The 113,838-nt window shown below is 70.9% G+C and carries 103 protein-coding genes, 3 tRNA genes and 2 riboswitches (2 of these 108 cut by a window edge); of the genes, 74 read left to right on the top strand and 32 right to left on the bottom strand.

Features of this window, described 5'->3' with window-relative positions; genetic code table 11:
* The 5 genes from purQ to ACWA15_RS17210 all read left to right on the top strand — a co-directional run.
* Positions 1-448: the 3' portion of a phosphoribosylformylglycinamidine synthase subunit PurQ gene (purQ, locus tag ACWA15_RS17230; protein WP_464056797.1), read on the top strand. It extends 269 nt beyond the left edge of the window; 448 of the gene's 717 nt are visible here — the last part of the coding sequence; its start codon lies beyond the left edge, outside the window; its stop codon occupies positions 446-448.
* Between the two features lie 265 nt (positions 449-713).
* Positions 714-1,439 carry a GntR family transcriptional regulator gene (locus ACWA15_RS17225; RefSeq protein WP_464056796.1) on the top strand — a complete coding sequence of 242 codons (726 nt, stop codon included), beginning with the start codon at positions 714-716 and terminating at the stop codon, positions 1,437-1,439.
* Complete coding sequence (locus ACWA15_RS17220; RefSeq protein WP_464056794.1) at positions 1,436-2,467, top strand: ROK family protein; 1,032 nt, start codon at positions 1,436-1,438, stop codon at positions 2,465-2,467. The genes ACWA15_RS17225 and ACWA15_RS17220 overlap by 4 nt, the downstream gene beginning before the upstream one ends.
* Positions 2,464-3,996, top strand: coding sequence for a DUF4127 family protein (locus tag ACWA15_RS17215; RefSeq protein WP_464056792.1), 1,533 nt, complete (start codon positions 2,464-2,466; stop codon positions 3,994-3,996). Before ACWA15_RS17220 ends, ACWA15_RS17215 begins: the two co-directional genes overlap by 4 nt.
* Positions 3,993-4,673 (top strand): N-acetylmannosamine-6-phosphate 2-epimerase, encoded by a 681-nt coding sequence (locus ACWA15_RS17210; RefSeq protein WP_464056791.1) that lies wholly within the window; start codon positions 3,993-3,995, stop codon positions 4,671-4,673. The genes ACWA15_RS17215 and ACWA15_RS17210 overlap by 4 nt, the downstream gene beginning before the upstream one ends.
* Positions 4,674-4,694: 21 nt before the next feature.
* On the opposite strand, the gene ACWA15_RS17205 is transcribed toward ACWA15_RS17210, so the two are convergent.
* Together ACWA15_RS17205 and ACWA15_RS17200 are read right to left on the bottom strand one after the other, a co-directional pair.
* Positions 4,695-5,897 carry an O-succinylhomoserine sulfhydrylase gene (locus tag ACWA15_RS17205; RefSeq protein WP_464056790.1) on the bottom strand — a complete coding sequence of 401 codons (1,203 nt, stop codon included), beginning with the start codon at positions 5,895-5,897 and terminating at the stop codon, positions 4,695-4,697.
* 5 nt (positions 5,898-5,902) lie between these two features.
* A complete protein-coding gene (locus tag ACWA15_RS17200) occupies positions 5,903-6,331 on the bottom strand; it encodes a rhodanese-like domain-containing protein (RefSeq protein ID WP_464056788.1) in 429 nt (142 codons plus the stop codon).
* Between the two features lie 15 nt (positions 6,332-6,346).
* A riboswitch (SAM riboswitch) is annotated at positions 6,347-6,463 on the bottom strand.
* 111 nt (positions 6,464-6,574) lie between these two features.
* Positions 6,575-6,690, top strand: a riboswitch (SAM riboswitch).
* A 61-nt stretch (positions 6,691-6,751) separates the two neighbouring features.
* Between ACWA15_RS17200 and ACWA15_RS17195 the strand changes: the two genes are divergently transcribed.
* On the top strand, positions 6,752-8,155 hold the full coding sequence (locus tag ACWA15_RS17195) for an aminotransferase class V-fold PLP-dependent enzyme (RefSeq protein ID WP_464056787.1): 1,404 nt from the start codon (positions 6,752-6,754) through the stop codon (positions 8,153-8,155).
* A 46-nt stretch (positions 8,156-8,201) separates the two neighbouring features.
* Here ACWA15_RS17195 and ACWA15_RS17190 read toward each other — a convergent pair whose 3' ends face one another.
* Positions 8,202-8,822, bottom strand: coding sequence for a pentapeptide repeat-containing protein (locus ACWA15_RS17190; RefSeq protein ID WP_464056785.1), 621 nt, complete (start codon positions 8,820-8,822; stop codon positions 8,202-8,204).
* A gap of 116 nt (positions 8,823-8,938) precedes the next feature.
* Here ACWA15_RS17190 and ACWA15_RS17185 point away from each other — a divergent pair, with 116 nt between their 5' ends.
* From ACWA15_RS17185 to ACWA15_RS17175, 3 genes are all read left to right on the top strand, one after another.
* On the top strand, positions 8,939-9,556 hold the full coding sequence (locus tag ACWA15_RS17185) for a GNAT family N-acetyltransferase (protein WP_464056783.1): 618 nt from the start codon (positions 8,939-8,941) through the stop codon (positions 9,554-9,556).
* Between the two features lie 120 nt (positions 9,557-9,676).
* On the top strand, positions 9,677-10,255 hold the full coding sequence (locus ACWA15_RS17180) for a GNAT family N-acetyltransferase (RefSeq protein ID WP_464056781.1): 579 nt from the start codon (positions 9,677-9,679) through the stop codon (positions 10,253-10,255).
* Between the two features lie 337 nt (positions 10,256-10,592).
* The gene (locus ACWA15_RS17175; RefSeq protein WP_464056779.1) at positions 10,593-11,693 is read left to right on the top strand and encodes an FAD-dependent oxidoreductase; all 1,101 of its coding nucleotides are present in this window, start codon (positions 10,593-10,595) and stop codon (positions 11,691-11,693) included.
* A 122-nt stretch (positions 11,694-11,815) separates the two neighbouring features.
* On the opposite strand, the gene ACWA15_RS17170 is transcribed toward ACWA15_RS17175, so the two are convergent.
* From ACWA15_RS17170 to ACWA15_RS17160, 3 genes are read right to left on the bottom strand one after another with little or no spacing between them, the layout of a single operon-like run.
* Positions 11,816-12,835 (bottom strand): MaoC family dehydratase, encoded by a 1,020-nt coding sequence (locus ACWA15_RS17170; RefSeq protein WP_464056777.1) that lies wholly within the window; start codon positions 12,833-12,835, stop codon positions 11,816-11,818.
* A gap of 2 nt (positions 12,836-12,837) precedes the next feature.
* Complete coding sequence (locus ACWA15_RS17165) at positions 12,838-14,199, bottom strand: 3-oxoacyl-ACP reductase (protein ID WP_464056775.1); 1,362 nt, start codon at positions 14,197-14,199, stop codon at positions 12,838-12,840.
* Complete coding sequence (locus ACWA15_RS17160; RefSeq protein ID WP_464056773.1) at positions 14,196-15,575, bottom strand: acetyl-CoA C-acetyltransferase; 1,380 nt, start codon at positions 15,573-15,575, stop codon at positions 14,196-14,198. The genes ACWA15_RS17165 and ACWA15_RS17160 overlap by 4 nt, the downstream gene beginning before the upstream one ends.
* 281 nt (positions 15,576-15,856) lie before the next feature.
* Between ACWA15_RS17160 and ACWA15_RS17155 the strand changes: the two genes are divergently transcribed.
* The 9 genes from ACWA15_RS17155 to ACWA15_RS17115 all read left to right on the top strand — a co-directional run bounded on the left by ACWA15_RS17155 (position 15,857) and on the right by ACWA15_RS17115 (position 26,302).
* Positions 15,857-16,720, top strand: a complete 864-nt coding sequence (locus ACWA15_RS17155) for a copper homeostasis protein CutC (protein WP_464056772.1) — start codon at positions 15,857-15,859, stop codon at positions 16,718-16,720.
* Between the two features lie 142 nt (positions 16,721-16,862).
* Positions 16,863-18,518 (top strand): ABC transporter substrate-binding protein, encoded by a 1,656-nt coding sequence (locus tag ACWA15_RS17150; RefSeq protein ID WP_464056770.1) that lies wholly within the window; start codon positions 16,863-16,865, stop codon positions 18,516-18,518.
* Positions 18,519-18,563: 45 nt separating this feature from the next.
* On the top strand, positions 18,564-19,559 hold the full coding sequence (locus ACWA15_RS17145) for an ABC transporter permease (protein ID WP_464056768.1): 996 nt from the start codon (positions 18,564-18,566) through the stop codon (positions 19,557-19,559).
* Positions 19,552-20,598: an ABC transporter permease gene (locus tag ACWA15_RS17140; protein ID WP_464056767.1), complete on the top strand. Its 1,047-nt coding sequence runs from the start codon at positions 19,552-19,554 to the stop codon at positions 20,596-20,598. The genes ACWA15_RS17145 and ACWA15_RS17140 overlap by 8 nt, the downstream gene beginning before the upstream one ends.
* A complete protein-coding gene (locus ACWA15_RS17135; protein WP_464056765.1) occupies positions 20,595-21,500 on the top strand; it encodes an ABC transporter ATP-binding protein in 906 nt (301 codons plus the stop codon). Before ACWA15_RS17140 ends, ACWA15_RS17135 begins: the two co-directional genes overlap by 4 nt.
* Position 21,501: 1 nt before the next feature.
* On the top strand, positions 21,502-22,371 hold the full coding sequence (locus tag ACWA15_RS17130; protein ID WP_464056764.1) for an ABC transporter ATP-binding protein: 870 nt from the start codon (positions 21,502-21,504) through the stop codon (positions 22,369-22,371).
* A 153-nt stretch (positions 22,372-22,524) separates the two neighbouring features.
* Positions 22,525-23,232, top strand: a complete 708-nt coding sequence (locus ACWA15_RS17125) for a TetR/AcrR family transcriptional regulator (RefSeq protein ID WP_464056762.1) — start codon at positions 22,525-22,527, stop codon at positions 23,230-23,232.
* Positions 23,233-23,303: 71 nt separating this feature from the next.
* Entirely contained in the window at positions 23,304-25,397 is a 2,094-nt protein-coding gene (locus ACWA15_RS17120) for an acyl-CoA dehydrogenase family protein (protein WP_464056761.1), read from the top strand.
* A 41-nt stretch (positions 25,398-25,438) separates the two neighbouring features.
* The gene (locus tag ACWA15_RS17115; RefSeq protein WP_464056759.1) at positions 25,439-26,302 is read left to right on the top strand and encodes an EamA family transporter; all 864 of its coding nucleotides are present in this window, start codon (positions 25,439-25,441) and stop codon (positions 26,300-26,302) included.
* Between the two features lie 162 nt (positions 26,303-26,464).
* Here ACWA15_RS17115 and ACWA15_RS17110 read toward each other — a convergent pair whose 3' ends face one another.
* Positions 26,465-27,430: a DUF2599 domain-containing protein gene (locus tag ACWA15_RS17110; protein WP_464056758.1), complete on the bottom strand. Its 966-nt coding sequence runs from the start codon at positions 27,428-27,430 to the stop codon at positions 26,465-26,467.
* A gap of 11 nt (positions 27,431-27,441) precedes the next feature.
* The gene (locus tag ACWA15_RS17105) at positions 27,442-28,197 is read right to left on the bottom strand and encodes a GNAT family N-acetyltransferase (RefSeq protein ID WP_464056757.1); all 756 of its coding nucleotides are present in this window, start codon (positions 28,195-28,197) and stop codon (positions 27,442-27,444) included.
* A gap of 150 nt (positions 28,198-28,347) precedes the next feature.
* On the opposite strand from ACWA15_RS17105, the gene purL reads away from it, so the two are divergent.
* The 9 genes from purL (at position 28,348) to ACWA15_RS17060 (ending at position 39,277) form a co-directional block, all read left to right on the top strand.
* Positions 28,348-30,672, top strand: a complete 2,325-nt coding sequence (gene purL / locus ACWA15_RS17100; protein WP_464056756.1) for a phosphoribosylformylglycinamidine synthase subunit PurL — start codon at positions 28,348-28,350, stop codon at positions 30,670-30,672.
* 594 nt (positions 30,673-31,266) lie between these two features.
* The gene (locus ACWA15_RS17095) at positions 31,267-34,404 is read left to right on the top strand and encodes an Ig-like domain-containing protein (RefSeq protein WP_464056755.1); all 3,138 of its coding nucleotides are present in this window, start codon (positions 31,267-31,269) and stop codon (positions 34,402-34,404) included.
* 202 nt (positions 34,405-34,606) lie between these two features.
* The gene (locus ACWA15_RS17090) at positions 34,607-34,858 is read left to right on the top strand and encodes a type II toxin-antitoxin system Phd/YefM family antitoxin (protein ID WP_464056753.1); all 252 of its coding nucleotides are present in this window, start codon (positions 34,607-34,609) and stop codon (positions 34,856-34,858) included.
* Positions 34,855-35,130 (top strand): Txe/YoeB family addiction module toxin, encoded by a 276-nt coding sequence (locus ACWA15_RS17085; RefSeq protein ID WP_464056751.1) that lies wholly within the window; start codon positions 34,855-34,857, stop codon positions 35,128-35,130. The genes ACWA15_RS17090 and ACWA15_RS17085 overlap by 4 nt, the downstream gene beginning before the upstream one ends.
* 45 nt (positions 35,131-35,175) lie before the next feature.
* Entirely contained in the window at positions 35,176-36,072 is an 897-nt protein-coding gene (locus ACWA15_RS17080; protein WP_464056750.1) for a D-hexose-6-phosphate mutarotase, read from the top strand.
* A gap of 1 nt (position 36,073) precedes the next feature.
* Complete coding sequence (locus ACWA15_RS17075; protein ID WP_464056748.1) at positions 36,074-37,120, top strand: hypothetical protein; 1,047 nt, start codon at positions 36,074-36,076, stop codon at positions 37,118-37,120.
* 38 nt (positions 37,121-37,158) lie between these two features.
* Complete coding sequence (locus ACWA15_RS17070) at positions 37,159-37,941, top strand: hypothetical protein (protein ID WP_464056746.1); 783 nt, start codon at positions 37,159-37,161, stop codon at positions 37,939-37,941.
* Complete coding sequence (locus ACWA15_RS17065) at positions 37,938-38,624, top strand: DUF4166 domain-containing protein (RefSeq protein WP_464056745.1); 687 nt, start codon at positions 37,938-37,940, stop codon at positions 38,622-38,624. The genes ACWA15_RS17070 and ACWA15_RS17065 overlap by 4 nt, the downstream gene beginning before the upstream one ends.
* 53 nt (positions 38,625-38,677) lie before the next feature.
* Positions 38,678-39,277 carry a YdcF family protein gene (locus ACWA15_RS17060; RefSeq protein ID WP_464056743.1) on the top strand — a complete coding sequence of 200 codons (600 nt, stop codon included), beginning with the start codon at positions 38,678-38,680 and terminating at the stop codon, positions 39,275-39,277.
* An 8-nt stretch (positions 39,278-39,285) separates the two neighbouring features.
* Here ACWA15_RS17060 and ACWA15_RS17055 read toward each other — a convergent pair whose 3' ends face one another.
* On the bottom strand, positions 39,286-39,849 hold the full coding sequence (locus tag ACWA15_RS17055; protein ID WP_464056742.1) for a helix-turn-helix domain-containing protein: 564 nt from the start codon (positions 39,847-39,849) through the stop codon (positions 39,286-39,288).
* 77 nt (positions 39,850-39,926) lie between these two features.
* On the opposite strand from ACWA15_RS17055, the gene ACWA15_RS17050 reads away from it, so the two are divergent.
* From ACWA15_RS17050 to ACWA15_RS17040, 3 genes are all read left to right on the top strand, one after another.
* On the top strand, positions 39,927-40,793 hold the full coding sequence (locus tag ACWA15_RS17050; RefSeq protein ID WP_464056740.1) for a class I SAM-dependent methyltransferase: 867 nt from the start codon (positions 39,927-39,929) through the stop codon (positions 40,791-40,793).
* 90 nt (positions 40,794-40,883) lie between these two features.
* Positions 40,884-41,870: an endonuclease/exonuclease/phosphatase family protein gene (locus ACWA15_RS17045; protein WP_464056738.1), complete on the top strand. Its 987-nt coding sequence runs from the start codon at positions 40,884-40,886 to the stop codon at positions 41,868-41,870.
* A gap of 43 nt (positions 41,871-41,913) precedes the next feature.
* Entirely contained in the window at positions 41,914-42,795 is an 882-nt protein-coding gene (locus tag ACWA15_RS17040; protein ID WP_464056736.1) for a protein-ADP-ribose hydrolase, read from the top strand.
* A gap of 13 nt (positions 42,796-42,808) precedes the next feature.
* Here the strand turns inward: ACWA15_RS17040 and ACWA15_RS17035 are convergent, their stop codons facing one another.
* On the bottom strand, positions 42,809-43,402 hold the full coding sequence (locus tag ACWA15_RS17035; protein WP_464056729.1) for a helix-turn-helix domain-containing protein: 594 nt from the start codon (positions 43,400-43,402) through the stop codon (positions 42,809-42,811).
* Positions 43,403-43,597: 195 nt separating this feature from the next.
* Here ACWA15_RS17035 and ACWA15_RS17030 point away from each other — a divergent pair, with 195 nt between their 5' ends.
* The 3 genes from ACWA15_RS17030 (at position 43,598) to ACWA15_RS17020 (ending at position 46,608) form a co-directional block, all read left to right on the top strand.
* The gene (locus tag ACWA15_RS17030) at positions 43,598-43,792 is read left to right on the top strand and encodes a zinc finger domain-containing protein (protein ID WP_464056734.1); all 195 of its coding nucleotides are present in this window, start codon (positions 43,598-43,600) and stop codon (positions 43,790-43,792) included.
* A gap of 408 nt (positions 43,793-44,200) precedes the next feature.
* The gene (locus tag ACWA15_RS17025; RefSeq protein WP_464056732.1) at positions 44,201-45,592 is read left to right on the top strand and encodes a hemolysin family protein; all 1,392 of its coding nucleotides are present in this window, start codon (positions 44,201-44,203) and stop codon (positions 45,590-45,592) included.
* Positions 45,589-46,608, top strand: a complete 1,020-nt coding sequence (locus tag ACWA15_RS17020; RefSeq protein ID WP_464056730.1) for a hemolysin family protein — start codon at positions 45,589-45,591, stop codon at positions 46,606-46,608. The genes ACWA15_RS17025 and ACWA15_RS17020 overlap by 4 nt, the downstream gene beginning before the upstream one ends.
* Positions 46,609-46,648: 40 nt before the next feature.
* Here ACWA15_RS17020 and ACWA15_RS17015 read toward each other — a convergent pair whose 3' ends face one another.
* The 6 genes from ACWA15_RS17015 to ACWA15_RS16990 all read right to left on the bottom strand — a co-directional run bounded on the left by ACWA15_RS17015 (position 46,649) and on the right by ACWA15_RS16990 (position 50,779).
* Positions 46,649-47,242 carry a helix-turn-helix domain-containing protein gene (locus tag ACWA15_RS17015; protein WP_464056729.1) on the bottom strand — a complete coding sequence of 198 codons (594 nt, stop codon included), beginning with the start codon at positions 47,240-47,242 and terminating at the stop codon, positions 46,649-46,651.
* 109 nt (positions 47,243-47,351) lie between these two features.
* Positions 47,352-47,828: a hypothetical protein gene (locus ACWA15_RS17010; RefSeq protein ID WP_464056728.1), complete on the bottom strand. Its 477-nt coding sequence runs from the start codon at positions 47,826-47,828 to the stop codon at positions 47,352-47,354.
* A gap of 104 nt (positions 47,829-47,932) precedes the next feature.
* Complete coding sequence (locus ACWA15_RS17005) at positions 47,933-48,463, bottom strand: GNAT family N-acetyltransferase (RefSeq protein WP_464056726.1); 531 nt, start codon at positions 48,461-48,463, stop codon at positions 47,933-47,935.
* A 78-nt stretch (positions 48,464-48,541) separates the two neighbouring features.
* Positions 48,542-49,102 (bottom strand): N-acetyltransferase family protein, encoded by a 561-nt coding sequence (locus tag ACWA15_RS17000; protein ID WP_464056724.1) that lies wholly within the window; start codon positions 49,100-49,102, stop codon positions 48,542-48,544.
* Positions 49,103-49,227: 125 nt separating this feature from the next.
* Complete coding sequence (locus tag ACWA15_RS16995) at positions 49,228-50,046, bottom strand: alpha/beta hydrolase (protein ID WP_464056722.1); 819 nt, start codon at positions 50,044-50,046, stop codon at positions 49,228-49,230.
* Between the two features lie 100 nt (positions 50,047-50,146).
* On the bottom strand, positions 50,147-50,779 hold the full coding sequence (locus ACWA15_RS16990; RefSeq protein WP_464056720.1) for a uracil-DNA glycosylase family protein: 633 nt from the start codon (positions 50,777-50,779) through the stop codon (positions 50,147-50,149).
* Positions 50,780-51,011: 232 nt separating this feature from the next.
* Between ACWA15_RS16990 and urtA the strand changes: the two genes are divergently transcribed.
* The 14 genes from urtA to ACWA15_RS16920 all read left to right on the top strand — a co-directional run bounded on the left by urtA (position 51,012) and on the right by ACWA15_RS16920 (position 64,410).
* Positions 51,012-52,265 carry an urea ABC transporter substrate-binding protein gene (gene urtA / locus ACWA15_RS16985; protein ID WP_464056719.1) on the top strand — a complete coding sequence of 418 codons (1,254 nt, stop codon included), beginning with the start codon at positions 51,012-51,014 and terminating at the stop codon, positions 52,263-52,265.
* Between the two features lie 123 nt (positions 52,266-52,388).
* Positions 52,389-53,273, top strand: coding sequence for an urea ABC transporter permease subunit UrtB (gene urtB, locus ACWA15_RS16980; protein ID WP_464056717.1), 885 nt, complete (start codon positions 52,389-52,391; stop codon positions 53,271-53,273).
* The gene (urtC, locus tag ACWA15_RS16975; RefSeq protein ID WP_464056716.1) at positions 53,270-54,442 is read left to right on the top strand and encodes an urea ABC transporter permease subunit UrtC; all 1,173 of its coding nucleotides are present in this window, start codon (positions 53,270-53,272) and stop codon (positions 54,440-54,442) included. The genes urtB and urtC overlap by 4 nt, the downstream gene beginning before the upstream one ends.
* A complete protein-coding gene (gene urtD / locus ACWA15_RS16970) occupies positions 54,435-55,367 on the top strand; it encodes an urea ABC transporter ATP-binding protein UrtD (protein ID WP_464056714.1) in 933 nt (310 codons plus the stop codon). The genes urtC and urtD overlap by 8 nt, the downstream gene beginning before the upstream one ends.
* A gap of 1 nt (position 55,368) precedes the next feature.
* On the top strand, positions 55,369-56,061 hold the full coding sequence (gene urtE, locus ACWA15_RS16965; protein WP_464056713.1) for an urea ABC transporter ATP-binding subunit UrtE: 693 nt from the start codon (positions 55,369-55,371) through the stop codon (positions 56,059-56,061).
* Complete coding sequence (locus ACWA15_RS16960) at positions 56,061-56,363, top strand: urease subunit gamma (protein WP_464056711.1); 303 nt, start codon at positions 56,061-56,063, stop codon at positions 56,361-56,363. Before urtE ends, ACWA15_RS16960 begins: the two co-directional genes overlap by 1 nt.
* Before the next feature lie 10 nt (positions 56,364-56,373).
* A complete protein-coding gene (locus ACWA15_RS16955; RefSeq protein WP_464056710.1) occupies positions 56,374-56,763 on the top strand; it encodes an urease subunit beta in 390 nt (129 codons plus the stop codon).
* Complete coding sequence (locus tag ACWA15_RS16950; RefSeq protein ID WP_464056708.1) at positions 56,756-58,471, top strand: urease subunit alpha; 1,716 nt, start codon at positions 56,756-56,758, stop codon at positions 58,469-58,471. The genes ACWA15_RS16955 and ACWA15_RS16950 overlap by 8 nt, the downstream gene beginning before the upstream one ends.
* Complete coding sequence (locus ACWA15_RS16945) at positions 58,471-59,244, top strand: urease accessory protein UreF (protein ID WP_464056707.1); 774 nt, start codon at positions 58,471-58,473, stop codon at positions 59,242-59,244. Before ACWA15_RS16950 ends, ACWA15_RS16945 begins: the two co-directional genes overlap by 1 nt.
* Entirely contained in the window at positions 59,237-60,010 is a 774-nt protein-coding gene (gene ureG / locus ACWA15_RS16940) for an urease accessory protein UreG (RefSeq protein ID WP_464056705.1), read from the top strand. The genes ACWA15_RS16945 and ureG overlap by 8 nt, the downstream gene beginning before the upstream one ends.
* A gap of 34 nt (positions 60,011-60,044) precedes the next feature.
* Entirely contained in the window at positions 60,045-60,824 is a 780-nt protein-coding gene (locus ACWA15_RS16935; RefSeq protein ID WP_464056703.1) for an urease accessory protein UreD, read from the top strand.
* Between the two features lie 25 nt (positions 60,825-60,849).
* Positions 60,850-61,845 carry an energy-coupling factor ABC transporter permease gene (locus tag ACWA15_RS16930; protein WP_464056701.1) on the top strand — a complete coding sequence of 332 codons (996 nt, stop codon included), beginning with the start codon at positions 60,850-60,852 and terminating at the stop codon, positions 61,843-61,845.
* 87 nt (positions 61,846-61,932) lie between these two features.
* Positions 61,933-63,609, top strand: a complete 1,677-nt coding sequence (locus tag ACWA15_RS16925) for an AMP-binding protein (protein ID WP_464056700.1) — start codon at positions 61,933-61,935, stop codon at positions 63,607-63,609.
* Positions 63,610-63,612: 3 nt separating this feature from the next.
* A complete protein-coding gene (locus ACWA15_RS16920) occupies positions 63,613-64,410 on the top strand; it encodes an SDR family oxidoreductase (protein ID WP_464056699.1) in 798 nt (265 codons plus the stop codon).
* Positions 64,411-64,438: 28 nt separating this feature from the next.
* On the opposite strand, the gene ACWA15_RS16915 is transcribed toward ACWA15_RS16920, so the two are convergent.
* Positions 64,439-64,906 carry a GNAT family N-acetyltransferase gene (locus ACWA15_RS16915; RefSeq protein WP_464056698.1) on the bottom strand — a complete coding sequence of 156 codons (468 nt, stop codon included), beginning with the start codon at positions 64,904-64,906 and terminating at the stop codon, positions 64,439-64,441.
* Positions 64,907-65,061: 155 nt separating this feature from the next.
* Positions 65,062-65,799 (bottom strand): YqjF family protein, encoded by a 738-nt coding sequence (locus tag ACWA15_RS16910; protein WP_464056697.1) that lies wholly within the window; start codon positions 65,797-65,799, stop codon positions 65,062-65,064.
* 299 nt (positions 65,800-66,098) lie between these two features.
* Here ACWA15_RS16910 and gdhA point away from each other — a divergent pair, with 299 nt between their 5' ends.
* The 8 genes from gdhA (at position 66,099) to purM (ending at position 79,464) form a co-directional block, all read left to right on the top strand.
* Positions 66,099-67,436 carry an NADP-specific glutamate dehydrogenase gene (gene gdhA, locus ACWA15_RS16905; protein WP_464056695.1) on the top strand — a complete coding sequence of 446 codons (1,338 nt, stop codon included), beginning with the start codon at positions 66,099-66,101 and terminating at the stop codon, positions 67,434-67,436.
* Positions 67,437-67,722: 286 nt separating this feature from the next.
* Positions 67,723-69,276 (top strand): RNB domain-containing ribonuclease, encoded by a 1,554-nt coding sequence (locus ACWA15_RS16900; RefSeq protein WP_464056694.1) that lies wholly within the window; start codon positions 67,723-67,725, stop codon positions 69,274-69,276.
* Positions 69,277-69,280: 4 nt separating this feature from the next.
* Positions 69,281-69,655, top strand: coding sequence for a sterol carrier family protein (locus ACWA15_RS16895; RefSeq protein WP_464056692.1), 375 nt, complete (start codon positions 69,281-69,283; stop codon positions 69,653-69,655).
* A 459-nt stretch (positions 69,656-70,114) separates the two neighbouring features.
* Positions 70,115-74,785 carry an ExeM/NucH family extracellular endonuclease gene (locus tag ACWA15_RS16890; protein ID WP_464056691.1) on the top strand — a complete coding sequence of 1,557 codons (4,671 nt, stop codon included), beginning with the start codon at positions 70,115-70,117 and terminating at the stop codon, positions 74,783-74,785.
* 135 nt (positions 74,786-74,920) lie between these two features.
* Positions 74,921-76,183 (top strand): vWA domain-containing protein, encoded by a 1,263-nt coding sequence (locus tag ACWA15_RS16885; RefSeq protein WP_464056689.1) that lies wholly within the window; start codon positions 74,921-74,923, stop codon positions 76,181-76,183.
* Positions 76,184-76,270: 87 nt separating this feature from the next.
* On the top strand, positions 76,271-76,627 hold the full coding sequence (locus tag ACWA15_RS16880) for a hypothetical protein (protein ID WP_464056688.1): 357 nt from the start codon (positions 76,271-76,273) through the stop codon (positions 76,625-76,627).
* 104 nt (positions 76,628-76,731) lie between these two features.
* A complete protein-coding gene (gene purF / locus ACWA15_RS16875; RefSeq protein ID WP_464056686.1) occupies positions 76,732-78,279 on the top strand; it encodes an amidophosphoribosyltransferase in 1,548 nt (515 codons plus the stop codon).
* A gap of 81 nt (positions 78,280-78,360) precedes the next feature.
* The gene (gene purM, locus ACWA15_RS16870) at positions 78,361-79,464 is read left to right on the top strand and encodes a phosphoribosylformylglycinamidine cyclo-ligase (protein ID WP_464056685.1); all 1,104 of its coding nucleotides are present in this window, start codon (positions 78,361-78,363) and stop codon (positions 79,462-79,464) included.
* Between the two features lie 168 nt (positions 79,465-79,632).
* Here the strand turns inward: purM and ACWA15_RS16865 are convergent, their stop codons facing one another.
* A complete protein-coding gene (locus tag ACWA15_RS16865; protein ID WP_464059550.1) occupies positions 79,633-79,839 on the bottom strand; it encodes a DUF3073 domain-containing protein in 207 nt (68 codons plus the stop codon).
* A gap of 327 nt (positions 79,840-80,166) precedes the next feature.
* On the opposite strand from ACWA15_RS16865, the gene ACWA15_RS16860 reads away from it, so the two are divergent.
* Positions 80,167-80,376 carry a BldC family transcriptional regulator gene (locus tag ACWA15_RS16860; RefSeq protein WP_093181249.1) on the top strand — a complete coding sequence of 70 codons (210 nt, stop codon included), beginning with the start codon at positions 80,167-80,169 and terminating at the stop codon, positions 80,374-80,376.
* Positions 80,377-80,474: 98 nt separating this feature from the next.
* Here the strand turns inward: ACWA15_RS16860 and ACWA15_RS16855 are convergent, their stop codons facing one another.
* The 5 genes from ACWA15_RS16855 to ACWA15_RS16835 form a co-directional block, all read right to left on the bottom strand.
* A complete protein-coding gene (locus tag ACWA15_RS16855; RefSeq protein ID WP_464056684.1) occupies positions 80,475-80,756 on the bottom strand; it encodes a DUF3618 domain-containing protein in 282 nt (93 codons plus the stop codon).
* Positions 80,753-81,175: a phage holin family protein gene (locus ACWA15_RS16850; RefSeq protein WP_464056682.1), complete on the bottom strand. Its 423-nt coding sequence runs from the start codon at positions 81,173-81,175 to the stop codon at positions 80,753-80,755. The genes ACWA15_RS16855 and ACWA15_RS16850 overlap by 4 nt, the downstream gene beginning before the upstream one ends.
* A gap of 179 nt (positions 81,176-81,354) precedes the next feature.
* Positions 81,355-81,427 (bottom strand) — tRNA-Phe (locus tag ACWA15_RS16845).
* A gap of 51 nt (positions 81,428-81,478) precedes the next feature.
* Positions 81,479-81,552, bottom strand: a tRNA-Asp gene (locus ACWA15_RS16840).
* Between the two features lie 114 nt (positions 81,553-81,666).
* Positions 81,667-81,739 (bottom strand) — tRNA-Glu (locus ACWA15_RS16835).
* A 102-nt stretch (positions 81,740-81,841) separates the two neighbouring features.
* On the opposite strand from ACWA15_RS16835, the gene ACWA15_RS16830 reads away from it, so the two are divergent.
* From ACWA15_RS16830 to ACWA15_RS16820, 3 genes are read left to right on the top strand one after another with little or no spacing between them, the layout of a single operon-like run.
* Entirely contained in the window at positions 81,842-82,195 is a 354-nt protein-coding gene (locus ACWA15_RS16830) for a metallopeptidase family protein (protein WP_464056681.1), read from the top strand.
* 47 nt (positions 82,196-82,242) lie between these two features.
* Entirely contained in the window at positions 82,243-83,226 is a 984-nt protein-coding gene (gene galE, locus ACWA15_RS16825; protein ID WP_464056679.1) for a UDP-glucose 4-epimerase GalE, read from the top strand.
* Positions 83,226-84,482, top strand: coding sequence for a hypothetical protein (locus ACWA15_RS16820; RefSeq protein WP_464056678.1), 1,257 nt, complete (start codon positions 83,226-83,228; stop codon positions 84,480-84,482). Before galE ends, ACWA15_RS16820 begins: the two co-directional genes overlap by 1 nt.
* A 6-nt stretch (positions 84,483-84,488) precedes the next feature.
* Here the strand turns inward: ACWA15_RS16820 and ACWA15_RS16815 are convergent, their stop codons facing one another.
* Together ACWA15_RS16815 and ACWA15_RS16810 are read right to left on the bottom strand one after the other, a co-directional pair.
* The gene (locus ACWA15_RS16815) at positions 84,489-84,668 is read right to left on the bottom strand and encodes a hypothetical protein (RefSeq protein ID WP_464056676.1); all 180 of its coding nucleotides are present in this window, start codon (positions 84,666-84,668) and stop codon (positions 84,489-84,491) included.
* A gap of 47 nt (positions 84,669-84,715) precedes the next feature.
* Positions 84,716-85,420, bottom strand: a complete 705-nt coding sequence (locus ACWA15_RS16810; RefSeq protein ID WP_464056674.1) for a hypothetical protein — start codon at positions 85,418-85,420, stop codon at positions 84,716-84,718.
* A 356-nt stretch (positions 85,421-85,776) separates the two neighbouring features.
* On the opposite strand from ACWA15_RS16810, the gene ACWA15_RS16805 reads away from it, so the two are divergent.
* From ACWA15_RS16805 to ACWA15_RS16790, 4 genes are all read left to right on the top strand, one after another.
* The gene (locus tag ACWA15_RS16805) at positions 85,777-86,352 is read left to right on the top strand and encodes a TerD family protein (RefSeq protein WP_464056673.1); all 576 of its coding nucleotides are present in this window, start codon (positions 85,777-85,779) and stop codon (positions 86,350-86,352) included.
* 94 nt (positions 86,353-86,446) lie between these two features.
* Positions 86,447-87,568 carry a DUF475 domain-containing protein gene (locus ACWA15_RS16800; RefSeq protein ID WP_464056671.1) on the top strand — a complete coding sequence of 374 codons (1,122 nt, stop codon included), beginning with the start codon at positions 86,447-86,449 and terminating at the stop codon, positions 87,566-87,568.
* A gap of 84 nt (positions 87,569-87,652) precedes the next feature.
* Positions 87,653-88,357 (top strand): TerD family protein, encoded by a 705-nt coding sequence (locus ACWA15_RS16795; protein WP_464056670.1) that lies wholly within the window; start codon positions 87,653-87,655, stop codon positions 88,355-88,357.
* Between the two features lie 58 nt (positions 88,358-88,415).
* Entirely contained in the window at positions 88,416-88,991 is a 576-nt protein-coding gene (locus tag ACWA15_RS16790; protein WP_464056669.1) for a TerD family protein, read from the top strand.
* Between the two features lie 166 nt (positions 88,992-89,157).
* On the opposite strand, the gene ACWA15_RS16785 is transcribed toward ACWA15_RS16790, so the two are convergent.
* A complete protein-coding gene (locus tag ACWA15_RS16785) occupies positions 89,158-90,639 on the bottom strand; it encodes a TerD family protein (RefSeq protein WP_464056668.1) in 1,482 nt (493 codons plus the stop codon).
* A 190-nt stretch (positions 90,640-90,829) separates the two neighbouring features.
* Between ACWA15_RS16785 and ACWA15_RS16780 the strand changes: the two genes are divergently transcribed.
* Genes ACWA15_RS16780 through ACWA15_RS16760 form a run of 5 tightly spaced genes read left to right on the top strand, consistent with a single transcriptional unit; the run spans position 90,830 to position 97,190 of the window.
* Positions 90,830-91,969, top strand: coding sequence for an HpcH/HpaI aldolase/citrate lyase family protein (locus tag ACWA15_RS16780; protein ID WP_464056667.1), 1,140 nt, complete (start codon positions 90,830-90,832; stop codon positions 91,967-91,969).
* Entirely contained in the window at positions 91,966-93,441 is a 1,476-nt protein-coding gene (locus tag ACWA15_RS16775) for a phosphoribosyltransferase family protein (RefSeq protein ID WP_464056665.1), read from the top strand. Before ACWA15_RS16780 ends, ACWA15_RS16775 begins: the two co-directional genes overlap by 4 nt.
* Before the next feature lie 12 nt (positions 93,442-93,453).
* Positions 93,454-94,692, top strand: coding sequence for a cysteine protease StiP family protein (locus ACWA15_RS16770; protein ID WP_464056663.1), 1,239 nt, complete (start codon positions 93,454-93,456; stop codon positions 94,690-94,692).
* Positions 94,689-95,606 (top strand): HAD family hydrolase, encoded by a 918-nt coding sequence (locus ACWA15_RS16765; protein WP_464056662.1) that lies wholly within the window; start codon positions 94,689-94,691, stop codon positions 95,604-95,606. Before ACWA15_RS16770 ends, ACWA15_RS16765 begins: the two co-directional genes overlap by 4 nt.
* Positions 95,607-95,615: 9 nt before the next feature.
* On the top strand, positions 95,616-97,190 hold the full coding sequence (locus ACWA15_RS16760) for a mechanosensitive ion channel family protein (protein WP_464056661.1): 1,575 nt from the start codon (positions 95,616-95,618) through the stop codon (positions 97,188-97,190).
* A 3-nt stretch (positions 97,191-97,193) separates the two neighbouring features.
* On the opposite strand, the gene ACWA15_RS16755 is transcribed toward ACWA15_RS16760, so the two are convergent.
* On the bottom strand, positions 97,194-97,613 hold the full coding sequence (locus ACWA15_RS16755; protein WP_464056660.1) for a VOC family protein: 420 nt from the start codon (positions 97,611-97,613) through the stop codon (positions 97,194-97,196).
* A 77-nt stretch (positions 97,614-97,690) separates the two neighbouring features.
* Positions 97,691-102,208, bottom strand: coding sequence for a lamin tail domain-containing metallophosphoesterase family protein (locus tag ACWA15_RS16750; RefSeq protein ID WP_464059549.1), 4,518 nt, complete (start codon positions 102,206-102,208; stop codon positions 97,691-97,693).
* 312 nt (positions 102,209-102,520) lie between these two features.
* On the opposite strand from ACWA15_RS16750, the gene ACWA15_RS16745 reads away from it, so the two are divergent.
* On the top strand, positions 102,521-103,708 hold the full coding sequence (locus ACWA15_RS16745; protein WP_464056659.1) for a methyltransferase: 1,188 nt from the start codon (positions 102,521-102,523) through the stop codon (positions 103,706-103,708).
* A 77-nt stretch (positions 103,709-103,785) separates the two neighbouring features.
* Here ACWA15_RS16745 and ACWA15_RS16740 read toward each other — a convergent pair whose 3' ends face one another.
* Positions 103,786-104,721, bottom strand: a complete 936-nt coding sequence (locus ACWA15_RS16740; RefSeq protein WP_464056658.1) for an ice-binding family protein — start codon at positions 104,719-104,721, stop codon at positions 103,786-103,788.
* Positions 104,722-105,072: 351 nt separating this feature from the next.
* Between ACWA15_RS16740 and ACWA15_RS16735 the strand changes: the two genes are divergently transcribed.
* Positions 105,073-105,690: a GyrI-like domain-containing protein gene (locus tag ACWA15_RS16735; protein WP_464056657.1), complete on the top strand. Its 618-nt coding sequence runs from the start codon at positions 105,073-105,075 to the stop codon at positions 105,688-105,690.
* On the opposite strand, the gene ACWA15_RS16730 is transcribed toward ACWA15_RS16735, so the two are convergent.
* Positions 105,653-106,165 carry a P-loop nucleotide/nucleoside kinase family protein gene (locus ACWA15_RS16730; RefSeq protein WP_464056656.1) on the bottom strand — a complete coding sequence of 171 codons (513 nt, stop codon included), beginning with the start codon at positions 106,163-106,165 and terminating at the stop codon, positions 105,653-105,655. The genes ACWA15_RS16735 and ACWA15_RS16730 overlap by 38 nt on opposite strands.
* A gap of 735 nt (positions 106,166-106,900) precedes the next feature.
* Between ACWA15_RS16730 and ACWA15_RS16725 the strand changes: the two genes are divergently transcribed.
* From ACWA15_RS16725 to ACWA15_RS16710, 4 genes are all read left to right on the top strand, one after another.
* A complete protein-coding gene (locus ACWA15_RS16725; protein ID WP_464056655.1) occupies positions 106,901-108,547 on the top strand; it encodes a methyl-accepting chemotaxis protein in 1,647 nt (548 codons plus the stop codon).
* Between the two features lie 41 nt (positions 108,548-108,588).
* On the top strand, positions 108,589-110,385 hold the full coding sequence (locus ACWA15_RS16720) for a chemotaxis protein CheA (protein WP_464056653.1): 1,797 nt from the start codon (positions 108,589-108,591) through the stop codon (positions 110,383-110,385).
* Between the two features lie 2 nt (positions 110,386-110,387).
* Positions 110,388-110,807: a chemotaxis protein CheW gene (locus ACWA15_RS16715; RefSeq protein WP_464056651.1), complete on the top strand. Its 420-nt coding sequence runs from the start codon at positions 110,388-110,390 to the stop codon at positions 110,805-110,807.
* Positions 110,808-111,098: 291 nt separating this feature from the next.
* Complete coding sequence (locus ACWA15_RS16710; RefSeq protein ID WP_464056650.1) at positions 111,099-113,309, top strand: NADP-dependent isocitrate dehydrogenase; 2,211 nt, start codon at positions 111,099-111,101, stop codon at positions 113,307-113,309.
* 88 nt (positions 113,310-113,397) lie between these two features.
* Here ACWA15_RS16710 and ACWA15_RS16705 read toward each other — a convergent pair whose 3' ends face one another.
* A protein-coding gene (locus ACWA15_RS16705) for a DEAD/DEAH box helicase family protein (RefSeq protein ID WP_464056649.1) crosses the window boundary here: on the bottom strand, positions 113,398-113,838 show its 3' portion. 84 nt of this gene lie beyond the right edge of the window; only the last 441 of its 525 coding nucleotides appear in the window; the start codon falls outside the window, past its right edge — the gene reads right to left on this strand; it ends in the stop codon at positions 113,398-113,400.

Here is a 113,838-nt window from a genome sequence, read left to right as displayed (position 1 = left end):
GATCTGCAACGGCTTCCAGATCCTCACCGAGTCCCACCTGCTCCCCGGCTCGATGATCAAGAACGAGCACCTCGCGTTCCTGTGCCGCGAGCAGGAGCTCATCGTGGAGAACGCGACGACGGCGTGGACCCGTCACTTCAAGGCCGGCCAGCGGATCACCGTCCCGCTGAAGAACCAGGACGGGCAGTTCGTCGCCGACGAGCGCACCCTCGACGAGCTCGAGGGCGAGGGCCGCGTCGTGGTCCGCTACGCCGGGGAGAACCCCAACGGGTCGCGCCGCGGGATCGCGGGCATCTCGAACGCGGCCGGGAACGTCGTCGGGCTCATGCCCCACCCCGAGCACGCTGTCGAGGCCGGGTTCGGCACCGACGCGGCGGCCGGGCCGCGCGCCGGGACCGACGGTCTGGCGTTCTTCACCTCCGTCCTCGGGTCGCTCCTGACCGTGTGACTTTCTGTGTGACTCCCCGCGTGACTCACGCGTGATTCGCGGAGCAGAGCCCCGGCTGGCCAAGGTCAGCCGGGGCTCTGCTGCGTCTGCTGAGCCGGGTCGATGCTGGTCGGAGCGTGCTCGGAGCGCCTGACCGGTACGGACCGCAGTCGCCCCGGGCATTGTGCTGCCCGCCGGACGTGCGTACAGTGACGGGAAGTGGTACGGACCAGTTATCGGGTGTGTGCCTCCTCGATCCGTGAAGAGAGGCTCCGCCGTGGAGACCATGACCGATCCGAGACCGGACCTCAAGTACGAGTCCCTGCGCGCGCTGATCGCCGCCGACATCGCCGCCGGCCTCGCCCCGCACGACCCGCTGCCCTCCGAGCGAGCGCTCATGGCCACCTATGCGGTCTCCCGGATGACGGTGCGCCGCGCGCTGAGCCTGCTCGTCGAGGATGGTCTGGTGTACCGCCGGCGGGGCTCAGGGACCTACGTCGCCGACCCGGCGATGATCAGCAAGTCCCTCTCGCTGACGTCGTTCAGCGAGGACGTGCGGGCGCGCGGGATGACACCCGGAGCCAGCTCCCAGCAGGTCCGGCACCTGCCCGCTGAGGCGGACGTGGCGGCGGACCTCGGTCTCTCGCCCGGCGAGCCGGTCGTCCACCTCGAGCGCGTCCGGACCGCGGACGGGCTCCCGCTCTGCATCGAGCAGGTGTGGCTCTCGGCGCACATCGTGCCGACGGACTTCGCCACCGGACCGGTCACGTCCCTCTACGACACGTTGCGGAGCCTCGGTGTCGAGCCGGAGATGGCCTCCCAGACCATCCGGGCGACGGTGGTCACCCCCGACCAGGGCGCCCTGCTCGACGTCGCACCGCACTCCGCCGCGTTCAGCGTCTCCCGGGTGACCTACACCGCGGACGGCCGGCCGATCGAGCGTGCCCACAGCCTGTACCGGGCCGACCGGTATGACTTCACCTTCTCGGTCCACCGCGGGGCACGCTCATGAGCCCCGAGCGCCTCGTCGGACGGCGCGTCGCGCACCGCATCGGCCTGGACATCGGCGGCACCAAGATGCTCGCCGTCATCGCCGACTCGACAGGGGCGATCCTCGCCTCCTGCGAGACGCCGACGCCGGTCAGCGGCGGCCCAGAAGCGGTCCTGGCGGAAGGTGCCCGGATCGTCCGGGAGGTCGCCGGGCCCGGCCCGGTCCGTCACCTCGGCGTGGGGACGGCCGGAGTCGTCGACCACCGCACCGGGACGATCCTGTCCGCGACCGACGCGCTGCCCGGCTGGGCAGGGACGGAGCTTGCGCTCGAGCTCTCCGGGCGTCTGGACTGGGCGCAGGTCAGCGTGGTCAACGACGTCATCGCGTTCTCGATCGGCGAAGGCCGATTCGGTGCCGCGGCCGGGATCACGAGCTTCGTCGCCGTCACCGTGGGTACGGGGGTCGGCGGGTCGGTGGTCATCGACGGGACGCCGCTCGTGGGCGCGCACCACCTGGCCGGTCATGTGGGACACATGGCAGTGCCGCAAGCCACCGACCGACTGTGCCAGTGCGGGCGGCGCGGGCACGTGGAAGCCATCGCGTCAGGCCCCGGGATGGTCGAGACCTACCGGAGCGCCGGCGGCAGCGCCGCCAGCCTCATCGACGTGGCGGAAGCGCTGCGGGCCGGCGACGAGCGCGCCGCCGACGCAGTCCGGCTCGCCGGCCAAGGGCTCGGCACGGCGCTGGCCTCGCTGTCCAACGTCGTCGACCCGCGGCTGATCGTGGTGGGCGGCGGGGCGCTCCAGGTGGGGGAGCTGCTTCTCGCAGAGACCCGGATCGCCTTCGCCGAGACGGCCATGGCCCAGCTGCTCGACCTCGAGATCTGTCCGGGGGAGCTCCACGGGCACGCCGTGGCGCTCGGTGCCAGCCTGCTCGTCTCGGCCGCGGCGGAGCCACCCGCCCTCGCCCGCTCCGTGCTTCCCCGGCGCGCTGCCCGAACACCCCACCCACCAGTTGCCGAGCGACCCAAAGGACGAGGAGTCTCATGATCACGCTCACCCTGATCCCGCTCGACGATCGCCCCGCCACCCGGGCGATCCCGCAGGAGGTGGCTGCCATCGCCGGGGTGACGGTCGAGACCCCGCCCCTCGAGCTGCGCCCACGCTGCCGGACAGCCCCGGACCCGCAGACCGTCTCAGCCTGGTTCCGCGCCTCCCGGGCCCGCACCGACGCGGCCGTGGTCAGTCTCGACGCCCTCGGCTTCGGCGGTCTCATCGGGTCGCGGATCGGCCATGAGGACCTCGACGAGGTGCTCGCCCACTGGCGGCCGCTCAAGGAGACCGGCGGTCCGGTGCACGCCGCGATCGTCGTGCCCCGCACCCCGAACAGCCTGGACGCGATGGAGGAGCCGGACTACTGGACCACCGTCGGCCCGTCTCTGCACGCCCTGTCCGCGCAGCTCGCCTCGACCGAGGAGGACCTCGCCGCGGCCCGCCGCGCCGTCGCCCCCGACGTGCCCGACGACGTCGCGACCGACTGGACGGGCCGGCGCCTGCGCCAGCACACGCTGGCCCTCGCCGCGCTCGGTCTGGCCCAGCGCGGCACCCTCGCCTCGCTCGTCATCGGCGTCGACGACGCCGCGCACCGCTCGCTCTCCGCCCGCGCCCAGGGCGACCTGGCACGGTGGTCGCAGATCGTGGGGACGACCGACCGCGTGATCGTGCACCCTGGCGCGGACGAGACCGGTGCGGTGCTCGTCGCTCGAGCGATCGGTCAGCACATGGGCGTGGACGGCCCGACGGTCGCCCTGAGGTGCGCCGACGCCGACGGTCTTGACCGCCCCGCCCCGTACGAGACCGGACCGGTGCGCCTCACGGTCGTGCGCCAGCTCGAGGCCGCCGGCGCCCGGGTCGTCGACGACGTGGGTGACGCGGACGTCGTCCTCGTGGTCCACCCGCCGTTCTGCCCCGAGTGCGGCCCGCGCGCCGGCTGCGCCGTCGACCACGCGAGCTGGGCCGGAACCGACCCCCAGACGTGGGACTGGGACGGTGCGGCACGCACCGCGGCCGAGGTCGAGGCGCTGCTCGCGGCCGGGCACCGGGTGGCGCTGGCCGACGTCGCGCAGCCCAACGGCGCCGACCCGGCGCTCGTGGAGACCCTGCGTCCCGTCCTGGACTGGTCGCGCCTGGACGGCTACGGCGCCTGGAACACCGCCGGCAACACCCTGGGGACCGTCGCCGCCCAGCTCGTCGTGGCCTACCTCGGCCGGGTCGGCGGAACCTTCGACGCCTCGGCGCACCGGGTGGCGATCGCCCGGCGCGTGGTCGAGGACTACGGCTGGATGTCCCTCGTGCGGCACAAGGCCCGGGTCGAGCTCGGCTCCGACCCGGCCCGTCACGACGCGGTGAGCGGTGCGCACCCGGCGGCCCCCGCGTGGGAGCGGGAGCTCAGCGACGTCCTGGCTGGCAGCGCCGGCCTGGAAGGGCTCCGCCTCGTCCCCGGGAGCCTGAGCTTCCCGTGGGACCGAACCTTCGAGATCGACGTGGTGATCGTCGACCAGACGGGGTCGCCGCGATGAGCACAGGACCGGTCGACGCGCTCGCGACCCTGCGGGGCCGGCTGATCGTGTCCTGCCAGGCGGGCGAGGGCGAGCCGCTGCGCGGTCCCGCGCACATGTCCGCGATGGCGCTCACGGTGCTGACCGGCGGGGCGAGCGGGCTGCGCCTGGAAGGACCCGACGACGTCGCGGCGGTCCGCGCGCTGACCACCGTGCCGATCATCGGGCTGTGGAAGCTCGGCGGGGCTCCGGTCTACATCACCCCGACCCTGACGGCCGTCCGGGCGGTCGCCGAGGCGGGCGCGGACATCGTCGCGGTCGACGGGACCGGCCGAGACCGCCCGGACGGCAGCACCTTCGCCGAGGTGGTCGACGTCGTGCACCGGGAGCTCGGGCGGCTCGTCATGGCCGACGTCGCGACCCTCGAGGAGGGGGTGGCGGCGGCCGCCGCCGGCGCCGACGTCGTCAGCACGACCCTGTCCGGGTACACCGGGGGGCCGGTCCCCGCCGGCCCGGACCTCGATCTCGTCGAGCGTCTCGCCCAGGTGCTCGACGTCCCTGTCGTGGCCGAGGGACGGATCGGCTCGCCCGAGGAGGTCGCCGAGGCGCTGCGCCGCGGCGCCTGGGCCGTCGTCGTCGGCGGGGCGATCACCCGCCCGGCGCAGATCACCGCGCGGTTCGCGGCGGCCACCCGGTAGCCCGCCGTCGGGCATCCGGGGTCAGGCGCGCAGCGCGATCTCCACGTCCTCGATGAGGTCGAGCGGGTCCTCGAGGCCGATGCTCAGCCGCACGGTCGTCTCTGCGATGCCGACGGCGGCGCGCCCGACCGGGCCGAGCTTGCGGTGCGTCGTCGTCGCCGGGTGCGTGATGAGCGACTTGGCGTCACCGAGGTTGTTGGAGATGTCGATGACCTCGAGGGCGTCGAGGAAGGCGAAGGTGCGCTTCTTCGCGGTCTCGGGGTCGGTGCCCTCAGGGACGGCCAGGTCGAAGGTGACGACCGTCCCGCCGCCGCTCTGCTGCCTGCGGGCGAGCTCGTACTGGGGGTGGGAGGGCAGGAACGGGTAGCGCACCCGGGAGATCCCGGGCAGCGTCTCCAGGTGCTCGGCGACCCGGAGCGCGGCCGCGGTCTGGGCGTGCACCCGCAGCGGGAGCGTCTCCAGGCCCTTGAGCAGCACCCACGCGTTGAAGGGGCTGAGCGAGGGCCCGGTGTTGCGGATGAACTTCTGGACCGGCCCCTCGATGTACTCCTTCGACCCGAGGATCGCCCCACCGAGCACCCGGCCCTGGCCGTCGATGTGCTTGGTCGCGGAGTAGACGACGACGTCCGCGCCGAGGGAGAAGGGCTGCTGCAGGATCGGGGTGGCGAAGACGTTGTCGAGGACGACGACCGCCCCGGCCGCGTGCGCCAGGTCGGCGACCGCCCGGACGTCGACGATGTCCTGCATGGGGTTGGACGGCGTCTCGAAGAACACGACGTCGGCCGGGGTGGCCAGCGCGGCCTCCCACTGGTCGAGCTCGTGGCCGTCGACGTAGTCGACCGTGATGCCCCAGTCGGCGAAGATCTCCTCGAAGATCACCACCGTCGAGCCGAAGAGCGCCCGGGCGGAGACGATCCGGCTGCCCGACTTCACGAGCGCGGCGAGGGAGGTGAAGACCGCGGACATGCCGGTCGCGGTCGCGTAGCAGGCCTCCGCGCCGTCGAGCAGGCGCAGGCGCTCCTCGAACATGTGCACGGTCGGGTTGCCGTAGCGGGAGTAGATGAACCGGTCGACCTCACCCTTGAAGGCGGACTCCGCCTCGCCGGCGCTCGAGTAGACGTACCCCTGAGTGAGGTAGATCGGCTCGGAGGTCTCCTGGAAGTTCGAGCGGACCTGACCGCCGCGGACCGAGACGGTCGCGGGGCGCAGCGGGCGCGTGGTCACCGCCCTCACTCCCCGGCGGTGTAGGTCGTGGTGGGCAGGCCGCGCAGCAGCCAGCCGTTGACCGTGCGGCGTCCGGCGGCGTCGGTGTCTCCTTCGAAGCCTTCGAGGATGTTGTAGGCCGGGCCGAACCCGGCGCCGGTCGCGTCGATCGCGGCACCGATCGACCGGTTGCCGGCGCGGCACAGGAAGACGACGGGGCGCTCGTCACCGGGGGTGAGCCCGGCCGCGGCGAGCTCGGCGAGGAAGGTCGGGTTCGGGCCGAAGGGCGTGGCCCACTGGATGAACGCCTCGCGCCGGCCGGTGAGCGAGGAGGTGTCCGGGACGCCGACCTCGCGCCACTCGCCCTCGGTGCGCACGTCCACGAGGATCGCCTCGGGGTTCGTCTCGAGCAGGTCCCAGGCCTGCTGGGGGGTGAGGTCGCCTGCGTAGCTCATGTGTTGCCTCCGTGTCGTCCATCGGTTCCGGCGGTAGCACCCTCGCCCTGGTGCGGCGCAGCGTGCTGCGTGCGCTCAGGGGGGTTGCTGCGGCGTCGTCGTGCCAGATCACTCAGCCGCTCTGGATGGTGTGTCCCCCTGAGCATCACCCCGCGGACCGGTTCTGAGACAGCCGGTCCATCATGCGAGACGGACGGTGGTCGTGGATTGACACCCCCCGGATCCTCGCCAATGCTGGTCCCAGGTCATGAGTGCCAGCGCAAAGCCCCGGTTTGCTGGCCGGCAACCCTCCACCGCGGTGGGGTGCCCCGGGTGAAGACCTGGCCGGAGCCGCTCAGGGCGTCCGGCAAGCGCGGGGTCGACAGCCATCGATGAGCCATCGCTGGCACGACGATCCCCAGAACTGCTCGGAGGATCCTCATGTCTGTCCTGACCCCCCTCGAAGCCCGGTCCTGCCTGCCCGTCGTCGGCTCCGACACGCTCGTCCCGCTCGTCGACGGCCGCACCGTCCCCTACGCCAACCTCGACTGCGCTGCCAGCGCCCCGGCGCTCGTCGCCGTCGCCGAGCGAGTCAGCGCGACCCTGCCGCTCTACGCGAGCGTGCACCGCGGCGCCGGCTACCTCTCCCAGGTCTCGACCGCCCTCTACGAGGCCAGCCGGGCGACCATCGGCGCCTTCGTCGGAGCGCGCACCGACGACGTCACGGTCGTCACCCGCAACACCACCGACGCCCTCAACCTGCTCGCCGGGTGCGTCCCGGCCGGCGCCGACGGCGCGCCCGGGCGGGTCCTCGTGCTCGACGTCGAGCACCACGCCAACCTGCTGCCCTGGCAGCGCAGCGCGGGCGGGGCCACCGTCCTCGTCGGTGCGGACTCCGTCGCGCACACCCTCGACGCGCTGCGCGCCGAGCTCGCCCGCGCGCCCTATGCGCTGCTCGCGCTCACCGGGGCGTCCAACGTCACCGGCGAGTACCTCCCGGTGGCCGACGTCGTCGCGCTCGCCCACGCCGCCGGCGCGCGGGTCGTGCTCGACGGCGCCCAGCTGGTCCCGCACCGCCGCTTCTCCCTCGCCGCGACCGGCGTCGACTACATCGCCTACTCCGGCCACAAGACCTACGCGCCCTTCGGCGCCGGCGCGCTCGTGGGCCGCCGCGACTGGCTCGACGTCGGCACCCCGTACCTGGCCGGCGGCGGCGCCGTGCGCCAGGTCGGCCTGGACTCCGTGAGCTGGGGGAGCGCCCCGGCGCGCCACGAGGCCGGCTCCCCGAACGTCATCGGCGCGGTCGCCCTTGCCGCGGCCTGCGACGCGCTCGCGGCCCTGCCCGCCGGCACCCTCGAGGCGCACGAGGCCTTCCTGCGCGAGCGCCTGGTCTCCGGCCTCGAGGCGATCGACGGCATCGAGGTGGTCCGGGCCTGGGCCGACGCCGTCGACCCGGTCGGCGTGGTGACCTTCTCCGTCGTCGGGCACGACCCGGGCCTGGTCGCGGCGTACCTCTCGGCCGAGCACGGCATCGGTGTGCGGGACGGGCGCTTCTGCGCCCACCCGCTGCTCGCGCGCCTCGGCTACGCGGCGGGGGCCATCCGGGCCAGCGTCGGTGTGGGCACCACCCACGACGAGGTCGACCGCCTGGTGCGGGCCCTCGAGGTCTACGTGAGCGAGGGCCCGAGCGTCGCGTACGAGGTCGTCGACGCGTGCTGGTCCGTCACCGACGACCCGCGCCCGCTCCCCGAGGGCAGCGGGCTGACCGGCCTGATCGCGACCGCCGCCGCCGGGTTCGGTGCCGGCGCCGCGGGCTGCGCCCCGGCCGGGCTGAACCAGCCGTAGGCGCGCGGCCGTAGGCGCGCGGCAGGAGGGTCAGCCGCCGATCGGGTCAGTCGCCGATCGAGATGCCCAGGTGCGCGGCGAGCAGCGGCGCGAGGTCCTGGAACTGGTCGGTGCTGATGGTCGTGCCCTTGAGACCGGTGAGGCCGGTCAGGTGCCCCAGCTCCGCCCCCCGCAGGTCGACGTTCTTCAGCTGCGACCGGCTCAGGGTCAGGTGAGCCACCCGCGTCGAGGTGAAGGTCACGGTCGTCGCGCGGACCCCGGAGAGGTCGAGCTCGCCGATCACGCAGTCGGTGAAGGTCAGCCCGGTGATGCGGGTGTCGCGCAGGTTGAGGTAGTCGATCTTGGTGCCGTGGAAGGCCACCCGTGACCAGGTCGACCCGTAGGCCTGCACCCCGCCGAGACGGCTCGCGCGCACGGTGACGTCCTGCCAGTCGCCGTCGGACACGTCGAGGGTGTCGGCGTTGACCGCGTCGAAGGTGGTCTCCATGATCCGCGCCGACTGCAGGTCCACCCCGGAGAGCCCGGTGCCCTCGAAGGTGCACTCGATGAGCCGTGACCCGGAGGCGTCGACCCCGCTGAGGTCCTCGCCCCCGAAGGCGACCCGCTCGATGTAGGCCTCAGCCTCGAGGCGGTCGGAGTCGGGGCTGTAGGGGGTGGCAGGAACCATGGGGTGACTCTACCCAGGGCCGTGCGGGCAGAAGTTCACCGCTGGGTCGCCCGGCGTTGTCCACAGCGCCACCGACGCTCTTGTCTCGTCCCCGTCCACCGTGGTTGCCTGGCGTCGTGGAGCACACCATCGTCCTGGAAGGCTATGGCTTCCGGCTGGAACCGCTGGCCCCGGCGCATGTCGGGGCGCTGGCCGGCGCCGTCGACGAGCAGATGTGGCAGGGCATGTCCACGCCCACCCCGCACGGGGAGGTCGGGATGATGAACTACATCGAGGACACGCTCGCCCTGCCCGACTGCCTGGCGTTCACGGTGATCGACCAGGTCAGCGGCGAGGTCCGGGGGAGCACCGCGTACTGCGGCGTCTCCCACGAGCAGGGGCGCGCCGAGATCGGGCGGACCTTCTACGACCGGCAGGTCTGGGGACGCATCATCAACCCCGCCTGCAAGTTCCTGCTGCTCGAGCACGCCTTCACCGGGTGGGGCCTGTTCCGGGTGGCGCTGCGCGCCGACTCCCGCAACGCGCGGTCGATCGCGGCCATCACCCGGCTCGGCGCCACGTACGAGGGGACCCTGCGTGGGTTCCGGCTGGCACCGGACGGGTCACGGGCCGACAGCCTGTCCTTCTCGATCCTCGAGCCCGAGTGGCCCCGGGTGCGCGAGGGGCTGCTCGCTCGGATCGACCCGCTGCGCCAGATCGTCGGGGCCGAGGACGGGCGCGCCGGCTCGTCGTGACGTAGATCGGGGGTTGCGGGGCGCCGGTGTCACGCACCTCGATTCGCTCGCCCCTCGCAGTCCAGGAGACGGCTCACGGTCCAGGAGCCGGCGCGGACGGCGCTCTGGCAGAGTTGGGACATGGACCACACGATCACCCTCGACGGCTTCGGTGTCCGCCTCGTCCCGCTCGCCCCGGAGCACGCGAGCGACCTGGCCGCGATGGTCGACGCCGAGCTGTGGTCCGGCATGTCGGTGGCCGTCCCGGACACGGTCGAGGCGATGACCGCGTACATCACCTCGGGAATCGAGGCGCCGGGCCGGGCGGCCTTCGCCGTCCTAGGAGCCGACGACGGCGTCGTCCGCGGTTCGACGTCCCTCTACGACTGGGTGCCCGCCCAGGAACGGGCCGAGCTCGGGTCGACGTTCTATGCTCGCCGGTTCTGGGGCGGGGCGACCAACCCGGCCTGCAAGCTGCTGCTCATGCGCTACGCCTTCGAGGAGGCCGGGATCAACCGCCTCGCACTGCGCGCCGACGCCCGCAACGCTCGGTCCCTCGCAGCGATCAGCCGGCTCGGTGCTGTGCACGAGGGAGTCCTGCGTGAGCACCGGATCGCCCCTGACGGCTCCCGAGGAGACACCGTGTACTACTCCATCCTCGCCCGCGAGTGGCCCGACGTCCGCGACCGCCTGCTCACCCGGCTGGCTGCCGAGGCCTGACCCTGACGCCGACGCCGACGTTGACGTTGATGCTGGTTGCGCCGGACACCTGATCCACTCCTACGGTGCGTGCATTTGTCTACGGTGCGCGTGTTCAAACACGCGCACCGGAGACAAATGCACGCACCGTACGGTCCGGCTGGGGCTGGGGCTGGGGCTGGGGCTGGGGCTGGGGCTGGGGTGGGGTGGGGCTGGGGTGGGGTGGGGTGGGGTGGGGCTGGGGTGGGGTGGGGCTGGGTGGGGTGGGAGTCGGGCTCGGCTCCAGGAGGGGAATAGGGATGGGGATGAGGCAGTTGGCCATCGGTAGTTGAAGTGTCAATAAAAAACGGGGTGGGAAGTGCTCGACGTTGTCGTGATCGGAGCCGGGCAGGCGGGGCTGTCTGCTGCCTACCACCTGCGCCGACGGGGCCTTGTGCCCGGCAGGGACTTCGTCGTGCTGGATTCCAACGACGGTCCCGGAGGGGCCTGGCGCCACCGCTGGCCCGCTCTCACCCTCGGCGCCGCCCACGGCATCCACGACCTCCCCGGCCTGGCGCTGGGGACCCCGGACCCCACTGAGCCGGCCTCGTCCGTGGTGGCCCGGTACTACGGCACCCACGAAGACACCTTCGATCTGCAGGTCCGCCGCCCCGTGACCGTGCGCGAGGTCCGCGACGCCCGGCCCGAGGAGTACGACGAGCCCGCCCAGCAGACCCCGCTCGTCGTCGTGAGCGACGACGAGGCATGGGTGACCCGCACCGTCATCAACGCCACCGGCACCTGGACCCGCCCCTACTGGCCGCACTACCCCGGCCGGGAGCTGTTCCGCGGCCGCCAGCTGCACACGCACGACTTCTGGTCGGTCGAGGAGTTCCGTGGCCAGCGCGTCGTCGTGGTCGGCGGGGGAGCCTCGGCCGTGCAGTTCCTCCTACCGCTCGCCGAGGTCGCCACGACCATCTGGGCCACCCGGCGCCCACCCGTCTTCGGAGAGCGCGACTTCGACCGCGAGTGGGGGATCGACGTCGAGCGCCGCGTCGCGGAGCGCACGAGCGCCGGCCTGCCGACGCTCAGCGTCGTCGAGGCGACCGGCCTGCCCCTCACCCCCGAGTACCAGCGCGGGATCGACGACGGCGTGCTCGTCTCGCGGGGCATGTTCACGCGCATCACGGCCGACGGCGTCGTCTTCCCGGCGGCTGGGCGTCCCGGCGAGGAGCCGGCGGAGACCGAAGTGACGGCCGACGTCATCCTGTGGGCCACCGGCTTCCGTCCCGCGATCGACCACCTCTCCCCGCTGCGCCTGCGCGAGCATGGCGGCGCGATCGCGACCGACGGTGTGCACGTCCCGCGCGACCCCCGGGTCTACCTGGCCGGGTACGGGTCGGGCGCCTCCACGATCGGCGCCACCCGGTCGGGCCGGGCGGCAGCGGTCGCCGCCACCCGGCTGACCGCCGAGGCCTGAGCCCCAGACCGCCCCCGGCCCACCCTGCTGGTACGGGGCGTGCTCTTGACGACAGGGCGTGCTGTTGAAGGCACGTCCTGTCGTCAAGAGCACGCCCCGTATGGGCGACGCCGGATCTGGTGTCAGGCTGGCGTGACCGTCCCGGTGAAGTGCTCCTTGCCGCTGCGGGCATTCCACCCCGAGTAGGTGAACCCGTCCGCGGCATCCCCGGTGATCGAGACGGCGACCGTGGCGGGCAGCAGCACCGGCCTGGCGAAGGAGACCGTCCACTCGAAGGCGCCGCTGCGTCCCGCTCCGCTCTCGGTGAGGGCCCGCGCGGCGGTGTACATCCCGTGTGCGATCGCCCGCGGGAAGCCGAAGGCCTTCGCGGTCAGGGCGGACAGGTGGATCGGGTTGCGGTCGCCGGAGACGGCCGCGTAGCGCCGACCCGTCCCCGCGTCGAGCACCCACCGGGCCGTGGGCATTGGCGGGGCGACCCCCGGCGGAGCCGCCCCGACGACCGGCGGAACCGCCCCGACGACCGGCGCATCGGCGGACAGAACACCAGGTTCGAAGTCGCCGACAGTCTCGCCCGCTGCAGCCTCGGAGTCCGCAGAGTCGACCACCCCGCTCCGCTCGACCCCCTTCGCCAGGTACGTCGACACCCCGCGCCACACGACCTCCATCGCGTCCCCGGCGCCGTACCGCGCGGACACCTCGGTCACCAGCTCGACCTGGGTCCCGCGGGGATGAGGTGCGAGGCCGCGCGCCCAGGCGTGCACCTCGAGCCGTTCGTCGGCGCGCATCACCCGGGACACGCTCACCGAGTTGGCCAGGTGCACCATCCCGGCCAGCGGCAGCGGGAAGTCGGGGTGGACCATGAGGGCCATGGCCACGGGGAAGGCCAGGACATGCACAAAACCGGCGGGCAGCACGTCGTCGCACGGCTCGCCGAGCAGGCGCTGGTAGGCCAGCAGCTGCTCGGGGTCGGCGACGACGTCGGCCACCCGGTAGGTCACCTCCGGGAGGCGCGCGTCGTCTGGCTCGCCGTCGGAGCGCCAGGGCAACCGCGGCCAGCCGGGCAGCACGGCGCGGGCATAGAGCCCGCCCAGCCCCGGCACCTCGGGCAGGGTCTTGACCGTCGTGGGCCGATCGATCGACATCCTCATGCCCCCACGAGGTTCTGCCCGCAGACCCGCAGCACCTGCCCGTTGATCCCGCCGGCAGCCGGGCCGGCCAGGAACGCGACGGCCTCGGCGACGTCGACCGGCAGCCCGGCCTGCTGCAGGGAGTTGAGCCGGCGGGCCACCTCGCGGGTGGCGAACGGGATCCGGGAGGTCATCTCGGTCTCGATGAACCCGGGGGCGACGGCGTTGGCCGTGCCGCCCACACCGGCGAGCAGCGACCCGGTGGCCCGGACCATGCCGATGACGCCGCCCTTGGACGCGGCGTAGTTCGTCTGCCCGCGGTTCCCGGCGATACCCGACGTCGAGGCGAGCGAGACGATCCGCGGCGCGTGCGTGAAGGCCGGCGAGGCGAGCAGCGCCTCGTTGATCGCGAGCTGCGCGCCGATGTTCACCGCCAGGACGGAGTCCCACAGCTCGGGGGTCATGTTCGCGAGCAGCTTGTCCCGGGTGATCCCGGCGTTGTGCACGACGATGTCCAGCCCGCCGTGGCGAGAGACCGCATGGTCGAGAATCCGTTGGCCGGCGTCGGCCACCGTGATGTCGAGCTGCAGCGCGGTCCCGGAGATCTCGTTCGCGACGGCGGCGAGGGCCTCCCCGGCCGCCGGCACGTCGACCACGACGACCCGGGCGCCGTCGCGGGCCAGGACCCGGGCGATGGCCGCGCCGATGCCGCGAGCGGCGCCGGTCACCACGGCGACCCGGCCCTCGAGCGGGCGGTCCCAGCTGGCGGGGGCCTCCCCGGCGCCGGTGGTCACGGTGAGGAGCTGACCGTCGACGAAGGCCGACCGTGGGGAGAGGAAGAACCGCAGCGCGGCGCCGACCGGGGCTGCGGCGAGGTCCACGCCGTCGGCCAGCACGATGCCGTTGCCGGTCGCGCCGGCGCGCAGCTCCTTCGCGAGCGAGCGCAGCGCGCCGTCCACCCCCTGGCGGACGGCGGCCACGGCAGGAGCGTCCGACGACGTCGCCTCGCGCGAGATCGTCACCACGCGCCCGCCCGGGGCGAGGGCGCGCAGCACCCCGGCCAGCTCGAGCAGGGGTGCGGCGAGGTCGCGCGGGTGGGTGGCGTCGGTGAGCACGACGACGACGGCGCCCCACCGGGCGCCCTCCCCGGCGGCGGTCCGGCGGATGTCGAGGTCGGACCCACCGTGGGTGGTCAGGAGCAGCTGGGCGACGGCGTCGGCGTCGGCGCTCGCGGGGGCGCCGAGCACGAGGACCGGGCCCGGGGCGAGTGGCGCGTCCGGGGTCTGACGGCGCAGGACACCCGGGCGGGGGAGGCCTAGCTTCGTGGCGATGGTCTGGCCGAGGCCGCCGTTGACGAGGGAGACGTAGGAGTCGCTCACAGGGCACCCCCGGACGTGGCGGCGGACGGAGCCGGCGCGGCCGACTCGATGATCGCGGCGACGCCGAGGCCACCGGCCGCGCAGATCGAGATGAGCGCGCGGGAGACCTGCCCGGTCTCCGCCGCGCGGGTCGCGACGAGCTTGGCGGCGGTGGCCACGATCCGGGCGCCGGTCGCGGCGAAGGGGTGGCCGGCGGCGAGGGAGGATCCGGTGACGTTGAGCCGAGACCGGTCGAGCGTGCCCAGCGGTCCGTCCAGGCCGAGCTCGGTGCGGCAGTAGTCGGCGTCCTCCCATGCGGCGAGCGTGGCCAGCACGGTCGAGGCGAAGGCCTCGTGGATCTCGAAGAAGTCGAAGTCGTCCAAGGTCAGGGAGTTGCGGGCGAGCAACCGGGGGACGGCGTGGGCGGGGGCCATGAGCAGCCCCTCGTGGCCGTGGACGAAGTCCACCGCGGCGGACTCCCCGTCCACCACCCGGGCGAGGACCGGCAGGGCGTGCTCGGCGGCCCAGGCGCGGGAGGCGACGAGCACGACGGAGGCGCCGTCGGTCAGCGGGGTCGAGTTGCCGGCCGTCATCGTGGCCGGGATCGCGAGGGACGTGCCGAAGACGGGGGAGAGCTTCGCGAGCTTGTCAGCGGAGCTGTCCGGGCGCAGGTTCGCGTCCCGCACGAGGCCCTTGTATGGCGTGAGGAGGTCGTCGAAGAACCCGGAGTCGTAGGCAGCGGCGAGGTTCTGGTGGCTCGCCGCGGCAAGGGCGTCCTGCTCCTCGCGGCTGATGCTCCACGTCGCGGTGGTGATCGCCTGGTGCTCACCCATCGACAGACCGGTCCGCGGCTCGTCGGTGCGCGGCGTGGCCGGGGCGAGGTCGGCGGGACGGACCGCAGCGAAGGCCTTGATCCGGGCGCCCAGGGTCTTGGCGTGGGAGGCCTTGAGCAGTGCGCGGCGCAGACCCTCGCTCACCGCGATCGGTGCGTCGGAGATCGTGTCGGTGCCCCCGGCGATGGCGGACTCGATCTGCCCCAGGCGGATCTTGTTGCTCACCCCGATGACGGCCTCGAGGCCTGTGGCGCAGGCCTGCTGCAGGTCGTAGGCGGGGGTCTGGGGGGACAGTGAGGAGCCCAGCACGCTCTCCCGGGCGAGGTTGAAGTCGCGTGAGTGCTTGAGCACCGAGCCGGCGACGACCTCGCCGATCTGCTCGCCCTGCAGCCCGAACCGCGCGACGAGCCCGTCGAGCGCGGCGGTGAGCATGTCCTGGTTGCTCGCGTTCGCGTAGGCGCCACCGGCCCGGGCGAAGGGGATCCGGTTGCCGCCGACGATCACGGCGTCACGGGCGGTGCTGGTGAGGGGGGCGGTGGTGGGTGCGTGCGGGCTGAGCGGCACGGTGTCTCCTCGCGTCGTTGCTCGGGTGGTGGTGCGGGTACGTCCGGCTGTGTTCACGCCGCGTCTGCGCGGTGCGGTGACGTCGCCGGTGACCCCCAACAATACCTGGTACTCAGAGTTTCGTATGAGTTGGTGTGTCGGGGACGGCCTAGGGTGGCTCTGGCTCCGGGGGTCGCGCTGCCCCCGGTCGCACTACCGCCGGTCACGCCCCCCGTCGTGCCCCGGTCGTCCCTGCCACGTCCCTGCCACGCCACGGTCGCACCCCGGTCCAAGGAGAAGCCATGTCCCGTCGTCCCGTCCTGGAGCTCGCCGTACAAGACCCCGCGGGAGTCCGGATCGCGGCGGAGGTCGGTGCCGCGCGGGTCGAGCTCTGCGTCGCGCTGGGCGCGACCGGCGGGCTCACCCCGAGCATCGGCCTGGTGGGCGCGGCAGTCGAGACGGCGGTCCGGGCTGCGGTCGAGTCGACCCGCGGCGCGACCCGCGGCAGCGTCGCCGCACGCCCCGAGGTGGGCGCCGACCTCGCGGTCGAGGTCCATCCCCTCATCCGCCCCCGCGCCGGCGGCTTCGTCTACGACGCCGCCGAGATCGCCCTCCAGGTGCGGGACGTGCGGGCAGTCGTCGAGGCCGGGGCTGCCGGGGTGGTGGTGGGGGCGCTGACCGCCCGCGGGGAGGTCGACGCCGCTGCGATCGAGGCCCTCGTCGCCGCGGCCGACGGTCGGGAGGTGACCTTTCACCGGGCGATCGACGCGATGGCGGACCCCCTGGGCGCCGTGGACGTGCTCTGCGCGCTGGGGATCACCCGCGTGCTCACCTCCGGCGGCGCGCAGCGCAGCATCGACGGGATCGACCAGCTCCGGGCGATGGTCGTCGTGGCCGACGGGCGCCTGCAGGTGATGGCGGGGGAGGGGTCCACCCGGTCGACATCACGGCCCTCCTGGGAGCCGGGATCGACGCCGTCCACCTTTCGGCGAAGGGCTACGTCCTTAACGAGGCCGGTGTGGGTGGCGGCGGCGTCGACGGCTACGAGGTCACGGACCGCGCCGTCGCCCGCGCTGCCTCGAACGCCCTCTCAGCCGCAGGATTCCGCGGCTGAGAGGAGTTTCTTCCCGCCAGGGCCGTGCAGCGGTTCGGTACCAATTCGGTAACGGGTGGCTAGAATCATTTGGATTCCGCAGTTCGTTCGTTAGGTTGCCGTACTAAAGCCACACCGACCAAGTGGCTGAAGCGGCGTCGCGGCGTCGCTCGACGAAAGGACCAAAGATGATCCGAACTGTGGGCCTCAGGCGAATGCTCCCGGCAGTCGCGCTTGCCTCTTCGATCGCCCTCATCGCCGCTGGCTGCTCCGGCAGCGACGACGGGGACGCTGCCACCGGCGGCGACGACGGTCGCGTGCTCAACGTGTGGGCCGGTAGCCAGACGCCGATCGTGGCGAACTTCAACCCGTTCATGCCGAACGCGCTCCTGCACGCCACGCAGGGCCCCATCCTCGAGCCGCTCTTCTACTTCAACAAGGTCGCCGACGCGGCCCCCACGCCGATGCTGGGCGAGTCCTACGAGTGGAACGCAGACGGCACCGGGATGACCATCAAGGTCCGCTCGGGTGTCGAGTGGAGCGACGGCAAGCCCTTCACGGCCAAGGACGTCGCGTTCACCTTCAACTACGAGATCGCCAAGCCCACGTACCTCGTGAGCGCCGAGGCGGTTGACGACACGACGGTGGAGCTCACCTTCGACGCCCCGTCGTTCACCAACGAGGCGACGCTGCTGTCGATGTTCATCGTTCCGGAGCACATCTGGAAGGACGTGGCCGACCCGGCCGTCGAGGACAACACAGACCCCGTGGGCACCGGTCCCTACACGGTCGAGTCCGTCTCCGACGCCGCGTACACGATCGTCGCGAACCCGAACTACTGGCAGGAGGGGAAGCCGGCCGTCAAGACGGTCCGCTACCTGGCCCTCAACTCCAACCAGACCTCGAGCGACCTGCTCACCACCGGCAAGCTCGACTGGGCCGGCATGTTCTCCCCCGACCCGAGCAAGGTCACCGCCGGCGGCAACCTGTCGGTCATCAACACCCCGGTCGACCCGACCGTGCTCTACACCTGCTCCAACGCCGAGCTCGGGTGCGAAGGCCCGCAGACCGACGTCGCCGTTCGCCAGGCGATCAACCTGGCGATCGACCGCACCACGCTGAACGACAAGGCGTGGGCCGGCCAGGCCAAGACGATCTCCCCGACCTTCGCGCTCCTGGGACGCGACGACAAGTGGATCGCTCCGGGCATCGAGCCGGAGAGCCCGCAGACCGCTGACGCCGATGCGGCGATGGCAGTCCTCGAGGCCGCCGGCTACGCCAAGGGCTCGGACGGCTTCTACGCCAAGGACGGCAAGGCGGTCGAGATGACGCTCTCCTCGGTCGACGGCTGGACCGACTACAACGACGCGGCCAAGCTCATCGCCGAGCAGGCAGCGGCGGCCGGCATCAAGATCTCCCCGATGCAGGTGACCTGGGACGAGTTCGCCGACGGACGGTCCTCCGGTACCTACCAGCTGATCATGGGCGGCCTCATCGGTACCGCGACGGCAGACCCGTACTCGCTGTACCACGACTGGCTCACCACTGAAGCGACCACCCCGGTGGGCACGGCGATCGAGTCCGGTGACTGGAACTTCGCCCGCTACTCCAACCCGGAGGTCGACGCGGCTATCCTCACCGCCGCAGGCACCCTGGACGTCGACACCAAGATGGCCGCGTACGCGACCGTCCAGGAGAACATCGTCCGCGACCTGCCGTACATCCCGATCGTGGTCAACGCGACGCAGACGTTCATGAACACCAAGGACTACACCGGGTGGCCCACCGAGGGTGACCTGTACGCGTTCCCGCCGTCATGGGCATCCGGGGCTGCCGGTATCGTTCTGGCCGACCTGGTGCCGGTCGACTGACATGACCTCGAGGAGGAGATCGACGATGAAGGGACATGTTGAACAGTGAAGTACTACGTTCGACGGATCACGTTCTACCTGATCACAGTCTGGGCCGCGATAACGCTCAACTTCGTGCTGCCACGCCTGACTCCCGGGGACCCCGCGGAGATCATGCTGGCGAAGCTGGCACGCAGCGGTGTGCAGATCACCGACCAGCTGGTCAGGAGCGTCAATCTCCTCCTCGGGGGCGACACCCAGGGGTCCCTGTGGGATCAGTACGTCAACTACCTGCGCAAGATCTTCACCGGTGACCTGGGTGTCTCGATCACGAGCTACCCCGCCCCGGTGGTGGACCTCATCGCGAAGGCCCTGCCCTGGACCATCGCCCTGGTGGGCATCGCCACGGTCATCGCCTTCGTGCTGGGCGTCGGTCTGGGTGCCTGGGCCGGCTGGAAGCGCGGCACCTGGGCCGACAACCTCGTCCCGGCGACCACGCTCATCCAGTCCATCCCGTACTTCTGGATCGCGCTGCTCCTGGTGTACATCTTCTCCGTGAAGCTCCAGTGGCTGCCGATCTTCGGCGGCTACGACGTGTACTCCTTCAACGGCCCCGAGCTCAGCTGGGAGTTCATCTCCAGCACCATCTACTACGGCTTCCTCCCGGCGCTGACGATCGTGCTCAGCTCGGTCGGCGGCTGGCTGCTCGGGATGCGCAACATGATGGTGACCACCCTCGCGGAGGACTACATCACGACCGCTGAGGCCAAGGGGCTGCGCCCGCGGCGCATCTTCACCGCCTACGCGGTGCGCAACGCGGGGCTCCCGTCCATCGCCGGCTTCGCGATCTCCCTGGCCTTCGTGGTCTCGGGCTCGATCGTCATGGAGCAGGTGTTCACCTACCCCGGGATCGGGATGCTCCTCATCCGCGCGGTCCAGGGCAAGGACTACGCCCTCATGCAGGGAATCTTCCTGGTGATCACCCTCACGGTGCTCGCAGCGAACTTCCTCATGGACATCTTCTATGGATTCATCGACCCGAGGGCGCGCCAGAATGGCTGACGAGGACATCCGTGAATCGCTGCTCGCCGTTCAGGCGAGCGGCGCCGGCACGGCAGACGCAGTAGCTATCGACGAGAGCATCATCCCTCCCGTGGTCGACCGCGGCGGGCGGGTCCTGCGCGCGGCACGGTTCGTCCGTCGATCGCCGAAGTTCGCGCTCGGCTTCGGCATCGTCACCGCGATCGTGCTGTTCGCGATCTTCGGGCCGATGCTCACCCAGGACCCGCGCTTCTCCGGCAACGAGGCTCTCCAGCCGCCGTCCGCCGAGCACTGGCTGGGCACGACGGGGCTGGGCTACGACATGCTCGCCCAGCTCGCGTACGGAGCGCGCGGCTCGCTCATCATCGGTGTGATCGTCGCGGCCATCGCCGTCTCGCTCTCGGTGCTCTTCGGCGTCGTCGGCGGGTACCTGGGCGGCTGGACCGACGAGGTCCTCTCGCTCATCACCAACGTCATGCTCGTCATCCCCGGTCTCCCGCTGATCATCGTGATCTCGGGGTACATGGACGGACGCACCGTCTGGTTCGTCGCCTTCGTGCTAGGCATCACCGCGTGGGCCGGGTCCGCGGTCGTCCTGCGGCTCCAGGCGCGCTCGTTGCGCAACCGGGACTACGTCGCCGCGGCGCGGGTGTCGGGGGAGAAGGCCTTCCGGATCGTCTTCGTCGAGATCATGCCGAACCTGCTGCCGCTGTTCGCGGCGCAGTTTCTCTTCGCCATGGTCTTCGCGATCCTCGGCGAGGCGGGCCTGTCCTACCTCGGGCTCGGCGCGACCGGCTCGATCACCTGGGGCACGATCCTCAACGACGCCCAGGTCGGCATGGCGCTGACCCGCGACGCCTGGTGGTGGTTCGTTCCTCCGGGCGTGATGATCGCGCTCGTCGGCGGAGGTCTCTCGCTCATCAACTTCAGCATCGACGAGATCATCAACCCCAAGCTGCGTGCCGCTCCTGCGGCGGTCAAGAGCGTGCTCAAGGCACGCAAGGCCGTGCTCAAGGACGACCCCACCGCCGCCAGCTCGACCGTGAAGGTGGACGCATGAACGCCCCTCTCGACCTGAAGACCGGATCGCAGGGCATCGCCGGGAACTTCGGCGCCGCACACGGACAGGAGCCGGTGCTCACCGCGCACGACGTCTCGATCACCTACGAGGTCGATCCGCCCGTGCACGCGGTGAAGAACGTCTCGCTCACGCTGCACCGCGGTGAGATCCTCGGCCTCGCCGGGGAGAGCGGCTGCGGCAAGTCGACGCTGGCCTACGGCATCAACCAGCTGCTCAAGCCGCCGGCGCTGATGCGGTCCGGGGCCGTGACGTTCCACGACCAGAGCGGCACGGACATCGACGTCGTCGGCCTCACCGGGGACGCGCTGCGCGCCTTCCGCTGGGACAAGATCTCCATGGTGTTCCAGGGCGCGATGAACTCGCTCAACCCGGTGATCACGGTCCGGGCCCAGCTCTTCGACGTGTTCACCACGCACCGCCCGGGGATGTCGAAGAAGGAGAAGGAAGAGCGCAGCTCGGAGCTGCTCCGCCAGGTGGGCGTCGACCCGTCCCGGCTGGACAGCTTCGCCCACCAGCTCTCCGGAGGCATGCGCCAGCGCGTCATGATCGCCATGGCCCTCGCGCTGAACCCGCAGGTCATGATCATGGACGAGCCGACGACGGCGCTCGACGTCGTCGTCCAGCGGGGGATCCTGCGCGAGCTCATGCGGCTGCGCGAGACCTTCGGCTTCGCGGTGGTCTTCATCACCCACGACCTTCCGCTGCTGCTGGAGATCAGCGACCGCATCGCGGTCATGCTGCGCGGGGAGATCATCGAGCTCAACACGGCTGCGAACATCTACGCCGACCCGCAGCACGAGTACACGCAGCGCCTGCTGGGCTCCTTCCCGAGCCTGACCGGTGACCGTGGGGCGTTCATCCGCACTGGGGAGGCGATCTGACATGAAGAACCTCGAAGTCAAGCACGTGGTCAAGGACTTCCGCCTGGCCGGAGGGCGCGGCAAGAAGTTCCGCGCCGTCGACGACGTCTCCTTCACCCTCGAGCCGGGCAAGACCATCGCCCTGGTCGGGGAGAGCGGCTCGGGCAAGTCGACCGTCGCCCGAATGATCGCCAAGCTCGAGGTCCCCACCACGGGCGAGATCCTGCTCGACGGCAAGGCGAGCGCGACCCGTGGGCGGGCCCTGGACAGCTATCGGCACAACGTGCAAATGGTGTTCCAGGACCCCTTCGCCTCACTCAACCCGTTCCACACGATCCGCCACCACCTCGAACGTCCGCTGCGCCTGCACGGCAAGGTGAAGACGACCGCGGAGGTCGATGACCAGGTCGCTCACCTGCTCGAACGCGTGAACCTCACGCCGGCGTCGACGGTCGCTCTCCGGCGCCCGCACGAGCTGTCCGGCGGTCAGCGCCAGCGCGTAGCGATCGCCCGCGCCCTGGCGCCCGGTGCCCGCTTCCTGATCGCCGACGAGCCCGTCTCCATGCTCGACGTGTCGATCCGGCTCAGTGTCCTCAACCTGCTGGCCCGCCTGCAGCGCGAGGACAACCTGGGAGTCCTGTACATCACGCACGACCTCGCCACCGCACGGCACTTCTCCGACGAGATCATGGTCATGTTCAAGGGCAAGATCGTCGAGCGGGGGCCCTCCGACGAGGTCATCATGAACCCGCAGCACGAGTACACCAGGCTGCTGCTCTCGGCCGCGCCGAACCCGGAGAACCATGGGCAGCTGCGGGCCGAGGTGCTCGCCGAGATGAACCTCGGCGAGCAGGCCGTCGACCGCGACCGCTTCGGCACCCGCGGGATGTAGCGCGGGCCGGAGCCACCACTCCGGACCCAGCGCGACAGGTACGGCCACACCCGGGGGGGTGCTCAGGCGCGACGGGCAACCGTCGCGCCTGAGTCGTCTGAGCCGACCGCCACCCCATGTCCGGGACGCCCGGTACCTGATACCCTGAGTCTCGTGAGCCCAGCAGCATCTGGTCAGGCAGCGACGCCGACCGAGAACCCCGTCCCGCGCCCCGTCGAGCCCGGGAGGCAGCCCCCCGCGGCCGATGCGGTCCCGGACGGGCGATCCACCCGGTGGGACGACCACCGCACCGCTCGCCGGATCGCGCTCGTCCACGCCGCGCGCAAGGCCGTGCACCGCGGCGGCCCGGAGATCTCCATGGACGAGATCGCGGCCTACGCGAAGACCTCCAAGTCGATCGTCTACCGCTACTTCACCGACAAACCCGGGCTGCAGCTCGCGGTCGGGGAGGCCGTCGTCGCGCAGATGCGCGATGCCCTGCGGGAAGCCGCGCTCACGGCGACCACCCCGCGCGAGGCGCTGCGCTCGATGGTCGAGGTCTACCTCGAGATGATCGAGCACTCGCCCAACGTCTACTACTTCGTCACCCGCACCGCCCCCGGGCTGCCCTTCCTCGACTCGATGATCGAGATCGTCGCGCTCCCCTTCGCCCAGGAGATGAACGCCTCCCCGCCCGACGCCGCAGCCTGGGGAGCGGGCGCGGTGGGCTTCATCCGCGGCTCAGGCGAGTGGTGGCTGGAGAACCGCGACACCCCGAGCACCCCCACCCGCCACGAGCTCACCGAGCGGGTGACCGCCTGGCTCTGGGGCGGCCCCGTGGGCGTCCTGGCCAAGGAGCGCCACCGCCCTGGGCCGACCTGAGCTGACCTGAGCCGACCCGCGCCGCCCACCCGCCCCCGACCCGTGTCCTCGCCTGTACAAAGGAGTTCAGCATGACCACCGTCTCGGACCGTCCCGCCCCAGCCCCCGTCTCCGCCACGTCCACCCCGGCCGCCGTGCCCGCAGAGGTCGACGTCGCCTACCTCACCGAGCACCTGCTGGGCCGCTGGGCCGAGCTGCGCCTGATCGCCCGCGGGATCGGCGGGGACCCGCGCTACGCCAAGATCGAGGGTCTGAGCATGGCCGAGAGCCGGGCCCGGGTGCTCGCCCAGCTCAAGCTCCTCGTCGAGGAGTCACAGGTGCTGCGTGCCTTCCCCGAACGCCTCGGCGGGAAGAACGACGCCGGCGGCAACATCGCCGGGTTCGAAGAGCTCTTGGCGGCCGACCCGTCCTTGCAGATCAAGGCGGGAGTCCAGTGGGGCCTGTTCGGTGCGGCGATCCTGCACCTGGGCACCCCTGACCAGCACGACCGCCTGCTGCCCGGGGCGATGAGCGTCGCTGTCCCGGGCGCCTTCGCGATGACCGAGACCGGCCACGGGTCCGACGTCGCCAGCATCGGCACCACCGCGACCTACGACGAGCAGGCGGGTGAGTTCGTCATCCACACCCCGTTCCGCGCGGCCTGGAAGGACTACCTCGGCAACGCCGGGGAGCACGGCACAGCCGCCGTCGTCTTCGCCCAGCTCATCACCGGTGGGGTGAACCGCGGCGTGCACGCCTTCTACGTCACCATCCGCGAGACCCTGCCCGACGGCGCAGCGGGGGCTTTTGTCCCCGGCGTGACCGGGGAGGACGACGGCCTCAAGGGTGGGCTCAACGGGATCGACAACGGCCGGCTGTGCTTCGACCAGGTCCGCGTCCCGCGCGAGGATCTGCTCGCCCGGTACGGGCAGGTCGCCGAGGACGGCACCTACACCTCACCCATCGAGAGCCCCGGACGCCGGTTCTTCACCATGCTCGGCTCGCTCGTCCAGGGGCGGGTCTCCCTCGACGGCGCCGCGGGAGTGGCCAGCAAGATCGCGCTCGCGACCGCGATCCGCTACGGCAACGAACGGCGTCAGTTCACCGGCGCCTCGGAGTCCGAGGAGACGGTACTGCTCGACTACGCCGAGCACCAGCGCCGGCTCATCCCGCTGATCGCACAGACCTACGCCGGGCACTTCGCCCACGACCGGCTCCTCGACCTCTTCCACGCGGTGTTCTCCGGGGAGATGGACACCCCCGAGTCCCGCGAGGACCTGGAGACCATGGCCGCGGCGCTCAAGCCGATCTCCACCTGGCGGACCCTGGAGACCCTGCAGACCGCCCGCGAGGCGTGCGGCGGTGCGGGCTTCCTCACCGAGAACCGGCTCGTCTCCCTGCGCGCGGACTTCGACGTCTACGCCACCTTTGAGGGCGACAACACCGTGCTGCTGCAGCTCGTCGGCAAGCGCCTGCTCGCCGACTACGCCGCCGACTTCAAGGCGATCGACGGCGTCGGGATGGCGAGGTTCGTCGTCGAGCGGGCGGCGGACACGATGCTCTACAGGACGCCGCTCGCGCGAGCCACCCAGACGATCGTGGACACCGGATCGGTCCGCCGGGCCGTGGGTCACCTGCGCGGGGAGGCCGCCCAGCGCGAGCTGCTCACCGACCGCGTCGAGGCGATGGTCGCCGACCTTGCCACAGCGCTGCGCCCGGCGTCGAAGCTCAGCCGGGAGAAGGCCGCCGCGCTGTTCAACGCCCACCAGCACGAGCTCATCGAGGCCGCCCGTGCGCACTCCGACCTGCTGCAGTGGGAGGCGTTCACCAAGGCCCTGGTCGACGTCCGCGACCCCGGTACCGCGCAGGTCCTCACCTGGGTGCGTGACCTCTACGGACTCACCGTCGTCGAGAAGAACCTCGCGTGGTACCTCATCAACGGCCGGCTCTCCGGTCAGCGGGCGCGCACGGTGACGTCCTACATCGACCGCCTGGTCGCCCGGCTGCGCCCGCACGCGCAGAGCCTCGTCGACTCCTTCGGCTACGGGCCCGAGCACATCCGGGCGTCGATCGCCACGGGCGCCGAGCAGGTGCGCCAGGACGAGGCGCGCGAGTACTACCGGGCGCAGCGGGCCGCAGGCGACGAGCCGGTGCACGAGAAGACGCTGAAGAAGAGCGGTCGCTGAGCCCTGGGGATCAGCGGTCGCGGGGCCCCTAGAGTTGCCCCGTGAACCGCATCCCCGCCCCGATCCTGTTCATCGTGTCGGGGGTGACCCAGTACGTCGGTGCCGGCTTCGCCGTCGGGCTCTTCGACGTCGCGCCACCCGCGTCGGTGGCCTGGGCGCGGATCGTCGTGGCTGCGCTCGTGCTGACCGTCCTGGCGCGCCCGTGGCGGGTGCGCTGGGACCGGCGTCGGCTGGGTGCGGCGGTCGCCTTCGGCACGGTGCTGGCCGGCATGAACGTGACGTTCTACGCCTCCCTCGAGCACCTGCCGCTGGGCACCGCGGTCGCGATCGAGTTCGTCGGTCCGGTGCTGGTGGCCGCGCTCACCGGGCGCGGGGCGCGCGAGCGGGCGGCGATCGCCCTGGCCCTGGTCGGCGTCGTGCTGCTCGCCGGGGTCACCCTGTCCGCCCAGTCGCCCGACGCCGTGCTGGGCCTGGTCCTCGTGCTCGCCGCGGCTGCGTGCTGGGCCGGGTACATCCTGCTCGGGCGGCGGGTCTCGGCCCAGGGGACCGGGCTCGCGCCGCTGGCCGTCGCGATGGCGGCCGGGTCTGTCGTCTTCGCCCCGTTCACCGCGGCCGGGGCGGCGCCCCTGTTCACCGACTGGGCCTTCCTCGGGGCGATCGTCGCGATCGCGGTCGCGTCCTCCGTGGTGCCCTACGGGATCGACCAGGTGGTGCTGCGACGGCTGACGGCCGCCCAGTTCGCGATCCTGCTGGCCATCTGGCCGGCGACCGCGGTGGGGGTCGGTGCGGTCGTGCTGGCGCAGGTACCGGGCGCGTGGGAGGTGGTCGGGCTGGTCTTCGTGTCGGTCGCGATCGCCCTGACCAGCCGGCCCGCTCCGGTCGTCGACCCCGCCCGCCCGGACTGACCCCCAAGCCCCGCCCACCCCCCCAAGCCCCGCCCACCTCCCCGAACCCCGCCCACCTCCCCGCTGAGGGCACAGTTTCCGCCCATTTTCGGGCGCGAAGGGGGCGGAAACTGTGCCCTCAGCGGGATGGGAGGGTGGGCGGGGACGGGGGTGGCAGGTGGGTCAGGTGGGGTTGCAGCGGGCGATGAGGTAGTCGAGGGAGCTGACGTCGGGGCGCCAGGGCTCGAGGTTCCAGGTGGCCTTGTCCAGCGCGCCGAGCTGGTGGCAGAGGAACTGCTTCTCCATGACGGCGGTGTCCGCACCGGGCTCGCGGCGCACCAGGTCGGCCCACCCGAAGGCGGATCCGGTCTGCCCGGACACCCGCCCCCACGCGGACGGGGTCACGGCGAGCGACTCCCCGCCCTCGCGGTTTCCCCATTCCGTGCCGGCGACGACGGAGGTCCCCAGGTGGACCGTGACCGTGAGCGGGTACGCGGCGCCTTGGGGGTCGGTGACCAGGTCGACGACGACGAGGTCGGCCGGGTCGGTGTCGAGACTCTGCCACGAGGCCGGCAGCGTCGCCCCGGAGGTGTCCACCACAACCGGTGCAGTGAACCCCGCGACGAGGTCGCCGGCCGGGGAGACGATTGCGCCGGTGCCGTCGGCGGCCGGGGTCAGGGTGCTCCCCGGTGCAGCGAAGGTCAGGCGCAGCAGCGGGGCAGTCGTGCCGGCAGCAGACTCGGCGGGCGCGCTGGCCAGGGTCGTCGTCACGATCACCCCGGTGTCCCCGTCCGGGGAGGTCGTCGTGCTCGACTCCGGGGACGCGTCACCGGTGGCCGGGGTCGAGGTCACGGTGAGGACCGCCTCCGCGTCGTCGGGCGCCTCGACTGTGCCGGTGGAGACGGACACCTCAAGGGTCGTCGGTGCGCTCGCAGGTGCCTCCGAGTCGGGCGCCGGGTCTGTCCCCGTGCTCACGCCCGGTCCGGGGGACTGGGCGTCGGGGGACGTCGGGGGTGAGCAGGCGCCGAGAGACAGCACAGCGATGAGAGACAGCACAGCGACGAGGGGCATCGCGGCGATAGATGCCGTGCCGGACGACGCCGTGCCGGACGACGCCGTGCCGGGCGCCCGCGGGCTCCATCGGGTCAACCGGGTTCGCCTCACAGCATGAGGGGTCGGACGGCGCCGTCGAGACCATCGCCCTCACCACGATCGCCGTCGCGACCGCCGCCGTCGATGCCCAGGAACTCGCGCGCGCCCTCGACGCCGTGCAGGGCGACCTCCGGGCGCAGCGTGTCTGCGCGGTCGTCCCACGCCGCGCGGTCGAGCACGTACCGCTGGGAGACGGCGCGGACCCCCTCGCGCGCCACGACGTCGGATCCGTTCGGCTGGTAGCCGATCCTGCGGGTCACCCCGTTCGAGGCGGGGTTGTCCTCGAAGGCCGAGGTGGTCGCGCGCGCCGCGCCGAGCCCCTCGAAGGCGAGGTGCAGGATCATCAGGCGCATCCGGGTGCCGACCCCGGCGCCCTGGTGGCGCAGGCCTAGCCACGACCCGGTCTCCAGGGAGCCGGTGACGAGGAAGTCCTGCGCCATGATGCTCTGGATCCCGAGGGCCTTTCCGTCCCGGACGACCGCGAGCTCGATGCCCCACTGCTGCGGGGACAGCCGTGAGCGCGCACCCCAGTTGTAGGTGAGGACGCTGCGCGCGGTCTCCTGCGGGGTGCCGCGGGTCCACGGGACGGTGAAGGGCATGGCTGCGGGGTCGTGCACCCCGGCGGCGGCGAGCTCCGCGAGCTCGAAGAGCAGCGCGTCGTCGAGATAGCGCAGCTCCAGGTCGCCCGAGACGACCCGGAGGCCGGTCAGCGGCCACAGGGCGCGCAGATCCAGGGCAGGGGGCGGGTGGGTCGTCGACGTCATGGTTGAACCTATCCAGCGTCGAATGTCCTGGTCAATTGATATCGGCAGCCCTGGTGAGACGTAGGTCCGGCGCCCGGCACCCCCCGGCTAAACTGGGGTCGTCTCGGCCAGCCGTGCTCCGCCCCTGGGCACATACCGATGAGGGATCTGATGACCGCCCCCAGCAAGCCCACTCTTGACACCGTCGAGCACGCAGCAGCGACCCCGGACGAGAGCCAGCCGTTCGCCGCACTCGGACTCAAGCCGGAGGAGTACCAGCGCATCCGCGACATCCTCGACCGCCGTCCCACGGCCGCCGAGCTCGCCATGTACTCGGTCATGTGGTCGGAGCACTGCTCCTACAAGTCCTCCAAGGTGCACCTGTCGAAGTTCGGCGCGAAGACCACCGACGAGATGAAGAAGTACCTGCTCGTCGGGATCGGCGAGAACGCGGGCGTCGTCGACATCGGTGACGGCTGGGCGGTCACCTTCAAGGTCGAGTCCCACAACCACCCGTCCTTCGTCGAGCCCTACCAGGGTGCGGCGACCGGCGTCGGCGGCATCGTCCGCGACATCATCTCGATGGGCGCGCGCCCCGTCGCGGTCATGGACCAGCTGCGCTTCGGTGCGGTGGACCACCCCGACACCGCCCGCGTGGTGCACGGCGTCGTGGCCGGCGTCGGCGGCTACGGCAACTCCCTCGGCCTGCCCAACATCGGCGGTGAGCTCGTCTTCGACAGCTCCTACCAGGGCAACCCGCTCGTCAACGCGCTCTGCGTGGGCGTGCTGCGCCACGAAGACATCCACCTCGCCAACGCGAGCGGCGTAGGCAACAAGGTCGTCCTCTTCGGTGCGCGCACCGGCGGCGACGGCATCGGCGGGGCCTCGATCCTCGCGTCGGAGACCTTCGAGGACGGCGTGCCGGCCAAGCGGCCCAGCGTCCAGGTCGGCGACCCGTTCATGGAGAAGGTGCTCATCGAGTGCTGCCTCGAGCTGTACTCGGCCAAGGTTGTCGAGGGCATCCAGGACCTCGGCGCCGCCGGGATCTCCTGCGCCACGTCCGAGCTCGCCTCCAACGGCGAGGGGGGCATGCACGTCTGGCTCGACGACGTGCTGCTGCGCGACCCGTCGCTCAACGCCGGCGAGATCCTCATGTCGGAGTCGCAGGAACGCATGATGGCCGTGGTCACCCCTGAGAAGCTCGACGCGTTCCTGGCGATCACCGGTAAGTGGGACGTCGAGACCGCGGTGGTCGGCGAGGTCAACAGCTCCGGCCGGCTGACCATCGACCACCACGGCCAGCGGATCGTCGACGTCGACCCTCGGACCGTCGCGCACGAGGGCCCGGTCTACCACCGCCCCTACGCCCGCCCGGCCTGGCAGGACGCCCTCAACGCGGACACCGTCGTGGCCGCGGGGCTGGCCCGCCCGGAGACCGCCGCCGAGCTGCGCGCGACCGCGCTGCGTCTGCTCGGCTCCCCGAACCTCGCCTCCAAGGCGTGGGTCACCAACCAGTACGACCGCTTCGTGCAGGGCAACACCGCCCTCGCCCAGCCCGACGACGGCGGCGTGATCCGCGTCGACGAGACGACCGGCCTCGGCGTGGCCCTGGCCACCGACGCCAACGGCCGCTACGCCAAGCTCGACCCGCGCACCGGCGCCCAGCTCGCCCTCGCCGAGGCGTACCGCAACGTCGCCACGACGGGTGCCCGCCCGCTCGCCATCACCGACTGCCTGAACTTCGGCTCGCCCGAGGACCCCGACTCCATGTGGCAGCTCGTCGAGGCCATCGAAGGCCTGGCCGACGGGTGCCAGATCCTCGGCGTCCCCGTGACCGGCGGAAACGTCTCGCTGTACAACGGCACCGGTGAGCCCGGGCAGATCGACTCCTCGATCCACCCAACCCCCGTCGTCGGCGTCCTCGGCGTGCTCGACGACGTCTCCCGCGCCACCGGCTCCGGCTGGCGGGCCGCGGGGGAGACGCTCTTCCTGCTCGGCACCACGCGCGCCGAGCTGGACGGCTCGGCCTGGGCCGACGTCGTGCACAACCACCTGGGTGGGCTGCCGCCCCAGCTCGACCTGGCCGCCGAGCGGTCCCTCGCCGAGGTGCTCATCAGGACCACCCGCGACGAGCTCGTCGACGCCGCGCACGACCTCTCCGAGGGTGGGCTCGTCCAGGCCCTCATCGAGGCGTGCCTGCGCTTCGGTGTCGGCGCACGCGTCTCGATCGACGCGCTCGTCGCCCGCGACGCCGTGACGCCGTTCGAGGCGCTGTTCTCGGAGTCCACCGCCCGCGCGCTGGTCTCGGTGCCGCGCGGGGAAGAGGTGCGCTTCGTCGACGCCTGCGTCGCCCGCGGGGTGCCCTACCTCAAGCTCGGCGAGGCCGGTCACGACGTCGACGGCGTCGAGGCGCTCGAGATCACCGGGTTGTTCACGCTCCCGCTCGACGAAGCCCGCGCGGTCCACTCGGCCACGCTGCCGGCGATCTTCGGCTGACACGCACCGCTGAAAGCCCTGGCGCCTCCTCCCATGTGGAGGTGCCAGGGTTTTCGCTGTTCCCGGTGAAGCGGCACATAGTGCAGTCCACCCGAAGCGGACCTCCCGACGGGGCGTGCTCTTGACGATGGGGCGTGCTGTCAACTGCACGCCTCGTCGTCGAAAGCACGCCCCGTACGAGGTGAGCTGGCTGGCGGGCCGGTGGGGCGAGGTGCGCTCGGTCGACACCTGCGTTTCCCGCGGTGTGTCTGAAGTGTGAGACGAGCTGCGGCCGAGTGCTGTCGGCTGTGCTCGTTTTCAGAGGGCAATGTCTGCCGAGATTCTGTGACCTCGGACTGAGTTGCGGGTGAAGATCTCCAGAATCCCTAACGTGCCGAGTTCGGCGCTGAGAGCATGTGACCTGCGGTTTTATAGGTCGACTTCGCCTGAGGCGAGTCCGTCCTCCGTCGCCACGCTCATCGGTCCCTTGTCGAGAGCGTCGATCATCGTGACCACTCTGGAGAAGACATGCCCCTGCGGCCACCATCCACCACCGGCTCGCCGGGCCCTGCGCCCCGCTCCACACTCCTGAGGTCTCGTGTGACCCGGGGCGGCGTGACAGCGCTCGCCTCCTTGAGCCTTGCGCTCGCTGGCGGGCTCGCCCTGCCGTTGAGCGCCGTCGCGGCCCCCGCTCCCGAGGCGCCGACGTCAAGCTTCGCACTCGGCCAGACCGTGGCCGGGACAGTTCCGGCGGGCACCTGTTCCGTGACCGCCACCGTTACCGGTGGGGCGGGCGGCCGGTCCGCCAGCGGCGCGGCCGGCCTCGGCGCCAACGGAGCCGGTGCCCAGATCACGGCGACCTTCGCGGTCACCCCTGGCACGACCTTCAGCGGGATCGTCGGAGGCGGCGGACAGCAGAACGCGGGCAGGACGGGTGGCGTCGCCGGTGTCAACGGTGGCGGAGTCGGCGGAACTGCCGTGCAGGACCACGGCGGCGCCGGCGGCGGTGGCTACAGCTCGCTCTTCCTTGGCGGCACAAGTCCCGGTGACCTCGTGATCCAGGCCGGCGGCGGTGGCGGCAGCGGTGGCGGACACTCGGTCACGGTGGACGGGTTCGGCGGGGACGCCGGCCTTCCCTCGGCCCCAGGAGCGACCGCGAGCGGCACGGCAGGCACCAACGGCTTCGAGGGCACTCCCGTCGTCGGCGGGGGCGCTGGAGGCGGTACCGCCGCACCTGGTGCCGGCGGCGTCCACTCGACCAGCTCGAGCTTGAACGGGTTGCCGGGCGTGGGTTCGGGGGGTGGCGCAGGTGCCCCAGACCCCAACTATGACGCAGGTGGCGGTGGCGGTGGAGGTGTCTTCGGCGGTGGCGGCGGAGCGTCCACGATCATCCAGAACGGTGATCTGAGCATCAACACCGTTGCTGGTGCGGGTGGTGGTGGTGGGTCGAGCTTCGTGGCCGACACCGCCGAGGACCTCGTCTCCGCGGAGTCTGGTCGCCAGATCGGTACCGGCCCTGGCAGCGACGGCTCCATCACGCTCGACTGGGCGCCGTGCGCCTACGACCTCGGCGTCACCAAGTCGTTCGTGGTCGACGGAGCGCCCGCCGGGTCACCCGAGCTCGCCCCGATCGGCTCGACGATCACCTGGACCGTCGCGGTGCGCAACAACGGTCCTGAGGCGATGACCCAGGGCGACGTCGTGACGCTCACCGACACCCTCCCCGGTTCCGGCGCGAAGACGCTGACAGCCATCAGCACCACGGGCGGGGCGAACATGCAGTTCGAGCGCGGAGCGGTGACCTGCGACGCGCAGGTCGGCGACCCCGTGCCGGAGACGCTCGTCTGCGCCCGTGACTTCGCGCTCGTCGACGGGCTCGTCGACGGACGTCGTGGCCTGGACGTGAACGAGACGCTCACCGTGACCTACACCCAGCAGGTCACGGACGCCCCCGGTGCAGTCCTGGGCAACACCGCGACGGTCACGGACCGCGGGGAGCCGGACGACAACAGTGCGACCGCGACCGTCATGGTCATCGGGCCGCCGGACGCCGTCGACGACTCCGACCGGGGACACACGATCGGGAACGCGGTGACGGTCAGTGTCCTCGACAACGACATCGCAACCAGCGGAGCCCTCGTCCCGGCCTCCCTCGTGCTGTGGGACACCGTCACCGGCACGTCGCTGGGCACCGAGCACGTCGTGCCCGGTGAAGGCACCTGGACGGTGGACACCACCGCCGGCCGCGTGACGTTCACACCCGCGGTTGGGTTCGTGGTGGACCCGACGCCGGTCGACTACCGGATCACCGATGAGCACGGGCTCACCGCCGTCGCGACGGTGACCGTAGCGTACGTACCGCAGGCCAACGACGACGCCGATCTCACCAACGTCATCGGTGACACCGTGTCGGTCGACGTCCTCGGCAACGACGTGGGCGACTTCGATCCGATGAGCGTCGTCCTGGTGGGCGGCGGCGAGGGTGGCAAGTTCCTCGTCGTGGCCGGTGAGGGAACGTGGACGGTGGACCCGGAGACCGGGTTCGTGACGTTCACCCCGGAGCCCGGGTTCCAGGTCGACCCGACGCCGGTGGCCTATGAGGTGACGGACACGACCGGGGACACCGTCGCGGCGGTCGTCACCGTCGGCTACGCACCTGACGCCGTCGACGACGCCGATCTGCGCAACGTCATCGGGGACACCGTGTCGGTCGACGTCCTCGGCAACGACGTGGGCGACTTCGATCCGATCAGCGTCGTCCTGGTGGGCGGCGGCGAGGGTGGCAAGTTCCTCGTCGTGGCCGGTGAGGGAACGTGGACGGTGGACCCGGAGACCGGGTTCGTGACGTTCACCCCGGAGCCCGGATTCCAGCTCAACCCGACACCGGTGACCTACGAGGTGACCGACTCGACCGGGGACACCGCCTCGGCGGACGTCACCATCACGTATCTGCCGGTGTCCGAGAGCGACGCGAGCACCGGCAACGTCATCGGCGAGGTGGTCGTCGTCGACGTCCTCCCCAACGACACCGGAGACTTCGACGGTGCGACGCTGCGTCTCATCGATCCGCAGAACGGCGACCGTGTCACGACCCTGACCGTTCCCGGCCAGGGCGTGTGGACCGTCGACGGCGCGGCCAGAACCGTGACCTTCGCCCCTGAAGCGGGGTACTACGCCAACCCCACACCCGTGACGTACGAGGTGTTCAACTCTGCCGGTGACCCGGCGACCGCGGACGTCGTCATCACCTACGTCCCCGCCGCCTACAACGACGTCGACGAGAACAACGCCAGCGGCAGCGCCGTCACGGTCGACGTCGTCGGCAACGACCGAGGCGCCCTCGACCCGACGTCGGTCCGTCTGATCCACCCCAGCAGCGGTGAGCTCGTCGGTTCGCTCGTCGTCGCCGGGGAGGGGACGTGGACCGTCGACGCCGCCTCCGGCGCGATCACGTTCGTCCCGCTCGCCGGATTCGTCGGGGATCCCGCTCCCGTCAGCTACCGGGTGAGCGACACCGAGGGGAACGCGACGACGGCGCAGGTCCGCATCACCTACCTCGCCCCGGGCGTTCAGCCGACCGCACCGGCACAGCCGGCCGCTCCTGCGCCCGCACCGGCACCCGCTCCCGCGCTCGCAGCCGGGGTGCTGGCCATCACAGGCTGGGGAGGTGTGCTTCCCGCCGCACTCGCAGTCCTGCTCATCCTGGGTGGGGCGGCGACGCTCATCGGCCGACGGATGCTGAGCCGGGGCTGAACCCGGTACCACTCTGAGAGCGCGGTGGCGCTGGAGGTCGAGCCCGGCTCGACCTCCAGCGCCACCGCTCGCGTGCATCACTCGTGGCGACACCGGATGTCCGCACCCCTCACCGTCGCCCACGACCACGTCGCAGGGGTCGAAGGTTGTGGTGACGGAACCCAAGACGTACAGTTTCTTGTACAACCTTGGAGGTTCCGCGATGAAGACCATGACCTACTCCCAGTCCCGTGCTCGCTATGCCGAGACGCTGGACGCGGTGGTCAACGACCGCGAAGAGGTCGTCATCACCCGTGCCGGGCACGATCCGGTCGTCATCGTGTCGCTGGCCGACTACGAGTCGCTGAAAGAGACTGCCTACCTGCTGCAGAACCCGGCCAACGCCCGCCGGCTGCTCGCATCGATCGAGCGCCTGGAGGCGGGGCGGGGAACCGAGCGCGAGCTCGCCGAGTGAAGGACGTCTGGGACCAGGACGCCTGGGACGACTACCTGTACTGGCAGGTTCAGGACCGCCGGATGCTCAGGCGCATCAACGAGCTGCTCAGAGACGTCGCCCGCGGAGCAGGTCAGGGCACCCCGCACGAAGGGATCGGCAAGCCGGAAGCGCTCAAGCACGGACTGCACGGGTACTGGTCCCGGCGTATCAGCGACGAGCACCGACTGATCTACAAGGTCGTCGGCGACGAGGTTCGCGTCGCGGCATGCCGGTTCCACTACAGCAGCTGACCGACCGGCACCCCCGATCCGGGCCGACGGCTGTAGCGTCTGGTGGTGACCACACCTCCTGTCCTTGTCCTCCCGCCCTCCGTGACGCTCACCGACGGCGAGGGAGGCCTGCCGGTGCTGCGTGTCTCGACCGCGGTCGCCTCCGGCGAGGTGTACCTGCACGGCGCGCACGTGACGTCCTGGCAGCCCGACGGCGCCGACCCGGTCATCTGGCTCAGCGGCGACGCTCAGTTCCGCCCGGGCGCGCCCATCCGCGGCGGCGTGCCGATCTGCTTCCCCTGGTTCGGGGCGGGCCGCACACCCGGCCTCGCGCCGGCGCACGGCTTCGCCCGCACCACGCCGTGGCACCTGACCGGCGCCGGCGACGACGCCGGCACGGTGACCCTGACCTTCACCCTCACCCACGACGACGTCGCCAGTGCCCCGGGCGCGGAGCACTGGCCCTACCGCTTCGAGGCCCGCTACACGGTGACCTTCGGCGCGGAGCTCACGCTCGCGCTCACCGTCCGTAACGCTGACGATGAGCCCTTCTCCTTCGAGGAGGCGCTGCACACCTACCTGGCCGTCACCGACGCCAGAGCGGCCACGGTCGACGGGCTGGACGGCGCCCGGTACCTGGACAAGACGGCGGTCGGCAACCCAGGAACGGTGCTGCAGCAGGGGCCAGTGACCTTCACGGGAGAGACGGACCGGGTGTACCTCGCGGGCAAGCCGCTGACCCTCCACGACCCTGGCTCCCGAGACCTCACCATCACCCCCGCCTGCGGGGCGGACACGGTGGTCTGGAACCCCTGGGTGGACAAGGCCGCCGTGATGGCCGACTTCGGCGACGACGAGTGGGCCACCATGGTGTGCGTCGAGACGGCCAATGTGCTCGACGACGCCGTCACCCTCGAGGCGGGTCAGTCGCACACCCTGAGCGTCACCTACGGGGTGCGCTGAGATGGCCTTCGGACTCTTCAAAGGCTCAGGCCCGCAGTCCTGGACCGAGCTGTGGGAGCTGGTCGACCGGCTCAGCGGGCGGACCTCCGCCCTGCACCTGGGGTACCTGCGGGCGACGGCGGAGGCGATGCCGGCCGAGAAGCTGCTGCGGGCGGAGAAGCAGTACGGGAAGGCGATCCGCCTCCTCGACACCCAAGAGCACGCACGGCACCTCGCCCGCGACCCGTGGGTGGGTGCGGAGCAGACCTTCGGGCGCCGCCGGTTCGTCCGCGCCATGGAGGCGGTGATCGCCGCCGGTCCCGATGTCCTCGAGACGGTGAGCCGCGACCCCCAGGCCCTGAACCGCTATGACTCCGGGAGTGCCCCCGACCTCACGGCGCGGATCGTCTCGGACGAGCCGGTGGACCTGCGGACCGGGGTCGACGGGCTGCTCCTCGGCACGGTCCTGCGCGACGTCCTCGTCGAGAAGGGGGCCGCGAGCCCGTCCAGCTGGCTCGACTGGACCTTGGCGGAGAGCCGGTCGCACCTCCACCCGAAGTCCCTGAGCAGCTGGCCGGACGTCCGCGCGTCCAACCGGATGTACGACCGCGAGGACTATCCCTTCGACCACTTCGACCCGGACGCGGTGTGGTTGCAGGTGTGGACGGACTTCGGGTCCCCCGACGAGGCGATGGACGAGCGCACGCTGACCCTCGACGAGTGGATGCTGCCCCGGCTGGAAGCGACCGCCCGCATCATGGAGACCCTCGGAGCGGGGAACCCGCCCGACATCGGGAAGACGCAGATCTTCACCGTCCGGGTTGAGCTCAACGACGACGACACCGACGACACCGAGCCCGAGGACGTCAACGACCCGAACCACTGGTGCACCGACGGCGTGTTTGGCACCGAGCACGTCATCGCCCCCGACCTGCTGGCCACCACCGCGCCCGCTGCGCGCGCGGACCTGCTCACGCAGCAGATCGCGCAGGCGATCCTGCTGGGGAGGAAGGACCTGACGAAGGGGGCGGTGGCCGCGCTGACCGGGCTGGCCCGGCCCGTGGCGTGACCCTGGTCGCCGCAGTCCGGGGGCGATACGCTCACGGCATGCGGCAGCGGATCTACGTGGAGGCGCGGATCCGCGCCTCCCTGCCCGCGCTCTGGGAAGCCACCCAGGATCCGGTGGCCCACGCCTCGTGGGACCTGCGCTTCTCCTCGATCACGCTGATGGCCTCCCCGGCGGGGGAGCCGCAGCGGTTTCGGTACGAGAACCGGACCGTCCCGGGGGCCGCGCTGACCGGCGTCGGCATCTCGCTCGGTGAGCGCCACCGCCCGGACGGGTCGTGCACGTCCGCGCTGCGCTTCCGCGCGGACTCCCGGCTCTCGCCGATCGCCTCCGGCCACGGCTTCTGGCGCTACGTGCCCGACGGCGACGCGGTGCGCTTCTTCACCGGCTACGACTACGTGCCCGGGTGGCAGGGCGCCGCGCTGGACCGGGTGCTCGTGCGGCCCGTCATCGGGTGGATGACCGCGTGGAGCTTCGACCGGTTGCGGCTGTGGCTGGAGCACGGCATCAGCCCGCGGACCTCGCTCCGGCGGACGCTCGCCGCGCACACGGTCCGCGCCGGCGTGGTGGTGACGGCGCTCGTCGCGCTCGACGCCCCGGTCTCGGTCGCCGTCACGGCCCTGACGCTGCTGCTCCCCGCGCCCCTGCGCCTCCCGCGGGCACGACGCTGCCTGCGTCGACCACCTCGTGGTGGCTCGGACGCACCACCGGTCATCTCTGAGCGGGTCGACGAGGCGGCGCTCGCCGCCGCCGGTCAGACCAGGCCGCTCGCCACGTCGTCGGACGCCGCGAAACCCACCCACCGGAAGGCTCCCCGCCCATGACCGACTCCGTCTTCGCCCAGGCGCTCGGCAGCGACCTGTCGCGGCTGCACCCGCAGATGCAGCGGAGGTTCGGGCTCACCCCCGGCGGGGAGAACGCGTGCGTGGGCCGTGGGGTGATGGACGAGGTGTGGCGCGGAGCCGCGGTCACCGTCCCGTTCTTGTGGTTCGGCGCGTGGCGCAACATCCTGGTGCCCCGGGTCGGGAAGAGGGTGCCGTTCACGATCGAGAACTACTGCTACGTGGACTCCCTCGGCCGGGACACGACGACCTTCGTGCGGACCTTCGAGTTCCCGGGCAACCGGCGCAGCCGCTTCGACGCGACGATGGTCTACGACCGTCCCGCGGGCCGGGTGCTCGACTACCTCGGCACGCACCAGCACCTCGCGGTGGACCTCGACCTGTCCGTCGACGATCAGGGTGGCCTCGTGCTGCGGTCGGGCGCACAGCGGTTCTACGAGGGCCGGGTGGGGTTTCCTTTTCCGATGGTCGCGAGCGGGACGGCCGAGCTCCACGAGTACTTCGACGACGACGCCGGCGTCTACCGGATCGACCTCACCGTCACCAACCCCCTGATCGGGCCGGTGTTCGGGTACCGCGGGTCGTTCACCTGCGAGTTCTCGGCGATCGAGCCGGCTGCGATCCCGGCGTCGGTCAAGCCGCTCCGCGAGGAGGCACGGGGCTGAGCGGGGCTGGGCACGACGGAGCGGGTCGCGTCGTTCCTTCGTACACTCGCGGCATGCGCCGTCATCCCGCCCTCCTCCTCCTCCTCCTCCTCGGGGCGCTTGCTGGCATCGGAGCCTGGGCGGAGATCGAGCACTGGCGGGCCGCCGGGCGTCGACTTGGTGTGGCGGGGCCCCTGGGTGCTTCGGAGGCGGTCGTCGTCCTGGGCTTCAGGAATCGTGGCAGGCGTGCCAACTATGTCAACCGCTATCGGGTGCGCGCTGCGCTTCGCTCACAGGATTCCGCAGCGACGGAGAGCGTGCTCGTGCTGTGTGGCGGCGGAGTTGCGAGCGTCGTCCCCGAAGCGGAGCTCATGGCGCGCTATGCCCGGGAGCGGTGCGGGTACGCGGGGCCGATTCGCCTGGATCCAGACAGCTCCACCACCTGGGAGAACATTCAGAATGCGATCCCGCTGCTGGAGGACGTGGACACGATCAAGATCGTGTCCAACTCGCTGCATGCGGAGAAGGGCCGCGCGTACCTGTGGAAGCAGCGCCCAGACCTGGCTCGACGCCTCGTCCGAGCACAGGACCACCGATTCGGTGAGATCGCACTGATCAAGCCGCTCGCAGCCGTCGTCGGACTGAAGAATCTCGGTACCCTCCGCCCTGGGTGACACGTGCGCTAGTCGTCCTGCAGGTGAGCTCGCTGGGCGTCCTGGGTGAGCATCGAGAGCACCTCGACCGGGCCGCCGTGGGCGCCGATGGCATGCGGGACCATGGTCGAGAACTCGGCGGCGTTCCCCGCCTCGACGAGGATGATGCGCTCACCGAGACGGAGCTCGGCGGTCCCGGACAGCACCATGAACCAGTCCCGGCCGGGGTGCACCGCGAGCTGGTCCAGGGGTGGGGCTGGGGCGGTGATCCGCATCTTCGCGACGGTCACGTCGAAGGGGTTGCGTTCCCGGGCGAGGGTCCAGACAGTCATGCCGCGGCGATCGTCGCGCTCGGGGCGGATGACCACGTCGTCGTCGTGGGGGGACTCCACGAGCTGGTCGAGGGTCGTGCCGAGTGCGCGGGCGAGGGGGACCAGCTGGTCGAGCGCGATCCGCCGGCCGCCCGTCTCGATCCGGCTGAGGTTGGACGGGCTGAGGAAGCTGCGCGCCGCGAGGTTGTCCAAGGACCACCCGCGCGCGAGCCGGAGGGCCCGGATCCGCTGTCGCACGAGGGCGTCGACGTCGACATCCATATCCGCTTCTCCATCCGGTTCTTGCGTCATAGGCAAGAGTGTATGCCTTAGCCGCATGGCGGGGCTAGGTTGGAGGCATGCCCTCACACCACGACGCCCATGACGCCCACGACACACCCGTCCACGGCGGGCACCCGCACCCCCACGCCCATGACGCAGCCCTCGCACCCCTGCTCGCGCTCGACGCGATCGTCCACCAGGACTACCTGACGACGGTGACGACCTGGCTCCAGAGCCTCACCACCGACACCGCCGTGCAGCGGGTCCTCGACGTCGGTCCCGGCCCCGGAGCCGGGACCGTCGCCCTCGCGCAGCGCTTCCCTGCCGCGACCATCGTCGCGGCCGACGTCTCCGCGGACATGCTCGAGCGCACTCGGGCCCTCGCCGAGACCAGCGGCCTGGGCGATCGGGTCTCGACCGAGCTGGCCGACATCGCCGCGGATGTCACGCGCCTGGGAACCTTCGACCTCGTCTGGGCCTCGGCCTCGCTGCACGAGGTCGGCGACCCGGACCGGGCCTTTGCCAACCTCCGCGCGCTGCTGCGCCCCGGTGGCCTGCTGGCCGTGGTCGAGATGGACAGCCCGCCCCGGACACTGCCGCTCAAGCTCGCAGACTTCGAGGACCGCCTGTTTGCCGCCTTCGCCGACCTCAACCACGGGAACGCCTACCACCCGGACTGGACCGGCCCCCTGGCCCGAGCCGGGTTCACCCTGGAGGTCCGGCGCACCTTCACGATCGACGAGCCCGCAGACGGGCACGGTCCGGTGGGGGAGTACGCGACCCTCAACCTCGCCCGGATCGCGCAGGCAGCCACGGCGCGTCTCGACGACACCGACCAGGCCCTCGTGACGACGCTCCTCGGCGACGGCCCGGACGGGCTCCGCCGGCGCACCGACCTCCGCCTGCGAGGTGCCCGCACCGCGTGGATCGCCCGCCGGCCCTGACCGGGGACGCGCGGTGCAGATCCGCGACTGATCCTGTGCGCCCCGGCCCGGCGTCGTGCGCCTGAGGCTGTGGTCAGCCACGATGGACCGATGACCGCTGAGTCGAGCACCCGTGTTGCCCGGCGGCCCCGGACCGCTACTCTGCTGCTCGCTGTCCCGGCGGCCGGCGTCGCAGCGGTCACCCTCATGCGGCTCGTCGCCTATGACCGGGTCACCCCCGTGGCGCAGCTCCTGTCCCTCACGCCGTGGGTCGGCCTCGTGGCCGTCCTCCTGCTGATCACGGCTCTCGTGCTGCGCACCTGGGTGGTCGCGGGCGTGCTGGGCGTGGTCGTGGCGCTGCACGTGGCGTGGCTGGTGCCGTTCTTCGTCGGCGGTGACCGCGCGACCGCCGACGACGACCCGGTCGTCGTGCTCGCCGTCAACGCGCTCTACGGCCAGGCGGACGCCGACCAGATCGTCGACCTGGTGCGCACCCGCGAGGTGGACGTCCTCGCCGTCGTCGAGCTCACCCCCGCGCTGGTGGACCGGCTCGACGAGGCCGGTCTCGGCGACCTGCTGCCCTACACCGTCGACGCCGCCCGCCCGGGCGCGGGTGGCAGCGGACTGTGGAGCGCGACCGCGCTCACCGAACCGGACGCCGGCGAGGGCTCGACCTTCGCGATGCCGTCCGGCGTCATCCAGACCGGTGGGCACGCCGTCCGGGTGCGCGCCATCCACCCCTACCCGCCCCTGCCGGGCAACGTCACGCTCTGGGCGGACGAGCTCGATGGGCTGGCCGACCAGGCCCACGCCGACCCGATGCCTCAGATCCTGCTCGGGGACTTCAATGCGACCTACGACCACGGCACGTTCCGGGCGCTGCTCGGTGAGCGGTTCGTGGATGCGACCCGTGCGGCTGGGGACGGGCTGAACCTCAGCTGGCCTGTCGTCGGCTGGATCCCGCCGCTCGCTGACCTCGACCACGTCGTGGTCGACCAGGGCATGGCCGTCGGGGACGTCGAGTCGATCCAGATCGACGGCACGGACCACCGCGCCCTGCTGGTGCAGGTCGCGGTGCGCGGACCGGGCGAGGGGTAGCGGCACGCGGGTTAGGCTCGAAGACCGGCTCGACACACCCCGCGTGCCCCGCGCCCAGACCCCCGAGGAGCTCCCCGTGACCGAGCCCGCGCGCGACCAGCGCGACCCCGACACCGCTGCGCTCGTCACCGAGCTCGTCGAGTACTTCGACGCCGAGGCCGGCCAGCTGCCCGACGCCGAGGCCGGCGCCAGCCCGGCGCAGCAGCGCGCCCTCCTGACCGCGCTGCTCACCGTACGCGCCCCGCTGCCTATCCCCGCGGCGGTCCAGACCGCCCTCGACACGCTCCTCGCCGCGGAGGCCGCCGCCCGGCCCGTGGTCGACGCCGCCTCCCTGCCCACCCTCGCCGAGTCCGGCGTCACCGGCCCGCTCGGGCAGGTCGTCCTGTGGCAGGGGGACATCACCACCCTGCGGGTCGATGCGATCGTCAACGGCGCGAACGCCCAGCTGCTCGGCTGCTTCATCCCCGGCCACCGGTGCATCGACAACGCCATCCACACCGCCGCCGGCCCGGGCCTGCGCGCGGAGTGCAACGAGGTGATGATCGCCCAGAGCCACCCGGAACCAACCGGCAGCGCGCAGCTCACCGGCGGCTACCACCTGCCCGCCCGGCACGTGGTGCACACGGTCGGTCCGACCGTCGACGACGCCGAGCCCACCCCCGAGCAGGCAGCGCTGCTGGCCTCCTGCTACCAGGCGTCCCTCGAGGTCGCCCGCCGCGCCGGGGACCGGTCCATCGCGTTCTGCTCCATCTCGACCGGGGTGTTCGGGTACCCGGTCCTCGACGCCGCGCGGGTTGCCCTGACGGCTATCGAGGAGTGGCTTGCGGCGAATCCCGACGTGGGGATGCGTGTTGTCATCGACACGTTCAGCGACCGGGACACCAGTGCCTACCGCGAGGTGCTCGCGGAGCGCGGCGAAGCCTGACAGGCCCGTCAGGTCACATCGGGCTGAGGGGGACGTTCGCCCCGAGCGGTAGCGGCAGCGGGGCCGAGGACGGCAGTACGCCCGGGCCGTCCCCGGGAGCGCTCGTGTCCTTGGGCCAGCGGCCTTCGCCCTCCCAGGTCGCGGCGATGTCGGCGAGGCTCGCGCGCCGTCGGCCCGGGGACGGGGGCTGGGCGGCCTGGTCCAGGCCGGACTGGGGGACCGCCCACGTCGACCCGATGCGGACGGCCGGCAGCGACCCGGTGTCGATGCGTTGGAGCACAGCCTGGCGGCTGACGCCGAGCTGGGCGGCCGCCTCGGAGACGGACAGCAAGGGTGGGACTGGCGTCAGTCCGGCCCGCTTGGCGGACTCGTCCGTGGGCAGCGCCTCGATGGCGAGGACGGGAGCGGTGGTCGCCTGGGCGACGACGGCGACGGCGGTCTGCACCGCCTGGGCCACCGTGTCGGCCGGCAGGGTGATCGCCACGACGACGTGTCCGCGGGGGCCGCGGCTGAGGGTCGGGTGGTAGGCGGACAGCGCGGTGGTGAGCTGGGTGTCGATGTGGTCGCGGGTGTCGAGCTCGACGCGGACGGTGTGGTGAGCGGTCATGACGATCCCTCCTGAGCGCCTGACGTCGATGTCAGGTCAGCAAGACCATCATGGCGCAACGCTTGTCACATAGCAAGGGCTCCGCCGGTGACCCAGTGGATTGGGCGCCGACGCGCACCCCCGAGCACGCGGTGCAGACCCTAACCAGTGGCCTTTGGCCTAGCCCGATCACGCCGCGACGGGCACGATGGTCCCATGGACTCCGACAAGGACCGCGAGCCTGACCGGAACGACCCCGCCCTTGCTATCGAGTGCCCCCGCTGCACTGCCCCCGCGGGGGCGCTGTGCCACACCGTCGAACGACTGCCCCGAAGCGCACACCAACGTCGCACCGCTGCCTACCTCCAGACACTCGCCGGCGAGCCGTTCGAGCACCAGGCGAACGCCTAGGGCAGGAGCCTCCGGAGGCGGCCGACGGGCTGCGGCAGCGAGGCAGATGAGGAAGAAGGACCGCGATGCTGGAGTACGCCTTCATCGCCACCCAGACGGCCCAGATCGCCCTCATGTAAGGGCGGCTCCCGCCCGTCTGAGAACGTTGGGGCTCAACGCTGGGGGCCGGGCGCCGACTGCCGTTCCTCCTGCCGGAGGTGCACCCGGCGTATATCCTGGAGATGTTCCCTATCCCGGAGGCGTTGAGCACCCAGTGCACACCACCCAGACCGTAGGGTCGCCGACAGACGACCCCGGTCATCATCCGAGCCAGAGTCCTTGCCGGAAGCCGAACTGGACCCATCGTCCGGACGGACCGTCTGATCTCGACGCCCACCCGTGCGCGCAACCCCGTGCGGTGATCACCTGATGATCACCGCACTGCTGCTGCTGCTGGCTGGTCTCGTCCTGACGGCCCTCATCATCGCGGCGAACGGGTACTTCGTCGCGCAGGAGTTCGCGTACATGTCCGTGGACCGCGCGTCTCTGCGGGCCCGAGCCGAGAAGGGTGACGTCTCTGCCCAGCGGGCGCTCAAGGTCACACGCCGCACTTCCTTCATGCTCTCGGGCGCGCAGCTCGGCATCACGGTCACCGGGCTCATGGTCGGGTTCGTCGCCGAGCCGTTCATCGGCGAGGCACTGGGCGAGCTGCTGAGCGGCGCCGGCGTCTCCGTCGCGGTGGGCGTCACGATCGGCACGCTGTCCGCGCTGGTCCTCGCGACCGTCGTGCAGATGATCTTTGGCGAGCTATTCCCCAAGAATCTCGCGATCGCGAACCCCGCCCCCCTCGCTCGCGGGCTCGCGCGCTCGACGCTCCTCTACCTCGCGGTCTTCGGGTGGCTCATCGCGCTGTTCGACAAGTCCTCGAACGCCGCGCTCCGCGTGATCCGCGTCGAGCCCGTCCACGACGTCGACAGCAGCGCGACGGCCAAGGACCTCGAGAGCATCATCGAGGATTCCCGGGCGAGCGGCGACCTCCCCGAGGACCTGTCCCTGCTGCTGGACCGCGTGCTCGACTTCCCGGCCCGGGACGTCGAGCACGCGATGATCCCGCGCATCCAGGTCGACGTCGTCTCCGCCGGAACGACGATCGCCGAGGTACGTGTGCGCATGGCCCACGCCCACACGCGCTACCCCGTGCTCGGTGAGAGGGAGGAGCCCGTCGGCGTCGTGCACCTCGCCGAGGTGCTGGCGGCCGAGCCGGACGACCAGCGCCTCGTGACCGAGATCATGCGTGAGCCCCTCGTCGTGCCGACCCTCATGCCGCTGCCCGACGCCCTGCGTCACCTGACGCGCACGCGCAACGAGCTCGCGTGCGTCATCGACGAGTACGGCGGATTCACCGGTGTCGTGACGATCGAGGACCTGGCCGAAGAGCTCGTCGGCGAGATCACCGACGAGCACGCGCCGGAAGCGCTGGCGGGCGCGGAGCGCGACGCAGCCGGGGTGTGGGTCATGGACGGCGACATGCACGTCGACGAGGTCGAACGGACCATCGGCCGCGACCTGCCTCGAGGCGACTACGAGACGCTCGCCGGCCTCCTCATCGCCGAGGGCGGCCAGCTCCCCGAGCTGGGCGACACACTGTGGATCGAGCTGCTCGTCGACGGCTCGGACCTCGTCGAGGACGTGCTGCCGCGCAGGTCGCTCGAGGTCGAGGTGACCCAGATCGCCCGCCACGTGCCCAGCGAGCTCCGGGTCCGCCTGCACGAGAGGCCCCCGGACGGCACCGCCGTGCCTGACGCGGAGGTCGACCGATGAGCGCCTGGAGCGTCACGCTCGTGACCACCGCGCTGATCGTGCTCAGCGCATTCTTCGTCGTCATCGAGTTCGCCCTGCTCGGGGCGCGCCGGCACCGGCTGGAGACCCAGGCGTCGCAGAGCCGCTCCGCCCGGGCAGCGCTGCGGGGGATGAACGAGCTGACGATCATGCTCGCCGGGGCGCAACTGGGCATCACGGTCTGCACGTTCGCGCTCGGCGCCATCACCAAGCCGGCGGTGGACGCGTGGCTCGGGCCCGTCTTCGAGTCGTGGGGTGTGCCCGTCTGGCTCGCCGGGAGCGCGGCGTTCGCGCTGTCGCTGCTGTTCGTCACCTTCCTCCACCTAGTGATCGGTGAGATGGCGCCCAAGTCGTGGGCGATCGCGCACCCGGAGCGCGCCGCCATGATGATCGGCATCCCGTCACGCGTCTTCGTCTGGCCCTTCCGACCCTTCTTGTCGTGGGTCAACCACATCGCCAACATCCTGGTCGCCCGCGTGGGGGTAGAGCCGGTCGAGAGCGCGGCCGTCGGCGGCCGGGATGCCGAGACGATCCGGCACCTCGTCGAGTACTCCACCCAGGTGGGGGTCCTCGAGCCGGGGCTCCGCACCCAGATCACCGAGGTGATCGGGCTGCAGACCCTCACGGTCGGCGAGGTGACAGCCCCCGACCTCGATCCCACCGCCGTGTCGCCCGACGCCACCGTCGGGGACGTGCAGGCAGAGGCGCTTCGGTCCGGCCACCTGCGCATCCTTGTGACGGACGCTGCGGGGCGCATGTCCGGGGTGGTGCACGCCCGGGACACTCTGCTCGCCGACCGCGGCGCTCCCGCCGCTCCGTACGCGCGGGCGACCCTCGCGGTCGACGTGACGACGCCGGCCTACGAGCTGCTGCGCCAGATGCGTGAGAAGAGCGTCCAGCTCGCGGTCGTGGAGGAGGACGGACGGTACAAGGGGGTCGTGACGCTCACCGACGTGGTGCGACGGGTCCTTCCGGTCTCGGCCGAGACGCACGGGTAGAAGAGGACTATCGCGCTGTCGTCCCCTAAGGCGCGCCCGGTCACATCGGGCTGAGGGGGACGTTCGCCCCGAGCGGTAGCGGCAGCGGGGCCGAGGACGGCAGTACGCCCGGGCCGTCCCCGGGAGCGCTCGTGTCCTTGGGCCAGCGGCCTTCGCCCTCCCAGGTCGCGGCGATGTCGGCGAGGCTCGCGCGCCGTCGGCCCGGGGACGGGGGCTGGGCGGCCTGGTCCAGGCCGGACTGGGGGACCGCCCACGTCGACCCGATGCGGACGGCCGGCAGCGACCCGGTGTCGATGCGTTGGAGCACAGCCTGGCGGCTGACGCCGAGCTGGGCGGCCGCCTCGGAGACGGACAGCAAGGGTGGGACTGGCGTCAGTCCGGCCCGCTTGGCGGACTCGTCCGTGGGCAGCGCCTCGATGGCGAGGACGGGAGCGGTGGTCGCCTGGGCGACGACGGCGACGGCGGTCTGCACCGCCTGGGCCACCGTGTCGGCCGGCAGGGTGATCGCCACGACGACGTGTCCGCGGGGGCCGCGGCTGAGGGTCGGGTGGTAGGCGGACAGCGCGGTGGTGAGCTGGGTGTCGATGTGGTCGCGGGTGTCGAGCTCGACGCGGACGGTGTGGTGAGCGGTCATGACGATCCCTCCTGAGCGCCTGACGTCGATGTCAGGTCAGCAAGACCATCATGGCGCAACGCTTGTCACATAGCAAGGGCTCGGTTGGTGACACAGTGGGTCAGTGACCTCAGCCGCCGGTGAACACTTGGATGGTCAGTTCAGCGCCCGCTGCCATGCAGGGGTCGGCGAGGGGGGCGAGGGCGCTGCGCCAGGCGGCTGATCCGAAGTCGATGGGCTCGGCCCACGCTCCCGCCGCGACCGCAGGGGCGGCCGCCTTCAGGTCGGCGACAACCTGGCTGACGACGCCGTCGCCGCTCGAGGGGATGCGGTCGAGCGTGCGTGTCGCGACCTCGTACCAGCCCTGCTGCTCCTGGGCGGCCATGCGACCTTCGCTCAGGGCGATGTCAGCGTTCTCCACGATCGTCATCACCTCGGACACGGCCTCGCATGCGGCGGCGTCCAGCGCCACGTCGTCCTCGGGGGCCTCGGCCTGGGTCGTCTCCGCTGACGACGTGGCGGCAGGCTCGGCGTTGGCGCCACAGCCAGTCAGGACGAGCCCCGCAAGGATCAGCGCCGCTACTCCGGCTGCCCGATGTTCACGCATGTGCATACCCCCGTCTTGACCGTGTGTGTCCAGAGACTACACAGTCCGTCCGATGTGAGGGGTTTCTGGACTGTGGAGGCAGTCGAGAAGCGTGTGTTGAGCGGTCAGGACAGCGCCTTGCGCATGACCTCCATGCGCAGATCCGGCACCCGCGGGGTACCGAACCGCTCGTCGCCGTAGGAGAGCTGCTTGTGCTCCCCGGTGCGCACGAACCCGCGTCGTTCGTAGAAGGCGACCAGCTCGGTGCGGATGTCGATGACCGTGAGCTCGAGCTCTCTCACGTCCCATTCCTGGCGGGCCACCCGTTCGGCCTCGGCGAGGACCTGCTTGCCGAGGCCACCACCCTGCAGCCCAGGGCGCACCGCGAAGAGTCCGACGTTGGCCGTGCCGGGGCGCGCGGAGGAGACGTGCGTGCAGGCCACGAGCTCGTCGTCGTGCATCGCCAACAGGACGAGGCTGTCGGGACGCTCGATCTCGGGACGGAGCATGTCCGCGTCGAGGCGCTGACCGCCGATGAGGTTCGCCTCGGTGGTCCAGCCCACCTTGCTCGCCTCGCCGCGGTAGGCCGAGGTCACCAGCGCCACGACGGCGGGGATGTCGGAGACGGTCGCGGGACGGAAAGAGAGCGCATTCACCTGTGGATCGTACGGGGCGCGCACCCCTACAGCCGTGGTCGAGACTGCGTGATCTCGGTCTCCCGGGACCTCGAAGGGTCAGGCGAGGTCCTTGCGAAGGACGACGAGCTGGAGCCCTTCGTGCAGCACGATGATGCCGTCGACGCCCGGAGGAGGGAAGGGCTTGAAGTCTCCGGTCGGCTGGAAGCCGCGGCGCCCGTAGTAGGCGAGCAGCTCGGTGCGGACGTCGAGAACCGTCATCTCGAGGGTTGCCAGCTGCCACTCCTCGCGGGCGACGCACTCAGCCTCGGCGAGGAGCTGACGTCCCACGCCGGTGCCCTGCTCGCTCGGTCGCACCGCGAAGAGCCCGAAGTACGCGGCGCTCGCCGAGATCTGGGTGACGTGCGCGCAGCCGACGAGCTCTCCGTCCCGCGAGGCGAGGATGATCCGGCTGCCTGTGCGCTCGATGTCCTTGAGGAGCATCGTCTCGTCGGCGCGCGGGCCGCCGACGAGGTCCGTCTCCGTGGTCCATCCGTCACGGCTCTCGTCCAAGCGGTAGGCGACGTTCACAAGAGCAAGGAGGTCAGGGAGGTCGGCGGGTGTCGCGGGGCGGAAGGCGAGCGCGCGGGGGCCGGAAGGCAGGTGTTCGTCGTGAGGCACGCATTGAGGCTAGCGCGCCTCCAGAGTTCATCGCCGCGCCCTCCGTCGGCCGCGATGTGGGCGTCAGGCACCGCCGACGCCGGCGGGCACTACGGTCGACGAGGCGCCCACGGTTACAGCTCTCGCTAGAAGCCCGATGCCGAGATCCACCGGACGAACGCCGCGAGCCAGTCGTCCGACGGCGCCCCCTGTGGACGCGCACCGAAACCGTGCCCGCCGCGGGAGTAGGCGTGCGCCTCGACCGGTGCCCCGGCTTGGCGCCAGGCGTCGTAGAGGCGCATCGCGGAGTCGATGATCGTGTCGCCGAGCCCGTCATCGGTGGCCCACGCGAGGAACATCGGGGGAGCAGGGGCAGGGACCACAACCTCGCCCCACCACGCCGGGTACACGGGTGCGACGAAGGACGGACGGTCCCCGTCGGCCCCGTCGAGCGTCGTGGCGAGGGCGACAAAGCCCCCGGCCGAGAAGCCGACCATGCCGACCTTGTCCGGGTTGAGGCCCCACGCGCCGGCGTTCTCGCGCACGGTCGCCAGCGCCGCGGCGCCGTCGTCGCGGGCTGGCTTGCGGCGTCCCTCCGAGATCTCCGCGAGGATGGCATGGTCGGAGAATATGTGACTCATCAGCTCCTCGACTGCGCTCTCCTCCACAGGCGTGGGGACGAGTCGGTACTGAAGTACAAAGGCTGCGATCCCCTGCTCGGCAAGGCGCTGCGCCACGTTCATGCCCTCGTTGTCCACGGCGAGGAAGTGCAGAGCGCCGCCGGGCACGACGACCACGCTGACCCCGGTCCGGGTCGCAGGGTCGGGGAGGAAGGGGGTGAGAGTGGGGATGGTGACGTTGCGCAGCATCCGATCCTGCCCGGCCGGATCCCCCTCGTCGGCGCGCATGATCGTGGCATCGGTGAGGTCGGGGAAGCCCAGGACGATGGGGTCAAGACGCTGCACGGATGCTCCTTGTGATCGATCGGGTTCGCGCTGTCGCAGTGCTCCAGGGGAGCGCTGCGACAGCGCGACGTCGGACGGCAGGTCGTGTCCAGGGGGCAGGCTAGACGCCCAGCCGCTGCGCCGCCCACGCATAGGTCTCGGTGAGCTCGGTCAGGCGACGGTCCCGGTTGGTGGCCAGCGCCCGGTCGCTCGTGAGCCAGGTCCGCCGGACGCTGAGGCCCTGCTCGAGGATGAAGTGGCCGTAGGTCTTGTCGAAGCGGCGCCACGTGTCTTGGGCGTCGCCGCCGTGCAGGATGACGATCGACGCGTCGGGCAGGAGGTCCAGGAACCGCTTCATGGGCCGGACGCCGGCGTCGCGCATGGCGGGGGAGAGGACGGTGCCCTGCAGCTCGTCCTGCACGGTCCACGGGTGGGCGTTCCACAGGACGGTCAAGGACTGGTCGATTCCCGCCGCGGAGTACAGCTCGCACATCCGCTCGGCCGTCGCGTCGTCGTTCTCGCACGAGATGAAGCCGGACCCCTCCTCGATGCTCGAGCGCGGCCCAGGGTTGGACATGACCGAGACCAGGCGCGCCTTCGAGCCACCGTGGTGGGGGGCGACGTAGGCCGCCGGCCCCGTCTTGCTGCGGGCCGTCAGGTCATCGACCAGGCCGTTGATCTCCGCCACGTGCGGTGCATATCGCCCATCCCACTGCGCCGCCCGGAACTCCGCATCGCCCATCTTCCGTGTCATCCCTCGAGCCTACTCAGGGGCGCTCCGTGCGAAGAACACCGCCGAGCCCGACACCCGATCGTGACCATCGGAAATGTCCGAGCAACACAACCCGGACGTTACCGAAACAGCGCATCTCTAGCGTCTACCCACGTGAGCGGCACGTCATACTCCGGCCCCGGATCCCCCGGGGCTGGGCACCGCTCACCTCGGCTGATTCACGGTGGCCTCGGCCACGGCGAAAGGACCCCCGATGACCGCATCGCGACGACTGGCACGTGTACTGCCCGCCTCGGCCCTCATCCTGGCCCTCGGCCTCTCCGGCTGCGGAGCCAAGGCAGATTCCGGCTCGACGACCGCAACCTCAGCAACCTCGTGCGTGAAGACCGACGGTGACACGGTCAAGATCGGGTTCCTCAACTCCCTCTCCGGGACGATGGCGATCTCCGAGCAGACGGTCCGGGACTCCCTCGACCTCGCCGCCAAGGAGATCAACGCGTCCGGAGGCGTGCTCGGCAAGCAGGTCGAGGTTGTCGCCGAGGACGGGGCATCCGAGCCCACCGTCTTCGCCGAGAAGGCCGAGAAGCTCATCACGAGCGACTGCGTCGCCGCGGTGTTCGGGGGATGGACGTCCTCCAGCCGCAAGGCCATGCTGCCGGTCTTCGAGTCGAAGAACTCCCTCCTGTTCTACCCGGTCCAGTACGAGGGCCTCGAGGCCTCCAAGAACATCTTCTACACCGGCGCCACGACGAACCAGCAGATCGTCCCGGGCATGGACTACCTCAAGGAGCAGGGCAAGACGAAGGTCTTCCTCGTCGGCAGCGACTACGTGTTCCCCCAGACCGCGAACAAGATCATCAACGCCTACGCCGAGGCGAACGGCATCGAGATCGTCGGCGAGGAGTACGCCCCGATGGGCCACACCGACTTCTCCACCATCGTCAACAAGCTCAAGGCCTCCGGGGCCGACGCCGTCTTCAACACCCTCAACGGTGACTCCAACGTCGCCTTCTTCAAGGAGTACAAGAACGTCGGCCTCGCCGCCGACACCCTCCCGGTCGTCTCGGTGTCCATCGCGGAAGAAGAAGTCGGCGGCATCGGCATCGACAACGTCGAGGGCCAGCTCACCGCCTGGAACTACTACCAGACCATCGACAGCCCGGCGAACACCACCTTCGTCGCCGCCTTCAAGGCCGAGTACGGCGCAGACCGCGTGACCTCCGACCCCATGGAGGCCGCCTACGCCTCGCTCTACCTGTGGAAGAACATGGTCGAGAAGGCCGAGTCCTTCGGCGTCACCGAGATCCAGGGCGCGGCCGACGGCGTCTCCTTCGAGGCCCCCGAGGGCACCGTCACCATCAACGGCGACAACCACCACATCGCCAAGACCGCGCTGATCGGTGAGATCGGACCGGACGGACTCATCCACACGGTGTGGAGCTCGGAAGAGCCCATCGAGCCGGACCCCTTCCTCACCGGCTACGAGTGGGCCTCCGACCTCTCCTGAGCACGTGACGAGTACGTGATGAGCACGTGACCACCTGAGCATCTGGGCGAAGGAGGGAGCGCGAGACCGCGCTCCCTCCTTCGCTCGCCCACAGATTGCGGACACCACACCCGGAGGCGCCCGATGGAAGTCATCTTCTCCCAGCTCTTCGCAGGCCTGAGCCTCGGCTCGGTCCTGCTCCTGGCCGCGCTCGGCCTCGCCCTGACCTTCGGCCAGATGGGCGTCATCAACATGGCCCACGGCGAGTTCATGATGGCCGGCGCGTACACCGCCTACGTCATGCAGGGGATCTTCTCCGATGCGGGGGTGTCCTTGCTGCTCTCCCTCGTCGTCGGGTTCCTCGTCGGCGGCACGCTCGGACTCGTCCTGGAGATGACGCTCATCCATCGGATGTACAGCCGCCCCCTCGACACGCTCCTGGTCACCTGGGGCGTCGCGCTCGTCCTCCAGCAGGCCGCCCGCAACATTTTCGGCGCCCCCAACGTCGACGTGCGCGCCCCGGAATGGCTCAAGGGCGCCGTCGACATCCTCGGCCTCGCCGTCCCGCGCACCCGGCTGTTCATCATCGCCCTGGCGATCGTGTGCGTCGTCGCGCTCGCCCTCATCCTCAAGCTCACCCCGCTGGGGCGGCGGATCCGCGCCGTCGTGCAGAACCGGGACCTCGCCGAGGCGAGCGGCATCTCGACCAAGGCCACCGACCGGCTGACGTTCTTCATCGGCTCCGGCCTGGCGAGCATCGCCGGGGTGGCCTTGACCCTCCTCGGGTCGATCGGTCCCACCCTGGGCACCAACTACATCGTCGACGCGTTCCTCGTCGTCGTGGTCGGCGGGATCGGGCAGATCAAGGGCGCGGTCATCGCGGCCTTCACGCTGGGCATCCTCCAGGCCACCATCGAGTACTCCACGACCGCGAGCATCGCCAAGGTCCTCGTCTTCGTCGCCATCGTCGCCTTCCTCCAGGCCCGGCCCCAGGGCCTGGTCTCCGTCCGACAGAGGGGGATCGCATGAACGCCCTCGAGCTCGTCACCCGCGCCGGCCGTGCCCGCACCCTGGCGGGCTTCGCGCTCGCCGCCGTCGTGCTCTTCGCCGTCGCCCCGGTCGTCCTGTCCGACTTCCGGCTCAACCTGCTCGCGAAGTTCCTCTGCCTGGCGATGGTCGCCGTCGGCATCGGCCTCGCCTGGGGCCGCGGCGGCATGCTCACCCTCGGCCAGGGCGTGTTCTTCGGCCTCGGTGCGTACATCATGGCCATGCACCTCAAGCTGGCCGACGCCGGCCCGGGCGGGGTCCCGGAGTTCATGGTCCTCTACGGCAACGGTGAGGTCCCGGGATGGTGGGAGCCCCTGCGGTCGGCTCCCGTCGCGCTCGCCGCGATCGTCGTGGTGCCGTGCACGCTCGCGGCGGTCCTCGGGTTCGCGATGTTCACCCGGCGGGTCCGCGGCGCCTACTTCGCCATCCTCTCCCAGGCGCTCGCCGCCGCCTTCGCGATCCTGCTCATCGGCCAGCAGAAGGTCACCGGCGGCACCAACGGCCTCAACGGCTTCCGCACCTTCTTCGGCTACGACCTCGCCGACCCGGTCAACAAGCGGATGATCTTCTTCATCGTCGCCGGTGTGCTGCTCGTCATGGTCGCCATCGCGCGCCAGCTCATGGTGTCCCGGTTCGGGGAGCTCCTCGTGGCCGTGCGCGACCAGGAGAACCGCGTGCGGTTCCTCGGCTACGACCCGGCGGCCGTCAAGGTCGTCGCCTACGTCGTCGCAGCCGCCATGGCCGCGATCGGCGGGGCGCTGTTCGTCCCCGTCGTGGGGATCATCTCCCCGGCCGACGTCGGGGTGGTGCCCTCCATCGCGTTCCTCGTCGGCGTCGCGATCGGTGGCCGCGCCACGCTGCTCGGTCCCGTCCTGGGCGCGGTTGCCGTCTCGTGGGCGCAGACGTCGCTGTCGGAGTCCTTCCCGTCCGGGTGGATCTACTTCCAGGGCGCGCTGTTCATCATCGTCGTCGCGTTCCTGCCCGGGGGGCTCGCCTCACTCTTCACCAAGTGGCGGCGGGCGCCGCGAGAGACGCCAGGAGAGACGACGCCGGAGCCGACGGCGAAGACCACCGTCCCCGCCGCTTCCGTCCCCGCCACGGCTGTCCCACCCACCACCGTCCCGGTGACCATCGGAGGCCACGATGACTGACCCGACGACCACCCCCACCCCCCTCCCGACCGGCCTGACCGGCGACGGCATCAACCTCGCCTCCGCCGGCGCCGTGCTGGGCGAGGGCGACGACCGGTTCCGCCACGACTACCTCGAGGTGCGCGGCCTGCACGTGGAGTTCGACGGCTTCGTCGCCGTCGACTCGGTCGACCTCACCGTCGTCCAGGGCGACCTGCGCTTCCTCATCGGCCCCAACGGCGCCGGCAAGACGACCATCGTCGACGCCATCACCGGCCTGGCCAAGGCCAGCGGCTCGGTCGAGTTCGGCGGAGTCGAGCTGCTCGGACGGAAGGTGCACAAGGTGGCGCGGGCCGGCGTCGGGCGCACCTTCCAGACGGCGAGCGTCTTCGAGGAGCTCACCGTGCTGCAGAACCTCGACATCGCGGCCGGCGCCGGCCGCGGCCCCTGGGAGCTGCTCAAGCGGCGCGCCGGGGTCCCGGAGAACGTCGAGGCGGCGATGGAGACCATCGGCCTCACGCACCTGCGCGACGTCCAGGCCGGGATCCTCGCCCACGGGCAGAAGCAGTGGCTGGAGATCGGCATGCTGCTCGTCCAGGACGCCCGCCTGCTCCTGCTCGACGAGCCGGTCGCCGGGATGAGCCACGCCGAGCGCGAGCAGACCGGCCTCCTGCTCCAGCGGATCGGGGACCAGCGGACCGTCGTCGTCGTCGAGCACGACATGGAGTTCCTGCGGGCCTTCGCCTCCTCGGTCACCGTGCTCCACATGGGCTCGGTCCTGTCCGAGGGCACCTACGCCGAGGTCCAGGCCGACCCCCGGGTCCAGGAGGTCTACCTCGGCACCGCGGGCGCCTCCCGCGGCGCCCGGCGCACCCGGCCTGCCCAGGCACGGCCGGCGTCGGCCCTGACCTCGACCGCGGCGACCACGACTCCGACGGAGGCCTGACATGCTCGAGATCCGCAACCTCCACGTCGGCTACGGGCGCAGCCTCGTGCTCTACGACGTCTCCCTCACCGTCCCGGACGGGGGAGTCGCGGCGGTCCTGGGCCACAACGGCGCCGGGAAGTCGACGCTGCTCCGGGCCACGCTCGGGCTGCTGCGGCCCCGCTCGGGCACGATCACCTTCGACGGCGAGGACATCACGTCCCTGCCCACCTACCAGCGGGTGCGCCGTGGTCTGGCCTACGTCCCGCAGGGCCAGCAGTCCTTCGGGGACCTCACAGCCCGGGAGAACCTCCAGCTCGTGGCGGACACCCGCAAGGACGGCGCCACCCGCCTGGACGAAGCCCTCGACCTCTTCCCGGCGCTGCGCGGGCTGCTCACCCGCCGGGCCGGGTTGCTCTCGGGCGGGCAACGCCAGCAGCTGGCGATCGCGCGGGCCCTCATCACCGGTCCCCGGCTGCTGCTCCTCGACGAACCCACCGAGGGCATCCAGCCCTCCGTGGTCACCGAGATCGAGGACGCGATCGTCGCGCTCACCGACTCCGGGGAGATGTCGGTCATGCTCGTCGAGCAGCACGTCGGCTTCGCCCTGGGCGCCGCGGACGCCTACTACGTCGTGGAGTCCGGGCGGGTCGTCGACTCCGGCGGCGGCGGCATCGAGGCCGAGGGCCACGTCCGCGCGGCGATGGCCATCTGATGCACTTCTCACCAGCCGACCAGGAGAAGCTCCTGCTCGCCGTCGCCGGGATGGTCGCCCGTGACCGGCGGGCCCGCGGGATCAAGCTCAACTATCCCGAGACCGTCGCCCTGCTGACCACCTGGGTCATCGAGGAGGCACGCGCGGGCGGGAGCGTCGCGGACCTCATGGTCACCGGCCGGGAGGTGCTCGGGCGCGACGACGTCATGGACGGCGTCGCCGAGATGCTGCCCGACGTCCAGGTCGAGGCGACCTTCCCGGACGGGCGCAAGCTCGTCACCATCCACAACCCGATCGCCTAGGAGGCTCGCCATGGCAGGCATGTCCAGCACCGGCCCGGGCGCGATCCGGCTCGGCTCGCAGGCCCCCGTCGTCCTCAACGGCGACCGCACGGCGGCCGAGCGCCTCACCCTCGTCATCGAGAACACCGGCGACCGGCCCGTGCAGATCGGCTCGCACCTGCACCTGCCCGACTCCAACACGGCGCTCGCCTTCGACCGGGAGGCCGCTCGCGGCTTCCGCCTCGACATCCCCTCCGGCACGTCCCGGCGCTTCGAGCCGGGCGCCTCGGCCCGCGTCGACGCCGTCGCGCTGCGCGGGCTGCGGCGCGTGCCCGGCATCCAGCGGGACAAGACCGAGCACGACGTCGCGACCGGCGTCCCGACAAGCGCTCCCGACCAGGATGGTGCCCAGCATGGTTGAGGTCCCCCGCGCCCAGTACGTGGCGCTCTACGGCCCCACGACCGGCGACCAGGTCCGCCTGGGCGACACCGACCTGTGGATCGAGATCGAGGAGGACCGCACGGTCGGCGGCGAGGAGGCCGTCTTCGGCGGCGGCAAGTCCATCCGGGAGTCCATGGCCCAAGGAACCACGACCCGGGCCGACGGCGCCCTCGACACCGTCATCACCAACGCGATCATCCTGGACTGGTGGGGTGTGGTGCGCGCCGACGTCGGCATCCGCGACGGCCGGATCGTCGCGCTGGGCCGGGCAGGGAACCCCGACATCGCCGACGGCGTCCACCCCCTGCTGCACATCGGCCCGAGCACCGACGTGGTCAGCGGAGAGGGCAAGATCCTCACCGCCGGCGGCATCGACTCCCACGTCCACCTCATCTCCCCGTCGCAGATCGTCGAGGCGCTCGCCACCGGCCTCACCACGGTGGTCGGCGGCGGGACCGGCCCGAGCGAGGGCACCAAGGCGACCACGGTGACCCCCGGCGCCTGGCACCTGCGCGCGATCCACCGCAGCCTGGACCGGCTGCCGGTCAACGTCATCCTCCTCGGCAAGGGCAACACCGTCAGCGCGGCGGCGCTGCGCGAGCAGGCGATGGCCGGTGCGGGCGGCTACAAGGTGCACGAGGACTGGGGCTCCACGCCCGCCGCGATCGACGCCGCGCTGACCGCCGCGGGGGACTGGGGCCTGCAGGTCGCCCTGCACTCCGACTCCCTCAACGAGGCCGGGTTCGTCGCGTCCACCCTCGCCGCGATCGGGGGCCGGTCCATCCACGCCTTCCACGCCGAGGGCGCCGGCGGTGGCCACGCCCCCGACATCCTCACCGTCGCCAGCCACCCCAACGTCATCCCGGGCTCGACCAACCCGACCCTGCCGCACACCGTCAACACCGTCGCCGAGCACCTCGACATGCTCATGGTGTGCCACCACCTCAACCCCCGGGTCCCGGAGGACCTCGCCTTCGCGGAGTCCCGGATCCGGGCGACGACCATCGCCGCCGAGGACGTCCTCCACGACATGGGGGCGATGTCCATCACGTCGTCGGACGCCCAGGCGATGGGCCGCATCGGTGAGGTGATCACGAGGACGTGGCAGGTCGCCCACGTCATGAAGGCCCGCCGTGGGGCGCTCGAGGCGCCCGGTCCCGGGGCGCTGCCGGCGGACAACCTGCGGGCCCGCCGGTACGTCGCCAAGTACACGATCAACCCGGCGGTCGCGCACGGGATCGACGCCTATGTCGGGTCCGTGGAACCAGGGAAGATCGCCGACCTGGTGCTGTGGGAGCCGAAGTTCTTCGGTGTGCGTCCCTCCGTCGTCATGAAGGGCGGCGCGCTCGTGTGGGGCGCGCTCGGTGACCCCAACGCCTCCATCCCCTCGCCCCAGCCGGTCCTCATGCGCCCCGCGCTGGCCGAGGCGATCGGCGCCGACGTGTCCTTCACCTTCGTCTCCCCGGCCGCGCTCGACGACGGGCTCGCCGACCGTCTGGAGCTCTCCCGGACGCTGCTGCCGCTGGGCGACACCCGCGGGGTGGGCAAGGCGCAGATGCGCAACAACGACGCCCTCCCCACGATCGACATCGACCCCGAGACCTTCGCCATCACGATCGACGGGGACCTCGTCGAACCCGCCCCCGCCGCGAGCCTCCCGCTCGCCCAGCTCTACTCGATGTTCTGATGCACCAGATCACCGGCACCCACCCGGACATCCTGCTGATGCTCCTGGCCGACGCGCGCCTGCCCACCGGGGGGCACACCCAGTCCGCCGGGCTCGAGCCGGCGCTGCGGGCCGGGATGCCACCCCGGGACGTGCCCGCCTACATCGCCGCGCGCCTGGCCACAACCGTCCGGGTGGAGGCGGGGACCGCGGTCGTGGCTCGGCACGTCGCGCTCGATCTCGCCGGGTCGGTGACCCTCGCCGACGTGCGCGGCGCCTGGGCGGCGCGCACCCCGAGCCCGGCGCTGCGCGAGACCTCCGAGCGGCTGGGGCGCGGCTACCTGCGCCTCGCCCGCCGGCTGTGGCCCGACCACCCGGCGCTGGCCGCCCTCGAGAAGGACCTGCCCACCCGGGCCCGGCGGACCGGCGGTGCGCTCACCCTCGCCGGGGCCTTCGGCCTGCCCGGCGCCGCCCGGTCGGCCGGCACCGGGGTCCCGCGTCCGGTGGTGCTCGGCGTCCTCGCCGCGTGCGCGGGGCTCGACGCCGCGCGCCTGGCCCGCCTGGTCGCCTACGACGACGCCCAGACGGTCGCGGCGGCCTCGCTCAAGCTCGAGCCGGTCGACCCGGCCGAGACGACGGCCTGGGTCCTGGCCGCCGGACCCGACATCGACGACCTCGTCACCGAGGTCGCCGAGCTCACCCATCCCGACCACATCCCCGCGCACGGCGCACCGCTCATGGAGCAGTGGGCCGAGCGTCACGCCCGCACCACGGAAAGGCTCTTCAGTGCCTGAGAACACCACCCCCGTCCGTACCCGCTCGCTCCGCCTCGGCGTCGCCGGCCCCGTCGGCACCGGCAAGAGCTCGCTCATCGCGCTCGTGTGCCGTGAGCTCGCCGGGGAGCTCTCCCTCGGCGTGATCACCAACGACATCTACACCGACGAGGACGCCCGGTTCTTGCGCTCGGCCGGGGTGCTCGACCCCGAGCGCATCCGCGCCGTGGAGACCGGCGCCTGCCCGCACACCGCGATCCGCGACGACATCACCGCCAACCTCATGGCTGTCGAGGACCTCGAGGAGGACTTCGCCCCGCTCGACGTCGTGCTCGTGGAGTCCGGCGGGGACAACCTCACCGCGACGTTCTCCCCGGCCCTGGTCGACGCCCAGATCTTCGTGCTCGACGTCGCCGGCGGCGGAGACGTGGCACGCAAGGGCGGCCCCGGCATCGCGCGCGCGGACCTGCTCGTGGTGAACAAGACCGACCTCGCCCCCTATGTCGGCGTCGACGTCGCGCAGATGGTGGCCGACGGCGAGGCGGCCCGCGAGGGCCGTCCTGTCCTCGCCCTGTCCCGGGAGGACCCGGCCTCCCGGGCGACCCTCAAGGCGTGGGTCCTCGAGGTCCTCGCCGCGCACACCGGCGGCCTGCACGTGCCCCAGGACCCGGGGCCGATGGCCCCGCACTTCCACGCCGAGGACGAGGACCACGGGCACGGGGACCACGCGCACGCTGACCACGCGCACGGCGACCACGCGCACCCGCACGACCACTCCCACGCCTGATCCAGGCGGACGACACGGACGACACGGATCGCAGATGACACGGATCGAGGTGCAGCCGGGCGACGGCCGGGCGCGGTGCTCGCTGCGCACCGGGCTGCTCAGCCCCCGGGTGCTGTCCAGCGACGCCGCCGGCGCGCGCGTCGCGCTCGTGGCGACCGGTGCGTTGCTGCTCGCCGGCGACGAGGTCCGGATCGACGTCCACGTCGGCCCCGGTGCGTGGCTCGAGGTCGTCGAGACGTCCGGGACCGTCGCCTACGACGCCCGGGGCGGTGCCGCGTCCTGGGACGTGGTGATCCAGGTCGAGGAGGGCGGCACCCTCGTGTGGGAGGGGCTGCCGTTCGTCGTCGCAGCGGGAGCCGACGTCACCCGGCGCACCACGGCCACCCTGGCAGACGGCGCTGCCCTCCTCCTGCGCGAGATCCTCGTGCTGGGTCGCACCGGCGAGGTCGGCGGTGACCTGCGCACGCAGACGCGGTGCACCCTCGGCGGGCGTCCCGCCTTCGTCGACGACCTCCGCCTCGACGCCTCACGCACGGCCCCGGGGGTCCTCGGCGCGGCGCGGGTCCTCGACTCGATCCTCTGCCTCGGCACGCGTCCCCCGGCGGGCCCGCCCGTCCTCGGACAGGTGCACCTCGACCTCGACGCCGAGGGCGCCCTGGCGCGATCCGTCGGGCAGGACGCCCACACCGGGTCCCTCGATGCCCGGTGGCCGCAGTGGGTCGCGAGCGTGAGAGACCGGACGCCGGCCGCCGATCCCGGGCCCCCGCTCCTCCTCGCCCCCACGCCGCCGATCCTCGGCCCCACCCCCGCCTAGTCGTCCGACCTGAAGGAGACCCACCGTGCACGTCCCCGACCACATGCTCAACGACCCCACCTCGACCGCCACCACGGTGGTGGCCTGCGCCGCGATCGCGTACGCCGCGTATCGCTCCCGCGAAGACCTCACCCGCCAGCGGATCGCCCTCACGGCCGCGACCGGGGCGGTCGTGTTCGCCTTGCAGATGATCAACTACCCCGTCGCCACCGGGACCAGCGGCCACCTCATGGGCGGGGTGCTGGCCGCCGCGCTCGTGGGGCCGTGGCTCGCGATGATCGCGGTGACGGCTGTCCTCGTGGTGCAGGCCACCCTCTTTGCCGACGGCGGCCTCACCGCGCTGGGCACGAACACCCTGCTCATGGCGGTGATCGGGGTCGCGGTCGGATGGGCCGTGACGCACGGCGTCCAGCGCCTGCAGGCTGCTGGCCAGGCCCGTGAGCGTGCGACAGGGGCCGCTCCGGCTGCCCGCTACGCCCCGCTGGCCGCCGGACTCGGTGCGCTGGCAAGCGTGCCGGCGTCGGCCATCGGCTTCGTCGCCCTGTTCGCCGTCGGCGGCGCGGCGACCGTCCCGCTCAGGGAGCTCACCACGACGATGCTCTCTATCCACGCCCTCATCGGCCTGGGCGAGGGCCTCATCACCGCGGCCGTCGTCGCGGTCGTCCTGGCCCTCGCGCCGGGCGCCGCGCACCTCGACCACCGGGCGCCGGCCGGGTCCGGCGCCGAGGTCCCCGTGCGCCGCGCCGTCCTCACCGTGTCGGCGATTGCCGCCGTCAGCGCCGTCGTGCTCTCCTCCTTCGCCGCCGCCTCCCCGGACGGCCTCGAGGCGACCGCCGAGCAGCTGGGCTTCCTCGACACCGCCGGCGCGCACGCGCTCGCGGGACTGCCCTTCGCCGACTACGGAGCAGCGAGTGGGAGCCCGGTCGGTGTCGCGGGGCTGCTCGGGATCGTCGTCGTGGCGGGGCTGGCCGCCGCTGTGGTGGCGGCGCTGACCGCCGCGCGCCAGCCGGCGCGGCCCTGACCGGCGAGCCCTACGGCCCACGGGGGTGCAGCGCGGCAGTGCTAGCGTCACTTGCTGACTGACGCACCAACGGAAGAGGCACAGGACATGCTGGTCGGGCTGCACGCGGACTACCTCACGGAGGACCTGGCCGAGGACGGTCACCCGCTCTCCTTCTCCCTGGACTGCCCGCCCGGTTTCAACTTCGCCTACGACGTCGTCGACCGCCTGGGCACCCAGACCCCGGACCGCCGCGCCCTGCGCTGGTGCAACGACGAGGGCGAGCGCGCCGACTACACCTTCGGCGACGTCCAGCGGCTGAGCGACCAGGCCGCCGCGTACTTCCTCGCCCAGGGCATCCGCAAGGGCGACCGGGTCCTGCTCATCCTCAAGCGGCACGCGCAGTTCTGGTGGGCCATCACCGCCCTGCACAAGATCGGCGCGGTCGCGGTCCCGGCGACCAACCAGCTGCTGCGCTACGACCTCGTCTTCCGGCTCACCGAGGCGAACGTGACCGCGGTCGTGTCCACCCTGGAGGGCGACGTCGCCGCGGAGGTCGACGCGGCCCAGGCCGAGACCGGCCGGTCGCTCGTGAAGATCGGTGTGCGCGGCGCCCGTGAGGGCTGGGCGGACCTCGACGCCGGGATGGCCGCCGCGCCGCCGTTCGTCCGGCCCGCGGCCGAGGACCTGCCCGCCGTCGGCGACGCGATGCTGCTGTACTTCACGTCGGGGACGACCGCCCAGCCGAAGATGGTCGTGCACGACTACTCCTACCCGGTCGCGCACATCGCCACCGCGAAGTACTGGCACAAGGTCGACCCCGAGGGGCTGCACCTCACGCTCTCGGAGACCGGGTGGGCCAAGTCCGTGTGGGGCAAGCTCTACGGCCAGTGGTTCCTGGAGACCTGCGTCGACGTCTACGACTTCGACCGCTTCGACGCGGTCCGCCTGCTCGAGCACCTCCAGGACGCCCGGGTCACCTCGTTCTGCGCGGCCCCGACCGTCTACCGGTTCCTCATCACCCAGGACCTCTCCGGCTACGACCTCTCCGCCCTGGCGCACTGCACGATCGCGGGCGAGGCGATGAACCCGGTCGTCTACGAGACGTTCCGGGACAAGACTGGGCTCGAGCTCAAGGAGGGCTACGGGCAGACGGAGATGACCCTCGCCGTCGTCACCAACTACTGGGAGCCCACCAAGGCCGGGTCGATGGGCACCCCCTCGCCGGGCTACGACGTCGTGCTGCTCGCCGAGGACGGCTCCGAGGTGGGCGTCGACCAGGACGGGGAGATCTGCCTCCGCATCACCGGCACCAAGCCGATCGGGCTGTTCACCGGCTACGACGGCGACCCGGCCACGACCGCCTCTGTGTGGCACGACGGCTTCTATCACACGCACGACCTCGCCCGGCGGGACGCCGACGGGTACTACTGGTACGTCGGACGCACCGACGACATGATCAAGACCTCCGGCTACCGGGTGGGTCCCTTCGAGGTGGAGAGCGTGGTCATGGGTCACCCGGCCGTCATGGAGTGCGCCGTCACCGCAGCGCCCGACGACGTCCGCGGCTCGGTCGTCAAGGCGACCATCGTGCTGGCCGCCGGCCACGCGCCGTCGGACGCGCTGGTCAAAGACATCCAGGACTTCGTCAAGCACCGCACCGCCCCGTACAAGTACCCGCGCCAGATCGAGTTCGTCGACGCCATGCCGACGACGATCTCCGGGAAGATCCGCCGGGTCGTGCTCCGTGAGGCGTCCGAACGCTCCGTCACCGAGGGGAACTGACCCATGACCCAGCCGACCGCCTCCGTCACCTACAACTTCCACGGCCGTGTCGTCCTCGTCACGGGAGTCTCCCGCCGGCGGGGGATCGGAGCGGCGATCGCCCTCCGTCTGGCCGCGGCGGGCGCTGACCTCGTGCTGCAGTCTTGGTCGCCCTACGATGCCGAGCAGCCCTGGGGAGCGGACGCTGACGGCCTCGCGCCGCTGGTCAGCGAGTGCGAGGGCCTCGGCGCGACGGTCACCGTGGTCTCTGCCGACTTCGCGGACCCCGTCGCCCCGGCCCAGGTGATGGCCGCCGCCATGGAGCACCACGGTCACGTCGATGCGGTGGTCGCCAACCACGCCCGCGGCGTCGGGGGCACGCTCGAGACGCTCGACGCCGACGAGCTGGACCGGTCCTTCGCCGTCAACGCCCGCGCGACCGTGCTGCTGGTCAAGGAGTTCGCGGCGCAGCACGACGGCCGGCCCGGGGGGCGCGTCGTGCTCTTCACGTCGGGCCAGCACCGAGGCGGGATGCCGACCGAGCTGCCGTACGTCATCTCCAAGGGTGCGGTGCAGCAGATGACGGCCAGCCTGTCCGCACACCTCGCTCCGCGAAGGATCACGGTCAACTGCGTCAACCCGGGCCCGACCGACACCGCATGGGCGGACACCGCGCAGGAGCGCGAGGTCCTCGAGCTCATGCCGCAGAGCCGCTGGGGTGTGCCGGACGACGCGGCGCGTCTTGTCACGTGGTTGGTGTCCGACGACGCGCAGTGGGTGACCGGGCAGACGATCGACTCCGAGGGCGGGTTCCGGCGGTAGCCCCAGCGCTGATGGAGTGCCGGGGGCGTCAGTTGGTCCAACGAGTCTCGCCGTCGACCACGGTGTCGGTGGCCCGGAGCCCCACCGCACGCGCGACGCCCGCCGACGCGTGGTGGTCGGGGTGGATGTGGGCCACAAGAGAGACACCGTGCTCACGGAGCCACCCGGCCACGGCGACCGCAGCCTCGCTCGCGTACCCGTGGCCTTGCTGTTCGCTGGCTACGACCCAGGCCATCTCGGCTTGGGTCTCACCGTCTTCGCCGTGCGACAGGGTGGCCTGCACGGTGCCGACCAGGCGACGGGTGTCATGGCGGCGCAGCATCCAGTTCAGCCAGCCCTGCGACCCATCGGCGGAGGTCCCGACGACCTGCCGGGCGAAGCGGTCGCTCAGCTCCTCTTTCGACGCGGGTTGCCCGCCGGTGTAGGTGTGCAGCCGGGCATCGTCGAGGACGTTGAACGCCTCGGCGGCGTGCCCGAGCTGCAGTGGTTCGAGCATCAGGCGGGCCGAACGGAGAGGCGCTGCGGCGAGCCAATCGATCGGGGCGGTCAATGGGTGCTCTCGGTGACGAGCCGAGGGCGCTTTCGGAGTCGTCACGTCCGTGATCCTAGATGGCCGGTGCACTGCGCGAGGCGGCTATGTCGGCCGGGGCCTCAGGCGACGCCGTGCGGCGCGCCGAAGACGGTGCGCACGCCCGGGGAGAACAGGACGGAGTCGGGCGGGGAGCCCACGACGGTGGGGAACCCGGCGGCCGCGACGAGGGAGTCGTCGAGGTGGACCAGGCGTGCGTGGTGCAGCGGCCACGGCTCGTGGGAGTTGGGGACGTAGAGGGTGCGACCCAGGTGGCGGGTGTGCAGTCCCCAGCGCGCGGTGAGGAAGTCCATGAGCGGGTCCGGCTCGGCGATCCGCGCGCCGGGCTCGACGACGATCCGCCCACCCGCCCCGCGCGGACCGGGCAAGCGCCGGGCCGAGGTGTACGTGATCTGCGTGGTGGCCCGCTCGATGCGCATGTGCGCCCACGTGTACGGCAGCCCGAACCCCAGCCGGGCCGCGAGCACTACGGCGAGCCGCGAGGCGTCGAGGGAGCGGAAGACGACGCCGCGGCGCCCATTCGCGTCGACGGAGTAGAGACGCACGTTCGTCTCCGCGAAGGTGCCCAGCCACGGGACCGCCGGCCCGCGCCCCACCGCGGCGCCGGCCAGACGGAACGGGATGAGACCGACGTACGCCGCGCCGTCGTGCAGGTCCGGCCGGGTGCCGTGGGGGAGCAGCGGCGCGACGTGGCCCGGGTCCACCCGCCAGTGCAGAAAGGTGAGGTCCTCCCAGCGCTGGGACATGATCTGCGGGCCTGGCAGGGTGGGCGCGGACGGCGAGATCGGGTCTGAGGGCACGGACCCAGTATCGGTCCCGAGGGCGCCGTCGTGCCCGAGGTGCCCCCCGAGCCCGCGGCCCTCCACGACCCGTCTCACCTGATGTACAGATCCGATCCGTGGGCTGAGACATTGTACCGTCGTCTTCCGCGGTGCCGCTCGGGGTCCCTGACCTGCCGCAGAGCGCGAGATCACGACGAAAGTGAGCCTTGCGACCTACGTGGGCCCGGGTTCATGGCGGTACGCTGCATCGGTGCCTGTTGGCACCACCGTCCCAGAACGGGCTGCGAGAGCAGCACATGGATGAAGGAGAACGCCTGATGGAAGGCCAGCTCGCGCCAGTATTCGAACAGGTGCTCCGCCGCAACCCCGGCGAGGTCGAGTTCCACCAGGCAGTCCGCGAGGTGTTCGAGTCGCTGGCGCCGGTGCTTGCGAAGAACCCGCAGTACGCCGACGCCGCCGTGCTCGAGCGCATCTGCGAGCCTGAGCGCCAGATCATCTTCCGGGTGCCGTGGGTCGACGACCACAACCGCGTGCAGATCAACCGTGGTTTCCGGGTCGAGTTCAACTCCGCCCTCGGCCCGTACAAGGGCGGCCTGCGCTTCCACCCATCGGTGTACCTCGGGATCGTCAAGTTCCTCGGGTTCGAGCAGATCTTCAAGAACTCCCTGACCGGCATGCCCATCGGCGGCGGCAAGGGCGGCTCCGACTTCGACCCGCGCGGCAAGTCCGACGGCGAGGTCATGCGCTTCTGCCAGTCCTTCATGACCGAGCTCTACCGCCACATCGGTGAGTACACCGACGTCCCCGCCGGCGACATCGGCGTCGGCGGCCGCGAGATCGGCTACCTCTTCGGCCAGTACAAGCGAATCACCAACCGCTACGAGTCCGGTGTCCTCACCGGCAAGGGCCTGACCTGGGGCGGGTCGCTCGTGCGCACCGAGGCCACCGGGTACGGCACGGTCATGTTCGCCCGCGAGATGCTCAAGACCCGCGGTCAGGACTTCGACGGCCAGCGCGTCGTCGTCTCCGGCTCCGGCAACGTCGCCATCTACGCGATCCAGAAGGCACAGGAGCTCGGCGCGAACGTCGTCGCCTTCTCCGACTCCTCCGGCTATATCGTCGACGAGGCCGGCATCGACCTCGACCTGCTGCGCGAGATCAAAGAGGTCGAGCGCGGCCGCGCGAGCGACTACGAGGCCCGCCGCGGGTCCGCGAAGTTCGTCTCGGGCGGGTCCATCTGGGACGTGCCGGCCACGGTCGCGCTGCCCTGCGCCACGCAGAACGAGCTCGACCTGACCGCCGCCAAGACACTGCTCAACAACGGCGTCCTCGCCGTCGCGGAGGGCGCCAACATGCCCACCACGCCCGACGCCGTCGCCGCCTTCCAGGACGCGGGCGTGCTCTTCGCCCCGGGCAAGGCAGCCAACGCCGGTGGCGTGGCCACCTCCGCGCTGGAGATGCAGCAGAACGCCAGCCGCGACGTGTGGACCTTCGAGGACACCGCGGCCCGCCTGCAGCGCATCATGACCGGGATCCACGACAACTGCGCCGAGACCGCCGAGGTGTACGGCCAGCCGGGCAACTACGTGGCCGGTGCGAACATCGCCGGTTTCACCAAGGTCGCGGACGCGATGATCGCCCTGGGTGTGATCTGAGTTCACCACCCGCTGTACCCGAGCCGAAAGGCTTCCCGCCAGGGCCGATCCCCACACGGATCGGCCCTGTCGCGCTCCAGGGCGGGCCGGACTCGTGAACCGCTCGCCGAGCTCGTGAGCCGCTCGCCGAGCTCGTGAGCGAGCCCGGTCCGCTCGCCCGTTCGGCCCGCGGCTCACGAGTTCGGCGACGCACTCACGAGTTCGGCGAGACGGCGCCCGGGACGGCAGGTGACCGGGAACGCGGCCCCCGTCTGCCGAAGGGCGCTGTGCGTCGTAGAGTCGGAACGTGCCTTCACGTCATCTCCGACTCGACCTCCCCGCGGCTACGGTTCCGGAACGCGTCCGCATCGCCTTCGAGCGGCTGCGCGCCCAGATGGACATCCCGCTGGACTTCCCCGACACGGTTCTCGCCGAGGCGGAACGCTACGCCTCCGGCGCCGCGGGAGAGCAGGCCCCGCGGACCCGCAAGACACCTCGCCAGAAGTCCCACGGGCAAGTCCCGGCCGCAGCCGAGGATGCCGACCTGGATCCCGACCTCCTGGACCCCCCGATCCCGGTCCTCGGCATCGACTTCGTGACCATCGACCCGCCCGGGTCGATGGACCTCGACCAGGCCCTGCACATCGAGCGGGTGCCCTCCGGCGGGTACCTCGTCCGGTACGCGATCGCCGACGTCGCGCACTTCGTCCAGCCCGGCGGCGAGATCGACCGCGAGGCCATCGCCCGCGGCATGACCCTCTACGCCCCGGACGGCCGCACGCCGCTGCACCCCCCGGTGCTCTCCGAAGGAGCCGCGAGCCTGCTCCCCGGGGTGGACCGCCGTGCCGCGGTGTGGCGCATCGTGCTCGACGAGCGCGGCGACATCCTCGACGTCGACGTGCGCCGCGCGCGGATCTGCTCGGCCGCGCGCCTCACCTACGACGAGGTCCAGTCCGCCATCGACGACGAGTCCGCGAGCGAGCTCCTCCAGCTGCTGCGCGAGGTCGGCGAGCTGCGTCAGGGTCTCGAGCGGGAGCGCGGTGGCGTCTCGCTCAACGTCCCCGAGCAGAACGTCACCCTGCACGAGGACGGCAGCTACGGCCTGGAGTTCCGCTCCGTCCTGCCCGCCGAGGGCTGGAACGCGCAGATCTCGCTGCTCACCGGAATCGCGGCCGCGCGGGTCATGCGCGAGGGGGGTATCGGGATCTTCCGCACGCTCCCTGCGAGCGACCAGCGCGACGTCGACCGGCTCCGCCGCACCGCCCGCGCCCTCGCCATCACCTGGCCGGCCACACAGTCCTACGGTGACCTGCTCGCCGAGCTCGACTCGAGCGTCCCTCAGCACGCGGCGTTCTTCAACGAGGCGACGTCGCTGTTCCGCGGTGCGGGCTACCTGACCTTCGAGGGCGAAATACCGGCCGCGTCCGAGCACGCCGCGATCGCCTCCGAGTATGCCCACGTCACGGCTCCGCTGCGGCGTCTGGTCGACCGGTACGGCACAGAGATCTGCCTCGCGCTGTGCGCCGGGAAAGACGTGCCGGACTGGGTCCGCGCCGCCTTCCCCGACCTGCCCAAGGCGATGTCCCGCTCCGGCCAGCGGGCCTCGTCCTTCGAGCGAGCCTCGGTCGACATCGTCGAGGCCGCCCTGCTCACCGGCGCGGTCGGTGAGGTCTTCGAAGGGGTGATCGTCGACCTGGACTCCAAGGACCCTCGCAAGGGGATCGTCGTCGTCGACTCTCCGGCGGTCCGCGGCTCGGTCGTCTCGGCGAACGGCACGCTCCCGCTCGGGGAGGCCGTCCAGGTGCGCCTCGCCGAGGTCTCCATCGAAGACCGCGTCGTGCGCTTCGCCTACGGGGAGTAGCCCCATGGCTGTCCGACGACGCACCGACCCGGCCGCCGGCAGGGTCGCCATCTCCGCGTGGCGCTCCGGCGCCAACGACCGGCCCACCGTGACCACTGCCGTGCGGTTCACCCTCGAAGAGATCGCCGACGTCGCCCCCGGGCACTCGGTCGAGGTGCGGGTCCCGCCGTGGGGGGCCGTCCAGTGCGTCGAGGGCCCGCGGCACACCCGCGGCACCCCCCCGAACGTCGTGGAGACCGACCCGCAGACCTGGCTCGAGCTCGTCACGGGCGCTGCGAGCTGGGCCGACGCGGTGGCCGACGGCCGCGTGAGCGCCTCCGGGGAGCGGTCCGACATCTCCGACCTGCTGCCCCTCCAGGCCACCCGCACCCGGACCTGACCCACCCGTCGGCCCCGCCCACCACCCCGCCCACCAGCCCCACCGGACCCACCCGGCCCAACCCACCGGGCGTACGGGGCGTGCTCTTGACTCCGGGACGTGCCGTCAACCGCACGCCCGGTAGTCAAGAGCACGCCCTGTGTGGACGGACGGCGCGGCGCCTGGACCGCGCGGATGTTACCGCTTGGTAACACTTCTGCTCCGAACGTGCGGAGCCGGGTGCAGGCCGATAACGTGCGATGAGTTCAAGGGGATGTGCCCTGGTTGATACCACCCGTTCACATGCGCACTGTGTGATGAAGTCTGCAGGTCAAAGGAGATCTGCGAGGACCGCTCACCCGCGCTCGGCGTCGTACTGCAGAAGGAGCAAGCGTGTTCACAAGTCATCACCGAAACGTCGCGTCTCGGAGGGTGGTGGCTGTGGCCACCGCCCTCTCTGGCGCTCTGATCTTTGGCCCCGTGCTCTCCGCGACGGCCGCCGGTCCGGTCCCCGCAGCAGCGGCGGTCCCCACCTCGATCGAGGGCACGGGGGTCGTCATCAACGAGGCCTACCTCTCGGGAGGGAGCGCGAACGCGGTCTACGCGACCAAGTTCGTCGAGCTCTACAACCCCGGCACCGCGCCCGTCGACCTGTCCGGGTGGTCTCTGCAGTACCGGTCGGCGACCGGGACGGGCTCCTCGAGCAGCACCGCGCCCCTGACCGGGACGATCGCCGCTGGTGGCTACTACCTCGTCTCCGGCGGGTCGAACGGGGCCAACGGCGCCGCACTGCCGGCGGCGGACCTCGCTGCTCCCGGGCTCAACACCTCCGGGACGACGGGCACGCTCGCCCTGGTCGCCGCACCGGCCGCGATCACGCTGCCGACCGGTTCGGTCGTGGGTGACGCCCGGGTCGTCGACCTGCTCGGCTACGGGGCCTCGAACACCTTCGAGACGACCGTCGCCCGGGCGCCCTCCGCGAACAACGTGCCGCAGTCGGTCAACCGCACCGGCTTCGCCGACACCGACAACAACGCCGCTGACTTCACGCTCTCGGCCACGGTCACGCCGCAGGCGGCGAGCACCGATCCCGGCCCGGACCCCACGACGGATCCGACGACGGACCCCACGACCGACCCCACCACCGATCCGACGACGGACCCCACCACGGACCCAACGACCGACCCCACCCGCACCCCCATCGCGGACATCCAGGGCGACACCGATGTCAGCCCGCTCGCCGGGACGACCGTCACCACGCGAGGGATCGTCACCGCGACCTACCCGACCGGGGGCTACAACGGCCTCTACATCCAGACCCCGGGCACCGGGGGAGACCTCGACCCGGCCACCCACACCCGCTCCGACGGGATCTTCGTCTACTCCGCGGCCGCCGCGGCCGCGCTCACCGTCGGCCAGCACGTCGAGGTCACCGGGACGGTGAGCGAGTACTTCACGCTCACCCAGATCACCCCGACCGCCTACACGGTCCTCGACGAGCCCGCCGAGGTCGCCAAGCCCGCGAACGTCGCCTACCCGGCCGACCCGGCCGCGCGCGAGGCCCTCGAGGGCATGCTCGTCCAGCCTGCCGGTGAGTTCGTCGTCGCCGACAACTACTCCACCAACTACTACGGGTCCTTCCTCCTGGCCGCCGGGACGACGGCGTTCGCCCAGCCGACCGACGTCGGACGCCCGGGCAGCCCCGAGGCCGCCGCGGTCGCCGACGACGTCGTCGCCCGCTCGGTCGTCCTTGACGACGGCGCGACGACGAACTTCAACTCCACCGCCAACAAGTCCAAGCCGCTGCCCTACCTCACCGGAGGTGCGCCGGCCCGGGTCGGTGCGCCGGTCACGTTCACCCAGCCGGTGATCCTCGACTACCGCTTCAGCGCCTGGACCTTCCAGCCCACGACCGAGCTGACGCCCGCGAACGCGCCGGCCGTCCAGCCGGTGACCTTCGCCGACACCCGCACGACGGCGCCCGAGGACGTGGGCGGCGACGTCCGCCTGGCGACCTTCAACGTGCTCAACTACTTCACCACGACCGGCGACCAGCTCACCGGCTGCACCTTCTACACCGACCGCGCCGGGAACAAGATCACCGTGAACAGCGGCTGTGACGCCCGCGGCGCGGCGACGGCCGAGAGCCTGCACCGCCAGGAGGTGAAGATCGTCGCCGCGATCAACGCCCTCGACGCCGACGTCGTCTCCCTCGAGGAGATCGAGAACTCCGCAGCCTTCGGCAAGGACCGCGACTCCGCGCTGACCTCCCTGGTCACCGCGCTGAACGCGGCGGCCGGCGCGCCGGTCTGGTCCGTCGTGGCCTCACCGGCCACCGTCCCCGCGGACGAGGACGTCATCCGGACCGCGTTCATCTACCGCAGCGCTGCCGTGACCACGGCGGGGGAGTCGACCATCCTCGACGACCCAGCCTTTGACAACGCCCGCGACCCGCTCGCCCAGACCTTCGTCCCGGTGGGCGGCGACACCTCGCAGGCCTTCACCGTGATCGCCAACCACTTCAAGTCCAAGGGCTCGGGCACCGGCGCGGACGCCGACACCGGTGACGGGCAGGGGGCCTCCAACGCGAGCCGCGTGAACCAGGCCACCGCGCTCGTCGCCTTCGCCGACACCGTCAAGGCCGCCGCAGGCACCGACAAGGTCTTCCTCGTCGGCGACTTCAACTCCTACACCCAGGAGGACCCGCTCGTCGTCCTCGCCGACGCCGGCTACACGAACCTCGGTGCAGGCACCGGTGAGCACACCTACCTCTTCGGCGCCCGGGTCGGGTCCCTCGACCACGTCTTCGGGTCTCCGGCCGCCACGGCCGCGGTCTCCGGCGTCGACATCTGGAACATCAACTCGGTCGAGCCGCTGGCCAACGAGTACAGCCGGTACAACTACAACGCCTCGATCCTCTACGACGAGTCCCCGTTCCGGTCCAGCGACCACGACCCGATCGTCGTCGGGATCAACACCGTCGCTGAGCCCGTCACCCTCAACCTGCTCGGCATCAACGACTTCCACGGGCGCATCGACGCCAACACGGTGGCCTTCGCCGGGACGGTCGAGCAGCTGCGCTCGACCAACCCCGACGGCACCGCCTTCCTGTCCGTCGGCGACAACATCGGCGCCTCGCTCTTCGCCTCCGCCTCCCAGGACGACGTGCCGACCATGGACGTCCTCAACGCCCTCGACCTGGCCGCCTCGGCCGTGGGCAACCACGAGTTCGACCGCGGCTTCGCCGACCTCACCGGCCGGGTGAGCGACGCCTCCGACTGGGAGTACCTCGGGGCGAACGTCTACCTCAAGGGCACGGACGACCCCGCGCTGAGCGAGTACGTGGTGCTTGACGTCGACGGCGTCCGGGTCGGCGTGATCGGCGCAGTCACCGAGGAGACGCCGGCGCTCGTCACGCCGTCGGGCATCTCCGACCTGGACTTCGGCGACCCGGTCGCCGCGATCAACCGGGTGGCCACCCAGCTCGGCGACGGCGACGAGAGCAACGGCGAGGCCGACGTCATCGTCGCCCTCGTCCACGAGGGCGCCGGCTCCGGCACCCCCGAGGGCGCCACGATCGAGGAGGAGATCGCCACCGGCGACGCCTTCGCCCGCATCGTGACCGACACCGACCCCACGGTCGATGCCATCTTCACCGGGCACACCCACAAGCAGTACGCGTGGGAGGCCCCGATCACCGGCACCGAGCGCACCCGCCCGGTCATCCAGACCGGCTCTTACGGCGAACGGATCGGCCAGATCACGCTGACCCTCGACCCGGCGACGCTCGACGTGACCGACTACACGGTCGCCAACGTCGCGCGCACCACGACCCCGGCGGCCGACCTGGTCGCGACCTACCCCCGGGTGGCCGAGGTCAAGACGATCGTCGACACGGCGATCGCCGACGCCGCTGTCATCGGCAACCAGCCGGTCGGCTCGGTCACCGCCGACATCACGACGGCCTTCGTCAACGGGGCGCGGGACGACCGCGCCTCGGAGTCCACCCTGGGCAACCTCGTCGCGACGTCCTTGCGTGACACCCTGGCCACGCCCGAGCGCGGCGGTGCGCAGATCGGCATCGTCAACCCCGGTGGCCTGCGCGCCGACCTGCGCTACGGGGAGGACGGCGTGATCACCTACGCCGAGGCCAACGCGGTCCTGCCGTTCGTCAACAACCTCTGGTCCGTGTCGCTCACCGGTGCCCAGCTCACCACGATCCTCGAGCAGCAGTGGCAGCCCGCGGGCAGCAGCCGGGCGTTCCTCAACCTGGGGCTCTCCGACAACGTCACCTACACCTCCACCGCGACGAACGCCCCGGGGGAGCGGATCACGTCGGTCACCATCGACGGCGTGGCCCTCGACCCGGCCGCCAGCTACCGGGTGGCGACGTTCTCCTTCCTGGCGACCGGCGGGGACAACTTCACCGGGTTCACCGAGGGCACCGACGCACGTGACTCGGGTCTGATCGACCGCGACGCGTGGATCTCCTACCTGCAGACCCACCCGGGCCTCAGCCCCGACTTCGCCCGCCGTGGGGTGCAGACCGGGGCCCGGCCCGGCGCGGTCGACCCCGGCGCCGTCGTGTCGCTCGACGTCGCCAAGCTCGACCTCACGTCCCTCGGGTCCCCGGCCAACACCTCGGTGGCGGCCTACCTCGTGCCGGCCGGCACGGACCTCGACCCGGCGGCCACCCCGCTGGCGACCGCAACGGTGACCGCAGGGGCGGCGACGGTTGCCGTCACCGTCCCGGCCGGGACCGCCGCGGGCGGCTACAGCCTGCACCTGGTGGCGACGCCGTCGGGCACGACGGTCGTGGTTCCGGTGACGGTCAACGCCGTCGTCCCCCCGGCCACGATCTCCATGACCTCCGACGCCTTCTCCTTCTGTCTGCTGGGGCGTTCGCAGGTCGTCGTGTACGCGACGAACCGCGAACGGACCACCGTGTCCATCACGATGACCACGCCGTTGGGCAAGCAGACCTTCGCCAAGGTCCGTCCGGGGCAGACCGTCGTCGCGAGCTTCGGCAAGTGGGGTGCGCTGCCGGCGGGCACCGCGACCGTGGTGGCCACCGGGACGGTCGGCGAGCAGCCGGCCACCACCACCCAGCAGCACACCTACAAGGCCACCCGAGGAGGGTTCTTCTCCTGATCTCGGCCTCCGCCGAAGTGGCTGGCTGACGAGATGATTCCGGTCGGGTCCTGATCCAGGGCCCGGCCGGAACCATGTCTGCCCACCCCGGACCTGCCTGCTACTGTTCGGCGAAAAGCACCGGCGGGGGGATGCATGAAACTGTCTCGAGGCGCGAACGCGCTGCTCACAGGCTCAACCCTGGCGGTCACCGTCGACGGCGCACGCCACGGCGTGGTGGACCTCATGGCCTTCCAGATGTCGGAGTCCGCCCGTGTGCGCAGCGACCCCGACTTCATCTTCTTCAACCAGCCTGTCTCGCCCGAGGGCGCTTTGCGCCTCACGGCTCCTGACGCCCTCGCGATCGACCTCGACGCGGTGCCGGCCGACGTCGTCATGCTCACCGTCGCGGTGGCCCTCGACGACTCCGTCACCGGGTCGTTGGCCGACATCGACGGGCTCGAGGTGCGCTCCACCACGGCGTCGGGGACGGTCGTGTGCACGCCGTCTGGCCTGACGACGGAGCGCGCCGTCGTGCTCCTGGAGATCTACCGGCGCCAGGGTGCGTGGAAGATCCGCAACGTGAGCGCGGGCTGGGACGGCGGCCTCGCCGACCTGGTCCGCGAGCACGGGGTGAGCGTCGACGAGGACGGGCCGGCAGCGCCGCCGGTCGTGGCGGGAGGACCCGTACCGCCCGCGGCTCCCAGCACGCTGTCCTTCGAGAAGCGGGAGCGGCTCAGCCTCCGCAAGGAGACGGTCCGCAAGGTCCTCCTGACCAAGGGCGCTGCGCAGGTCCGGGCCCGGGTCGTGCTCGTGATCGACAAGACCGGCTCGATGCGGGCCCAGTACGCGGGCGGCGTGGTGCACCGGGTGGTCGAGCGGATGGTTCCCGTCGCCCTCCAGCTCGATGACGACGGCATGCTCGAGACGTATCTCTACGCGGAGTCCTTCGCCCGGCTGCCCGACCTCGGCGTGGAGAACCTCGAGACCTGGCCCGAGACCTATCTGCATCAGCGCGGTACGCACGCGGGCATCGACTACGCGTCGATCGGTGGTGCGAACAACGAGCTCCCGATCCTCACCGAGGTCATGTCCAGCCTCACCCGCGGGGCAGCGATGCCCACACTCGTGCTGTTCTTCACCGACGGTGGCTTCTCCCGGCGCCGGGCCATCACCGAACTCATCCGCCGCGCGTCGCACCTGCCCGCGTTCTGGCAGTTCGTGGGCATCGGCCGCGCCAACTATGGTTTGCTCACCGAGCTGGACGACCTCGACGGTCGCCTCGTCGACAACGTCGGCTTCTTCGAGCTCGACGACATCGACTCTGTCCCCGACGCCGACCTCTACACCCGTCTGCTCAACGAGTTCCCCAGTTGGGTCTCCACCGCCCGCGCGGCCGGGGTGCTCGGTCACCCGTGATCCCGAACACGTCCGGCGTCGCGCGAGGGGCCTGTCGGCCCGCTCACGATTCAGACAGTCCCCAGGGCCGGCCGATAGGATCGTCCGGTGAGCACCACACCCCCTCCCTCCTCAGCGCCTGACGACTCGACGCCCCACGACGCCGTGCCCGCGAGCTCCGTGCCCGACGACGCACCCTCCTCGGAGCAGATCGACGAGATCGCCGAGCACGCGGTCCCGGCGACGATCCGGCGGGCGCCGAAGTACTCGTCCTTCTTCTGGATGGGCGCCCTCGTCGGGATCGTCGTGGGTGTGTGGTTCGGCCTGTGGGTCTCGGACGACGGCATGGTCAACCGGTGGATCTACGTCACCGTGACCACCTTGGGCGTGACCATGGTGACGGTCCTGCTCGCCGGCCTCGCGGCCGTCTGGGCCGACCGCCGCAGCGTCCGCGCCCCGCGCTGACCCCATCCACCCGTCATCCCAGGTGGGCGCGGCGACGCGTCCGGCCCGTGGTGACAGACCGTCCGCATTCTGGCGCCCACCCGCGACTGTGGGACACTTGAGCCGTGGCCCCCCGTGGAGATGGACTTCTTAACCACGACCTCATGCCCGGCGAAAAAGGACCTCAGGACGCTTGCGGCGTCTTCGGTGTCTGGGCGCCCGGCGAAGAGGTCGCCAAGCTCGCCTACTTCGGTCTGTACTCGCTACAGCACCGTGGACAGGAATCGGCAGGTATCGCCACCAGCAATGGTGAGCAGATCCTTGTCTACAAGGACATGGGACTCGTCTCCCAGGTGTTCGACGAGACCGCGCTCAACGCCCTCACCGGGCACATCGCGATCGGTCACTGCCGGTACTCGACGACCGGCGGGGTGACCTGGGAGAACGCACAGCCCACCCTCGGCGCGACGTCGTCGGGCACGGTCGCCCTCGGGCACAACGGCAACCTCGTCAACAGCGCCGAGCTCGTCGACCTCGTGGCCGAGCGCTACGGCGCCCAGCGCCGCGGCGAGCTGGCCCGCGGGAACACCACCGACACCGCCCTGGTGACGGCGCTCTTCGCCGGCGACGACCACCACACGCTCGAGCAGACCGCGCTCGAGGTGCTCCCACGCCTGCGCGGTGCCTTCTCGCTCGTCTTCATGGACGAGAAGACCCTCTACGCCGCGCGCGACCCGCAGGGCGTCCGCCCGCTCGTGCTCGGCCGCCTCGAGCGCGGCTGGGTCGTGGCGAGCGAGACCCCGGCCCTGGACATCGTGGGTGCGAGCTTCGTCCGCGAGATCGAGCCGGGCGAGCTCATCGCGATCGACGACGACGGCCTGCGGTCGATGAAGTTCGCCAAGCCCGAGCGCGCCGGCTGCGTCTTCGAGTACGTGTACCTGGCCCGCCCGGACACCACCATCAACGGTCGCTCGGTGCACTCCGCGCGGGTGGAGATGGGCCGCGAGCTCGCCCGCCAGCACCCCGTCGAGGCCGACCTCGTCATCCCCGTCCCCGAGTCCGGCACACCGGCCGCGGTTGGGTACGCCCAGGAGTCGGGCATCCCCTTCGGCCAGGGACTCATGAAGAACGCCTACGTCGGGCGTACCTTCATCCAGCCGTCGGACACCCTGCGCCAGCTCGGCATCCGGCTCAAGCTCAACCCGCTCCGTGAGGTCATCAAGGGCAAGCGCCTGGTGGTCGTGGACGACTCGATCGTGCGCGGCAACACCCAGCGTGCGCTCATCCGGATGCTCCGGGAGGCCGGCGCCGCCGAGATCCACGTCCGGATCAGCTCCCCGCCGGTGAAGTGGCCGTGCTTCTACGGCATCGACTTCGCCAGCCGCGCCGAGCTCATCGCGAACGGCCTGGGACCCGACGAGGTCGGCAAGTCGCTCGGGGCCGACACCCTCGGATACATCTCCGAGGAAGGCATGATCGCCGCGACGGAGCAGCCCGCCTCACAGCTGTGCAGCGCGTGCTTCACCGGCCGCTACCCGATCGAGCTGCCCGACGCCGAGCACCTGGGCAAGAACTTCCTCGAGCAGGCCGAGCTCCCGCTCGGTGCCCCGGAGGACGGCCTGCGGAGCCTGACCGTCTCCACGGGTGGCTCCACCGCCCTGGCGCACCCCTGACCTGGTCGCGCGTCCCCCCGCCCATCCACAGAACGTCTGCGCTGGTGAACCGCACGAGCGCCACACCTTGGGAGTCATCTCGTGTCTGAAGGCCTCACCTACGCAGCCGCCGGCGTCGACACCGCCGCGGGCGACCGCGCCGTCGAGCTCATGAAGTCCGCGGTGGCACGCACCCACGGACCGAACGTGGTCGGCGGGTTCGGCGGGTTCGCCGGGCTCTTCGACGTGAGCATGCTCAAGAGCTACGAGCGTCCGCTGCTCGCCTCGTCGACGGACGGCGTCGGCACCAAGGTCGCGATCGCCCAGGCGCTCGACATCCACGACACCATCGGGTTCGACCTCGTCGGCATGGTCGTCGACGACATCGTCGTGTGCGGCGCCGAGCCGCTCGTCATGACCGACTACATCGCGACCGGCAAGGTCGTCCCCGAGCGCATCGCCGACATCGTCCGCGGGATCGCCGCGGCCTGCGAGGTCGCCGGGACCGCGCTGGTCGGCGGCGAGACCGCCGAGCACCCCGGCCTGCTCAAGGCGGACGAGTACGACGTCGCCGGTGCGGCCGTCGGCGTTGTCGAGGCCTCCGCGCTGCTCGGCCCGGAGAAGGTGCGCGAGGGCGACGTCGTCATCGCGATGGCGTCCTCGGGCCTGCACTCCAACGGTTACTCCCTGGTCCGGGCGGTCATCAGCCACGCCGGGTGGACCCTGGAGCGGGAGGTCGCGGAGTTCTCCCGGACTCTCGGTGAGGAGCTCCTCGAGCCGACCCGCGTCTACGCCAGCGACTGCCTCGCCCTCGCCCGTGACGAGGCGTGCCAGGTGCACGCGTACTCCCACGTCACCGGCGGCGGCCTCGCGGCGAACCTCGCCCGTGTGCTCCCGACCGGGCTGAGCGCCTCGGTCGACCGTGGCAGCTGGGCTGTCCCGGCCGTGTTCGACGTGGTGCGCGGCCTCGGTCAGGTGCCGTGGAGCGACCTGGAGAACACGCTCAACCTCGGCGTCGGCATGGTCGCCGTGGTCGGTGCCGAGGGCGCCGACGCCGCGCTGGCCAAGCTCGCCTCGCTCGGTCTGCCCGCCTGGGTGCTCGGAACCGTCACCGCCGACGACGGCGCGACGGGCCCGGACACCACGCGCGGGTCCAAGGGCGTGGACGGCGGCGCGGTCCGGCTGACGGGCACCTACCGGGTCTGACAGGGAACCACGAAGAGCGCGTCCGATGAGTTCTCATCGGACGCGCTCTTCGTTGTGGAGACTGACGTGCACACCGAACCGGCTGACAGCGGGTCGATGCCCGCTCAATCAGTGCCCGTTCTGGGGTGACTCAGAGTGTGGAGCTCCCTCAACGAGTGAGGAGTTCTCTCAACGGTCGTCGGACCAGCCCGGATACGGGTCACGGTCCTCTGGCTCGTCGGACCTGCTCGCGCTGTGGCGAGTGTCCGTAGCTACATCGGTTCGGCTGTGACCGGTCAACTCTTGTTCGAGCGCCTTGTAGTTCGTCTCGGGACTGTAGTACTTCAGATCCCGGGCGACCTTGGTCTGCTTTGCCTTCTGACGGCCGCGGCCCATGGCTCCGACCCCCTTAACGTAGAAGCGGGGCGGCAGCGTCTTCTCCACGTGCGGCCCCGGGGTAAGTTTTTTCTCTGTTCGGAGTCAACGGTACATGATCTGGGAGCCCCGGGACCACTCAGGCTGGCGGAGGTCACCCCACGGGTCCTCGCCCGAGGGGCCTCCCCAGGATCTTCACAAGAACTTTACCGCTTTCCCCTCTTTTTCACCCGCAAAACAACAAGTACGAATCGCCCGTACTGGGATAATGAATGAAAGCGCAACGATTGATCGCTCTGTTCCCCCACCCCCCGGGACCGGTCGTTGCCTACAGAGAGGTGCATCAATATGGCTGTGAACCGTGGAGAACCCGAAGTCCTGCTGACCCCTGCCGAGGTCGCCAGCTTGTTCCGCGTCGACCCCAAGACCGTGACCCGTTGGGCCAAGGCCGGCAAGTTGTCGTCGATCCGGACGCTCGGTGGGCACCGTCGCTACCGTGAGGCAGAGGTCAAGGGTCTGCTCGCAGACTCCGGTGTCAACATCGGTGAAGAGAGCTGAGCTCGCACCCACCCTCGTGACATGACGAAGGGCCCTCCCGTTCGGGAGGGCCCTTTTGTCATGTGTGGACCTTGTGTGGACCAGGTCGCCGCGGAGTGTTATCGCCGGCGCAGGATGACGATGACCGTCAGAGCGACCGCTCCGGCGGCGACCCCGAGCAGGATCTTGACGTTGCGGGCGCGACTCGGAGCGCCGTCGGGCAGGCCGCCACCGGTGATGAAGGTGCCCGCGTCGGCGGCGGCGACCTTGGTGGCGGTGGTCGCCTCGGCGGCGATGTACTTGGGGTGCAGGCGGGTGGTCAGCTCGTCGATCGTGGCGGCGAGGTCTGCGCGGGCGCGCAGCACCTCGGCGCTGAGCTCTGCGGGCGTCGGCTGGCTCATGACTTGATGCCTTCCTTGATGGCGGTCACGTCGTCGCGCACGCTCTTGACCGTGATCTCGGGGGAGGGGGGAGAAGCCTTCTGGAGCAGCTTCGCCCCGATGAGCCCGGCGCCTCCGGCGATCAGCATGAGCACGACACCGACGATGAGAGCGGCGAGCCACAGCGGCATCACGTTGTCGAGGCCGGCCATCGCCGAGTGCAGCAAGAAGCCGAGGCCGTACAGGGCCATCACCGCTGCGACGCCGAAGAGCGCGATCCCGATGCCGGCGTTCTTGGCCTTCTCGGCCATCTCCGCCTTGGCCGAGGCGATCTCGGCCCGGACCAGCCGACTGGCGTGCTCGCTCAGCTGGCTGACCAAGGTGCCGATCGACGGCGTGCTCGCGGGGCCGCCGGGCAGCCCGTCATCCTTCTCGCTCATCCTCATCACCTTTCGCTGTGTGCAACCGATCTGGGCGTGGTGTCCAGGGTCGAGCCCCGTACACCCCCGCCGACCTGCGGTTCCTATGAAGAAGCGTACGGCTCAGCGGGCTCCGGCGCGCCTAGGCCGGTGGCGGAACAGCAAAAACCCCCTCCCAGCGGACTGGGAGGGGGTGATCGTGGCTCCGACCGGCGTCGATCCGGTGACCTCTCGATTTTCAGTCGAACGCTCTACCAACTGAGCTACAGAGCCTTGACACGGATGCCCGGTCGCACTCTCGCGACCGGGCTACCGATATCAAAGCGACCCCGACGGGACTTGAACCCGCGACCTCCGCCGTGACAGGGCGGCGCGCTAACCAACTGCGCTACGGGGCCTTGGATCAAACAGCGACACAAGGTCCTTCTCTTCAACTCGTTTCCGAGCCGTTGAGAATCCTACAGTACTTCTTGGTGCTCGTTGCACGGTGTCCTGAAGCGCCCCGAACTCCGTACCCCCAACGGGATTCGAACCCGTGCTACCGCCGTGAAAGGGCGGCGTCCTAGGCCGCTAAACGATGGGGGCCCGGTCGCAGGCGAGTCGAGGATCCGGCCCGCCGAAGACCTCGCAAAGCATATGGCCTCACAGGCGTTCTGTGCAAAACCTCTGGTGAGGGAGGATGGATCCATGGTTGACATGTCACGCGAGGAGTTCGAGGAGGCCGTGGGCGACGCCCTCGATCTGGTGCCAGAGGACCTCGCCGCACAGATCGACAACGTGGTCATCTTCGTCGAGGACGACCCGCCCGCCGACACCCCGGACCTGCTGGGCGTCTACGACGGGGTCCCGCTGACCGAACGTGACTTCGGATGGGCCGCGGGATCGCTGCCCGACCGCATCACCATCTTCCGCAACCCGACCCTGGCCATCTGCGACACCCGGGACGAGGTCGTCGACGAGGTGACGATCACCGTGATCCACGAGATCGCCCACCACTTCGGCATCGACGACGAGCGGCTCCACGAGCTCGGCTGGGCGTGAGGCGGACGGACCCAGACCTGTCCGGCCAGGACGAGTAGCCTTGCGCCATGACGATTCTTGTGACGGGCGGGGCGGGATACATCGGCGCACACGTGGTGCGTCTTCTTCTGGAGCGAGGCGACAAGGTTGTCGTCGTCGACGACCTGAGCACGGGGGAGACCTCGCGGATCGGGGAGGCCACCCTCATCGAGCTCGACGTCGCGGGGCCTGGCGCGCAGGAGGTCATCACCGCTGCGCTGCGTGAGCACGAGGTCGAGGCGGTCATCCACTTCGCAGCCCGCAAGCAGGTCGGGGAGTCGATGGCTCGCCCCACCTATTACTACCAGCAGAACGTCACAGGCCTGGCGAACGTCGTCGGCGCCATGGAGGACGCCGGGGTCGACAAGCTCGTCTTCTCCTCCTCCGCCGCGACCTACGGGATGCCCTCGGTCTCGGTCGTGGAGGAGAAGCTGCACGCCGAGCCGATCAACCCCTACGGGGAGACCAAGCTCATCGGGGAGTGGCTGGGCCGGGCGGCGTCGCGCGCCTGGGGGCTGCGTTTCGTGGCGCTGCGGTACTTCAACGTCGCCGGCTCAGGCTGGGACGACCTCGGCGACCCGGCCGTGCTCAACCTCGTGCCGATGGTGCTCGACCGGATCGAGCGCGGTGAACAGCCGCGGCTGTTCGGCAACGACTACCCGACCCCGGACGGCACGTGCATCCGGGACTACATCCACGTGCTCGACCTCGCCAAGGCGCACATCGCGGCGCTGTCCTACCTCGACACCACGGCCCGCCCCTTCGACGTGTTCAACGTCGGCACCGGCACCGGGTCCTCGGTCCGGGAGGTGCTGGACGGACTGGCCCGGGTCAGCGGCCTGACCATCAATGCCATCATCGAGCCGCGCCGCGCGGGCGACCCGCCCCAGCTCGTCGGCTCGCCCGAGCGCATCAACGAGGTCCTCGGCTGGCACGCGGAGGCCGGCCTCGAGGAGATCCTGCAGTCCGCCTGGGACGCCTGGCAGGCTGGTCCGCGCCGCATCACGACCTGATGGCCGGCGCGGGGTCGGCCTTGAACGCGGGCACGCTGGCCGACCCCACCGGCGGCGTGCGGCTCACCATCCCGCACGGGTGGTCCCTGTCCGACGACGTCGGCGCGGCCTCGTGCGAGGCGCCGTCCGCCCAGGCGGACATCACCGGGCGGGTCAGCTCTGCCCAGATCCGGATCGAGGCGGCCCACCGCGGCGCCCTCGTCCCGCGGGTGACGTCCTGGGCCCGCTACCCGGACCTCGCGACGACGGCACGGGAGGTCGTGCAGGACGCCTTCGCCGGTGACGCGACGGCCGTGCTCGTCGACGCCCGCCCGTGTTCGCTCCGGACCGGTCTCGGCGACCAGGTCGACGGGATCCGGATCGACCACGCCCACCACGACATGACGACGGCGATGGTCTCCACGACGATCCTGGTCGACTGTGGGGGCGACGGCGACGGCGACGGTGGCGCGGGTGGTGGCGTCAGTGGCGGTGGTACGGCGAGCGGGTGGGGGATCGTGCGGGTGACCGCATCGGTCCCGGTCGCCCACCACGGTGCGGTCGCGGAGACGGTCGAGCGGGCACTGGCCTCGATCGTGGTCGACGCCCCACGGGGGATGCCGGCTGCGGACCTGTCAGGCGTCGATCCGGGATCGTGGGCCCGCGGATACCGGCCCGCGCCGGTCACGATCGACGACGCAGCCTTCGAGGTGTTCCTCAGGGGTTCGCACAAGATCAGCCCGCGCTGGCGGGCGCCGGTGCTGGCGGCGGGGTTGATCGATGCTCACGGGGTGGCGACTCCGGTGGGGCACTACGTGCGCCGGGCGGTCTCGCGACCTGACCGGCGCGTCGTGCTCCAGGTGTGGGACGGGTCCGAGCTCTCCCGAGCCCAGTTCTGCGCGGATGTCCTCGAAGGACGGGCGGTGCTGCGGTCGTCCCTCCCGGCGCACGTCCAGACCGTCCAGGCCGCCCAGAACGTCCAGGACGGATGGTCAGGGCAGACCATCGACACCGACGGCCCTGACGGACCTGATGGCGGCGTCGGACTCGAGGTCCGTGACATGGCGGCGGTCCCGGCGCGACTCGCCGCGTGGCTGGGGCTGGGCATGGCGGGGCCCGGGCGGTCGTTCGTGCTGGCACCGGGGCGGGCCCTGTCGGCGCAGGTGATCCAGAGCATGGCGCCGGGAACTCCGGCCGTGCGCCGGGGTGCGGTGCTCAGTCCCTCGGACGAGAGCCCGGCCCAGCTGTGGGCGCGGCTGGTCGCGATGCTGGCCTGAGAGGGTCTACTTGACGAACTTGTTCACGGCCCAGGCGAGCGCGAGGCCGACCGCGACCCCGGCGAGGATGAACAACCGCTCCGACCGGGCCATCGAGATGACGATCCCGATGCCGCTGCACGCGACGAGCAGCACGCCGCCCAAGAACCAGTTGGCCTGCTGATGACGGATCTCTGTCTCATTCACCCTCCAAGAGTGCGCCCTGCGCCCGCTGGGGTCAAAGACCGCGGCGGCTAGGACCGATCGAGGGTGAAGGCGGCGAGGCCGCCGGAGTTCGTGATGACGTAGCGGTTCTCGGAGGCGTCGTCCCCCACCGTCGCGGTCGACGTCGCAGCGTCCAGTACCGTGCCGTCGAGCGTGGCCGAGCCGACTCCCTGCTCGAAGGAGACCGTCGCCGCCACGTCCGCGGGCACGGTGACGGAGAACATCGACGCGCCCCCCGACTGGTTGACCGCCACCGCCGTGGTCGGGGCGGGCAGGGTGAGGTCGAAGGTCTCCGCGCCGGTCGCGAAGTCGACCGAGGCGACCTTGCCCCCGGACAGGTCGGCGGACAGCGTCTTCGCGCCCCCTGTGAAGGTCAGGTGCCACACGACCTCGGGGTCGAGGTAGACGGTGACGGCGGTGTCGGTCGAGTTGTCCCCCAGAGTGAAGTCCAGCTCGTAGTGCCCGGCACCGTTCTCGGTGGTCACCGGTTCGACCACAGAGCCCTCAGCCGCCTTGGTGACGAACAGCGCGCCGTCGGTCTCCCCGGTCACGACGTTCACCTCGGTGGCCCCCCCGGCGATCTCGAGCGAGGCCTCGGTGAGGTCGCCGCGGACCGGGAACGCGGCGTCGTCCCCGTTCGCGTCCGACGAGCAGGAGGAGAGCGTGGCAGCGCAGGCGAGGGCGAGCGCCGCGACGGCGACACGAGGACGGAGGGGACGGCGGGCACTGTGCATGGCCAGGACGCTACTGCCGGGCCGGGTGAAGTCCAACAACTTAAACCTTTCACCCACCTGGACCGGTGTCCAGGGACTGGACGGCCCGACCTGAACTCCGGCCAGATCGAGCGGTGGATCCGGGAACCGGTGGCGGGGTCGGTGCGTTGAACCTCGTGTCAAGACCGGCGCGTTCCTGCCCGAGCGGCCGTCGGGGTGCCTCGTGACCGCACGGTGGGGGAGTTCTGCCCATCAGAACGTCGCAGGATGAACCCCGTCCGGCAACGGTGGGGCGATATAGTCGGGCCGTCGCCCACAGGGCGGCGGATCACTGAACGGCGGGGGCATCTGCACCCGCCCTGAGCGTTGGAGTACTCGTGGGAGTCAGTCTTACCAAGGGCGGAAACGTCTCGCTCACCAAAGAGGCACCAGGCCTGACCGCCGTGACCATCGGCCTCGGCTGGGATGCCCGTTCGACCACCGGAGTCGACTTCGACCTGGACGCCAGCGCGATCCTCGCCGGCGCGAACGGCAAGGTCGTCTCGGACGGTCACTTCGTCTTCTTCAACAACCTGACCAGCGTCGACGGTTCCGTCCAGCACACCGGTGACAACCTCACCGGTGAGGGCGACGGCGACGACGAGCAGATCACCGTCAACCTCGCGACCGTCCCGGCAGAGGTCGACAAGATCGTCTTCCCCGTCTCGATCTACGACGCCACGACCCGGTCGCAGAGCTTCGGCCAGGTCCGCAACGCGTTCATCCGCGTCATCAACCAGGCCGGCGGCGCCGAGCTCGCCCGCTACGACCTCAGCGAGGACGCCTCGACCGAGACCGCCATGGTCTTCGGTGAGCTGTACCGCAACGGCGCCGAGTGGAAGTTCCGCGCGGTCGGCCAGGGCTACGCCGAGGGCCTCACGGGCATCGCCCGTGACTTCGGCGTGGGCGTCTGACCCACCCAGCACTGACCGCCAGGGGGCGGCGCGGGCCTGTCCGCGCCGCCCCCTGGCCGCACTTCCTCCCCTGAGCACCTAGACAAGGAACCGCATGTTTCTCCGCACTTTTGGCTGGTCGTTCGCCGTCACCATCGCGGCACTGGCCACCGCGTTGTGGTACGGCAGCTGGAACGCATTCTTTCTCTGCCTGATCCTCGGTGTCCTTGAGGTCTCGCTCAGCTTCGACAACGCCGTCGTCAACGCCAAGGTCCTCGAGCGGATGAGCGAGGCCTGGCAGAAGATCTTCCTCACCGTCGGCATCCTCATCGCCGTCTTCGGCATGCGACTCGTCTTCCCGCTGCTCATCGTCAGCGTGACCGCGAACCTCGGGCCCCTCGAGGCCGTCCGGCTCGCCATGGAGAAGGGCGACATCGACGACGTCGGGTCCTACGGCTACATCCTGGCCGAGGCGCACCCGCAGATCGCCGCCTTCGGTGGACTCTTCCTCCTCATGCTGTTCCTCGACTTCATCTTCGAAGAGCGCGAGATCAGCTGGCTCACCTGGCTCGAGCGTCCGCTGGCCCGCGTGGGCAAGCTCGAGAACCTCTCCGTCGTGGTCGGTGGCGTCGCGCTCGTGCTGGCGGCAGAGTTCCTCGCCGAGGACTCCCACGTTGTGCTCCTCTCCGGGATCCTCGGCATGCTCACCTACCTCGCAGTCAACGGTCTGGGCAGCGTCTTCGAAGGCAGCCTCGAGGCTGAGATCGCCGAGGACGGTGCCGTGACCCCGGCCAAGGGATCCTCGGGTCCGACCGCTCTGGCCAAGGCAACCGGAAAGGCCGGGTTCTTCCTGTTCCTCTACCTCGAGGTGCTTGACGCGTCCTTCTCCTTCGACGGTGTCATCGGTGCCTTCGCGATCACCTCCGACCCGGTGATCATCGCGCTCGGCCTCGGCTTCATCGGTGCCATGTTCGTGCGGTCGATCACGATCTACCTGGTCCGCAAGGGCACGCTCGCCGAGTACGTCTTCCTCGAGCACGGCGCGCACTGGGCGATCGGCGCCCTCGCTGCGATCCTGCTCGTCTCGATCAAGGTACACATCGACGAGCTCATCACCGGACTCATCGGGGTCGTCTTCATCGGGGCTGCGTTCGCGTCCTCCCTGCGCTACCGCAAGCTCCACCGCCTGGACGCGGCCGAGCCTGAGGACGCCGAGCCCGTCACGCTCAAGGCCTGACGCGGCTGGACCTGCCGGCGGTCGCTCGCCGACCGCCGGCTCGTCCACGCTGGACCTGTTCCCACCACCCACCCGGAGGACCCCATGGCCATCGACTACACCCGGCGCTCCGCGGCCCAGCCCGACCCGGCCCAGGCGCCCGGAGCCGAGCCCACGGTCACTGCTCCGGCGGTCTCCTTGTCGAAGATCACCCTGACCAAGGCGGCGCCGAGCGTCTCGCTGACCAAGGAGTCGGTGGCCACGGGGGTCTTGAAGGTGAACCTCAACTGGCAGAGCGCTCCGCCCGCCAAGGGGTTCCTGGCCAAGCTCACCGCCCGTCCGGTCGATCTCGACCTCGCGTGCCTCTACGAGTTCACGGACGGCACCAAGGGTGTCGTCCAGGCGCTCGGCAACGCCTTCGAGGCGATCGACGGTTCCTCACCCCGACGCATCATCTGGCTGGACGGCGACGACCGCTCGGGTCAGACGACAGGCGGGGAGAACCTCACGATCGACCTCAGCCAGACCGCCGCGATCCGCCGCGTCCTCGTCTTCGCGATGATCTACGAGGGCGCCTCCAACTGGGCCGCCGCCGACGGCGTCGTGACGCTGACGCCGCCGTCGGGCGCCCAGATCGAGGTGCGCCTGGACGAGGCGGACGCGCAGTCGCGGATCTGCGCGATCGCCGAGATCACGAACAGCCCCTCCGGTGTGCAGGTGCGCCGGGAGGTCAGCTACATCCGCGGTGGGCACAAGGCCCTCGACGAGGCGTACGGCTGGGGTCTGAACTGGACCCCCGGCCGCAAGTGACCTGCTCAACCGACCCCACCACGTCAGCGGCCCCGGCCGCGGCGGCGAAAGGACTGTCATGTCTGTGAACCTGTCCAAGGGCCAGAAAGTCTCTCTCACCAAGCCGACCGGAGGCACGCTCGTCCGTGTGCGCATGGGGCTCGGCTGGGACGCGATGAAGAAGCGGGGCCTGTTCGGCAAGAAGGACCAGGACGTCGACCTGGACGCGTCCGGGCTGCTCTTCGACTCCGCGGGCACCCTCGTCGACGTCGTGTGGTTCAACCAGCTGCAGAGCAAGGACGGCGCCGTCCTGCACACCGGCGACAACCGCACGGGCGCCGGGGACGGCGACGACGAGTCGATCGTCGTCGACCTCACCCGGGTGCCGGCCGCGGTCACCACGATCGTGTTCACGGTGAACTCCTTCACCGGCCAGGACTTCACGCAGATCGAGAGCGCGTACTGCCGCCTCGTCGACGAGTCGGACGGCTCCGAGATCGCCCGCTACAACCTGTCCGGCTCGGGCACGCACAACGCCCAGGTCATGGCGAAGGTCTCCCGTGACGGTGCCGGCTGGTCGATGACCGCGATCGGCGCGCCGACGTCCGGCCGGACCTTCGAGCAGCTCCTGCCGGCGGTCACGCCCTACCTCTGACCACGCAGAACGCCCGACGGGCTCGGTGGGAGCGGCTCAGCCGCTCCCACCGAGCCCGTCGTCGTTCCCGCCCCGGTCCCCACCCTCGCTGAGTGCGGGGAAACGGCTGCCCAGAACGGACATCGGGCAGCCGTTCGACCGCACTCAGCGAGGGTGGGGGTGGGGGTCAGGAGGGGCGGACGAAGCTGGCGGCGGGGCCGCGCATGGCCTTGACGGTGCGGCCGTCCTGGAAGGCTCCGAGGGCCTCCATCTCCCAGACCGCCCCCGTGCGGCGCAGCACGCACATGAACACGCCGGTGGACGGCTTGGAGTCGGTGAGGTCGAAGCGGACGAGCTCGGCGCGGCTGGCGGTGTCCACGAGGCGGCAGTAGGCGTTCTTGACGTCGGTGAACTTGTGGCTCGAGAACGAGTTGATCGTGAACACGATCGCGACGGCCTCGGCCGGCAGCTTGTCCAGGTCGACGGTGATCACCTCGTCGTCGCCGTCGCCCTGCCCGGTGACGTTGTCGCCCATGTGCTGGACCGCGCCCTTGCAGGCCTTCTTCGACATGAACCAGGACAGGTCGATGTCCTTGCCCGCAGCGTTGAGCACGATCGCCGACGCGTCCAGGTCGATGGCCTTGGACCCCATGGCCGGGTCCCAGCCCAGCCCCAGCTGGATCCGGCTGAGCGCGGGCGCCCCGGTCTTGACCAGGCTCACCCGCTGGTTCTTCTGCAGGCTCACGCGACCCTTGTCGAGATTGACCGTCCCGCGGCTCGCGGGAGCGACCGGCGCTCCGGCCGGTGGGGGCGCGTAGCCCGGGATAGGCGCGGGCGCCATGCCCGACGCCGCAGGCTGGCCGTAGGCAGGCACCTGGCCATAGCCCTGGGTGGGCTGGGCAGGAGGCGCAGGCGGCGCGGGAGGCGCAGGAGCTGCCGGGGCCGGCCGGGAGTACTGGATGGGAGCCGCAGGAGGAGCAGGCGGCGCGGGAGGCGTGACGGGCGGGGTGACGCGGTCAGGCCGGGTGTACTGGATGGGCCCGGCGGGCTGGATGGGCCCGGCGGGCGCGGCCGGAGCCACCACGGGTGCGGACCGCACCGGAGCCACCACGGGCGCGGCAACCACAGGCGCGGTCGGCGCGTCGTCGACGGTGATCCCGAAGTCGGTCGCGAGGCCCTCGAGGCCGGAGGCGTAGCCCTGCCCGACGGCCCGGAACTTCCAGTCGCCGCCGCGGCGGTAGAACTCACCGGACAGGAACGCCGTCTCGGTCGTGGCGTCGCTCATGTCGAACCGGGCGATCTGGGCGTTGGTGGCCAGGTCGGTGAGCAGCAGGTGCAGGCCGGGGACCTGGCTGAACGTGCCGCCGTCGGCCGAGGAGCCCAGGACGATGCGGTCGACCGCGCCCTCGATCCGGGTCGTGTCGATCTCCAGCGCGTCGCGCACCTGCATCCCCGCGGTCTGCTTCGGCAGCTTGCGGACCGCACCCGAGGCGTGGTTCGGCTGGTTGAAGAACACGAAGTCGTCGTCGGACCGGACCTTCCCGGAGCCGGCGAGCAGCAGCGCTGACGCGTCGACGTCGGGGGTCGTGGGACGTGCGTCCCAGACCAGCTCGGCGCGGATCCTGGTGGCGGTCAACCCGATGTTCGAGCCCTTGCTCATCTGCGTCATGCCTCTATGGTGGCAGAGGCTGACCAGCCCGCGGCCAGGCCGGGGAGTTCTCCCCAGCGGGGCTGGTATCGGTGCCCTTTCACCGTCCGTTATCTTGAACTGCTCCCTCCCGCGGAGAGCACCACGAACCCTTGTCACCACAAGGCCTCGAGCACGTAGAGAGCCAGGAACAATGCGCCATTTTGAGTACTTGGGCGACGCTGAGATCGAGCGTCTGTTCTTCCGTGCGCCAGAGCAGTTCACCGTCGACAGCGACCCGCAGATCCTCGCCATGGCCCTGGGAGCAACCCTCTACAGCCCGGGCACCCGACCCAACCTCGCCAAGGACATCGCCAAGCGAGCGGCGCGCGGCGTCGTCTCCCTCGTGGTGTGCCTCGAGGACTCGATCGCCGACGAGGACGTCCCCGCGGCCGAGATCAACACCATCGAGCAGCTGCGCGCCTACGCCCAGACCGCCGCGCCCGGGCCGCTGATCTTCGTCCGGGTGCGCGCGGCCTACCAGATCCCGCTCATCGCGGACGGGCTCGGTGAGCACCTCTCGGTGCTCGCCGGATTCGTCATCCCCAAGTTCCTGGGCGAGACCGGCGTCGAGTACCTCGACGCGGTCGAGGCCGCCTCCGTCGCTGCCGGCCGCCAGCTCTACGCCATGCCGGTCCTGGAGTCGCCCGAGCTCGCCTACCGCGAGTCGCGGGTCGGAGAGCTCGCCGGCATCGCCGAGGTGCTCGCCAAGTACCGCAGCACCGTCCTCGCGGTCCGGATCGGCGCGACCGACCTCTCCTCCGCCTACGGCCTGCGCCGCAACCGCGAGCTGACCATCTACCACGTGCACGTCATCGCCGACGTCATCTCCGACATCGTCAACGTGCTCGGCCGTGCCGGGGACGCCGGGTACCTCATCACCGGACCGGTGTGGGAGTACTTCGCCCAGCACGAGCGCATCTTCAAGCCGCAGCTGCGCGAGACACCGTTCGTCGAGCACGACGAGCGCACGCTGCGCCTGAAGGTGATCGACGCCGACCTGGACGGGCTGATCCGCGAGGTGGTCCTCGACCAGGCGAACGGGCTGACCGGGAAGACCGTCATCCACCCCTCCCACGTCGCGGCCGTCCACGCCCTGTCCGTGGTCTCCCACGAGGAGTACGTCGACGCCCTGGAGATCCTCGGCGCGACGACCGGCGGGGTGAACGCCTCGCAGTACCGGAACAAGATGAACGAGGCGAAGCCGCACCGCGCGTGGGCCGAGCAGCTCGTCCGCCGGGCCCGGGTCTTCGGGGTGGTCCACGAGGACGTCACCTACGTCGACGTGCTGTCCGCGAGCCACCAGCTGTGACCGCTGCGAGCACGTGGGTCGCCGGTCGCCTCGGCGTCGGCATCCACTCCGGCCGGTCCGCGGCCGGGATCAGCCTCGACGACCTCGTCGGGCTGGCGATCCGGCGCAACCCGCGCCGGGCGCACCTGCTCGTCTCGACCGTCCTGGGCAAGCACGTGCCGACCGACCCGCGGCTCGTCTACGCCGCCGGCCGGCTGCTCGGGTTCCTGGCCGCCGGAGAGCTCGCCGGGACGTCCCGGGTCGCCGAGGCCGCCCTGGCTGGCGGTCTCGCGCCCGCGCTGGCCCGCGCGGGCGCCGCCGAGCCGGGCGCCGCGGCGCACCTGCTCGCCGCGGTCGACGCCCTGCACGACGTCGTCCCGCCCACCCCGGCGGGCACCGTCGTCGTCGGTTACGCCGAGACCGCGACGGCGCTCGGGCACTGCGTGGGCGAGGCTCTCGCGGTGCCGTCTCTGCACTCCACCCGGCGCCCGGTGGCCGGGGTCACCCCCGCGGCCGGCTTCGCCGAGGAGCACTCCCACGCGACCGAGCATCTGCTGCTGCCCGAGGACCCGACCTTCCTCGTCGCCGCGGACACGGTGGTGCTCGTCGACGACGAGATCTCCACCGGGCGGACCGCGCTCAACACGATCGAGGCCCTGCAGGCGGACCGCCCGCGCGGGCGGTACGTCGTCGCCGCGCTGATCGACCTGCGCACCGCCGCCGACCGGGAGACCTTCGCCGAGACCGCGGCGCGGCTCGGCACCCGGATCGACGTCGTCACCCTCGCGACGGGGGAGATCACCCTGCCGGCGGGGATCCTCGACGCTGCCGCGCGCCTCGTCGCCGAGGTCGCCCCTCCCGCCCCTCCCGTCCAGATCGACCCACCCGCCCTCCCCGTCCAGGTCGACCCGCCCGAGCAGGTCGCGGCGCCCAGCCCCACCTCCGTCACCCGGGTCACGTCGTGGCCCGCCCAGGTGCGCGACGGCGGCCGGCACGGCTTCCTGCCCGCTCACGAGACGCCGCTGGTGACGGCGGCGCGGGAGGTCGCGGCCGTCGTCGGGCAGGAGCTGGCGGGGGACCACGTGCTGGTGCTGGGCTTCGAGGAGCTCATGTACGCGCCGCTGCGCATCGCGCAGGCGCTCGCCGACGCGGTCGACGCCGACCGCGCAGCCGGCGCGGACGGCACCGGGACCCGGGTGCGGTTCTCCACGACCACCCGCTCGCCGGTGCTCGCCGTCGACGACCCCGGCTATGCGATCCGCACGACTGTGACCTTTCCCTCACACGACGACCCGGACGACGGCCCAGGCCCACGTTTTGCGCACAACGTCGCCCCGGGCGTCGAACCGGCGCGTCGATTCACCGATATCGTCGTGGTCATCGACTCGCCTGCTGACACAGCCGAGCTGTCCATGCCTGGCGGCCTGATCGACCGCGTCGCCGGGTGGTGCGACCACGTGCACGTGGTCGTCATCCCCGCGTACCGCCCCTAGGAGGGGAACCTCGTGACCATCCAGCCCGACACCGCCGAGACCACCGGCGCCCGCCCGGGGCCGGATCTCCCGCGCCCGCTGTACGGTCCCGACTTCGGTTCCTACGCCGCCCACGAGGTCGCCTGGTTGCTCAGCGACCTGTCCTCGGTCGAGCTCGAGGCACCGACCGAGGAGCGTGAGGAGGCCATCCAGTCCGGTGGCGCGCACTACGCGGAGTCCCTCCCCGTCGAGTACCAGCCCACCCAGGAGTACCAGGACCTCTTCCACGCCGCGCTGCGCGAGTCCGCGAACCGGCTCGCCCACGCGGTCGGGGTGGTGACCGACCTCGTCCTCGCCGAGCGCGGGGAACGGGCCGTGCTCGTCTCGCTGGCCCGGGCCGGCACCCCGATCGGGGTGCTCATGCGCCGCTGGGCCAGCTACGCCCACGGGCTGACCCTGCCGCACTACGCGGCGAGCATCGTGCGCGGGCGCGGCATCGACCAGGTCGCGCTCGCCTATCTCGCCGAGCACCACCGCCCCGAGGACATCATCTTCGTGGACGGGTGGACCGGCAAGGGCGCGATCTCCCGCGAGCTGGCCGCCGCCGTCGAGCAGGCCAACGCCGCCCTGGGCCTGATCGGCGCCGGGCAGACCGGCGAGGGCCGGACCGGGTTCAGCGCGGATCTCGCGGTGCTCGCCGACCCGGGCCACTGCGCCGAGCTCTTCGGCACCCGCGAGGACTACCTCATCCCCTCCGCCTGCCTCAACTCGACCGTCTCGGGCCTGGTCTCGCGGACCGTGCTCAACGACGCGCTGATCGGCCCGGGGATGTTCCACGGGGCGAAGTTCTACGCCGACCTGGCCCCGATGGACGTCTCGGGGGAGTTCTGCGACGTCGTGAGCATGCAGTTCGCCGACGTGATCGCCGGCGTCGCCGAGACGATCGCCGCGCGCCAGAGCGCACCGGCGCCGGAGATCACCTGGGCCGGGTGGAAGGCCGTCGAGGCGATCAGCGCCGAGTACGGGCTGGGTGACGTCAACCTCGTCAAGCCCGGCGTGGGTGAGACCACCCGGGTGCTGCTGCGCCGGGTGCCGTGGAAGATCCTCGTGCGGGCCGACGCGAGCGCGGAGCTGGCGCACGTGCGGCTGCTCGCCGCCCAGCGCGGCGTCGAGGTGGTCGAGGTCGACGACCTGCCCTACAGCTGCGTGGGGCTGATCCACCCGCAGTTCACCCGCGGCGCGACCGGCGCCGACGGGACGGCCACCCGATGAGCGCGGACCGGCTCACCGGCCCCGCCGCCAGTGTCACCCCTGTCACGTCGGTCACCCCGGTCATCGCGGCGAGCGACCTCGACCGCACGCTCATCTACTCCGGCAAAGCCGCCAAGCTCGGCCTGCCCCCGGGCACCAAGCTCAAGACCAGCCCGCTCTACGAGGACCTCGTCTGCGTCGAGATGTACAAGGGCGAACCGCTCTCGCACGTCACCCGCACCGCCCTGGCCACGATCACCGAGCTCAACGAGCTCGGCGTGCTCGTCCCGGCCACCACCCGTACCCGGGCGCAGTACCACCGGATCACGTTGCCCGGCCCCCCGGCACGGTACGCGGTGACCGCGAACGGCGGATTCCTCCTGGTCGACGGCGTGGCGGACGCCGCCTGGAGCGCCCAGGTCGCGGCCGTGCTGGCCGAGACCTCGCACCCCTACGCCGAGATCGAGGGCTACATGCACTCGGTGTTCAAGCCGGAATGGACCCGGAAGGTCCGCGGCGCGGAAGACCTCTTCTGCTACGCGGTCATGGATCGGGAGGCGATCCCGGACGGCTTCGTCGAGGAGGTCACGAGCTGGGCGACCAGCCGCGGCTGGCGCGCCTCGCTGCAGGGGCGCAAGTTCTATCTCGTCCCCGACGAGCTCCGCAAGGGGTCCGCGGTCGCCGAGGCGGCCCGCCGGTTGGGCTCGGACACCGTGCTGGCCGCCGGTGACTCCCTGCTCGACGCCGAGATGCTCGAGTCGGCGACGTCGGCGATCCGCCCCGCGCACGGTGAGCTGCATGACGTGTCATGGATCACGCCGGGCCTCACCGTAACCGCCTCAGCAGGGGCAACAGGCGGAGAAGAGATCGCCCAGTGGCTGCTGAGCGGCGTTCTGGAGGTTCTCCACAGGGATTCTCCCAGGACTCTTGCCTAGCCTGGGGGCATGCCCGACGACGATCTGAACACTGCCACGAACATCGCCGCCACCCTCATCGCGGTGGTCGTCTCCCTGGCCCTGGCCTTCGTCCTGGCGACCGTGATCGCCGGGGTGGTGCGCCGGGTCGGGCGGAGCAACGCCTTGGTGAGCGACCTGTCCCTGCGTCTGCGGCGACCCCTGCGGGGTCTGCTCATGGTCGCCGCGGTCTGGACCGCGGTGCGGATCGTCACCGACCCGGGGGTGGGCTGGCTGCCGGCGGTCGAGCACCTGCTGCTCATCCTGTTCATCCTCATGGGCGCCTGGTTCGTGGGTGCGCTGGCCTTCGTCGTCGAGGACAGCGTGCTCAAGCGGTTCCGCACGGACGTCCCGGACAACCGGCACGCCCGGCGGGTCCGTACCCAGATCTCGGTGCTGCGCCGGCTCACCGTCGCGATCATCGTGGTGCTCGCGCTGGCCGGGGTGCTGCTGACCTTCCCGCAGGCGCGCGCTGCCGGAGCCAGCCTGCTGGCCTCCGCGGGCCTCATCTCGATCGTCGCCGGCCTCGCCGCCCAGACGTCCCTGGCGAACGTGTTCGCCGGGATGCAGATCGCCTTCACCGACGCGATCCGGGTCGGGGACATCGTCGTGCTGGAGGACGAGTGGGGCCGGATCGAGGAGATCACCATGACGTACGTCGTGGTCCACCTCTGGGACGACCGTCGGCTCATCATGCCGTGCACGTACTTCACGACGACCCCGTTCCAGAACTGGACCCGGCGGTCGACCGACCTGCTCGGCACGGTCGAGCTCGACCTCGACTGGGACGTGCCGCTCGCGGCGATGCGCGCCGAGCTCAAGCGCCTGCTCGAGGTGAGCACGCTGTGGGACAAGCGGGTGGGCATCTTGCAGGTGACCGACGCGACCGGCGGGTTCGTCCAGGTCCGCGCGATGGCCAGCGCGGCCGATGCCGGAACCCTGTTCGACCTGCGCTGCTACGTCCGTGAGGGACTTGTCGACTGGCTGCACCGCTCCGCTCCCCAGGGTGTGCCCCGGACCCGTCTGATGCGCGGGGTGCCCGACGTCGAGCTCTTGCCCCCCGCCGACGAGACCGAGGACGGCGCGCCCGTCTCGGCCGCGCCCGGCCCGGTCAAGTCCAGCCCGGTCAAGCCCGGTGCCGGCCAGCCCGAAGCTGCGAAGCCCGGAGTCAAGGAGCCCGGCCGCACGGCGGGGAACGCCGCGCCCAGCACGACGCACAACCCGGCGGCCGCCCCCTCGCTCCCGAACCGGGTGCCCGTGCGCACCCGTCCCGGGGTCCGCATGCGCCTCTCCGAGCCCGGGCGGGGCGTCTTCCCCGAACCTCGGGAGGAGCAGACCGTTCTTCTGCCGGTCGTCCGACCGAGCGAGGAGACGATGGTGTTCGCGCCGGTGGAGGGCCTGTTCACCGGCAGCTCGGAGGCTGAGGAGCGGTCCCGGGCGTTCTCCGGCCCCGGTCAGGAGGCCATCGACGAGCGGGAGCGGACCGCCCAGAAGCAGGAGAACGACGACGACCAGCCCGACCGTCCGCGGGTGACCGGGGAGAGCGGAGACAGCGAAGGGCCCTGAGGCTCATCCGTGCCGGGTGTGGCCCTGGCCCGCGGCGAGGGCGGAGGTGATCTGCTCGCCCCACCGGCCGTGGTTGTCGACGACGAAGCAGAACTCGTTGTCCTCCAGGTCCCGCATGACGACGTAGCCGTCGCCGTCGGTGAGGACAGGCTCGCCCACCTGCGACCCACCCAGGGCGAGAGCCTGCGCGATGGCCGCCGCGGCGTCGGGCACGAGGATGTCGAGGTGGAGGCGGTTCTTCGGCGAGGCCTTGGGCTCAGGGACACGCTGGAAGGCGAGCAGGAGCGGGTCGGCCTCCACGACCGCCCAGCCGTCGTCGAGCACCGCCCACCGGGCGTCGAGCAGCGCGCCCCAGAACACGGCGAGCTGGGTGACGTCGGCGCAGTCGACGACGATCTCTTGGAGGCGCACGCGGGAGGTCATGGAGCGAGCCTACGACTGAGGCCGGGTGACCCGCAGGTCACCCGGCCTCAGCCGTCGTGCAGTGCGCTACACCGGGGCTACACCCGCGCCCCACGGTGCCTGCGCGAGGCCACGACCGCGCTCGCGCCCGCGGTCAGCAGCGTGAGCGCCAGGCCGGCCACGAGGAGCAGGCCGGCCGTGCCGGTCGTCGCCAGGTTCCCGGACGAGTTGGCCTGCGCCGTGCGGGGGGTGCCCGGTGCGGAGCCGGTCGCCGTGCCGGTCGCCGTGCCGGGGGACCAGGCACCCGGAGCCGCTGTGCCGCCTGAGCCGGGGAGCCCTGTCCCGGGGGTGACCGGCAGAGTCGGCGGATCGGTGGGGACGACCGGCCCCGCGGTCACGGTGAGCAGCTGGACGGGGGACCGGTCGACCGCGCCGAACGGGTCGGTCGTCGTGACGTACCAGCCGTGCAGACCCGCACCGGGGATCTCCCAGCGGGTGGTCAGCGTGGTGCCGCTGGCCACGTCGGCGAAGGACCCGATGGCGCGGGTCGTGAGGATCTCGGCGGTGAAGGAGTCCGTGCCGAGGGACTTCGTCTGGGGCACGAGGTTGAGGTCCGCGTAGTCCATGGTGAACTCCTGGTGCTCGACCTCGAGCGAGGGGTCGGTGGAGTTGAACTGGTCGAGGTAGGGCGAGTACGTCCGCGACGTGATCGTCTGGCTCACGTTGTCGAAGTGCATCAGGCGCAGGAACGCCTGGCCGCCCTCGGGCAGGCCCTGGTAGTCGAAGAGGATCTGGTGCACGTTGCGGTCAGGGGTCCCGTCCCCGTCGTCGTCGAAGGCGTCCACGCGCGTGAACGCGTCGTGGTAGTGCCCGGAGAAGACCATGATGACGTTCGGGTTGGTCGCCACGACCTCGTCGTACATGCGCTGCGGGACCTCACCGAGGCCGCCCGTGGTGAGCATGTACTCGTGCAGGTTGATGACGGCCTTGCGCTCGGGGTACTGGGCGAGGACCTCGTTCATCCAGGCGATCTCCTCGTCACCGGGAGCCCAGCCCATGTAGAGCATGATGAAGTCGAGACCGCCGGCGGTGATGAGGTCATAGTGACCGCGGTTGTCCTGGTAGGACCCGCCGTACCAGGGGTTCGACGCGAAGCGGCTCTCCCCGAAGTACGTCGAGTACGGCCCGTAGTCGACGTCCTTGTGGCCGACGTCGTGGTTGCCGGCGAGCACCCCGTAGGGCAGCTGGGCGTCGTCGAGCATGGTGTAGGCGGCCGTGGCGTTCTCCCACTGGCGCTGCTCGGTGTGGTTGTCGACGATGTCACCGGTGTGGAACACGTACTGCAGGTTCATCGCCTCCCGGTTGGCCAGGAAGTAGTCGTGGATGTCGAGCTGACGGTCGTAGTAGGCGTCGTTGTAGTACTGCGTGTCCGACTCCCAGCCGAGCGTGAAGTCGTACTCCGACCGCGGGGTGTCCATCCCACCGGTCGCCAGCGCGACCGGTCCGGTCCGGGGGGACTGGTCGGCGCCCGCGAAGCCCTCGGAGTGCTGGACGAGCACCTGGATGACGCCGTCCGTGGCGTGCCCGGCGGCCGGGACGGTACCGCCGAGGGTGAACTCGGTCGCGCCCTCCCCGATGGTCACGTGCCGGTCAAGCTCCTGCCAGGTCCCGGTCGTGGTGTCCAGGACGTAGAGCAGCACCTTCGCGCCGGGGTTCGCCGTGCCGGACCAGCTCACGCGGGCCGCGGCGTCCTCGCCGGCCCCCTCCGGGACGGTGACGTCGAAGACCTGGTAGGGGAAGGCGTCCTCGGAGGTCACCGTGGCGTCGATACCGTCGGCGGTGGTCATCCGGGCGAGGTCGTCACCGCTGAGCAGGGTGCGGCCGGTGCGGTCGAGGCCGTCCGCCACGCGGGTGGTGCCCGAGTAGCTGGCCACCGCCGCGTCCGTGGGACTCAAGCGGTAGCCCTCGTTGAAGGACACGTCGAGGCGGTCACCGCTCGGGTCCGTGACGGTCGCCGTCAGGTCCACGCCCGGCCCCGCGACGGTCGCCGAGTCGCCCGGTGCGAACGCGCCCGACGACGGTGCCTCCACCGGGGTGGAGAAGGTCACCGTGTGCGTCGTGGTGTTCCCGGCGGTGTCCGTGGCGGTGGCGGTGAAGACGTGCGTGCCCGGCTGCAGGGTGAGGGAGGACGTCTGAAGGGGCAGGGTCACCACGTCCTCGTCCAGGGTCGCGGTGAGGGAGGCGACACCCGAGCCCGGGTCGGTCGCGGTGGCGTCGACGGTGAAGGGCCCCTGGTAGTCCGTGCCCTCCACGAGCGGGCTGGTGATGACCGGTGAGGTGTTGTCCACGACGACCCGGCGGGTGACCTCGTCGACGCCGGTGCTCGCCCGGACCGTGTGGTCGCCGTCGGCGACCGCCCGGGTGTCCCAGCTCGCGGAGCGAGCGGTGAACGCGTCGTCGGGCAGGGTGAAGACGGCATCGACGAAGTCGAGCTTGCCGGCGCTGTCGCCCATGTTGAGGACCGTGGCCGGGTCGGTGTACCCAGCCGGGCGCAGGGTGCGTCCGTCGGGGAGGATCAGGCGGAGGTTCTTGATCTGGAAGTCGTCGTTGTTCTCGTTGAGGTCGATCTCCGGCGCCGCCTTGGTGCCCGCGTAGACGCTGAGGGTGAGCGCCTGCCCCTGGGTCACGGAGGTCAGGGGGACGGGGGTGGAGATGGTGTCGAATCCGGAGTAGATGCCGTCGTCGAAGATGCGCAGGACGTCCGTGCCGATGAGCACGCCGTTCTTGAAGAACGTGTCGACCCCACCGGCCTCGAAGGCGAAGACCGGAGCCGTCTCCAGCGCGGTCTGCGTGGTGAGGGGCGTGCCGTCGATGTCGAGGGTGACCGGGGAGGGGTAGGCGTCGCTGGCGCCGGAGATCGTCGCCGTCCCGGCGAGGATCTGCCCGTCGGTGACGTTGAGACGCACGGGCGAGGTGTCGACGCCCTCGGCGGCGGCGCGGCGGGTGGGGGTCGTGGTGGAGCTCGTGCCGTCGGAGGCGACGAGGTAGTACTCGAACCAGCGCTTGCCGGTGAGGTCGGCGGCGCTGACGGTGTGGAGGTAGCCGTCCGCGGCGTCGGCGGTGAGGTTGATCGGCTGGAAGTCGGCGTCCGAGCTGCCCTTGAGGAACAGCGTGACCGAGCGGGTCAGGACGTCGTCGGTCACCGTCGCGTCGACCGTGAACGTCTCGGTGAGGGAGAACGTCGCGAGGGTCTGGTCGGTGATCGTGGGGGCGGAGGTGTCGGCCGGGACGACGACGGGCGTCGTGGGGACCTGCCCGGGGGTGACGGTGCCCGGCGTCGGCGTCGCCGACCCGGTGAGCTGCTGGCGGGCGGGTGCGGCTGGGTCGTGGGCGTACTGCAGGCCCTTGCCGGCCGCCACGTCCTTGGTGCCACCGAGGTTGTAGTAGGCGGTGTTCAGGCTGACCCCGGTGCGGGTGGTGATCTCCAGCCCACGCGGGCTGCCGTTGGCCATGCCGCCGGAGTACACCTCGACGAGGTCCGTGCCGAGGGTCAGCGACGTGCCGAAGACGGCATTGAAGTCAGCCGCGGTCAGGGCGTTGTTGGGACCGTTCTTGATCCACAGGACGAGGCTCTCGCCGGGGGCGATCACCGGGTCCGTCGGGGTGGAGAGCCAGTCGACGACCGAGGAGTTGGTGAGGTCCTCGAGCGGGTAGAGGTAGCGCAGCACGTAGTCGGCGAAGCTGATCGGGCGGTCTGTGGGGTTGTGGACCTCGACGAACTCGTAGCCGTCCGAGCCGCCGACGTTGATCGAGTCCGGGAGGGCCTCGGTGATCATCAGCGGGGGTGTGCCGGCGGCTGGGGTGGGCGTGGTCGTGGGGTCGGTGGTCGGGTCGGTGGTGGGATCGGTTGTCGGGTCGGTCGTGGGGTCCGCGGTGGGGTCCGTCGTGGGGTCACCGGTGCCCGGGTCGGTGGGGTCGGTGGGCGCGACGAGCGCCTCCGGGAGGACGACACCTGGGCTGGGGACCCCGGTGGCGGTCAGCACGTCGAGGCCGCGGGCCGACGTCGTGCCTGGCAGCTTGAAGTGCGCGGACCGCGCGACGGCGACCGAGCCGGACGGGTAGAAGGACCAGCTGATCGCCGAGGAGTCCGCGGCGACCAGGCGGATCCCGCGCTCGCCGCCGTTGGCCAGACCCGCCTGACCGGTGACGCGCACGATCGGGTAGGTGCCCACCGGCTGACCGGTCTCGGCGGCGTAGAAGCTGCGGAAGTCGTCCTCGGTCTTGGCCGCGGTGTTGACGGTGGTCGTGGAGTAGTCGACCCAGAACACCACGGGCTGACCGGCGGGGACGACCGTGCCGGCCGGGACGGTGAGCGGCACGTCCTTGGCCCGGTCGTCGGAGCTGACGAAGGTGTACGCCAGCGTCACCCCGGCGGCCGACAGGTCGATGTCCGCGCCAGAGGTGTTCGCGACCTCGAAGAACTCGAAGTTGTCGTAGCCGGTGTTGTCCGGGGCGATCTCGGTGACGACCAGCGGCCACGGGGACGGGGTGGGGGCAGCGGGTGCCGCGGTCGCGGTCGCTGCCAGGAGACCGCAGCCGAGGGCGACGACCGTCATGGTCGCCACCCCTGGCATCGTCGCCCGTGGGAGGTGGAGTGGCACGGAGGGGACCTTCTCTCGGTTCGAAGCGTGGATGCGGTGAACCTATGAGAGGCGGATGACGCTGTGGTGGCCGAGCGGTGAATGGGGAGAAGCCTGCGGGTGATGTCGGCGCGCTCCTCACCAGGAACGATGCGCGCCGGCAGGAGGGCGAGCACGGGGGCGAGCCCGGGGGGCGTCGGTGCCACGCGCAGGCTCCGGGATATGCTCGACGGGCTGGTGCCGCCTCTGCAAGGCTCCATGTCTTCCCGAACACTGGAGCGTTGCCCCGTGGCACGAATCGTCGAACCTGTCGCTGTCCCCGTCCGCAAGCTCGACGCCGTCGTCGGTGACGGCGCGCTCATCGGCTGGGATGAAGGCGGCGTCGAGCACACCGCCCGCTGGCGGACCGCCAACGACGTGCCCGCCCCCAGCCGGATGATCGTCATCGAGGACCACTACACCGCCAAAGAGGCCTACCGCGACGCCTCCCAGGGCGTCGCCCTGCTGTGGCGCGGCGACTTCCAGAACGCCCGCCAGCTCCTCGAGGCCATCGAACGACGCACCGAGTCAGCCGAGGGAGCGACCGGCGGCACGACGGCGGAGGCGTTCTACCGCTACCGCCAGGCACGCGCGCACCGCGCCCGGATCCTCAGCATGCTCCTCATCCCGATCGACGCGGGCGGGGCTGTGCCGCTGCGCCGCCCGCCCGAGATCCACGAGGCGCTCACCGGCGCCTACGGCGCCCTCGACGAACCGTCTCTGGTGTCGTTGCGTGAGGTGATCGGGGCGATCGGGGCCAACGAATGGCGTCGCAAGGGGATCCACGTCGACGCCCTCGACGCGAGCATCCACCCGCACTACGGTGCGTTCTTCCCGGTGCGTAGCGAGTACGTCGACCTCGTCGCGCAGGCTCCGCTGCCCGCGACCGACCTCGCCTTCGACATCGGCACCGGGACCGGCGTGCTCGCCGCGGTGCTCGCCAAGCGGGGCGTCGCACGGGTCGTGGCGACCGACAGTGAGGAGCGGGCCGTGGTCTGCGCCCGCGAGAACCTCACCCGGCTGGGCCTGGACGGCCAGGTCGAGGTCGAGCTCATCGACATGTTCCCGCCCGGGCGCGCCTCCCTCGTGGTGTGCAACCCGCCGTGGGTCCCGGCGACGTCGCGCACGCTCATGGACAACGCGGTCTACGACCCCAAGAGCCGCATGCTGCTGCGCTTCCTCGGCGGCCTGGCCATGCACCTCGAGCCCGACGGCGAAGGCTGGCTCGTCCTCTCCGACCTCGCCGAGCACCTCGGCCTGCGCACCCGTGAGTGGCTGCTGGGCGCGATCGAGAGCGCGGGCCTGGTGGTTCTGGAGCGTCACGACATCCGGCCGACGCACCCCCGCGTGGGCGACGCCAGCGATCCGCTGCACGCCGCGCGGGTCAAGGAGACCACGTCGCTGTGGCGCCTGGCCGTGATGTCCGGCAAGGCCTGACCCGCGAACGAGTCAGGGCCTGACCCGCGAACGGGTCAGGCCCTGTGTGTCAGGCCTTGCTGGGAGTCGGGCTCTGCTCAGGCCTCGAGCGAACGGCGACGGCGGACCACGAGGCCAGCTCCGAGGAGCGTGAGGCCCCCGGCGATGACGGAGAGCGGAAGCGTCGCCGAGCCGGTGATCGCGAGCTCGGTGCGGGCGGGAGGCGGGGTCACCGCCGCCTCGACCCCCTGGACCGGGGGGACGACCGTGGGTGTGGGTGTGGGTGTGGGTGTGGGCGTCGGGACGACCGTGTCGCAGACCGGAGCGGTGATCGTGTTGTTGTCCAGGGTGACGGCCGCCGTCTGCGCGAGGGCACGACCCTCAAGATCGGCCCCGGTCTCCAGGGCGATCGCGGTCGAGGCCATGATCGTGCCGACGAAGGAGCTGTTGGTGCCCAGGGTCGCGGAGCTGGCGACCTGCCAGTAGACCGAGCACGTGGGGGCCGCATTGAGGAAGACGACGGCGCTGTCCGCGCTGGTGATGAGTGCCTCGTTGATCTGGAAGATGAAGACCGCGGCGGGGTCGCCCTGGGTGTCCAGGGTAAGGGTCCCGGTCAGCTGGGCGCTGGGCATCCGGTAGACGCCCGGAGTCAACGTCATCCCGCCGAGCTCGACCGCGAGCGTGTCGGAGAAGGGGCGGCCGGCGGCGTCGATGTACGCGGCCGTGAGTGCCGTCTTCGCACCGAGAGCAGCGGCGTCGCCGAAGTGGACCTCACCGCCGACGGTGCCAGGCGGGAAGCCGGTCGCAGCCGACCCTGGGTGGACGCCGAGGCTCTGGCCCAGGAACGAGGGCCCGGTGTTCGTCACGGTCGAGCCTGCCAGGACGGAGTAGCCCGACGCCGTCCCCAGATCCACCGGAGGGGCGGCCGCATAGGCGACCGACGGGTGCACCACGCCGCCCAGAGCGACGAGTGCAGTGAGGGCGCAGATCGACAGACCGGCGCTGGTCTGGAGTGATCGTCGTACTGGACGCATGGGAGACCTCAAGTCGTGCTCGGCGACCGGTGCCTCGGCGGACACGCCCGGTCGAAAGAAAGAGGCGGAGGATGATAACCGCCACAGCAAGTAGAGCATGGACTTCGTGGTTCTCCCCGCGCCCTCCTGGCCGATGAGGGTCGTCGTCGAGCGACCAGATGCCGAACAAGCCCCTCTATGCCCCGCTGACCTGGACGAACATCACAGAATGGGGGCGGGGAGAGGGTGTCGGAGCGGCCGATAATCGACGCGGCGATTCGGGCGCGTCGTGGGTGTTTGCGGCGCCCGCGGCGCCGAGGTCGTATCGTCGTGGCAGCGGACCGGCCACTCTCACCTCGCTCGGGAGACACCATGGAGAAGTACGACGTCAAGATCGCCCGCAAGGAGCTCTACTCCCCGTCGTCGAAGGACTTCACCCACGTCGAGGTGCCCGAGCTCCGCTACCTCGCGGTCGACGGTCATGGCGACCCCAACACCGCCCCCGCCCACGCCGAGGCGATCGAGGCGCTCTACGCCGTCGCCTACACGCTGAAGTTCGAGAGCAAGAAGACCCTCGGGCGGGACTCCGTCGTGGCCCCGCTGGAGGGGCTGTGGCGAGCCGCCGACATGGCGGCGTTCGTCACCCGGGACAAGGCCGCGTGGGACTGGACCATGATGATCAACCAGCCCGACTGGTACACCCAGGAGATGGTCGCGGCGGCGATCACGACGGCAGGGGCGAAGAAGAGCCTGCCTGCGCTGGACCGCTTGTCATTGATCACGCTGGAGGAAGGGACATCGGTGCAGATCCTGCACATCGGGTCCTACGACGACGAGGCGCCGACCCTGGACCGGCTGCACCACGAGTACCTGCCCGCCCACGGCCTGACGTTCAACGGGGACCACCACGAGATCTATCTCAGCGACCCCCGTCGCACGGCACCGGCCAAGCTCAAGACGATCCTGCGGCAGCCGGTGAGGGCTCTCTGACGTCGGTGGGCACGGTGGCGAGGACGTGCAGTGGGCCTTCGTCCGGCGTCGGGACCTCGAAGCCGTCGAAGTACGCCTCGGCGACCGCCCTCGGAAGCACCAGCTCGTTCGGCCCGTTGTTCTCCCGGGCCGCCAGCCGGGCGAGCACGACCTCCCGCGGGGTCGGGAGGTAGTAGGTCTCGGGCACGACGCCGAAGGGGGCCAGCAGGCGTCGGTAGTCGTCGCGCACCGCGCGGGACCAGAAAGCGAAGTCGAGGACGACGTCGGTGCCCCCCGCCACCAGGTCGATGAGCCGGGACCGGAGCCTGGCGCGAACCTGCTCGGCGACGTCCTCCGGCAGCGGGTGCGCACGGTGGCCGTCGCGCCACGCCTCCTCGTCGATGGACAGGCGCGTGAAGCCCGCGGCCTCGAGGCGGAGCGACGCCGTGGTCTTGCCGGAGCCGGCGGGGCCGCACATGAAGATCACCTGGGGCATGCAGGTGATGCTAGCTGGTGGAGATCGACCAAGCCGCCTAGCTCGCCTGCTCGATGAAAGATTGAGGCTACAAGAGTCCGCCCCCCAATGGGGATGTGACCTACCTGTCAATAGCATGGTTTCCTGGGAGATCTGAACGTCACCGCAGAGGAGCGATTTGCGATGTGAATCTTTGGGAGGAAATCTCAGGATTCGGAGGCCTCGCATCTCGCACCGGAGTGCCTGCCAAAATCCGGAAACACACGCAGACCAGCAGCGAAATTGGCCCGACTTGCTCCTCTTCGGAACTCGATCTGGATTCAGATGCTCCCGCAACGACCGAGTTCGCATCTGACCTGCGAAGTAACTAGGGAGGCTCGGCCCAATCCAGCGACGCACATCGAGACGGTCACCACAGGCCGCATCTCCTGTTCTTGCGGATGGTCTGCACCACCGCCAGATCTCGGCCGTCGGCGACGTTGTGCGTCCGGAACGTGCCGGGACCGTCGCATGAGTGGCGTTTTGCGATGCGCCTCGCCAAGAGCGCCGCTCAGGATTGTTCCCCGCGACGAGCTCGATTCATGCGAGCAACTCCACCAGTTCTGCTCCGGTGCGTGGATTGTGGGGTCCCTTGAGTTGGGGCTTAAGGCCTATCGCAGGCTGGTGAACTGGTCCGATTGGTCAGATGCACACCGGGCTCCTACGCCCCTGACCGCCCCTTCTGGCTCGCGGCTCCGCACTCTCGACAGGAATATCATGAGCGGCTCACTGACTACGCCGAGTTCTTCGGTCCCCGCGACGGCCGGACGCAGCCGAGGTATTGCGAGGGTCAACGACCTTCCTATCCGGACGAAGATCATGTCGATCATCGTGCTGCTCGCACTTGCCGCCGCGGGGGTGAGCGCGCTCGCGATCGCGTCGATGCGATCGATCACGGCAGACACGAAGACGCTGGTCACGATGCAGAGTGATGTGCTGGCGAACGTGAGCATCGTGCAGAGGGACCAGGTGTTCGCGCGGCTCATCGTCGCCCAGGTCGCTGCGGCTACTGATGAGACTGCCTATCCCGCTTGGTTGACGCAGCAGACCGCGAACGACGCCCAGCTCGCGTCGACGATGGAGGCGCTCGTCGCCGCTGGCGCTGACGAGTACCCGGCGTGGGCGTCGTTCGCGACCAACCTAGCGGCCTGGATGACGTTCCGGGACGCTGAGCTGATGCCGGCCGCCCAGGCCAACATCCCGGGGCAGTACGAAGGCCTCATTGCCGACAAGAGCGTGCCGCTTGTCGCCGGCTACGAGGACGATCTCGAGGCGTTGCAGGAGCAGCTCAACGGAGCTGCTGCCGAGATCTCGACCGGTGCGGCAGACAATTCATCATCGTCGATCCAGGTAGTGATCACCGTGCTGGTCGCGGCATTGGTCGCCGTGCTCGCTCTCGCGCTGGTCATGACGTCCGCGATCCGCAAGGGGATCGATCAGATGAAGGCCGCACTCGCGGCGATGGCGACCGGGGACCTGACCGTGAGTGCCGTTGTCCGTAGCCGCGACGAGCTCGGCCAGATGGCCGCGACGTTGACCACAGCGCAGGCCTCGTTGCGGACCACGCTGTCCGGGGTCGGCGAGACCGCGCAGACCGTCGCTGCTGCGGCGGAAGAGCTGTCGGCGGCGAACACGCAGGTCGCTGCCGGGTCGGAGGAGACCAGCGTGCAGGCCGGGGTCGTCGCCGCGGCCTCGGAGCAGGTCTCGCGAAACGTGCAGACCGTTGCAGCCGGGGCGGAACAGATGGGCGCCTCGATCCGGGAGATCGCCGAGAACGCCAACGAGGCCGCGAAGGTCGCGACCCGTGCAACCGGGGTTGTGGCATCGACGAGCGAGAAGATCTCCAAGCTCGGCGTCAGCAGCCAGGAGATCGGCAACGTCGTCAAGCAGATCACGTCCATCGCAGAACAGACCAACCTGCTCGCCCTGAACGCGACCATCGAGGCGGCCCGAGCGGGAGAGGCGGGCAAGGGTTTTGCCGTCGTCGCCGGGGAGGTCAAGGACCTCGCGCGGGAGACCGCGAAGGCGACCGAGGAGATCACCCGCCGCGTCGAGACGATCCAGGTCGACACCACCGGTGCCGTCGCCGCGATCGCCGAGATCTCCGCGATCATCGCCTCGATCAACGACTACCAGCTCACCATCGCCTCCGCAGTCGAGGAGCAGACGGCCACCACGAACGAGATGTCCCGGTCTGTGACCGAAGCTGCTACCGGGTCCGGTGAGATCGCCGGGAACATCGCGGGCGTCGCCACCGGCGCCGCCTCCTCCAGCGAGGTCCTGGTGCAGATGGGCGCCTCGGTCGACGACCTCGCGCGGATGTCCGCCGACCTGCGCGAACGCCTCCTCGCGTTCTCGTACTAGACCACCCCGACCGCCAGAGTTCGAATGCACCAGGAGATCCGATGGAGCAAGACATCGCCGTGGAGACGAGCGCCGCGCAGATGACCACTGACGTGATCGATGCGGCTGCCGCAGAGTCTGAGGCCCAACGGCTCAGCTCCGAAGCGTCGATTCGTGTCGATGTGGATCTGCTGGATGCGCTGATGCGTCAGGTCGGGGAGCTGGTGCTGTCGCGCAACCAGATCTCCCGGCTCGCCGCCGGCGCCGCCGGCGACGAGCTCTTGCGCGCATCGCAGCGCCTGAGCCTGATCGCGTCCGAGCTGCAGGAGGGCGTGATGAAGACGCGCATGCAGCCTATCGATCACGTGTGGGCGAAGATGCCGCGGATCGTGCGCGACCTCGCCGCGACGCGCGGGCGCGAGGTACGCCTGGACATGGTCGGTGGCGACACCGAGCTCGACCGGACCCTGTTGGAGGCGGTCAAGGACCCGCTGGCGCACCTGGTGCGTAACGCGATCGACCATGGCATCGAGGCGCCGAAGGACCGCATCGCGGCCGGCAAGCCGGCGCTGGGCGTCCTGACGCTGCGCGCGTACCACGCAGGTGGACAGGTGTTCGTCGAGGTCGCCGATGACGGCGCTGAGGTCGACCCCGGTCGGCTCGCCGCGAAGGCCATCGAACGCGGGCTTCGCACCGAGGCGCAGATCGCGGCGATGACGGCGCCTGACCTGCTGCAGCTGCTGTTCCTGCCGGCCTTCTCGACCGCGGAGGTCGTGAGGAACGTGTCCGGCCGCGGCGTCGGCATGAACGGGGTGCGCACCAAGATCGAGGCGATCGGCGGCACCGTCGAGGTCGAGTCCTCGCCCGGGCGCGGCACGGTGTGGCGCCTACGCATCCCGTTGACGCTGGCGATCATGCCCGCTCTGACGGTCGAGTCCGCGGGTGAGCTCTACGCGATCCCGCAGGTGAGCCTGCTCGAGTTGGTCGCGCTGGACGGGCAGAAGGCTGGCACCGCGATCGAGTACGTGAACTCGGCGCCGGTGTACCGGCTGCGCGGGAGCCTGCTCCCGCTCGTCGGCCTGCGCGATGTGCTGGAGTTCGGCCAGGACTGCGCGGTGGCGGCCACGGCCGTCATCGCGGTGCTTCAGTCCGACACCCAGCGGTTCGGGCTGATTGTGGACCGGGTGCTGAACACCGAGGAGATCGTGGTCAAGCCGCTGTCGGCGCGGTTGAAGTCGATCGGCACCTACACGGGCGCGACCCTGCTCGGGGATGGCCGCGTCTCGCTCATCCTCGACGTCCAGGCCATCGCGCGTCGCTGCTTGGCCGCCGAGCTGCCCGACGCCGACCGCGCCGCGAGGGCCGCGTCGGCGGTTGCTGCCCGGCCGGCAGAGCAGGTGCTCGTGGCAGGGATCGGGGGCGGCCGCCGGGTCGCCATCCCGTTGGCCGCGGTCACGCGCCTAGAGCGTTTGCGGCACGATCTCGTCGAGCACGTCGGCGGCCGCGAAGTCGTGCAGTACCGCGGCGCGATCGTCCCGCTCGTGCGTCTGGACCGCCTGCTCGGCGGGATGATCGATTTGGCAAGCGAGGACCTGTTCGTGGTCGTGTACACGCGCGGCACGCGCAGCGTCGCGATCGTGGTCGACCAGATCTTCGACATCGTCGACGAGAACAGCGCCCGGCACTCCACGGTCGACGACCTCGGCCTGGTCGGCTCGACCGTGTTGCAGGACCGTGTCACCGGACTGCTCGACGTCACCCAGGCCGTCATGGCCGCCGACCCGACATTCTTCACCGACGCCCTGCCCGGGGCCGCGGAGCCGGTTCGCTCCGAGTTCGACGCTCTCGTAGGAGTTTGACGATGAATCAACAGTTCGCCACGTTCACCCTGGCCGGCGCCCGGTATGGCATCGACGTCCTCCGGGTCCAAGAAGCCCTGCGCTTCCAAACCCGTACACCCGTCCCACTCGCCCCCGCCGGTATTGCAGGCCTGGTGAACCTGCGCGGTCAGGTGGTCATGACCGTGGACCTGCGCCCCCGCCTTGGTCTCGCACCGCTGACGGCGGATGCCAAGCCGATGATGTTCGTCGTCCGGGTCGATGGCGAGCCCATCAGCCTGCTCGTCGATGAGATCGGCGACGTGATCGACGTCGAGGACAACCAGTTCGAGACACCACCCGATACCCTCCCAGCCGCACTACGGGACGTTGTCCTCGGCGCCTACAAGCTCGACGAGGGCCTGCTCCTGGTGCTGGACGTCGATGGGGCCACCGCCGCCTGACCGAGTCCAATGGGTAGGGACTCTGGGACTGCTGCAAGCTTCGCCGGCGAGGACTCTGACATCATCAACGTCACCCATTCGTGCAGCAGTCCCATCCCATGGTGCAATCGGTGACTTCCAGCCGCACGCCTGCGGGCGACTGTCACCGACGTCATGACACGAAACGGCCAGTGGGCGGAGATCGACCCCGGCCGAGCGCAGTCCGGGAAGACCCTCGTCGACAGACGGCCGACCATGTATCTTGATATCAAGACAAGTTCGCTACGCGCAACGCCAAGGAGCTGCCCGACGATGAGCAAGATCATCTACACGTACACCGACGAAGCGCCGATGCTGGCGACCCACTCGTTCTTCCCCGTCGTCAGCGCATTCGCCGGCACCGCAGGTGTCGAGCTCGAGACGCGCGACATCTCCCTCGCCGGCCGCATCCTCGCCGCGTTCCCCGAGTACCTGAAGCCCGAGCAGCGGGTCGGCGACGCGCTCGCCGAGCTGGGCGCCCTCGCCACCACGCCCGAGGCGAACATCATCAAGCTGCCGAACGTCTCGGCGTCGGAGCCGCAGCTCAAGGCGGCCATCGCCGAGCTGCAGGCCAAGGGCTACGCCCTGCCCGACCACCCCGACGCTCCCGCCACGGACGCCGACAAGGACGTCCGGGCCCGCTACGACAAGATCAAGGGATCCGCGGTCAACCCGGTGCTCCGCGAGGGCAACTCCGACCGCCGCGCGCCCCTGTCCGTCAAGGAGTACGTGCGCAAGAACCCGCACCGCATGGGTGCGTGGAGCGCCGACTCCAAGACCAACGTCGCGACTATGGGCCACGACGACTTCTTTGCGAACGAGAAGTCCGCCGTCCTCGACGCCGACGACGTCCTGCGCATCGAGCACGTGACCGCGGCCGGTGAGGTCACGATCCTGCACCCCGGCGTGAAGGTGCTGGCGGGCGAGGTCATCGACGCCACCTTCCTCGACGTCGCACAGCTGCACGAGTTCCTCGCCCAGGCAATCGCCCGCGCGAAGGCCGAGGACGTGCTGTTCTCGGTGCACCTCAAGGCGACGATGATGAAGGTCTCCGACCCGATCATCTTCGGCCACGTCGTGCGCGCCTTCTTCCCCGCCGTCTTCGCGACGTACGGCGCCGACCTCGCGGCCGCCGGCCTCAGCCCCAACAACGGTCTCGGCGGGATCCTCGACGGGCTCGACGCCCTGAGCAACGGCGGCGAGATCCGCGCAGCCTTCGAGCAGGGCCTGGCCGACGGCCCGCGCCTGGCGATGGTCAACTCCGACAAGGGCATCACCAACCTCCACGTGCCGAGCGACGTGATCGTCGACGCCTCGATGCCGGCCATGATCCGCAGCTCGGGCCACATGTGGGGCGCCGACGGCGCCGAGGCCGACACCATCGCGGTTATCCCCGACTCGAGCTACGCCGGCATCTACCAGGCGGTCATCGACGACTGCCGCGCCAACGGCGCCTACGACCCGACGACGATGGGCACCGTCCCCAACGTCGGCCTCATGGCCCAGAAGGCCGAGGAGTACGGCTCGCACGACAAGACCTTCGAGATCGCCTCCGCGGGTACCGTCCGCGTCGTCAACGCCGCCGGCGAGGCGCTCCTCGAGCACGAGGTGCAGGCGGGGGACATCTGGCGCGCCTGCCAGACCAAGGACGTCGCCATCCGGGACTGGGTCAAGCTCGCGGTCAACCGCGCCCGCGCGACCGGGACCCTCACCGTGTTCTGGCTCGACGAGAACCGCGCCCACGACGCGAACCTCATCGCGAAGGTCAACGCCTACCTGCCCGAGTACGACACCACGGGACTCGACATCCGGGTGCTCGCACCCGCAGCGGCCACCACGCTGTCGGTCGAGCGGATCCGTCGCGGCGAGGACACCATCTCGGTGACCGGCAACGTGCTGCGCGACTACAACACCGACCTGTTCCCGATCCTGGAGCTGGGCACGAGCGCCAAGATGCTCTCGGTCGTGCCGCTGCTCAACGGTGGTGGACTCTTCGAGACCGGCGCCGGCGGTTCGGCCCCCAAGCACGTCCAGCAGCTCGTGGAGGAGAACTACCTCCGCTGGGACAGCCTCGGGGAGTTCCTCGCGCTGGCCGCGAGCCTCGAGCACTTCGCCGACGCGAACGCCAACCCGAAGGCCCGCGTCCTCGGCGCGACCCTCGACCGGGCCACCGGCACGTTCCTGCTCGAGAACAAGTCGCCCGGCCGCAAGCTCGGCACGATCGACAACCGCGGCTCGCACTTCTTCCTCACCCTCTTCTGGGCCGAGGAGCTGGCGAAGCAGACCGACGACGCCGACCTCGCGGCAGCCTTCGGGCCGCTGGCGGCGACGCTGCGCGCGAACGAGGCGACGATCGTCGACGAGCTCATCGCGGTGCAGGGCTCGCCGGTCGACATCGGCGGGTACTACAAGGTCGATGCCGCCAAGACCGACGCGATCATGCGTCCGTCGAGCATGTTTGCGCAGGCGCTCGCCTCGCTGTAGCGCGACCTGACGCGAGGCCCGGACGGTGTGTGCTGCCGTCCGGGCCTCGTGCGTTCTCGGGGTGGCGGCAGCCGCAGGACACCAAGAGCTACGCGGTGTTGACCGCTTCGACGATCTCTGACGCGGCTTGCGCCGGCGTCAGCTCCCTGGTGTCGATGACGTGCGCTTCTTCGCGCAGCCAGGACTGGAAGGCCTCGGCGTAGGGCGTGACGTAGCTGAACCGGAACGAGGACGGACCCACCACGGAGTCGTTCTGGATGCGCCCCCGGAGGGTGCCTTCATCGGCGTGGAGCACGAAGTGGCGCACCGGGATGTCGTGCGAGGCCAAGCCGTGGCTGATCTCCCGCCAGTAGGGCTGGACCAGCACGGTCATCGGCATCACCAGGGTGCCACCGGTGTAGTCGAGGATGCGGCGGGCCGTCTCGACGACGAGCGGCCGCCACGGCGGCCAGTGCTGGAAGTTGTCCGTCTCGGGCAGCCCGGGGTGGACGTCCATCAGCGTCTCGCCGACCTTCTCGGCGTCGAACAC

This window comes from Sanguibacter sp. TS_SC_8 (assembly GCF_055361235.1).
Note: the sequence above shows the minus strand (reverse complement) of the source record. Positions and strands in the feature narration are given on the sequence as shown.

Coding starts and splice junctions, on each gene's coding strand:
- ACWA15_RS16730 (WP_464056656.1), bottom strand. CDS start 106,165: ATGCCCCAGGTGATCTTCATGTGCGGCCCCGCCGGCTCCGGCAAGACC.
- ACWA15_RS17050 (WP_464056740.1), top strand. CDS start 39,927: ATGCCCTCACACCACGACGCCCATGACGCCCACGACACACCCGTCCAC.
- ACWA15_RS17025 (WP_464056732.1), top strand. CDS start 44,201: ATGATCACCGCACTGCTGCTGCTGCTGGCTGGTCTCGTCCTGACGGCC.
- ACWA15_RS16735 (WP_464056657.1), top strand. CDS start 105,073: ATGGAGAAGTACGACGTCAAGATCGCCCGCAAGGAGCTCTACTCCCCG.
- ACWA15_RS16785 (WP_464056668.1), bottom strand. CDS start 90,639: ATGACGCAGATGAGCAAGGGCTCGAACATCGGGTTGACCGCCACCAGG.
- ACWA15_RS16855 (WP_464056684.1), bottom strand. CDS start 80,756: ATGAGCCAGCCGACGCCCGCAGAGCTCAGCGCCGAGGTGCTGCGCGCC.
- ACWA15_RS16990 (WP_464056720.1), bottom strand. CDS start 50,779: ATGACACGGAAGATGGGCGATGCGGAGTTCCGGGCGGCGCAGTGGGAT.
- ACWA15_RS17155 (WP_464056772.1), top strand. CDS start 15,857: ATGTCCCGTCGTCCCGTCCTGGAGCTCGCCGTACAAGACCCCGCGGGA.
- ACWA15_RS17140 (WP_464056767.1), top strand. CDS start 19,552: ATGGCTGACGAGGACATCCGTGAATCGCTGCTCGCCGTTCAGGCGAGC.
- ACWA15_RS16720 (WP_464056653.1), top strand. CDS start 108,589: ATGGAGCAAGACATCGCCGTGGAGACGAGCGCCGCGCAGATGACCACT.
- ACWA15_RS16865 (WP_464059550.1), bottom strand. CDS start 79,839: ATGGGCCGCGGCCGTCAGAAGGCAAAGCAGACCAAGGTCGCCCGGGAT.
- ACWA15_RS17120 (WP_464056761.1), top strand. CDS start 23,304: ATGACCACCGTCTCGGACCGTCCCGCCCCAGCCCCCGTCTCCGCCACG.
- ACWA15_RS17180 (WP_464056781.1), top strand. CDS start 9,677: ATGGACCACACGATCACCCTCGACGGCTTCGGTGTCCGCCTCGTCCCG.
- ACWA15_RS16755 (WP_464056660.1), bottom strand. CDS start 97,613: ATGACCTCCCGCGTGCGCCTCCAAGAGATCGTCGTCGACTGCGCCGAC.
- ACWA15_RS17030 (WP_464056734.1), top strand. CDS start 43,598: ATGGACTCCGACAAGGACCGCGAGCCTGACCGGAACGACCCCGCCCTT.
- ACWA15_RS16860 (WP_093181249.1), top strand. CDS start 80,167: ATGGCTGTGAACCGTGGAGAACCCGAAGTCCTGCTGACCCCTGCCGAG.
- urtA (WP_464056719.1), top strand. CDS start 51,012: ATGACCGCATCGCGACGACTGGCACGTGTACTGCCCGCCTCGGCCCTC.
- ACWA15_RS16715 (WP_464056651.1), top strand. CDS start 110,388: ATGAATCAACAGTTCGCCACGTTCACCCTGGCCGGCGCCCGGTATGGC.
- ACWA15_RS16830 (WP_464056681.1), top strand. CDS start 81,842: ATGGTTGACATGTCACGCGAGGAGTTCGAGGAGGCCGTGGGCGACGCC.
- ACWA15_RS17130 (WP_464056764.1), top strand. CDS start 21,502: ATGAAGAACCTCGAAGTCAAGCACGTGGTCAAGGACTTCCGCCTGGCC.
- ACWA15_RS16895 (WP_464056692.1), top strand. CDS start 69,281: ATGGCTGTCCGACGACGCACCGACCCGGCCGCCGGCAGGGTCGCCATC.
- ACWA15_RS16795 (WP_464056670.1), top strand. CDS start 87,653: ATGGCCATCGACTACACCCGGCGCTCCGCGGCCCAGCCCGACCCGGCC.
- ACWA15_RS16915 (WP_464056698.1), bottom strand. CDS start 64,906: ATGCTCGAACCACTGCAGCTCGGGCACGCCGCCGAGGCGTTCAACGTC.
- urtB (WP_464056717.1), top strand. CDS start 52,389: ATGGAAGTCATCTTCTCCCAGCTCTTCGCAGGCCTGAGCCTCGGCTCG.
- ACWA15_RS17015 (WP_464056729.1), bottom strand. CDS start 47,242: ATGACCGCTCACCACACCGTCCGCGTCGAGCTCGACACCCGCGACCAC.
- urtD (WP_464056714.1), top strand. CDS start 54,435: ATGACTGACCCGACGACCACCCCCACCCCCCTCCCGACCGGCCTGACC.
- ACWA15_RS17200 (WP_464056788.1), bottom strand. CDS start 6,331: ATGAGCTACGCAGGCGACCTCACCCCCCAGCAGGCCTGGGACCTGCTC.
- ACWA15_RS17170 (WP_464056777.1), bottom strand. CDS start 12,835: ATGTCGATCGATCGGCCCACGACGGTCAAGACCCTGCCCGAGGTGCCG.
- ACWA15_RS17105 (WP_464056757.1), bottom strand. CDS start 28,197: ATGACGTCGACGACCCACCCGCCCCCTGCCCTGGATCTGCGCGCCCTG.
- ACWA15_RS17020 (WP_464056730.1), top strand. CDS start 45,589: ATGAGCGCCTGGAGCGTCACGCTCGTGACCACCGCGCTGATCGTGCTC.
- ACWA15_RS17210 (WP_464056791.1), top strand. CDS start 3,993: ATGAGCACAGGACCGGTCGACGCGCTCGCGACCCTGCGGGGCCGGCTG.
- ACWA15_RS17055 (WP_464056742.1), bottom strand. CDS start 39,849: ATGGATGTCGACGTCGACGCCCTCGTGCGACAGCGGATCCGGGCCCTC.
- ACWA15_RS17225 (WP_464056796.1), top strand. CDS start 714: ATGACCGATCCGAGACCGGACCTCAAGTACGAGTCCCTGCGCGCGCTG.
- urtC (WP_464056716.1), top strand. CDS start 53,270: ATGAACGCCCTCGAGCTCGTCACCCGCGCCGGCCGTGCCCGCACCCTG.
- ACWA15_RS16950 (WP_464056708.1), top strand. CDS start 56,756: ATGGTTGAGGTCCCCCGCGCCCAGTACGTGGCGCTCTACGGCCCCACG.
- ACWA15_RS17010 (WP_464056728.1), bottom strand. CDS start 47,828: ATGCGTGAACATCGGGCAGCCGGAGTAGCGGCGCTGATCCTTGCGGGG.
- ACWA15_RS17090 (WP_464056753.1), top strand. CDS start 34,607: ATGAAGACCATGACCTACTCCCAGTCCCGTGCTCGCTATGCCGAGACG.
- ACWA15_RS17060 (WP_464056743.1), top strand. CDS start 38,678: ATGCGCCGTCATCCCGCCCTCCTCCTCCTCCTCCTCCTCGGGGCGCTT.
- urtE (WP_464056713.1), top strand. CDS start 55,369: ATGCTCGAGATCCGCAACCTCCACGTCGGCTACGGGCGCAGCCTCGTG.
- ACWA15_RS16790 (WP_464056669.1), top strand. CDS start 88,416: ATGTCTGTGAACCTGTCCAAGGGCCAGAAAGTCTCTCTCACCAAGCCG.
- ACWA15_RS16935 (WP_464056703.1), top strand. CDS start 60,045: ATGACACGGATCGAGGTGCAGCCGGGCGACGGCCGGGCGCGGTGCTCG.
- ACWA15_RS17045 (WP_464056738.1), top strand. CDS start 40,884: ATGACCGCTGAGTCGAGCACCCGTGTTGCCCGGCGGCCCCGGACCGCT.
- ACWA15_RS16765 (WP_464056662.1), top strand. CDS start 94,689: ATGAGCGCGGACCGGCTCACCGGCCCCGCCGCCAGTGTCACCCCTGTC.
- ACWA15_RS16750 (WP_464059549.1), bottom strand. CDS start 102,208: ATGACGGTCGTCGCCCTCGGCTGCGGTCTCCTGGCAGCGACCGCGACC.
- gdhA (WP_464056695.1), top strand. CDS start 66,099: ATGGAAGGCCAGCTCGCGCCAGTATTCGAACAGGTGCTCCGCCGCAAC.
- ACWA15_RS16820 (WP_464056678.1), top strand. CDS start 83,226: ATGGCCGGCGCGGGGTCGGCCTTGAACGCGGGCACGCTGGCCGACCCC.
- ACWA15_RS16960 (WP_464056711.1), top strand. CDS start 56,061: ATGCACTTCTCACCAGCCGACCAGGAGAAGCTCCTGCTCGCCGTCGCC.
- ACWA15_RS17190 (WP_464056785.1), bottom strand. CDS start 8,822: ATGGTTCCTGCCACCCCCTACAGCCCCGACTCCGACCGCCTCGAGGCT.
- ACWA15_RS16850 (WP_464056682.1), bottom strand. CDS start 81,175: ATGAGCGAGAAGGATGACGGGCTGCCCGGCGGCCCCGCGAGCACGCCG.
- ACWA15_RS16925 (WP_464056700.1), top strand. CDS start 61,933: ATGCTGGTCGGGCTGCACGCGGACTACCTCACGGAGGACCTGGCCGAG.
- ACWA15_RS16725 (WP_464056655.1), top strand. CDS start 106,901: ATGAGCGGCTCACTGACTACGCCGAGTTCTTCGGTCCCCGCGACGGCC.
- ACWA15_RS17150 (WP_464056770.1), top strand. CDS start 16,863: ATGCTCCCGGCAGTCGCGCTTGCCTCTTCGATCGCCCTCATCGCCGCT.
- ACWA15_RS17135 (WP_464056765.1), top strand. CDS start 20,595: ATGAACGCCCCTCTCGACCTGAAGACCGGATCGCAGGGCATCGCCGGG.
- ACWA15_RS16810 (WP_464056674.1), bottom strand. CDS start 85,420: ATGCACAGTGCCCGCCGTCCCCTCCGTCCTCGTGTCGCCGTCGCGGCG.
- galE (WP_464056679.1), top strand. CDS start 82,243: ATGACGATTCTTGTGACGGGCGGGGCGGGATACATCGGCGCACACGTG.
- ACWA15_RS17195 (WP_464056787.1), top strand. CDS start 6,752: ATGTCTGTCCTGACCCCCCTCGAAGCCCGGTCCTGCCTGCCCGTCGTC.
- ACWA15_RS16920 (WP_464056699.1), top strand. CDS start 63,613: ATGACCCAGCCGACCGCCTCCGTCACCTACAACTTCCACGGCCGTGTC.
- ACWA15_RS16945 (WP_464056707.1), top strand. CDS start 58,471: ATGCACCAGATCACCGGCACCCACCCGGACATCCTGCTGATGCTCCTG.
- ACWA15_RS16760 (WP_464056661.1), top strand. CDS start 95,616: ATGCCCGACGACGATCTGAACACTGCCACGAACATCGCCGCCACCCTC.
- ACWA15_RS16885 (WP_464056689.1), top strand. CDS start 74,921: ATGAAACTGTCTCGAGGCGCGAACGCGCTGCTCACAGGCTCAACCCTG.
- ACWA15_RS17075 (WP_464056748.1), top strand. CDS start 36,074: ATGGCCTTCGGACTCTTCAAAGGCTCAGGCCCGCAGTCCTGGACCGAG.
- ACWA15_RS16800 (WP_464056671.1), top strand. CDS start 86,447: ATGTTTCTCCGCACTTTTGGCTGGTCGTTCGCCGTCACCATCGCGGCA.
- ACWA15_RS17220 (WP_464056794.1), top strand. CDS start 1,436: ATGAGCCCCGAGCGCCTCGTCGGACGGCGCGTCGCGCACCGCATCGGC.
- ACWA15_RS16740 (WP_464056658.1), bottom strand. CDS start 104,721: ATGCGTCCAGTACGACGATCACTCCAGACCAGCGCCGGTCTGTCGATC.
- ACWA15_RS16710 (WP_464056650.1), top strand. CDS start 111,099: ATGAGCAAGATCATCTACACGTACACCGACGAAGCGCCGATGCTGGCG.
- ACWA15_RS17035 (WP_464056729.1), bottom strand. CDS start 43,402: ATGACCGCTCACCACACCGTCCGCGTCGAGCTCGACACCCGCGACCAC.
- purL (WP_464056756.1), top strand. CDS start 28,348: ATGACCGCCCCCAGCAAGCCCACTCTTGACACCGTCGAGCACGCAGCA.
- ACWA15_RS16955 (WP_464056710.1), top strand. CDS start 56,374: ATGGCAGGCATGTCCAGCACCGGCCCGGGCGCGATCCGGCTCGGCTCG.
- ACWA15_RS17070 (WP_464056746.1), top strand. CDS start 37,159: ATGCGGCAGCGGATCTACGTGGAGGCGCGGATCCGCGCCTCCCTGCCC.
- ACWA15_RS17065 (WP_464056745.1), top strand. CDS start 37,938: ATGACCGACTCCGTCTTCGCCCAGGCGCTCGGCAGCGACCTGTCGCGG.
- ACWA15_RS17215 (WP_464056792.1), top strand. CDS start 2,464: ATGATCACGCTCACCCTGATCCCGCTCGACGATCGCCCCGCCACCCGG.